The following is a 108986-nucleotide window of genomic DNA, read 5'->3' on the forward strand; positions in this document are numbered from 1 at the left end:
GTTGGTAGGTGTCGACCTTGGTCGACACATCTGTCAGATATCGAATGAGTCATCCACGCATGGCGTGGATCTACTGTGTCCACCAAGGTCGACACCTACCAAAGCGGTGCAAGACGCCGTTCCGACAGATCGCGGCAATCTGTCGAAGGCGGGGTGGGTCCGGTTGCGGGGGCGTGAGCCGCATGGATGCGGCGACCGAGCTTACATGGACGTACTTGCAGCGTCCCCCGCAACCGGACCCACCCCGCCATCCCTCAGCAGACCAGCTGTTGCTGTTGCTCTGGCTCGTAGCAGGTGCAGGGCGCAGCCCTGCCAAGCAAACCCCACCCTATACTTGCCGCCGTGACCGCCTTCCCTGCCCTCGTTCCGCTGGATGCGCCGCTGCTGGTGGGCTACAGCGGCGGTGCCGACTCCACCGTGCTGCTGCACTGGCTGTGGCGCTGCGCCCAGCCCACCGGCACGGCACTGCGTGCGGTGCACGTGCACCACGGCCTGCAACCCGATGCGGACGCCTGGGCGCTGCATTGCCGGCAGCAATGCGCCGCGCTGGGCATCCAACTGGCCGTGCATCGCGTGCAGGTCGACAACCGTGCGGGCCTCGGCCTTGAAGGCGCGGCGCGGCAGGCGCGACGCGCCGCGTTCGCGGCCGAGTTGCGCGAGGGCGAAACGCTGGCACTTGCGCAGCACCAGGACGACCAGGCCGAGACCTTCCTGCTGCGCGCGCTGCGCGGTTCAGGCGTCGACGGCCTTGCAGCGATGTCTGCACACAGCCATCTTGGCGAACATCCCCTGTGGCGACCACTGCTGTCGACGTCGCGCGACGCGCTGCTCCACTACGCCCGGCAGCACGCGCTTCAATGGATTGAAGACCCCAGCAACGCGGAAGACCACGCCGATCGCAACTTCCTGCGCCTGCAGGTGTTGCCGTTGCTGCGCCAGCGCTGGCCGCACGCGGCGTCGGCATTGGCCGGCAGCGCGACGCATTGCCGGCAGACCCGCGAACTGCTGGACGAGGAAGACGCCGAGCTGATCGCGCATCTGGAAGTGGCACCGCGCGTGCTGTCATTGGAACTTCTGCGCCAAGTGTCGCCGGGCCGCGCCGCACGCGTGCTGCGCGCCTGGGTGCTGGGCCATGCTGCAGCACCGTTGCCGGCCACGGTGCTGAAACAGGCGCTGGACGAACTGCTGCCGGCCGGCAACGATCGCCAGGCCCGTGTGCGCTGGCACGATCACGCGATCCAGCAATGGCGCGACCACGCCTACCTGCTGCCAGCCCGGCTACCTGCGCTCCCCCCCGCGTGGCAGGCCGAATGGGACGGACGCGCGCCATTGGCGCTGCCCAATGGCGGACAACTGCGCCTGCAGGGCGCCCCGGCCTTCGAACGCCCATTGCAGGTACGTGCGCGCGCGGGCGGTGAGCGCATCCTGCTACCCGGTCGCCAGCATTCGCACGCGCTGAAGGACTGCCTGCAACGTGAGCGTCTTGCCCCGTGGCGCCGCGCGCAGCTGCCGTTGATCTTCGATGGCCCGCAGTTGCTGGCCGCCGCCGACGTGGTCATCGCCGCGCCCCTGCAGGCCTGGTTGCAGGCGAACGGGGCACAGCTGCGTTGGCGTCCCGGCGGCTGGTGAATTGACCCCCGCGCGCAGCCCGTCCACACTTGCCGCATGGCCAAGAAGTCCCCCGAAAACGCCTCCCCGGTCGCCCAGTTCGAGCAGTCGCTTGAATCGCTGGAACAGCTGGTGGAGCAGATGGAAACCGGCGAGCTGAGCCTGGAAGCCTCGCTCAGTGCTTACGAACGTGGCGTCGGTCTGTATCGCCAGTGCCAGCAGGCGCTGGAACAGGCCGAACTGCGCGTGCGCCTGCTCAGCGATCCGGCGCAGCCGGAAGCATCCGAGCCGTTCGATCCGCCCAGCCATGACGGCTGAGGTTCTGTTCGCGCGCTGGCGCGACCGCATCGAGAGCCAGCTCGACGCCGCCCTGCCCTCGCCCGCCGAGGCCCCGCAACGGCTGCACCAGGCCATGCGCTACTCGGTGCTGGGTGGCGGCAAGCGCATGCGGCCGCTGCTGGTGTACGCCAGTGGCCACCTGTTCGGCGCGCAGCCGGAACAGCTGGACGCGGCGGCGATGGCCGTCGAGCTCATCCACGCCTATTCGCTGGTGCACGACGACCTGCCGGCCATGGACGATGACGCGCTGCGCCGCGGCAAGCCGACCACCCACATCGCCTTCGACGAAGCTACCGCCATCCTCGCCGGTGACGCCCTGCAGACCCGTGCCTTTGGCCTGCTGGCCGATGCGCCGCTGACGGCCACGCTGCGCGTGGCCTGCCTGCAGACCCTGGCCCACGCCTCCGGTGCCTCCGGCATGTGCGGCGGCCAGGCGCTGGACATCGATGCCACCGGCCAGCAACAGACCCTGGCGGCACTGACCCGCATGCATGCACTGAAGACCGGCGCACTGATCCGCGCGGCGGTGCGCATGGGTGCGCTGTGCGGCCAGGCCCACGAACCGCAGCTGGCCCAGCTCGACAGTTTCGCCGATGCACTCGGCCTGGCCTTCCAGGTCCGCGATGACATCCTGGATGTGGAAGCCAGTTCTGAACAACTGGGCAAGACCGCCGGCAAGGACGAGGCACAGGAAAAGAGCACCTTCCCGGCGCTGCTGGGCATGGACGGCGCCAAAGCACAGCTGCGCGAACTGGCAGCGCGCATGCAGGCAACCCTGGCCGGCCATGGCGAGGAAGCCGATCCGCTGCGCGCGCTGGCAACGCTGGCGGTGGAGCGCAATCACTGATTGCTGGCGGCGACGCTGCCGCACTGCGCTCACCGCGCTTGGCCCGGCACGAGCGCCAAACAACAACGCCCGGCAATGCCGGGCGTTGCATGTATCCGCGTGCGGACGAACTTACTTGATCAGGCGCAGCGCGAACGGGTAGCGATAGGCTTCGCCGTTGTTGGCCTTGACGGCGGCAATGATGCAGAACACCAGGCTGACCAGACCAACGATCGGCATCAGGATCGCGCCGATGACGACGATGGTCAGGATCATGCAGATGACCATGGCGATGGCCACGGTGATCTGGAAGTTCAGCGCTTCCTTGGCCTGGTCGGTCACAAAGGCCTTGCCCGCATCATCCTTGTTGATCAACCAGATGATCAGCGCGCCGATGAAGCCGGTGAAGATGCCCAGCAGGTGCGCAGCCAGCGCCATCGTGCGCTGGTCGGCCGGGGCCTCGGTGGTCGCCGGCGGCGGCGGGACGTTATCGAATTCGCTCACGACAAAACTCCTTTTCATTGGGTGGTCTTGACCCACCAGCACCAAGCTGGCTGCGTCAGGCGGGCATAGCTTACGCCATCGACGCCATCAATCATTACCGGCAATGGTCATCCGCCCCACCAGGATCGAGCCGGTGCGGATGTGCGAGCGCGGGTCAACATCACTGCCCACCGCTTCGATGCTGCTGAACATCTCGCGCAGGTTGCCGGCGATGGTGATGCCATCCACCGGATACTGGATCTCGCCATTCTCGACCCGGAAGCCACCGGCGCCCCGCGAATAGTCGCCGGTCACCCCGTTGACGCCCTGCCCCATCAGCTCGGTCACCAGCAGGCCATTGCCCATCTGCCGGGCGATGTCCTGCAGCGCGCCAGCATTGGCGGCCAACTGCAGGTTGTGCACGCCACCGGCATTGGCGGTGGTCTGCAGGCCCAGCTTGCGTGCCGAGTAGCTGCCCAGCACGTAGCGCTGCAGGACGCCGTCACGGACCAGCGCCGAAGCTCGGGTGGCCACGCCATCGCCATCGAAGGCGGCCGAACGCAGGCCACGGCGCAGGTGAGGCAGTTCCTCGATCTGCATCCAGCCGGGGAACAACTGCAGGCCGACGCTGTCCAGCAGGAAGCTGGCCTGGCGGTACAGGGCACCGCCGGACACCGCCGACAACAGGTGGCCGACCAGGCTGCGCGCCACTTCCGGGGCGAACAACACCGGCATGCTGCCGGTGGCCATCGAGCGAGGCTGCAGGCGGGCGACGGTGCGCTCGGCAGCACGACGACCGACCAGGCCCACCTCCTCCAGATCCTCGCGGGCCAGCGCACTGGTGTACCAGCCATCGCGCTGCATGCCATCGCCCTGGCCGGCAATCAGCGCACAGCCCACCGAATGATGGGTGCCGCGCTCACGGCCGATGAAACCATGCGAATTGGCATAGACCGACAGGCTCTGCATGCTTGACACCGAAGCGCCGTCGGAATTGCGGATCTGCGCATCGGCCTCGCGGCCTGCGTTCTCACAGGCCAGGGCCAGGTCCACCGCCTCGTCGGCCTGCAGCGCCCACGGGTGCCAGGCATCCAGATCCGGGAAGTCGGTGGCCATCAACGCGGCCTCGGCCAAGCCGGCAGCCGGGTCATCTTCGGTATGCCGGGCGATCGCACAGGCCTGTTCGACCGTGGCGGCAAGGCTGGCCTCGTTCAGGTCGCCAGTGCTGGCACTGCCCTTGCGTTGCCCGAAATAGACGGTGACGGCGATACCGCGGTCACGGGTGGACTGCACGGTCTCAACCTCGCCAAGGCGGACATTGACCTCCAGGCCACGATCCTCGCTGCAGCTGACCTCGGCCTGGCTGGCGCCCAGCGCGCGGGCACGGTCGAGCAGCTGCTGGGAGAGGTCGGCCAGCCGTTCCAGCCGGGCCGCGCTGTCGTCGCCGACGGCCACTTCAGGGGCGATCACGTTCAATGCTTTATCCTGTACGGGTTGGGCCCGGCATCACGCCGGGCGACTTTTTTGAAATCAGGTATGGACGATGCGCGGACGCGACGAAGAAACCGGTGAATTCCACGACAAGAGCCGCAGCCAGAACCGGCGCGACGCGCTCGACGTCCTGGCCCTGGGCGAGAAGCTGGTGTCGTTGACCCCGGCCCAGCTGGCGCGCCTGCCGATCCCGGAAGACCTGCTGCCGCATATCGCCGAGTGCAAGCGCATCACCGCCCACATCGCCCACAAGCGCCAGCTGGCGTTCCTGGCCAAGCACATGCGGCGCGAAGAAGAGGCCACGCTGGATGCGATCCGCGACGCGCTGGACGCCAACAGCGAGACCGGCCGCCGCGAAGTGGCAATGATGCATCGCGTTGAGGACTGGCGCGACCGCCTGCTGGCCGAGGGTGACAAGGCACTGGCGGCCCTTCTCGACGATTATCCGCAGGCCGATCGCCAGCAGCTGCGCACGCTGGTGCGCAACGCGCAGGCCGAAAAGGCTAGGAACAAGCCGCCGCGCGCCTACCGTGAGATTTTCCAGGTGCTGCGCGGCCTGATGCTGCCGGCCGCGCTTGGCCTGAAGACGGCGGGCGACGAAGACGCCGGCCACGTCGAGACCGACGAAGCCGACGAGGACTGAGTCCGCGCCGGTCGGGGCGGTGGCGCTGGCCATCGCCCGGCTCAGGCCTGGGTACCGCCGACGGTGATGCCCTCGATCAGCAGCGAGGGCTGGCCGACACCCACGGGCACGCTCTGCCCGTCCTTGCCGCAGACGCCCACGCCCTCGTCCAAGGCCAGGTCATTGCCGACCATGCGCACCTTCTGCATGGTTTCCGGACCGTTCCCGATCAGGGTCGCGCCCTTCACCGGCGTGGTGACGCGGCCATCCTCGATCAGGTAGGCCTCGGTCGCCGAGAACACGTACTTGCCGCTGGTGATGTCGACCTGGCCGCCGCCGAAGTTGACCGCGTACAGGCCCTTCTTCACCGAACGGATCATCTCCTGCGGGTCGTGCTGGCCGGCACGCATGTAGGTGTTGGTCATGCGCGGCATGGTCATGTGCGCGAATGATTCGCGGCGGCCATTGCCGGTAGGCGCCACGCCCATCAGGCGCGCATTGAGGCTGTCCTGCATGTAGCCGACCAGGATGCCGTCCTCGATCAGCGTGGTGCACTGGCTGGGATGGCCCTCGTCGTCGATGTTCAACGAACCGCGGCGTCCGTCCAGCGTGCCGTCATCGACGATGGTCACGCCCGGGGCGGCAACGCGCTCACCGATGCGGCCCGCGTAGACGCTGGTGCCCTTGCGGTTGAAGTCGCCTTCCAACCCGTGGCCAACCGCTTCATGCAGCAGCACGCCCGGCCAGCCCGGACCGAGCACCACCGGCATCACCCCGGCCGGAGCCGGAACGGCGTCCAGGTTCACCAGCGCCTGGCGCAGCGCCTCGCGGGCGAAGGCCTCGGGGCGCCCGTCCGCAAACAGTTCTTCATACCCGTAGCGGCCACCGCCGCCTGCATAGCCGGACTCGCGGCGACCGTGGTGCTCGACGATCACCTGTACGTTCAGGCGCACCAGCGGCCGCACATCAGCACCCAGCACACCGTCGCTGCGTGCGATCAGCACCGTGTCGACGCCGCCGGACAGGCTCACCATCACCTGCTTCACGCGCGGGTCGGCGGCACGCAGGTAGCCATCCAGGCGCTTGAGCACCTCGACCTTGGCCTCGTTGCCGATACCATCGATCGGGTCCAGCGCCGGGTACAGCGCGCGCGCGTTGCCACGCAGTAGCGATCGCCCGGATTGGGCACCGCCTTCGCGTGAGATCGCACGTGCCGACTGCGCCGCCGCCAGCAGCGCGTCGGCGTGGATGTCATCGGAATAGGCGAAGCCGGTCTTTTCGCCGGAAATTGCCCGCACGCCCACGCCCTGTTCGATGGAATGGGCGCCATCCTTGACGATGCCGTCTTCCACGCTCCAGCTCTCGCGGCGGGCATGCTGGAAGTAAAGATCACCGAAGTCCACACCGGGGCCAAGCAACTGGCCGAAGGTGCGCTCCAGGCCAGCGGTATCCAGGCCGCCGGGGCGCAGCAGGCGGTCTTGGGCAAGCGTCAGGGCGATGTCAGTCATGGTTCTCGATCTGGGGATGCGGGGGCGCTCAGGCAAGCCCCGTGAACAGGAAGGCCGCGCTCACCGCGGGCGCGGCAGGCCGGTGACGGTCGGTGGAATGGCCGGCGCCGGTGCCGGCGCGGGTGGTGGAGCCTTGTCGCGGCTGCGTTCGATCACTTCCACCTTGGGCTCCTTCCATGGACCGGTCACCTTGTAGGTACGGGCGCCAATCTCGCCCAACGGCTTGGACAATACCGCATTGGTGGCCGCGCCCAACGCCGCTCCCACCGGGCCACCGGCCACTGCCCCCACCACGGTCAGCAGGTTGCCGGCACGCGGGTTGACGTCGATGGTCTGGTCGAACTGCTGGTTGCGCAGGTCGGCCTGGCCGCGGATGGTGATGTTGGCTGCCGGGCCTTCGATCAGCACCTTGTCGGTGCGCGCCATGCCCTGGCCGAACTGCATGCTGCCGTCGATCTGGTTGAACGCGAAGCCCTTGGAGAAGAAGTCGCGGAAGTCGAACATCAGGCGCCGCGGCAGCTGGGTCACGCTGAGCAGGCCCAGCACGCGGCCAGCACCCGGCTCCAGCTCCAGCAGCTGGCCGTTGCGTGCGTGCAGGTCCAGGCGGCCCTGCAGGTTGCCCAGCTGGAAGTCCGACGGCCCCCCGCTCCAGGTGGCCTGCAGCTGGGCCTGGCCGGAGCCACCACGCAGCTGGCCGCCGTAGTCCAGGTTCTGCATCAGTCCGCCCAGATCCTCGCTGCGCACCTGGGCGGTCAGCTCGGTGCGGGCTCCGCCGGCACGGCCCAGCCAGCGACCGCTGATGTCGATCTCCTGGTCCGGCGCGCGGAAGCGCAGCTCGTCCACGTTCAGGCCATTGGCCAACGGTCGTGTGCGCAGCACCGCCTGGCCCAGCACCACCTTGCCGAACTTGAGGTCGGCGATGTCCAGCGCGAACGGCGGCAGCTTGGCCGGGTCCATATCGTTGGCGCCGGCCTGGACCCGGGCCGGTGCGGCCGGTGCATCCGGAGCTGCCGGCAGCGATTGCCAGTGCACACGGTCGAGCTGGCCGCTGATGGTGCCGCCGTCAGCATTGGGGACAGTCAGGCGCCCGGCCAGCGACGGGCCCGCCAGGCGCACGTCCAGCGCCTGCGCGCCCGGATGCAGCTGCAACCGGGTCTGCTCGAAAACGCCACCGATCAGCTTCAATTGACCGACCTGCACGTCCACCGCACGCAGCGGCATCGTGTTGTCATCGCTGCCGCCCCGCGCCAGGCCGATCCACTCCAATGCGTCCAAGGTCGGGCTGCGGCCGTTGACGGTCAATCCGCTGGGCGGCGGCTCGCGATCGACATGGTCGCTGCCCAGCGTCACCTGCACGCCGGTCTGGTTGTTGTGGCTGCGCGCGGCCAGCGCCAGGCGCTGGCCGAACGCCACATCGATGCGGCCGGCACCCATCGGCAGCTGTGCGGCCACGGTGGTCGCCAGCGGCTCGGCAGCCGGTTTGTCCAGCGGCGCCGGCAGATCCAGCCGGGTGCCGACCAGATCGGAGCTCAAGCGCAGCTCGCTGGGCGGCGCAGGAGCACCTGGCGCCACCTTGGGCAGGTTGACCGCGATGGTCCACGGCGAGGTCCCGGTGATGTAGGGCTTGAGCCAGGCCATCTCCGGTGCGCGGTCGATCAGCACGCCGGCGTCAAGCGTGGCCGACAGCTTCGATTCGAAGGCCAGTCTGCTGTCGTGCACGTAGCCACCAGCACGCAGGCTCAGGCGGCCGTCCTGGCCGAGGTGGCGCACCGACAGTTCCTCGGCATCGAAACCGCCATTGCTGTAGCGCGCCTGCCCGTGCATGTTGTCGAAGGCGAGCTGGAAACGCTTGTCGACCAGCTTCACGCCGGCCAGGTCAACCGTCCCCTGCAGATGGCCACCGCCTTTATCGTGGTGCAGCGGTTGCAGCAGATCGAAGGTCACATGCGCCGGGCCCGCTGCGGTGAGGTTGTCCAGGGTATCGCCATAGTCCTTGTGCAGCGGGCTCTGCCGCAGCATGGCCAGCAGTCTGCCGGCCTCGCTCTGTGCATCGGCGCGCACGTACAGCGGCTGCTGCCCGAAATCCTGGATGCCCGCCTCGAACTTCTGCACCGCCACGCCGGCCAGGTCGCCGCGCCCATGCATGTCGAAGCCGGGGCCGATGAAGGCGATATCGGCATCGACCTGGCTCATCAGCGGCCAATCGTGCTGGAAGCGGATGTCGCCATTGGTGATGTGGCCGGTGGCCTCGAAGCGGCCATCGTTGTTGTCGAACGGCCAGTCGTCCAGGTCACCGGTGACCAGGCCGACGCCGCCACGTACCTGGCCGCCGGCCAGTGCCATGTCCAGCCAGTCGGTGGCGCCCTTGCTCATCTTGGAGTGGATCCAGAAGCGCTTGGCCGCCGTCATCGGCACGTCGTCCAGCTTGGCGGCCAGCTGCAGCCACGGCCGCGTACCGTCGCCCTGGAACCACACACCGCCGCGCACGTCGGCCGCATAGTCGGTACCTTCCACACGCATCGCCGGCGTCCCGATCCGCCAACCACCGCCCTCGTCGCGCCAGCCCACGATCTGCCCGGCCAGCTGCAGGTCGTGGCGCACGCCGAAGCCGGTGGGCCAATCGAACTGCAGCTGCCGTTGCGGCTGCAGCTGCAGGCTGAAGCCATTGGCATCGCCTTCGAAACGCCCGCCAAGGCCGCGCAGCCCCGGTGAATTGCCGACGCTTGCAAAGCCCAGCGACTGCAGTTCACCCTGCGCCCACAATGGGCCATCGCGTTCGCCGGCCAGCTGCAACGCGCGCACGTCCAGCTGCGGCCTGGACAGGAACAGCCAGCGACGCAGGCCCGGCTCAAGGCGATCGCTCAGGGCCAGCGCACGCAGCGCGATGCCGGCCTGCACTTCACCGGAACGCACCCGCAGCTGTTTGCCGACCTGCAGCTGCAGGCCATCGAGGCGCTGCTCGCCGTCTTCATTCTTCAGCCGCAGGCGCGGTACCTGCAGCGCCCAGCCCTCGGCCTGGCGCTGCCAGCGCAGGCGGGCCTGCAGTCGCTGCAGCTGCAGCTGCGGCGCCGCCATGCCGGGTATCGGTGCGCCATCGATGCGCACGTCGCGCAGGTCCGAATCCGTGGTCACCGCCACCGGCACGAATTCGCGCAGGGTCAACCACAGGTTGAGTTCGCCCTTGCCCTCGCGCAGGCGCACACCGCCGGCCGCCAACAGCGGAGACCAGGCATGGAAATCGACCGGATCGGCGCCCAGCCAGGCCTCGCCGTTGCCACGCGTGCGGTCCACATCCAGCACCGCAGTCAATGGCAGCGCTTCGGCCTGGGCCCAGGCGCGCACGCCCACGCGCAGGCGATCGCCATTGACCCGCAGGCGCAGGTCGATGCGCGGCAGCGTGGTGTCGATGCCCAACGTCGGCGAGTGCACGCCCAGGCGCCCCCCGATCACCTGCAGCTCGCCCAGCCGGCGCAGCGCATCCAGCGGATCTCCACCGTCGGCGGACTGTGGCAGCCCACGCACCGACCAGCGACCGCTTGCATCCTGCTGCAGATCCAGCGCCAGCCCACGCAGGCGCAACTCGGTCAGCGAACGGCCAGGCAACAGGCCGCTGTACATCGATACCAGCACCTCGGCCTCGCCAATGGCCAGGCCGCGGCCCGCGCCGATATGCAGGCCTTTGAGCTGCAGCAACGGGCCACGACGGGTCCAGGCCGTCTGCAGCTGGTCGAAACGCACCGGCTGGCCGGCACGTTCGCTCAGCCAGGCCGCAATCCTGTCGGGGTGGCGCTCGGCCAGCGGCAGCAGCTGGCTGAGGGTGCCCACCAGCAGTGCCAGCCCGACCAGGCCCACCGCGCAGGCGGCAATGAGATGACGGCGGATCCTTCGCAGTCGCAGGCGCGGCGGCGCGCTCATCGGCCACCGCCGGCCTGCAGCCGGCGAGGATCAGAGCAGAACGACATCGAACTGCTCCTGCAGGTATTGCTCGTCCGCCTGGAAGCGGATGCTCTTGCCGAGGAATTCCTCCAGCTCGGCCACCGCCGCCGATTCCTCGTCGGTGATGCGCGCGACCACCTTGGTCGAGGCGATCACCAGCAGGCGCGCGGCGTCGAACTGGCGCACCGCGCGGGTGATCTCGCGGAAGATCTCGTAGGTCACCGTCTCGGTGGTCTTGATGCTGCCGCGGCCGCTGCACTGCGGGCAGGTTTCCGACAGCTGGCGCTCCAGGCTTTCCACCGTGCGCTTGCGGGTCATCTCCACCAGGCCCAGCGGCGAGAAGTCATAGACTGTTGTCTTGGCATGGTCGCGCGCAAGCGCCTTTTCCAGCGTGCGCAGCACCTGGCGGCGGTGCTCGGCATCATCCATGTCGATGAAGTCGATGATGATGATGCCGCCCAGGTTGCGCAGCCGCAGCTGCCGCGCCACCGCCTGCGCAGCCTCCAGGTTGGTGCGGAACACCGTTTCTTCCAGGTTGCGCTGGCCGAGGAACGAACCGGTATTGACGTCGATGGTGGTCATCGCCTCGGTCTGGTCGATCACCAGGTAGCCACCGGATTTCAACGGCACCTGCTTGTCCAGCGCGCGGCCGATCTCGTCCTCCACCCCGAACATGTCGAAGATCGGGCGATCGCCGGAATACAGCTCCAGCTTCTCGGCCAGCACCGGCATGTACTTGGCGACGAAGGCCTGCAGCTGGCCGAAGGTCTCCTTCGAGTCCACCTTCACCTTGTCCACATCCTTGCGGATCAGGTCGCGCACCGAACGCAGCGGCAGGCTCAGGTCTTCATAGATGATGCTGCACGAGGGCGCTTCGCGGCCACGGCGCTCGACCACGTTCCACACGCGCGACAGGTAGGCGATGTCCTCGGCGATGGCCTCGGCCGGCTGGCCTTCGGCGTTGGTGCGCACGATGTAGCCGTAGCCGCCGTGCTGCGCCGACAGCTCGGTCACCAGCGCCTTCAGGCGGGCGCGCTCGGCTTCGTCCTCGATGCGCGCCGACACGCCCACCACCTTGGACTGCGGCAGCAGCACCATGTAGCGCGAGGGAATGCTGATCTGCGTGGTCAGGCGTGCGCCCTTGGTGCCGATCGGGTCCTTCACCACCTGCACGACGATGTCCTGGCCGTCACGCAGCAGCTCGACAATCGGCACGCTGGCCGGCGGCGGCAGGGTGGTGTTCTCGGTATCGGCACTGGCCACCGGCGCCGGCCGCACCACGTCATTGGCGTGCAGGAACGCGGCGCGCTCCAGCCCGACTTCGACGAAGGCGGCCTGCATGCCGGGCATGACCCGCTGCACCTTGCCCTTGTAGATGTTGCCGACCACACCCCGGCGCCAGCCACGCTCGATGTGCAGTTCCTGCAGCATGCCATTTTCGATCACCGCGACCCGGGTCTCGCGCGGGGTCACGTTGACCAGGATTTCCTCAGACATCTGCAGCCTCCCTGGCGGCATCGGCGGTGGGGGCCGGCACGCCGCAGCGCGCCAGCAAACGATCGGTGTGCAGCAACGGCAGCCCCATGACGCCGGAGTAGCTGCCGGACAGGTGCTCGATCCAGCGCTCGGCCCCGCCCTGGATGGCGTAGGCACCGGCTTTGTCCAGCGGTTCGCCGGTGGCGACATAGGCGGCGATGTCGGCAGCGTCGATCGGGGCGAAGGTCACTTCGGAAATGACCAGTTCGCTGTCCAGCCCGTCCGCGCCGACCACCACTACGGCCGTCATCACCTGGTGGGTACGCCCGGCAAGACGCGCCAGCATCCCCCGGGCATCGGCAGCGTCGGCGGGCTTTCCAAACACCTCGCCATGCAGCACCACCTCGGTGTCCGAACCAAGCACCCTCGCCTGCGGGTCATTGGCCAGCACCCGGGCCAGGCCGGCGCGTGCCTTTTCGGCGGCGACCCGGCAGACGTACTGTTCGGCGCTTTCAGCGGGCGCACGCTGCTCGACGACCTCCAGATCCAATGCCTGGAAGGGGCGTCCGAGTCGGGCCAGCAGCTGGTTGCGTCGGGGGGAGCGGGAAGCTAGGTAGAGCATCGGCACAGCATAACCTGAGGCCGCCACCTGAATCGTCGGCAACCCGTCCCGGAACGCGTTCAACCCCGAACGGACTCACAACGCGTTCATCGCTACGACACCACCCTCAACGGCACAACAAGGAGATCCCATGCGCCTGACTGCCACCCCGCTGCTGCTCGCCCTGTCCCTCGCCCTTGGAACCTCGATGACCGCCCATGCCGCTCCGTCCTCGCCATCGATCGCCGCACCGGCCGAGGGCACGCTGCTGAACATCTCGGCCAATGCCGAGGCCACCCGCGTGCCTGACGTGGCCACGCTGTCGGCCGGCGTGGTGAGCCAGGCTGCCGATGGCAACAGCGCCATGCGCCAGAACGCCCAGCAGATGGACAAGGTGCTGGCCGCGATCAAGGCCGCCGGCATCGCCGAGCGCGACGTGCAGACCAGCGGCGTCAGCCTCAACCCGCAGTACCGCTACGCCGACAACGAAGCGCCGAAGATCACCGGTTACCAGGCCAGCAACACGGTCAGCCTCAAGGTGCGCGACATCGCCAAGCTCGGCAAGGTGCTGGACGCGCTGGCCGCGCAGGGCGCCAACCAGATCAACGGCCCGAGCTTCGAGATCGACCAGCCGGAACCAGTGTATGACGAAGCCCGCCTGGCTGCGCTGAGGAAGGCCCAGGCCCGCGCCCAGACCTATGCCAAGTCACTGGGCCTGCAGGTGCGCCGCATCGTCAGCATCTCCGAGAACAGCAATGGCGGTTTCCGCCCGATGCCGATGATGCGCACCATGGCGGCCGGTGCGGCGATGGACAAGGCCACCCCGGTCGCGCCGGGTGAATCCACCGTCTCGGTCAACCTGGACGTGGTGTTCGAACTGGGTCGCTGAGCCGTTGGTCATTGCCGACAGAGGCGGGTTCCCCAGGGGACCCGCCTTTTTTCGTGCATTCCGACGGCAGTGGCTGAAGGCCAGCCCAACACGGGTGCCCCTGCCTCTATGCAGTGGCCGCCCGGGCGCGCTACTGATGCACTGCCAGCCGCGTGCGGCAACCCCGCCACGGGCCCTGGTGCGTTGAGGACTTCGTCACTGGCATGGAGGTGGACCATGGTTCGTACGTATCCCGTTGCATCCCTGCACTTCGACCCCGCCCGCGTTGCCGCCTGGAGCGCGGCGATCGCCCTGCACCTGCTGGCCTTCCTGTTGTTGCTCATCCCTGCGACCTACCAGGCCGTGCAGGCCCCGCGTGAAAAGACCACGGTCAGGCTGATCGAGAAGATCCCGCCAACGCCGCCGCCCCCGGTGCTGGAACAGCCCAGGGAGGTCGCCCGGGTCGTACCGAAGCCACAGACGCAGCCGGCCGCGCCGCCGCTTCCAGCTCCTACCGCAACCGTGGAAGAAGCCCAGGGCATCGCGCTGCCGGCCGCCGAACCGGCCCCGCCCCAGCTTGCACCGAGCATCGATACCTCCGCACCACTGGCCGGTGCCCAGCTGCAGTACCGCAGCGCCCCGCCGCCGGCCTATCCGCTGGCGGCATTGCGCAACCGCGAACAGGGCACTGTGCTGTTGCGGGTAGAGGTGGACACCCGCGGGCAGCCGACGGGGGTCAGCATCGAGCGCAGCAGCGGTTCGCGCAGCCTGGACCAGGCCGCGCGCCTGCAGGTGCTCCGGCACTGGCGCTTCGAGCCGGCCCAGCGTGATGGCGTGGCGGTACCGGCCATCGGCATGGTGCCGGTGCAGTTCTCGCTGCCGGAGTGAAGTGATCGCCGGCCCGGCCACCTGCCGGGCCGGCGCTTCCCTGCACGTGCCAACGGACGGAACCGGATCAACCGTTACCGATTAAGCAAAAATTCACGACTTCGTCACCTACCGGAAACCTAGATTGATCCGTCCCGGAATCTTCCGGAGACAGCCCTCAACGCTACGGTTTTCCAGTTAGGAGAGAAGCTGTGAAACACCTGATCCAACGGCCCGCCAGCCGCCGCCGCAGCACTCTGGCATCGTCCATCACCCATATCCTTACCGGCAGCACCCTGTTGCTGGTTGGCGCCGCGGCTTCCACCTCCGCCTTCGCGCAGGACAAGGCCACCAACCTGGACCGCATCACGGTCACCGGTTCGAACATTCCGCGCACCAACACTGAAACGCCGTCGCCGGTGCAGGTAGTAACCCGCCAGGAAATCGACCGCACCGGCAAGACCACGGTTGCCGAATACCTGCAGACCCTGACCGCTGATGGCTCCGGCTCCATCCCCAAGACCTTCGGCAACGGCTTTGCCGGTGGTGGCGCCGGCATTTCGCTGCGCGGCCTGGGCGCGGGCTCGACCCTGGTCCTGTTGAACGGCCGCCGCATGGCCACCTACGGCCTGGCCGACGACGGCCAGAAGGTCTTCACCGACCTGAGCACCATTCCGCTCGATGCCGTCGAGCGCGTGGAAGTGCTCAAGGACGGCGCCTCGGCAATCTATGGCTCCGATGCCATCGCCGGCGTGGTCAACATCATCCTGCGCAGCGACTTCCAGGGCGCCATCCTGCGTGGCTCCTATGGCCTGTCCGGTGACAGCGATGGCGACGCGAAGAAGGCGACCCTGACCGCCGGCACCGGCGACCTGGCCACTGACGGCTGGAATGCCTTCTTCAGCCTGGACGTCGGCAAGACCGACGCGATCAAGATCAGCGATCGCAAGAACCGCAAGTGGATCGGCACCGGCGACATCCGTCCTTGGGGCTATGGCAACAATGCCCAGTTCCTCGGCGGCGCCTACCTCAATGGCCGCACCAGCGGAGGCGTCGGTCCGAATGGCTCGGTGTATGACGACCGCAATGTCACGGCGACCAATCCGGCAAGGCTCGTGCCACTGCCCGGCTGCCAAGGCCTGACCACCATCCCGGGCCAGACCGACGCGTCAGTGGCGGCCCAGGGCTGCCTGTGGGATCCGGCGCAGCAGTTCCGTGATCTCACGCCTGAAGAGAAGTACGTCAACGTGTTCGGCCGCGCCAGCTTCGCCTTCGGCGAAGGCGGCGAGGTCTACACCGAGATCGGCTACTCGAAGAAGGAAACGATCTTCAGCAACACACCGTCCGGCGTCTCCGGCAGCTGGGGCTATCCCCTTGGCCCGCGCAATGCCAGCAGCGGCCCGGGCGCCGTGGTGCTGTCGCCGACCCATCCCGACAATCCGATCCAGGGCCAGGCCTCGCGCCTGCGCTACTCGGCCTGGGATGTCGGCCCGCGCGTGACCAACAACACCAATGAGTTCAACCGCTTCCTGGTCGGCGTCAAGGGCAACTGGGGTGACTGGAGCTACGACACCGCCTACCTGCACTCCGGTACCGATCTGGTGAACAAGCGCACCGGGTTCCTGCGCTACAGCGCTGTACAGTGCGCGCTGGGCAACCCGAACTGTGCCGGCGGCGTGTGGCGTATTGGCGACAATGCCAACCTCAACTCGCAGGCGCTGTACGACTACATCTCGCCGACCATCAGCGCACGCGCCAAGTCCAGCCTGGACATGTTCGACTTCACCGTGTCGCGCAGCCTGATGGACCTGAAAGGTGGTCCGCTGGGCCTGGCAATCGGTACCGAGTGGCGCAAGACCAGCAACAGCCTGACCCCGCAGACTTACACCGACCAGGGTGACATCATTGGCCTGGGCTATTCGGCCTATGACGGTACGCAGAATGTCTACGCCGGCTACGTCGAACTGTCGGCACCGGTGCTGGAGCAACTGGAACTTTCCGGCGCGCTGCGTTACGACAAGTACGAAAGCGGCGAAGGCAAGGCCACGCCGAAGCTGGGCATCAAGTGGACCCCAGCCGACTGGATCGCTCTGCGTGCCAGCTACGCCGAAGGCTTCCGCGCCCCCAACCCGGCCGAGAACGGCGATGGTGGCTTGGCCGCCTTCTCCAACGCCCGCGATCCGGTGCGCTGCGCCGTCAGCCCGCCGGCCGATGTCGGCACCAACTGCAGCTCGCGCCCGGTCGCGATCATCACCCGCCCCAACAAGGACCTGAAGCCGGAAGAGTCCAAGAGCTACTCGGTGGGCATCGTGCTGCAGCCGACCTCCACCACTTCGATGACCGTGGATGCCTGGCAGATCAAGCGCACCAACGAAATCGCCCAAGGCTCCACGGCCGATGCCATCGCCGCCGGCAACGTGCTGCGTGATATCGACCTGATCAACGGCATCGCTGGCACCGGCAGCATCCTGGCGGTCAACACCGCGTACATCAATGCGGCATCCACGCGCGTGCGCGGTATCGATACCGATATCCGCCAGACCTTCGATATCGGCCCGGGCCAGCTGGAAATGGACCTGCAGTGGAGCCATGTGCTGAAGTACGAGCGCACCGACTCCGACGAGACCTTCGACTATGCAGGCACCCACGGCAACTGCGACGTGACCAACTGCATCGGTACGCCAAAGGATCGGATCAACTTCGGTACCACCTGGCGTCAGGGGCCGTGGAGCGTGAGCGGCGTCGCCAACTACATCTCCAAGATGGACAACAAGGATTTCCGTGGTCCGGAGGGTTCGTACCAGTTCTCCTACGCCGACGGTACCGACGTCACCAAGATCTCCTCGTTCACCACCTTCGATCTGTCCGGCCGCTGGAACATCACCGAAGCCTTCGAACTGAACGCCTCGGTGCAGAACGTGTTCGATCGCATTGCTCCGCTCGATCCGACCACCTACGGTGGCGTGAACTACAACCCGCTGCACTTCAGCGGCGCCATCGGTCGCTACTTCACCGTCGGCGCCAAGTACACCTTCAAGTAATACCGTTCAACGCATCAACTTCGGAGGCCCGGGCAGCAGCCCGGGCCTTCGTCGTTGCACGCCTTGCATGCATGTTCACAGGCACGTGGCTACCGTGTGCAAGCGGCACTACCGCCGCAGGGGATCACCATGGCCACGACATCGCAACGCCTGGGCCTGCCCGCGTTGACTGCACTGGTAGTTGGCTCGATGGTAGGCGCCGGCATCTTCTCATTGCCGCAGAACGTAGCGCGCAGCGCCGGTCCGGCGGCGGCGCTGCTCGGCTGGGCGGTCAGCGGCGCCGGCATGCTGATGCTGGCCTTCGTGTTCCAGGCCCTGGCCAACCGCCGGCCGGATCTTGATACCGGCATCTACGCATACGCGCGTGAGGGCTTCGGCAACTACATCGGGTTCTCTGCGGCCTGGGGCTACTGGGTCGCCTCGGTGCTTGGCAATGCCAGCTTCTTCGTGCTGATCTTCAGCGGCCTCGGCCATTTCCTGCCAGTGTTCGGCGAAGGCAACACGCCTGCCGCCGTGGCGGCGTCGTCAGTGCTGCTGTGGACCGTGCACCTGCTGGTGCTGCGTGGCCTGCGTACGGCGGCCATCGTCAATGGCCTGGTGACGGTGGCCAAGCTGCTGCCGATCACGCTGTTCCTGATCCTGGCAGCAGGTGCGTTCCGCATGGAGGTGTTCCGTGCCGATTTCCTTGGCACACCCGCGCTCGGCGATCTCGGCCAGCAGCTGCGCGGCATGATGCTGGTGACCGTGTGGGTATTCATCGGCATCGAGGGCGCCAGCATCTATTCACGGCGTGCGGCGCGCCGCGCCGACGTTGGCCGCGCCACGGTGATCGGTTTCCTGGGGGTCTGGCTGCTGCTGGTGCTGGTCAGCCTGCTGTCGATGGGCGTGCTGTCGCAGGCCGAACTGGCCGGGCTGCCCAATCCGTCGATGGCCTATGTGCTGCGCGCCATCGTCGGCGAATGGGGCGCGACGGTAATCATCATCGGTTCGATCATCTCCGTCCTCGGTGCATTGCTGGCCTGGGTGCTGCTGTGCGCCGAAGTGCTCTATGCCGCCGCAGGCGACGGCACCATGCCCGCCTTCCTCGGCCGCGAGAACGCGCGTGGTGTGCCGGCCAATGCACTGTGGTTGAGCAATGGCCTGATCCAGTTGTTCCTGCTGCTGGTGCTGGTCAGTTCGGGCAGCTACACCGGGCTGGTGCTGCTCGCTGCGTCGATGAGCCTGGTGCCCTACTTCCTGTCCACGGCATTCGGCGTGCAGCTGGCCTGGCGCGGGCAGGCCTATGCCGGTGAGCCGGGTGTGCGCTGGCGTGATTTCGGGGTGGCAGTGCTGGCCAGTGCGTATGCGCTGTGGCTGGTGTATGCCGGTGGCCTGGACAACCTGCTGCTGTCGGTATTGCTGTACGTGCCCGGCGTGGTGTTGTTCGCACTGACCCGGCGCCAACGCGGCGAGCGGGTATTCACGCGTTGGGAATGGGTGCTGTTCGGTGCGATCCTGATCGTGGCGATCGCCACGCTGGTGGCGTTCTGGCGAGGAGCGCTGGCACTGTAGAGCCGAGCCCACGCTCGGCTTCGCACAGGCAGCCGAGCACGGCTCGGCTCCGCAACAGCAGTCGAGCAAGCTCGACTCCACAAAGACGCAAAAAAAAAAAAACCTGCATCTTGCGATGCAGGTTTCTCAAGGTGGCGCCCGAAGTTGGACTCGAACCAACGACCCCCTGATTAACAGTCAAGTGCTCTAACCGGCTGAGCTATTCGGGCAGACGACTAGTATAACCATTCTTCACGCGCGATGGTAGGGGTGATTGGCGATCATTGCGGCAGCCCGATACAGCTGCTCGGCCACCACCAGCCGCACCAGCATGTGCGGCAGCGTCAATGGTCCAATCGACCACTTCTCATCGGCCAACGCGGATACTTCCGGCGAATGCCCTTCCGGGCCACCGATCAGGAACGCCAGGTCCCTGCCCTGCCCGCGCCAATGCTCCAGGCGTTGTGCCAGCTGTTCGGAGCTGAGCTGGCGGCCCGGCACATCCAGCGCCACCACATAAGCGTTCTTCGGCAGCGCAGCGATTACCCGCCTGCCTTCATCCTCCGTGGCGCGACGCGGATCGCGGCCCTTGCCGCGCAGGCCAGGCTCGATTTCGACCAGCTCGAACGGCAGCCAGTGCGACAGCCGCTTCTGGTACTCGGCGAAGCCCTGCGCGACCCAGCTGGGGGCGCGTTCACCGGTGGCGATCAGGCGGGCTTTCATCAGCGGTCCTCCAAAACGTCGACGGCGCCATCGGCGCCGTCGAAGGGATGCATCATCGTGTGGCTCAGGCCACTTCGTCGTCGCTGGACGGCGGCTGGTCGCCGACGGTCCACAGGCGCTCGAGGGCGTAGAACTCACGCACGCGCGGCAGCATCACGTGGACGATCACGTCGCCCAGGTCGACCAGCACCCACTCGGCCTCGCGCTCGCCTTCCACGCCCAGTGGCATCACGTCCAGGTTCTTGGCGAAGCGCACGACTTCATCGGCAATCGACTTGACGTGGCGGGTCGAGGTGCCCGAAACGACGATCATGTAATCGGCAACGCTGGACCGGCCGCGCACGTCGATCTCGACCAGGTCCTTGGCCTTCAGGTCTTCGGTGGCTTGGCGGACGCTGGCCAGCAGTTCCGGCACGGACGGCGGCGGGCTGGGAAGATCGACCTTGATGGTCTGGGGCTGGGTCTGGTTGCTCAAAGTGGATCGACTCGATAAACGTGGGGGCGATTATACGGGGATGGCGCGGCCGCGCCATTCACGCCGTGGCCGGGCGGTACAGCCCGTGTGCAGCGACATAGTCGGCCACGGCCGGTGGCAGCAGTGCGCGCCAGGGGCCGCCAGCGGCAATCTGCGAGCGCACGGCGCTGGCTGATTCCTCGCGCAGCGGGTGGTGCAGGCGCAGGACGCGCCCGGCCGGGCTGGCGAACAGGGCCTGCTCATTGTCGGCCCAGCGCCCTTGCAGGGCACGCCCCAGCTCGCCATCGATCGACGCCTGCAACGGACTGCCCGGCCGTTCGGCCACCACGAAGTGGGCCAGGTCGAACAGGGCCTCCCATTCGTGCCAGCCGGACAGGCCCAGCAGGCTGTCGGCGCCCACCAGCCAGGCCAGCGGCCGGCTCGGGCCCAGCTCGCCACGCAGCTCGCGCAGGGTGTCGACAGTGTACGACGGACGACCGGGGCAGCGGGCGGCACGATCCAGTTCGCGGCGGTCCAACAACAGCCCCGGCTCGTCGCCGATGGCCAGCGACAACATCGTGCAGCGCTGCTCAGCGGTGGCACCGGGCACCGCGCGGTGCGGCGGATCGGCGGCCGGCAGCAGGCGCACGGCGACCTGCAGTTCATCACGGGCCGCACGCGCGATCGCCAGGTGCCCCAGGTGCACCGGATCGAAGGTGCCCCCGTAATAGATCCGCAGGCTCATTGCTCAGGCCCGCGCCAACAGGCGCACGGCACGCGGTTCGGCCACCACCACCAGCAGGCGCTCCAGCGCCAGCCAGGCATCACCCTCGGCGCGGCCCTTGGCGATGCGGTCAACCAGCCCGGCTTCGGCCACGAAGCGTTCCCAACGCTTGCTTTCCGGATGCCGCTGCAGCGCGCGCTTGTACGGGGCCTGCCGCGATTCCCAGATACCGCGCGATTTCATTTCAGCCGCCAGGTTGCCGCCACGGGCCTGCACCCGGGCCAGGCCAGCGCCCGCCAGCAGCTCGCGGATCACCATCGGCATCAGCGCAGCCACCGCCTCGCCCTCGCCGCGCAGTCCGGCCAGCATGCGCAGCACCGCCGGCGGTTGGCCGGAAAAGGCCGCTTCCACCAGCCGGAACACGTCATAGCGGGCGGCATCGGCCACCAGCGACTCCATGCGCTCCACGTCCAGCGGCTGGCCATCGGCCAGCAACGCCAGCTTGTCGATTTCCTGGGCAGCAGCCAGCAGATTGCCTTCCACCCGCTCGGCCAGGCGCTGCACGGCGGCAGGATCGGCACGCAGTCCCTTGCCACGCAGGCGGCGCTCGATCCAGTCCGGCAATTCATGCGGCTTGACCGCCCAGGCCACCGACAGCACGCCGATGCGGTTGATCGCTTCGGCCCACTTGCCCTGGTGGGCCTTGCTCCATTCACTTGCGGTGATCATCAGCACCACGTCCGGCGCCGGGTTGGCACAGAACTGGCTGATCACTTCGGCCCCGTCCTTGCCAGGCTTGCCGCTGGGCAGGCGCACCTCAACCAGGCGGCGGGCACTGAACAGGCTGGGCGCGTTGAAGCTGGCGTCGAGCTGGTTCCAGTCGAAATCACGGCCATCGGCGTCGAACACTTCACGTTCGCCGATGCCGGCGGCGCGTGCGCGTGCGCGGATGGCGTCAGCTGCCTCCAGCACACGCAGGGTTTCCGGGCCGGCAATCAGGTAGACCGGCGCCAGCGCGGTATCAGCGCCCTGGCTGGCCAGCTGCTCCGGACGCAGTTCCATGGCCGCGGCTCAGTGCTTGGCTGCGGGGACCGGCTCGGCCGGTACCGCGCCTTCAATCGGCTTGGCTTTCGGCGCCGACAGGCTGCCGCCCTTCTCGAGCTCGGCACGCACCACGCTGTCGATGCGGCGGATGATCGAGGCGGACATTTCCCGGCGCAGCTCGTTGGCCAGGATCTCGCGTTCGGTGGTGGTACCGGTGGCGTCGGTCGGTGGCGACACGTAGTCACGCGAGAGCTCGATCACCTGCTGCGGCACCAGTTCGCTGCCATCCTCGCGACGGAAGATGAAGATCACCGCATAGCGCAGGCTGTACTCCTGGGCGCGGCCCTGCGAGTCGATGGCGATCGGCAGGTCGCCCCAGCGCTCGGACAGCACCTGCAACTGGGTACTGGGTTCGTTGCTGTCCTCATCAGCCAGCCTGGCACCGGAAGCCAGCAGGCTGCGGTTGAGCAGCTTGACCAGTTCACTGTACGGGGCGGTGGATACCACCTTCACCGGGGCGGTGTCGGTGGGCAGCATCAGCTTGTTGCGCAGATGGAAGCCGCAGCCGGCAAGGCCGAGGACAAGAACGAGGGCAAGCAGGATTCGGGTCATGGAGACAGTCTGGCGGAGCCGGGCGATCACGGCAACACACAGCCTGCCCGAAGCCGCGTGAATGCAGGGCCATCAGACGCCTGGCCCTGCACCGGAATGGCACCGGCCACCTCGCGGGCGCCGGTGCGGATACATCAGGCGGCGACGATGTTCACGATCTTGCCCGGCACGATGATGATCTTGCGCACCGTCAGGCCTTCCAGGAACTTGGCCGCGTTGGGCTCGGCCAGCGCCAGTGCCTCCACCTGCTCGCGCGCGGCGTCGGCCGCCACGTCGATGGTGCCACGCAGCTTGCCGTTGACCTGCACCGCCAGGGTCAGCGCGTCGCGCACCAGCGCACTGGCATCGGCCTGCGGGAACGGTTGGTCTTCCAGCAGCGTCTCCGCGTGACCCAGCACCTGCCACAGGGCGTGGCTGGCATGCGGGGTGATCGGGTTCAGCAGCAGCACGATGGCCTGCAGCGCTTCCTGGCGCACCGCACGGCCCTGCTCACTGCCGTCCTCGAACTTGGCCAGTGCGTTCATCAACTCCATCACCGCAGCGATCGCGGTGTTGAAGCTGTGGCGGCGGCCGTAGTCGTCACCGACCTTGCCGATGGTTTCGTGGGTCTTGCGGCGCAGCGCCTTCTGGTTGGCGTCCAGTGCTGCAACATCCAGCGCCGGGGCGGCGCCGTCGGCGGCATGCTTCTGCACCTGGGCCCAGAGGCGGCGCAGGAAGCGGGCCATCCCGTCCACGCCGGCCTCGTTCCACTCCAGCGACTGCTCCGGCGGCGCGGCGAACATCGAGAACAGGCGCACGGTGTCGGCGCCGTACTTGCCGACCATCGCCTGCGGGTCCACGCCGTTGTTCTTCGACTTGGACATCTTCTCGGTGCCACCGACCACCACCGGCTGGCCGTCGGCGATCAGGGTGGCGCCGGTGATGCGGCCGCGCTCGTCGCGCTGCACTTCCACATCGGCCGGATTGATCCAGTCCTTCGAGCCGTCCGGGTTCGGGCGGTAATAGGTTTCGGCGATCACCATGCCCTGGCACAGCAGGTTGCGCGCCGGTTCGTTGCTGTCCACCATCCGCGCGTCGCGCAGCAGCTTGTGGTAGAAGCGGAAATACATCAGGTGCAGGATCGCGTGCTCGATGCCACCGATGTACTGGTCCACCGGCAGCCAGTAGTTGCCGCGCTTGTCGACAGCGTCACGGGCACCCGGCGAGGTGTAGCGGGCGTAATACCAGCTCGACTCCATGAAGGTGTCGAAGGTATCGGTCTCGCGCTCGGCCGCACCGCCGCAGTCCGGGCAGGTGGTCTTGCGCCATTCCGGGTCGGTCTTGATCGGCGAACCGGTACCCGAGAACGCCACGTCCTCCGGCAGCACCACCGGCAGTTGTTCTTCCGGCACCGGCACCGCGCCGCACTTGGCGCAGTAGATCACCGGAATCGGGCAGCCCCAGTAGCGCTGGCGGCTCACGCCCCAGTCGCGCAGGCGGTAGTTGACGCGGCGCTGGCCCTGGGCCTTGCGCTCGAAGCGTTCGGCCAGCGCTTCGAACGCGCCCTGGAAGTCCAGGCCGTCGAATTCGGCCGAGTTGACCAGCTCGAAGGCACGGCTCTTGTCGCTGTACCAGTCCTGCCAGCGGCTGCCGTCCCAGGTGCGCTCTTCGTCGGTGCGCGGATCCTTCAGCGCGATGACCTGCTTGATCGGCAGCCCGTACTTGTTGGCCACTTCATTGTCGCGCTGGTCATGGCCCGGCACCGCCATCACCGCGCCGGTGCCGTAGCCCATCAGCACGAAGTTGGCGACCCACACCGGGACCGGCTCGCCGGTCACCGGGTGCAGCGCGCGCAGGCCGGTATCCATGCCGCGCTTTTCCTGGGTTTCCAGCTCGGCTTCGGACACCCCCCCCTGCTTCAGGTCGACCAGCAGCGCGGCCAGTTCCGGATTGTTCTTCGCCGCGTGCAGCGCCAGCGGGTGTTCGGCGGCAATCGACACGAAGGTCACGCCCATCACCGTGTCCGGGCGGGTGGTGAACACACGCAGCGGGTCCAGCGCGCTGCCGTCGACATCGCGCACGTCGAACTGGATTTCCAGGCCTTCGGAACGGCCGATCCAGTTACGCTGCATGGTCTTGACCGATTCCGGCCAGCCGTCCAGCTCGTCCAGGCCATCCAGCAGCTCCTGGGCATAGTCGGTGATGCGCAGGAACCACTGCGGGATCTCGCGCTTCTCGACCAGGGCACCCGAGCGCCAGCCGCGGCCGTCGATGACCTGCTCGTTGGCCAGCACGGTCTGGTCGACCGGGTCCCAGTTCACCACCGCATTGCGGCGATAGGCCAGGCCCTTGCGCATCAGGCGGGTGAACATGCGCTGCTCGTGGACGTAATAGTCCGGGCGGCAGGTGGCGAACTCGCGCGACCAGTCGATGGCGTAGCCCAGCGACTTCAGCTGGCTGCGCATGTGGTCGATGTTCTTGTAGGTCCACGCCGCCGGCGCGGTCTTGTTCTTGATCGCGGCGTTTTCCGCCGGCAGGCCGAACGCGTCCCAGCCCATCGGCTGCAGCACGTTGTGGCCGGTCATGCGCTTGTAGCGGCTGATCACGTCGCCAATCGTGTAATTGCGCACGTGGCCCATGTGCAGCGCACCGGACGGGTACGGAAGCATCGACAGGCAGTAGTACTTCGGCTTGTCCGAAGTCTCGTCGACCTCGAAGGCACGGGTAGCGTCCCAGTATTGCTGGGCGGCGGATTCAACCTGCTGCGGGTCGTAGGCGTTGGTTTCAGCGCTGGTCATGGAACACGCGGATGCGGCGGCAAAGCGGTACAGCGTACCGCAGTGCGGCAAACGTCTCCAATCCTGCCCGCCGGAGGCAGGCGCCGCGACGCCCTGGGAGGCGTCTCAGCGTGGGCGCGACAGCGGCAGGGCCGCCCCCAGCCAGACTGCCCAGCACGCAAACGCCAGCCGTTGTGCCAGCGGCGCCGGCAGTACGCCCTGCAGGGCAAACGCGGCCAGCGCGGCCAGCATGCCGCAGCCCAGCGCCAGTACGCCCAGCGCGCGGCCATGCACCTGGCGCAGACCGGATACGGCCAGCAGCAGGGTTCCGGCGACAAAACCCAGCACCCAGATCATCCAGGCGCTGGCATGCAGTTGGCTGGCCGGCCCGTGCAGGTCATCCACATCCAGCGGCAGCAACCCCATCGCGGCGAAGGCCAACCCGGCCAGCAGCAGCATCTGGCTGCCCACCCGTGGCGCCCAGCCGGCGGTTGCCGGCAGCCCGCGGCGCAGGCACTCGGCCACGATCGCCGCCAGCAGGCCCGGCAGCACGAAGCCCAGCAGATTGAAGGCCAGCGCATGCGGCACCCCCTGCGCGCCCAGCAGTGCCACCGGATGACGGGCTTGTGCGTAGCCGTCCAGGCCGGCGCCGAAACCGATCACCGCCAGTACAAACAGCAGCGCGGCGACCAGGCCAGGCAGGCGCAGCAACGGGGACAGGGACGACATGCAGACTCCGGAAAGTACGGCGAGAGGAAGACTGCATTGTCAGGCATTTACCACAACCCGGGTTGAGACCGGCATCGATCGTCACCATAGAATCGGACTCCAGACGCCAAACGATGCCTCCCCCCATGACCGAGACGACCTACGTATTCGACGCCACCACTGCGACCTTCGAGGCCGAAGTCCTGCAGAAGTCGCTGCAGACGCCGGTGCTGGTCGACTTCTGGGCCACCTGGTGCGGGCCGTGCAAGACCCTGGGGCCAATGCTGGAAAAACTGGCCGCCGAGTACAACGGCGCCTTCGAACTGGCCAAGGTCGATGTCGACAAGGAACAGCAGATCGCAGCGGCCTTCCAGATCCGCTCGGTGCCGACCGTGTTCCTGGTCAAGGGCGGCCAGCTGGTGGATGGCTTCCCGGGCGCGATTCCGGAAGGCCAGCTGCGTGAGTTCCTGGCCCAGCACGGCATCGTGCCGGCCGATGTCGGCGACGCCGCGCCCGAAGATGACGCCCCGCTGGACCCGCAGGCGCAGGTCGATGTGCTGCGTGCCCAGATCGCCGCCGAGCCGGACAAGGACGAACTGAAGCTCGACCTGGCCCTGGCCCTGCTGCAGATCGGTGGCGTGGACGAAGCCGGCACCCTGATCGACGGCCTGCCCGCCAATCTGGCCACCGACGACCGCGCCGTGCGTGCCCGCGCCCGCCTGGCCTTCGCCGCCGCGCTGAAGGATGCCCCGGCCGCTGAAGTGCTGGACGCCCGCATCGCCGCCGATGGCAAGGACCTCAAGGCCCGCCATCTGCGCGGCGTGCAACTGTTGCTCGGGGGCCATGACGAAGCTGCGTTGGCCCAGTTCCTGGAAATGCTGCGGATCGACCGCACGTTCGAGGAAGGGCTGCCGCGCAAGGCCCTGATCGACGCCTTCAATGTGATCTCCGACGAGGACCTGGTCGGCCAGTACCGTCGCCGGATGGCCTCGCTGCTGTTCTGAACGGGAGCCGTCCTCGTTCAGAATCCCTGCACTGAACGCGGGCAATAATGCACTGGATGGCGGCCGTGCGGCCGCCACGATCCGTTCGGGGGGATGAGGTCGGGGCCATGGGGTCTTGCAGCTGCGCCCCCGCATTGCCGGGATTGCAAACTGTGACCTTCGTCCGCTCGCTGTCGTTCGCCATGCGCTTCCAGGGCGCGCTGCTCTGCGCTCTTCTCTTCCTGCCGGCCATTGCCGCGGCCCAGGACTGGAACTACCGGGTCCGTCCCGGCGATACCCTGTGGGACCTGGGTGGCCTGTATCTCAAGCCCTCGGTACGCTGGCAGCAGCTGCAACAGCACAACCGCATCGACAACCCCTACCAGCTGCCGCCGGGGCAGCTGCTGCGCTTCCCGATCAGCTGGCTGCGCATCGAACCAGCCCCCGCCCGCGTGCTGTCGGTAAGGGGCAAGGTCGAACTGTCCGGCGCCGATGGCAGCGCCACGCGCGCGCTACTGGCCGGGGAACAGCTTCGCATCGGTGACACGGTGCAGACCGAGGGCGACTCCAGCGTCACGCTTGAATTCGCCGACGCTTCCCGCCTGCAGCTGCGCGAGCATTCCCGGCTGCGCCTGGACCAGCTCAGCCGTTACGGCCACACCGGCATGGTCGATACCCGCGTGCGCCTCCAGCAGGGCCGCGCCAGCAACCGGGTGACGCCTGCCCGTGGCCCCGCCTCGCGCTACATCATCGATGCACCTACGGCGACCAGCAGCGTACGCGGTACCGTATTCCGGGTCAGCGCCGGTGACGCCGGCCACGTGGCTGCCACCGAAGTGCTGCAGGGCAAGGTGCAGGTCGGCAACATCCACGGCAAGCGCCTGGTCCAGCCTGGACAGGCCAGCCTCAGCAGCAGCGCCGATACGGCGCCGGATGCTGTCTCCGCGCTTCTTCCAGCACCGCAGCTGCGCAGCGACGGCATGCGCCTGGCGCCCTTGCCGGCCCTCCTCGCCTGGGACCCCGTCGACGGCGCCGCCCGCTACCGCGTTGAAGTGGTGCTGTCGGCAACGCCGGAAATCCTGCTGTTTGCCGCCACCACCACCGATACCCGGCTGGCGATCGGCGACCTGCCCCCCGGCCAGTTGCGCATCCTGTTGCGCGCCGTGGATGCGCAGGGTGTGGAAGGCCTCGACGCCAGCGCCGATTTCGAACTCGGCGACCAGCCCCCGCCGCCACTGACGGTGGCCCCGCTGCACGGGCAGACCATCAACAGCGACCGACCGCGCTTCCGTTGGAGCCAGGCGCCCGGTGCGCGCAGCAGCGTGCTGCAGATTGCCGCCGAGCCGAACTTCGAGCAACCGCTGCAGGAACAAAGCACCCCGGTCACCGACCTGCGCCTGGCGCAGCCGCTGCCGCCCGGCCAGTACTTCTGGCGGGTGGCCTCGCGCGATGGCAACGGCCACCAGGGCCGCTATGGCCAGGCCCTGCCCTTGCAACTGAGCAATGAACCGGTCGACCCGGCCCTGCAGCCGCCTGAGGTCACGCGTGGCGAACTGACCCTCCGCTGGCAGGCCGGCAGCGAAGGCCAGCGGTACCGGGTGCAGGTGGACCGTCGAGGCGACTTCCGGGCCCCCCTGGTCGACCAGACCGTAAGCGAGCCGCAGGTCAGCTTCAAGCAGCCGTGGAGCGGCACCCTGCATGTGCGCGTGCAGTACATCGACGACGACGGGCATGCGGGCGAGTACTCGCCGGCCCAGCAGATCAAGCTGCCTTGCCGTCTGTGCTACGGCGCTGGTGGCGGCGCCCTGCTGCTGTTGCTGTTGTTATGAGGCGCTCGCCGCTGCCGTGGTCGAAGCGGATTCTGCTGGCACTGCTGGCCGGCGTGCTGACGGTGATCGCCAGCCACGGCCAGTGGCTGTGGCGCCAGGACGAAGCCGCCTATGACGCCATGGTTGGGAATTGGGAGTACCGCCCCGACCCCAGCGTGCTGATCGTGGCCATCGACGAGGGCAGCCTGCAGCGCATCGGCCAATGGCCCTGGCCCCGTTCGGTCCATGCGCGCCTGCTGGACCGGCTGACCGACGCCGGCGCCGAGCGCATCGCACTGGACCTGATGCTGTCTGAGCCGGATCGACGCGACAGCCAGCAGGACGATGAACTGGCCACAGCGATCCGCCGCAGTGGCCGGGTGGTGCTGCCAGTGCTGGCGGCGCCGGCCGCCGGCGACCGCATGGCCGAGGAAATGCTGCCGATTCCGCAGATCGCGAGCAGTGCTGCGGCAATCGGCCATACCGATGTGGAAGTGGACGGCGATGGCGTCGCGCGCGGTGTGTATCTGCATGCGGGCATCGGCAAGGCCCATTGGCCGGCATTGGGCCTGGCGCTGGCCGACCTGCCGCCGGGCACGGTGCACGGCCTGCCCGATCCCGATCCGCAGATCGGTTCGCCCTATCAGTGGCGACGCGACGACTACGTGCGCGTGCGCTATGCGGGGCCGCCCGAGCGCCTGCCGCAGGTGTCCTATGCCGACGTACTTGATGGTCACGTGGACACGGCGATGCTGCATGGCCGCCGCATCGTGGTGGGCATGACGGCCAGCGGCATCGCACCGCGGCTGTTGACCCCGACCACCCGCGAGTACTGGATGAGCGGCAGCGAATACCAGGCCAACATCGCGTCGATGCTGCTGCAGCACAAGCAGATCGATCTGCTGCCACGCCTCTGGCAGCACGCCATCAGCGGCGTGCTGGCCGCGTTGTGCGTGCTCCTGCTCGGCCTGCGCCTGCCATGGCTTGCCGCACTGTGCTCGCTGCCGCTTCCACCGCTGCTGAGCTGGTTGCTGTTGCGTGCCGGTGACCTGTGGTGGGCACCGGCAAGCGCAATGCTGGGCATCCTGCTGGTGTTGCTGTCCTGGGCGATCTGGCGGATCTCGGCCTGGCACCGCCAGGCCAACCGTGATGCGCTGACCGGCCTCGGCAATCGCCTGCGTTTCGAGCAGTCACTGCAGCAGGAATGCGATGCCGCGCGCCGCAGTGGCAGGTCCTTGAGCCTGGCACTGATCGACGTCGACCATTTCAAGCGCCACAACGACCGCCACGGGCATCAGGTCGGCGACCGCGTGCTGCGCGATGTTGCACGGCTGATCGGTGCGCATGCACGGCGCCCACGCGACATGGCCGCGCGCTACGGTGGCGATGAGTTCGCACTGGTGCTTCCGGATACCCCGGCCGAAGGCGCACGCCAGGTCGTCGAGGACCTGATCGCCTGCGTGCGTGTACTACCGGCCCCCGGTGATGGCAGCGACGGTGCCGTCACCCTCACCATCGGCGTGTTCACCCGCGTGCCTGACGGCACGCTGCAACCGCATCATTTCGTCGAAGGCGCCGACGCCGCGTTGTACCAGGCCAAGGCCAACGGCCGCGACGGGTATGTGATCGACGACAAGGCGTGACCCTCGCCGCCGCCGGGGTGCAACATACGCATGCGAATGGCTAGACTGGGCGCCTCGCCCTGCGTCCCCGCACCCGCATGAATGCCCACCTGTTCCGCTTCGGTATCAATCTCTGGCCACCGTTCCTGTTCACCGGCATCCATGTCACCCGCATCACGCCGGACTACCGGCAGATAGATGTCGAGCTGCGCCTGCGGCCATGGAACCGCAACTACGTCGGCACGCACTTTGGCGGCAGCCTGTTCGCGATGACCGATCCATTCTGGATGCTGGGCCTGCTGCACATCCTCGGGCGCGACTACTACGTGTGGGACCGAGCAGGCGCCATCGACTTCCTCAAGCCCGGCCGCGGCACCGTACGCACGTCATTCCGCATCGACGACGCGCTGCTGGATGAACTGCGCACGGAAGCAGCCAGTGGTGAGAAGGTGCTGCGCTGGTTCAGCAACGACGTGGTCGATGAGAGCGGCGAAGTGGTCGCCCAAGTGCGCAAGCAGGTCTACCTGCGGTTGAAGCCACACGCACGCTGAGCGCGCCTCAATCGCGCGCCAACGCAGCCGAAGCTGGCTCCGCCTGCAGCGGTACCGTCAGCCACGGGTTCTCATCAGCGCTGCGCGCTGGAGAACGACGCGGCACCAGCAGATGGCGGCCATCGACGGACAGCCGCGGCGACCGCACCGGCGACCGGAACTCCGCAGGCAACCGCTGCAGCGCCTCAGCCGGGTCTTGCGCCTGCTGCCGCAACCAGCGCTTGGCGCCAAGCAGGCGCAGCATCGCCGCCGCGTCCTGGGACCGTGACGAATACGCAGGATAGACGGGCGCGGCAATCTCGGTCAGCACGCACCCCATCACATTGGACAGGCAACCGAAATCCCGCTGCGGCGGCGCTTGTAACGGCAGCGGCCGATCGGCCTCCAGCGCGGCCGTGGCGGCTGCGCCACAGGCCCAGCCAAGATTGCCGGCCACGCGCGCCAACGTGCTGCGCCGGTCAAGCACCAGGACGCCACCAAATTCCCGGGCCGAGGACTCGATCGCCGCCCGGCTCATCGCGTACTCGCCCTGCATAGCACGGCACAGGCTCTGTTCCTCGGCCCGCAACGGCTGCATGGCCTGTTCGCACTCGGCCGGCAGGGGGTGGTCGGCAGGCAGTTCAACCAGCATGTCGGCCAGCAGCTGGGCATTGGCCTGCACCAGGCTGGCACCGATGATGCTCTCGACCAGATAACTGCTGCCGGGCACCAGCCGCCGGCCCAGCTGCAGGCCACGGCAGGCACCACGCAGGGCACCGTCAATGTCACCCTGCACATAGGCCAGCGCGCGTGCACTGGTGGCGTCCATCACTACGCCATAGGCCGGCAACGGGACCAGAATGCCCTCGCCCTTCGGCGGGAACGGCGACGCGAAGTAGTCGGCGTCGGCCAGCTGATCCAGCCGCGCATGCAACTGCTGGTGCCCGGCGTGGGCCTCCACGAAGCGTTGCGGGTCCGCGCGGACCTGGGCGAGACAGCCGCTGGCGGCCGGCCCGCAACTGGCCTCGGGCCGCGAGTGCAGCTCGGCATGGTTGGCTACCAGGTGTGTCCGGCCGCTGCTTCCGCCATGTGCATCGGCTTCCCAGCGCCGTACATCCTCGGCCAGCGCCTGCTCGCGCTGCTGGGCATCCAGATCGTCGAACGGCAGCGTCCACAACAGTGCATATCCATTGCGGCCGCTCACCTGCAGGCGTGCTTCCAGTCGCTGCTGCGCCTGCAGGCGCGATTCGGGCACCGGCCACATGCGCGAGGCGCACCACACCACGATGGCCAGCACCAGCAGGCCTGCCAGGGTCCAGCCCAGTCCGCGCAGAATCTTCAACACAGCTTCCCTTCCATGTGCCGTTGCCGCAGTCGATTCCCCAGCGTAATCGACCGGCTGTGACCGCTACAATGCGCGCATGTCGCTCGAAGCCCCCGCCCTGGTCCCCCGCCCCTCCCTGCAGCGCCTGTTCCTGACCGGCCTGCTGACCCTGCTGCCGATCTGGCTGACCTGGGTCGTGGTCAAGTTCGTGTTCGTGCTGCTGTCGGGTATTTCCAGCCCGCTGGTGGTGCCGCTGTCCGAACAGATCGCAACCAGCTTCCCGCACTATCTGGGCTGGGTCCGCGCCGAGTGGATCCAGGACACCATCGCCCTGCTGGCCACCCTGCTGGTGATCCTGGCGGTGGGCGTGGCCAGTCGCCGCGTGCTTGGCCAGCGCCTGCTGCGCTGGGTCGGCGCGGTCATCAAGCGCATCCCCCTGGCCAGCATCATCTACGACAGTGCCAAGAAGCTGCTGGACATGCTGCAGACCGAGCCGGGCAGCACCCAGCGCGTGGTGCTGATCGACTTCCCGCACCGCGACATGAAATCGGTCGGCCTGGTCACCCGCGTGATCAAGGAACACGGCACCGACCGTGAGCTGGCCGCGGTGTACGTGCCCACCACGCCGAACCCGACCTCGGGCTACCTGGAAATCGTGCCGGTGGAACTGCTGACCCCGACCGACTGGACCGTCGACCAGGCCATGAGCTTCATCATTTCCGGCGGAGCCGTGGCGCCGTCCAGCGTGCCGTTCACCCGCGCCGGCGAACGCACCGGCGAACGCACCGAATGACCCCGGCGCCGATCGAGCGCCCGCTGCAGGACCGCGCGGTCCTGTTGTTCATCGTGCTGGCCGCGTTCTTCTGCGGCAATGCGGTGCTGGCCGAGCTGATCGGGGTGAAGATCTTCGCGCTGGAAGACACCCTCGGCATCGCTCCGCTGAACTGGAACCTGTTCGGCCAGACCGGCTCGCTCAGCTTCACCGCCGGCACCCTGCTTTGGCCGGTGGTGTTCATCATGACCGACACCATCAACGAGTTTTTCGGCAAGCGCGGCGTGCGCTTCATCTCGTGGCTGGCGGTGGTGCTGATCGGCTACGGCTTCCTGTTCGCCTTCGCCGCCATTTCACTGGCGCCGGCCAGCTGGTGGGTCACGTCGATGGATGGCCACGGCGTGCCCGATTACCAGGCCGCGTTCGCAGCCGTGTTCGGCCAGGGCATGTGGACCATCGCCGGTTCGCTGGTGGCCTTCCTGCTCGGCCAGCTGATCGACGTGGCAGTGTTCCACCGCATCCGCCAGGCCACCGGCGAGCGCCACGTGTGGCTGCGTGCGACCGGATCCACCGCGATCTCGCAGGTGGTGGACAGCTTCGTGGTGATCTGGATCGCCTTCGTGCTCGGCCCGCAGCACTGGCCGACCTCGCTGTTCCTGGCCGTCAGCAGCGTCAACTACATCTACAAGATGGGTTTTGCGATTGCCTTGATTCCGCTGCTGTACCTGATGCGGCGTGCGATCACCCGCTATCTGGGCGCAGACAGGGCGGCCGCGCTGCGGGCCGCCGCCGCGGCTGACTGAAGCCCCAGCAGCGGAAAGCTGACTGCGCCTTCACGCTGGCCGTACGCGGCCGGATCGTGCAAGCTCCACGGTCTGTGTTCCACGGAAGCTTCTTGATGCCGTATTCCCCCCGCGTACTGGCCGCCGCCATTGCCGCGTTGTTCCTGTTCAGCGCCGTACCGTCGGCCGAAGCAGCGAAAAAGAAGGCCAGCCGCCCTGCCGCCGCGCAGACCCGCCAGGCCGCCAAGCCCAAGGCCCGGCCCGCCCGCGCCACCGCGCCGGCCCGTGGCAGTTCGGCGCGCCGCGCCGCGCCGCGTCCGGCCGCAGCGGCCCGGGCCGTGCCCAAGCAGGTGCAGCTGGAGCGCCTGTACGACGAATACTGGGATGCCTCGATGCGGTTGAATCCGCTGCAGGCAACCTTCCAGGGCGAGGCCCGCTACAACGACCAGCTGCCCAACATCCTGTCCGCCGCGTGGCGCCAGCAATCGCACGACTTCACCACCGAGTGGCTGGGCAAGGTCGAGAAACTCGGCAGCGACGGCCTGCAGGGCCAGGACCTGCTCAGCTACGAGATCTTCGTGCGCGATGCGCGCGCCTCGCTGGCCGCCGAACGCTATCCGAGCTGGATGATGCCGATCAGCCAGTACTACAACGTCGGCAGCATCATGGCGATCCTCGGCGCGGGCGCCGGCGCACAGCCGTTCAACACCGTGCAGGACTACGACACCTGGTCGCGCCGCTCGCTGGGCATTCCCGAACTGTTCGACCAGGCCATCGACAACATGCGCCAGGGCATGAAGGCCGGCGTGGTGCAGCCGCGCGACCTGATGGAGAAGGTGCTGCCGCAGCTGGATGCGGTGATCAAGCCGACTGCCGAAGAGAGCATCTTCTGGTCGCCGATCCGCACCATGCCCAACACCATCGGGGCGGAGGACAAGGCGCGCATCAGCGCCGAGTACAAGCGCATGATCGAGCTGCGCATCATGCCGGCCTACCGCGCCCTGCGCGGCTTCATTGCCACCGAATACCTGCCGGCCACGCGCACCAGCAGCGGCCTGGGCGCGCTGCCCGATGGCCAGGCCTGGTACGCCAGCCTGATCGTGCAGACCACCGCCAGCGACCAGAGCGCCGCGCAACTGCACGCGCTGGGCGAGCAACGCGTGCAGGAGCTGCAGGCGCAGATTGCCACCGTGATGAAGGATGCCAAGCTGCGCGGCACGCCGACCAAGCTGCTGCGCAGCATGCGCAACGACCGCCAGTTCCAGTACGGTGACGCCAACGCATTGATCAACCGCTACCGCCAGGTGCAGCAGCAGGTCAACGCACGCCTGCCGCAGGTGCTCGATACGCTGCCGAAGTCCGCACTGGACGTCCGTGCGGTGGAACCGGAGCGTGCGCTCACCGCCGCGGCAGCGGCCTATCAGCCGTCCGCGGCCGGACAACCGGCCGTGTTGTACGTGAACACCCGCGACCTGCCCACCCGCAAGCGCTGGAACGTGCCGGTGCAGTACCTGCATGAAGCGATTCCCGGCCACCACGTGCAGCTGGGCCTGCAGCAGGAACTGGCCAAGCTGCCACGCTTCCGCCGCCTCGGTGGCGATCTCGCCTTCGTCGAAGGCTGGGGCCTGTATGCCGAAACGCTGGGTGAGAACCTGGGCATCTACACCGATCCCTACGACCGCATCGGCTACCTGTATTCGCGCCTGCTGCGCGCCGCCCGCGTAGTGGCCGACACCGGCGTGAACGCACAGGGCTGGAGCAAGCAGCAGGCCGTCACCTACCTGCAGAAGACCGTGGACATGAGCAGCGACGACGCCAACGCCGAAGTCGAGCGGATCATGGCCCAGCCCGGCCAGGCGCTGTCCAACGTGGCCGGCCTGACCACCATTGTCGCCCTGCGCGACAAGGCCAAGGCACGCCAGGGCGCCGCCTTCGACCTGCGCCGCTTCCACGCCGAACTGCTGAAGGACGGATCGATGCCGCTGGACGTGCTGGACCGCAAGATGGAACGCTGGATGGCGCAGCCCGCCAGCGCCACACCAGCCCCTTCACCCTGACCCCTCCGGAGCCGCCATGCGCCCTGCCGTCGCCCTGTTCGCCGTCGTGCTGGGCCTGCTGCCAGTGGCGGGCTCCGCCGCGCCGGTGCTGACCCCACCGGATGCGGGCATCGACGGCCTGATGCAGGCCTACGATGGCCGGGTGCCCGGCGCCGCCGTGCTGGTGCTGCATGACGGGCAGCCGGTGTTCCGCCGTGGCTACGGCCTGGCAGTGGTGGAGGACGGTACTGCGGTCACTGCCGCCAGCAACTTCCGGCTGGCCTCGGTCAGCAAGCAGTTCACCGCTGCGGCGGTGCTGCTGCTGGTGGAGGATGGACGGCTGGGGTTGAATCAGCCTGCACGACAGTGGCTGCCCGAACTGCCGCCGGCTGCAGCGGCCATCACGATCCGCCAACTGCTCTCGCACACCAGCGGCCTGCTCGATTACGAAGACCTGATGGACCCGGCTGACACGCGGCAGGTGCATGACGCCGACGTGCTGACCCTGCTGTCGCGCGAGGACCGCCTGAATTTCGCACCCGGCACGCAGTACCGCTACAGCAACAGCGGCTACGCGCTGTTGGCACTGATCGTCGGCCGCGCGTCCGGGAAAGATTACGCGACCTTCCTGCAGGAGCGCATCTTCCGCCCGCTGGGCATGGCGCATACCGTGGCCCACCAGGACGGCGTGGACACGGTCGCCGCACGCGCCTATGGCTACAGCCGGATCGACGGCCGCTGGCAGCGCACCGACCAGAGCACCACCAGCGCCGTACTGGGAGACGGCGGGATCTATTCCTCGCTGGACGACCTCGCCCGCTGGGATGCGTCGCTGTACGACGACCGCCTGCTGTCGAAGGCCTCGCGCCAGGCGATGTTCAGCCCGGCCACATCGACGCCCGAAGCCGACGTGCCGCACTACGGCTTCGGTTGGCGCCTGAACGGCCCGGTGCAATGGCACAGCGGCGAGAGCATCGGCTTCCGCAACGTGATCGTGCGCCACCCGGAAAAGCACCTGACCGTGATCGTGTTGACCAACCGCAACGATCCCGAACCCTATCCGCTGGCGCAGAAGATCGCCCAGCGCTGGCTGGACACCCTGCAATGACCCCCGGTTCCGACGCCCTGCTGGGCATCCACCACGCTGCGCTGATCTGCAGCGACTACGCACGCTCGAAGGACTTCTACGTGCGCATCCTCGGCCTGCGCGTGCTGGCCGAGAACCATCGCGCCGCGCGCGACTCCTGGAAGCTGGACCTGGCCCTGCCCGACGGCGGCCAGCTGGAGCTGTTCTCCTTCCCCTCACCACCACCGCGCCCCAGCCGCCCCGAAGCCCAGGGCCTGCGCCACCTCGCGTTCCGGGTGGCTGCACTGGAACCCTTCATCCAGCGCCTGGCCGCGCATGGCGTCGCCTGCGAACCGATCCGCGTGGACGAATACACCGGCCGCCGCTTCACCTTCTTCGCCGATCCGGATGGCCTGCCGCTGGAGCTGTACGAAGCCGGTTGAGCGTATTTCAATCGTGATTCATCCATGCATGGCATGGATCTACGTGTCGACCAAGGTCGACACCCACCAAGAGCAGGCCGTTCCATTCCGGCAGATCGCAGGACTCTGTCGAAGGCGGGGTGGGTCCGGTTGCGGGGGCGTGAGCCGCATGGATGCGGCGACCGAGCTTACAGGGACGTACTTGCAGCGCCCCCCGCAACCGGACCCACCCCGCCATCCACGGAATGGCCGCTTTTGCCGTTGCCGTTGCTGTTGCCTCTGCGGGTGCAGGGCGCAGCCCTGCAAAGCCCCCCTTCCCCATACCCCGCCGAATGGGTATACAGTCGACCCATGCCGGCACCGTGCCGGAATGAACCCTGGGAGGGGACCATGCGCAACACCTTCAAGACCCTGCTGCTGGCACTGCCGCTGTGCCTGGCCGCGCTCTCGGCGCAGGCCGCCGATGGCGCCGCCGGCCGCTGGAAGACCATCGACGACAAGACCGGCAAGGTGAAGTCGATCGTCGAGATCACCCAGGCCGCCAACGGCACCCTGACCGGCAAGGTGGTCGACATCCTGCACTCGGACAAGGGCCCGAACCCGGTCTGTGACGGCTGTGAAGGCGCCAACAGGAACAAGCCGGTGAAGGGCATGACCATCCTCTGGAACCTGAAGGCCGACGGCGCCAACAAGTGGTCCGGCGGCACCATCCTCGATCCGGCCAATGGCAAGACCTACAAGTCGAAGATGGAACTGCAGCCCGGCGGAACCAGGCTTGACGTGTCCGGCTGCATCGCCTTCATCTGCCGCGCGCAGACCTGGCAGCGCGAATAAGCGCCCCCCCTGCTTCACCCCCGTGACCCGGCCCCGGCCGGGTCACCTCGTTGCGGGCATGCGATACTCTGCGGTTCCCCTCGGCTTCACCCCGCGACCATGACCCGTACCGCGCTCGTCACCACCGCCCTGCCCTACGCCAACGGCCCGCTGCACCTGGGCCACCTGGTCGGCTACATCCAGGCCGACATCTGGGTGCGTGCGCGGCGAATGAGCGGCGGCAAGGCCTGGTTCGTCTGCGCCGACGACACCCACGGCACGCCGATCATGCTGGCCGCGGAAAAGGCCGGGGTCACCCCGGAAACTTTCATCGCCAACATCCAGGCCAGCCACGAACGTGACTTCGCCGCCTTCGGCGTGGCCTTCGACCACTACGACTCGACCAATTCGGCGGCCAACAAGGCGCTGACCGAGCAGTTCTACCTGAAGCTGGAAGCGGCCGGTCACATCAGCCGCCGTTCGGTGGCGCAGTTCTACGACCCGGCCAAGGGCATGTTCCTGCCCGACCGCTACGTCAAGGGCATCTGCCCGAACTGCGGCAGCCCCGACCAGTACGGCGACAACTGCGAAGTCTGTGGCGCGACCTATGCGCCGACCGACCTGAAGGAACCGCGTTCGGTGATCTCCGGTGCCACGCCGGAAATGCGCGATTCGGAGCACTTCTTCTTCGAGGTGGGCCACTTCGACGCGTTCCTGCGCGAATGGTTGGCCGGCGACGTCGCCCTGCCGGGCGTGAAGGCCAAGCTCGGTGAGTGGCTCAATGCCGAAGGTGGCCTGCGCGCGTGGGACATCTCGCGCGATGCACCGTACTTCGGTTTCCAGATTCCCGGCCAGCCGGGCAAGTACTTCTACGTCTGGTTGGACGCGCCGATCGGCTACCTGTCCAGCTTCCAGACTCTGTGCGGCAGGATCGGCGAGGACTTCGACGCGCACCTGCGCGCCGGCACCGCCACCGAGCTGCACCATTTCATCGGTAAGGACATCGTCAATTTCCACGGCCTGTTCTGGCCGGCCGTGCTGCATGGCACCGGCCATCGTGCGCCGACGCGCCTGCACGTGAACGGCTACCTGACCGTGGACGGCGCCAAGATGAGCAAGTCGCGCGGCACCTTCGTGATGGCCCGTACCTTCCTCGACGCGGGCCTGGAACCGGAGGCACTGCGCTACTACTACGCCGCCAAGTCCAGCGGTGGCGTCGACGATCTCGACCTGAACCTGGGTGACTTCATCGCCCGCGTCAACGCCGACCTGGTGGGCAAGTTCGTCAACCTGGCCAGCCGCTGCGCCGGCTTCATCAGCAAGCGCTTCGAAGGCCAGCTGGCCGCGCAGCTGCCTGATGCCGCGCAGTACCAGCGCTTCGTCGACGGCCTGGCACCGATCCGTGAAGCCTACGAGCGCAACGACCCGGCTGCGGCGATCCGCCTGACCATGGCCCTGGCCGACGAAGCCAACCGCTACATCGACGACGTCAAGCCGTGGGTCATCGCCAAGCAGGAGGGCGCCGACGCGCAGCTGCAGGCCGTGTGCAGCCAGGGCCTGAACCTGTTCCGCGTGCTGGTCACCGCATTGAAGCCGGTGCTGCCGGCCACCGCCGCGCAGGCCGAGGCCTTCCTGGCCGCGCCGGTCAACGACTGGACCGAACTGGCGCAACCGCTGCTGGGCCACCGCATCACCGACTACACCCCGCTGTTCACCCGTATCGACCCGAAGAAGATTGACGCCATGATCGACGCCTCCAAGGACACCCTGCAGCCGGCCGCTGCTGCCGCCCCCGCCGCCAAGACCGAAGCGGTCAAGCCGGCCGCCTCGGCCCCGGCCAAGGACGACGCAAAGAGCGCCGACGCCCCGGCCTACATCGGCATCGACGATTTCGCCAAGCTCGACCTGCGCATCGGCAAGGTGCTGGTCTGCGAGTTCGTGGAAGGCTCGGACAAGCTGCTGCGCTTCGAACTGGACGCAGGTGAACTGGGCAAGCGCCAGATCTTCTCCGGCATTCGTGGCAGCTACGGCGAGCCGGAGCAGCTGGTGGGCCGCAACGTGGTGTTCATCGCCAACCTGGCCCCGCGCAAGATGCGCTTCGGCCTGAGCGAAGGCATGATCCTGTCGGCCGGTTTCGACGGTGGCGCGCTGGCGCTGCTGGACGCCGACAGCGGCGCGCAGCCGGGCATGCCGGTGCGCTGATGCCTGCAGCGGGCGCGGCCACCGCCGCGCCCGCCGGCAGCACCGGCCACCGGAGGCAACGCGATGGGAGGCAACGGAATGGAACTGGCGCTGTTCGACTTCGACCACACCGTGACCACCTGCGATACCTACGGCCGTTTCCTGCGCCGCGTGGCCACCGCCGAACAGCTGGCACAGGCGTGGTGGAAGGTCGGCCCGTGGCTGGCCGCGTACAGGCTGAAACTGATCTCGGCCGAACGCATCCGCGCACGCGTCACCCGTTTGACCTTCAGTGACCGCCACAGCGATGACATCGCCACGCTGGCGGCCGGCTTCTCGCGTGAGTTCCTGCCCGACGTGGTACGCCCGGAAATGCTGGAGCAGATCCGCTGGCACAAGGAACAGCAGCACACCGTGGTGATCGTGTCCGGTTCGCTGGACCTGTACCTGCGGCCATGGTGCGAGCAGCTGGGCCTGCAGCTGATCTGCAACCGGTTGGAGAGCCGGGACGGACGCCTGACCGGACGTTACGTCGGCGGCGACTGCGGCCCGCGCAAGGCCGAGCACATTCGACGCCGGTTCGATCTGTCGCGCTACGTGCGCATCCATGCCTACGGTGACAGTGCCGAAGACAGGCCGATGCTGGCGCTGGCCCACGAGCGCTGGTTCCGTGGGAAACCCTTGAAGTGAACTTGACGCGCAGCCTTCGCCACGCATGAGCCTGATTCCGCCCCTGACCGAACGCCTCGACCGCCTGCTGCCGCAGACCCAATGCGGGCAATGCGGCTACGACGGCTGCCGCCCGTATGCTCAGGCCATGGCGCGCGGCGACGCGGGCGTGGACCGCTGCCCGCCGGGCGGAGATGCCGGTGCGCGTGCGCTGGCGCAGGTGCTGGGCGTACCGGCGATTCCGTTCGATCGTTCGCGCGGCCAGCACAAGGCACCGCAGGTGGCAGTGATCGTGGAAGCCGACTGCATCGGCTGTACCAAATGCATCCAGGCCTGCCCGGTGGATGCCATCGTCGGTGGCGCCAAGTACATGCACACGGTCATCGCCGACCTGTGCACCGGCTGCGAGCTGTGCATCCCGCCATGCCCGGTGGACTGCATCGAGCTGGTGCCAGCGTAGCCACCGGACCAACCGGCAGTGGAGCGGCGGGGTAGAGTCGACTGTTAGTCGACTGCTCTTCGTTCCGGCGGCGCAAAACCGCGCGCTGCGCGCGATAGTCGGCCAACAGTCGACTCTACCCCCTCCCTGGTGGGAGGTGACCTTGCCTGCCGTTACGGTACTGCCGCCGTCACCACGATCTCGACCTTCCAGTCGGCGTGGGCCAGCTTGGCCTCGACCGTGGCACGTGCCGGGGTCGCGCCTTCAACCACCCATTCGTCCCATGCCTTGTTCATGCCGTCGAAGTCGGCCATGTCGGCCAGGAAGATCTCCGCACGCAGCACGTGCTGGCGGTCACTGGCGACCAGCGCCAGCAGCTTGTCGATCTCCGCCAGCACCTGCCGGGTCTGGCCGGTGATGTCCTGGCTGGTGTCCTCCGGAATCTGGCCGGAGAGGTAGGCGACCTTGTTGTATACGGTCATTTCGGACATGCGCGGTCCGACGTCGTAACGCTCCATCATGGGCGTGGCTCCTGCGGTTGATCAGGCCTGCATTGTCCTCCAAACCGGTCGACGGTGGGTGCACGGGTACCCTCCGCGACATGTCACTACCGGGCTCCGACGGTCCCACTGGTCAAATGACGATGACAGGCGCACGATGCGCCACGCCCGCGTTGACACCGCCCTCGCCCCTCCTGCCGCACCCTTGCGCCGATGACCACCCCCGTCGATTCCACCACTGCCCCTTCCACGCCAACCTGGAAGCGGGTTGCTACCATCGTCATCCCGCTGCTGATCCTCGCCCTGGCCCTGCACGGCCTGGCCAATGAGTTCGACGAGCACGGCTATCGTGCGATCCGCCAGGCGTTCCGGCAGCTCAGCGGCACGCAGATCACGCTCACCGTGGTACTCGGCCTGGCCAGTTACGCTTGCCTGATCGGCTTCGATGCCATCGGCCTGCGACGCAGCGGCATCCGCGTGCACCCCGCGCGCGTCGGCATCACTGCGTTCCTTGCGCACACGCTGGGCCAGACCGTGGGCTTTGCCGCGTTGACCGGTGGCGCGGTACGCCTGCGCGGCTACCGCAGCGCCGGCCTGGACCTGGCTCAGATTGGCCAGGTGGTGCTGATGAGCACGCTCGGTTTCGTATTCGGTGCATGGCTGTTGATCAGCGTGGCCCTGTGCATGGAACCGGCGGCGGCAGCGTTGGCATTGCCATTGAATCCCGATGCCGTGCGCATCGTCGGCATCGTCGCCCTGCTCGCCTATCTCGGCACCGTGCTGCTGGTCGGCCGCGATGGACGGCAGTTCAGCGTGTTCGGCCATGCCTTGTGGCTGCCCGACCGCCGCACCATGATCGGTGTCACCGTACTCAGCGTCATCGAGCTGGTGCTGGCCAGTGCCGCGTTCTACGTGCTGCTGCCGGACTCCACGCCGACCGGCCTGCCAGGCTTCGTCGGCCTCTACCTGGTGGCAGTACTGGCCGGTCTGGTCTCCACCGTGCCCGCAGGCCTGGGTGTGTTCGAGTGGAGCCTGCTGAAGCTGTTGCCGCAGGTGCCACCGGCAGCGGTGCTGGCGGCAGCGCTGATCTACCGCGTCACCTACTACGTGCTGCCGCTGGTGCTGGCCACCCTGCTCGCCCTTGCGCCGGCCCTGCGTCAGCCGCTGCAGGCCAGCGCCGGAGCAACCCGTGCCGGCTGGAACGCGCTGCGCCCGTGGCTGCCGCAGATCATCGCGCTGGCGGTGTTCAGCGTCGGCGCCGCGCTGGTCATCGACGGCACGCTGCCGACGCCACGCCGTCACCTGGTGAACGCCTCGCTGCCGATCCTGGAAACCTCACACCTGATCGGCAGCCTCAGTGGCGTCGCGCTGCTGCTGATCGGCCAGGGCCTGGCCCGGCGCAGCCACGCCGCGTGGATGCTGGCGATGGCGGTGTGCGTTGTCACCCCGTTGCCGCTGTGGCTGCGCGGCGGGCAACCATTGATCGCCGTCTCGGCGGTGCTGGTGGCGATGGCCTTGTGGGCTGCACGCCGCGAGTTCTACCGCCAGGGCGCGCTGCTGGATGAAGCCTGGTCGTGGCCGTGGCTGCGCAATCTGGGTCTGGTGCTGGTCGCGGTCACCTGGCTGCTGTTCTTCACCTACAGCCATGTCGAATACCAGAACGAGCTGTGGTGGCAGTTCGCGTTGTCCGGCAACGCACCGCGCGCGCTGCGTGCGTTGCTGGTGGTGGCGATCGCGCTGGTGATGTTCGGCCTGGCCCGCCTGCTGCACAGTACGCGCAGCCCGCTGCCGGCCGCTGACGAGGCCACGTTGCAGTCGCTGGCACCGGTGCTGGCCGGGGCCACTGATACCCAGGCCTGCCTGGTACTGACCGCCGACAAGGCGGTGCTGCGCGATGATGCGAAACAGGGCTTCGTGATGATGCAGCGCTATGGCGGTTCGCTGATCGCGATGGGTGATCCGGTCGGCCCGCCGGACGTGGCCCGTGCACTCATCTGGCGCTTCCGCGAAGAAGCCGACCGGCTCGGCCTGCGCCCGGTGTTCTACCAGGTGGGCGAGACCTACTGGCAGACCTATCTCGACCTCGGCCTGGGCCTGGTCAAGTTGGGCGAGGAAGCGATCGTGCCGCTGCACGATTTCGGGCTGGAAGGCCGCGAACGCGCCGATCTGCGCCAGGCCTGGAACCGCGGCAGGCGCGGCGGCCTGTCGTTCCGCGTGGCACCGGAGGAGGAGGTTCCCGGCCTGCTGCCACGTCTGCATGCGATCTCCAACGCATGGCTGGAGGACAAGGCCGGCGATGAGAAGGGCTTTTCGCTGGGCAGCTACGACCCGGATTACCTAATGCGCTTCCCGGTGGCACTGGTCGAAGCCGAGGGCCAGATCGTGGCATTCGCCAACCTGTGGCAGGCACCGGCCGGTGCCGAGCTGTCGGTGGACCTGATGCGCCACGTCAACGAAGCGCCGAAGGGGACGATGGACTTTCTCTTCATCGAATTGTTCCTGTGGGGCCGCGCGCAGGGCTATGCGCGGTTCTCGCTGGGCATGGCGCCGTTGTCCGGGCTGGCCCAGCATCGGCTGGCCGGTCGCTGGAACCGCCTGGCCGGCCTGCTGGCGCGGCATGGCGAACGCTTCTATGGCTTCAGTGGCCTGCGCCGCTTCAAGTCGAAGTTCGATCCGCAGTGGCGGCCACGCTATCTCGCGGCGCCCGGCGGCATGCATCTGCCGGCCGCGCTGCTGGATGCCACGCGCCTGATCTCGCTGGATCCGCGGCGGAACTGAAGCCGCGATGCGTCGGGCATGGCTTGACGCTACGCCCCGCCCTTGAGGATCACTTCGGCCAAGCGATCGTAGTCCCCCCCGAAATGGTGATCACCCGGCAGCTTCACCTTCCTCACCCCGTCATTGGCCGGCAGGTCCGGGCACAATGCGTCCTCATCCTTGTCGCCGAACACGCACAGCGTTTTTTCTGCCGGCAGCCTGGCCACTTCCGGGGCGATCGGCAAGCCATCGCCGCCACCGCCCAGCCAGTTGCTGACATGGAATTCGAAGTCGGCCTTCCTGCCCACCGATAGCAGCACGATGCGCTCCAGCCCCTCACGGGTACCGGCATCGAGCTGGTTGATGGTGGCAGGCAACACATCGGCACCCTGCGAGAAACCAATCAGCATCACCTTGTCTCGGTGCCACTGCTGGCGGTAGTGGTCGATGATCTTCTGCAGGTCGCCGGCAAAGCCCTTCGGTGTGCGCTGGCTCCAGAAGTAGCGCAGCGAGTCGATGCCCACCACCGCCACGCCATGCGCGTTGAGTGACGACGCCACGTTCTTGTCCAGGCCCGCCCAGCCACCGTCACCGGAGACGAACACCGCCAGCGTATCGCCGCTGGTGGCCGCCGGCATTTCCACCACCGGCAGGCCCTTCAGTGCAGCAGGCGGCGGTGCCAGGCTGACGCCGGCCTGCGCGCCAATCACCCGCGCCGCCGCCACCAGGCCCGGTGATGCATCACCGCGCGCAGTGCGCTTGAACTCACGCGCCATGGCCACCTGCTGTACGAACCGGCTGGCCTGGCCCGCCCTGCAGCCGTTGTCACCTGCCGCACTCAACCACGGAAAATTCAGTTCGGCCGGCTGCAGCCTGTCGCGCTTCACGCCATCGCCGCAGACCATGCGCTGGTGGCTGTGGTCCGGGCAGAAGCCGGTGGTCAGCACACCGGCGAAAACCTGGGTGTCGGCCTGCGCTGCCAGCGCGTAGGCCATTTCGGCACCTTCGCCATCACCGCCGACCAGCGGCAGGTGGTAGCCGGGCAGATGCAGCGAGGCCTGCAGCCAGCGCGAGAAATTCTCGACGTCACCGGAACCGAACGAACAGGTCGGGTCACCCTCGCGCTTGAGCACACCGCGCAGATGCGCAATGTCCACTGCCGCCACCAGCGCGCCGTCGGCACGCAGGGCCTCGATCGGCAGGCGGCTGGTGTCACCGCCGGCAGTGGGTTCGTGGAACCAGATCACCACCCGTTGCGGCGTGCCGGCCGGCATGTGCACCGGAATCTGCTCGAACCGCCCATGGCTGAACTGCTGCGGGGTCACCGCCGCCGTTGCCGGCAGCGTGGCCAGCGCCAATACCACACCCATTGCCCTGCCCAGCCCTGCACGCTTCATGTCGCATCCCCGATGGAATGCGCACACGATACGCCGCCGCCGCGTGCACGGCACGTACCGGCGCAGGCCGTTGGGGATTCAGTCGGCTGCGGCCTGGCGGCTGCGACGGTACAGGGCCGTCGCCAGGTACAAAAGCCAGCCGACGATCACTGCGATCACCACTTTCTGTCCGAGCCCGCGCGGTGGCCCAGCGCGCCACAGCACGTGCAGCCACAGCAGCACGAAGGCCAGCCATGCCCAGCCCCAGAGCAGGTCAGCGGCGGGCTGCCAACCCGGTTCCCGGCGCAGGTACCACGCCTGCAGCAGCATGCCGACGCTGGCACACAGGAACGCCGTGTTGGCTGCCAGCCCGTGGATGAACGGCGCCAGCAACGGGGTCGCTTCAGGTAGCCAACTGTCGCCGATCGCCACCGTCGCCAGGCCCAGGGCGGAAACCGTGAACAACAGCGGTGCGGCCGCACTGCGCCGTGGGCCGATGCTGCCGCGATACAGCGCAACGCCGAGTGCCGCAATGGCCAGCGCCAGCACGCAGTAGGCAGCGCGCAACGCCAGCCCCCACGGCCCGTGCAGATACAGGCTCAACGTCGCCCGCACCCAGTCCAGATCACTGCGCGCAACCTGGGTCCACAGCGCGGTTGCCACGAACAGCAGCAGCGCCACCAGTGCCAGCACCGCCATCGGACGCGCACGGCTCATGCTGCGTCCTCAGGATGCCGCGTCTTCCATTCGGCCAACGCCTTGCGGTAGCGCTGCAGCTCATCGGAATACAGGTCCAGCACGCATAGCGGGCAGCCACTGCCGCAGCACTCGTTGGGACCGGGCTCTTCCGGTGGCAGCGGGCGGGGATCGGGATCAGGAACGGACACGGTCGGAAACAACAATCATTGGAAACAGGACACCAGTGTACCGGGCCGGCTCAACCACCCAGTTGGCGACGCAGGTTGTCACGGGCGGCCGCGTCCAGGCGCTGGTGGAAGAACTCACTGAGGAAGATCCGCGGTGCGCGCAGCAGGCCCTGCAGGAATCGGCGACGGCCGGCACGGTACAGGAAGCCGGGCACCACGCCCTTGTATTCTTCGGCCACGCCACGGTCATAGGCGGCGAACACCGGCTCCGGTGCAGCCAGGATCGCCATGTCGCAGTCCAGGAACAGCGCCGCCTCGGCATCCACATCCTCCGGACCCAGCGCGCCATGGCGGGCGGTCAGCAGGATCAACTGCTCCACGCGAGCAGCGTCGACACCGGCAAGCGCCGGCGCCTGTGCGATCGCCTGCAGGGCCATCTGCGCCGAACGTGCTTCGTTGTCCTTTCGCCCCGCCACGTAGATCGCATCGTGGTAGAGCACGGCCAGGTAGACCTCGGCCGGCTGCTGCCAGCCGGGGCCGTCGGCCACCTCCTGGCAGTGCTGCAGCACCGCGCGCACATGGCCGAAGTGGTGGTAGGCGCGTGGCGGCGTGGCATAGCTGTCCTGCAGCGCCTGCCACTGCGCCGGGGCAAGCGTCAGCGGTGAGAAGTCCATGCCCGGATCATCCCGCCTGTGCCGGCGCCGGGCAAGCTGGCGGTTTTTTCACCACACACTCACAACGCTTGCCAGGCGAGGCCCGGAGCCAGTTGTCCACAGCTTTGTCGCGCGCTGGTCCACATCGGTTGTGGATGAACGCGGCGCCGACCAACGGTCGCTGCAGCTGGGCATCCATGGGAATACACTCGCCCCAGGCGGGAGCGCCCGCCGCTGCCGGGAACCGTCATGTACCGTTCTGCCGCCCATTGCCTCACCCTTTCGCTGCTGGCCTTCTGTGCTCCTGCCTTCGGCGCAGGCCAGGCACCGCCCGCCGATGTGGTGACGACCCCGACCATCACCGTGTCGGCCGCACGCGTGCCGACCCCGGAAGAAGTGTTCGCCATTCCCGCGGACCTGCGTGCGATGCTCCAGAAGCAGGTGATCCAGCGCAGCTACTCCCGCGACCAGCGCCTGCAGGCGCTCGTGGAGATGATCTTCGACCAGCACGGGCTGGACCTGCAGTACGACGCCAATGCGACCTACACCGTCAGCGATATCTGGCAGCACCGCCGCGCCAACTGCCTGGCCTTCACCCTTCTGTTCGTGACGCTTGCGCGGGAGGCGGGCATCCAGGCCCGCGTGCAGGAAGTCGGGCAGGTGGTGTCCTGGTACCAGGACCAGGACGCGGGCGTGGTCTACAGCGTCGGCCACGTCAATGCCGGCGTCGATGTCGGCGGGCGTTTCGGTACCGTTGATCTGGATCGCAATGTGCTCTATGACCGCCGCGGGCCGGTTCCCGTCAGCCGTGCGCGGGCATTGGCGCATTTCTACAACAACCGGGGTGCGGAGCGCCTCGCCGACGGTGACTTCGGCGGCGCCCGTGCATTCTTCGACGCATCCGTGGCTCAGGACAGCGGGTTCGCTCCAGTGTGGAACAACCTCGGCGTGCTCGACCACCGCGAAGGCAACAACGAGGCGGCGCGGCAGGCGCTGGACCGGTCGCTGCAGCTGGACGGCCGCCAGGATGCCGCACTGACCAATGCCTCCGCGCTGTTCCGCAGCCTGGGCTTGACCGCGCAGGCGCAGTCACTTGAGCGCCGGTTGAAATCGGTGCAGCGCGAAGACCCGTTCGCGCAGTACATGTTCGGCGCCAAGGCCGAACGGGCCGGCCAGCTGGACCAGGCGATCCGCTATTACCGGCAGGCCGTGCGCCTGTATGACACCGCGCATCAGTTCCACTTCGGGCTGGCGCGGGTCTATTTCCTGGCTGGCCAGCTCAAGCGCGCCGATCGCGAACTGCTGCGTGCACAGGAACTGGGGGGCGCGCCGGAGCAGGCGCGCTACCAGGCCAAGCTGGACAGCCTGGCCCGCTGGCGCGCGCAGCAGCAGGCCAGGCGCTGAAGGCGGTCAGGCCTTCTTGAGGAAGCAGGTCTTCAGGACCAGGCCCTTGATCTTGTCCGAGTTGCCTTCGATGTGCTCGGCATCATCCTCGACCAGGCGGATGTTGCGGATCACGGTGCCCTGCTTGAGCGGGATCGAGGAGCCCTTGACCTTCAGGTCCTTGATAACGGTGACGGTGTCGCCGGCCTGCAGGGTATTGCCGTTGCTGTCACGCACGACCAGGGCGGACCCGGCGCTTTCCTCGGCGGTCCATTCGAAACCGCAGTCGGCGCAGATCCACAGCGCACCATCGGCGTAGGTGTTTTCCAGGGTGCACTGCGGGCAGGCGGGGGCAGAAGACATCAGCAAATACCTCAAAGTGAATCAACAGCCGCCATTGTAACCGGCCGGCTTCCCCGGCCCTTTTCCGGGCGGGCTCCGGGCTGCCCACTGGACCCGGACCAGAACAGCACGCCCCTGGACCTTGCAGTCGGCGGCGAACTGCAGCAGAGTGCGCGGCCCCTGATCGCCCCCGGAACTCCCCATGCGCCTCGGCATCGACTTCGGTACCAGCAACTCCGCCGCCGCCATCGTGCATGAGGGAAAACTGCTGCCGATCCGCTTCGGCGATGCCGAGCAGTTCCGCACCAGCGTGTACTTCCCCGGCGTGGTGCCCGATCCGGACGACTTCCAGCTCGATGACGGCCAGGAACACCAGCTGCAGCAGATGATCGACAGTGCCGCGCGCGCAGCCCGTGCCGCCGGCCAGGAACGCACGCCACAGGCACTGCGCCGCGAAGCCCTGCGCGCACTGCGCCGGGAATGGATGGAAGCCCGCGCCGGCAAGGAACGCAGCGCCAGCGACCTGCTGCAGAACGCGGTCTACGGCGATGACGCGCTGGAAGCCTATTTCGAGGAACACGAAGGCAACCTGGTGCAGAGCCCGAAGTCGATGCTCGGCTACAACCTGCACCCGCGCGCGAAGCAGACCATCACCGGCATCGCCGCACACATCCTCGAGCACATCCGCCTGACCGCCAGTGCCCAGCTCGGCCAGCCGCTGCGCGCCGCCCTGCTCGGGCGCCCGGTGCAGTTCCGCAGTTCGATCGGCGCGGCCGGCAACGACCAGGCGCTGGACATCCTGCGCGAGGCCGCCACCCAGGCCGGCTTCGACCAGATCGATTTCCTCGAGGAACCGGCCGCGGCGGCCATGCATTACCACGCCGAAAGCCGCGAGCGGCACCAGGCGGTGATCGTCGACATCGGTGGCGGTACCACCGACATCGCGCATGCCGAAGTCGGCGGCGATGCTGCGCCACGCATCCACCGCGCGTGGGGTATTGCCCGCGGCGGTACCGACATCGACCTGGCGCTGAGCCTGTCCAGCTACATGCCGCTGTTCGGCCGCGGCATCACCCGCGTGCCCGCCCACCACTACGTGGAAGCGGCCACGGTGCAGGACATGACCCGCCAGCGTGACTTCCGCCAGCACAAATACGATCACGTCGACGATCCGTGGCGCGCGCGCCTGCAGGCCCTGCAGGACACCGGCAATACCGCCCGCCTGTACCGCGATGTGGAACGCGCGAAGATCGCCCTCAGTGCCGCCAGCGAGCACCGCAGCACGCTGGACTACATTGCCCGCGACCTGCATGCCGACAGCAGCGCCGCCGGCCTGGCCGCTGCCGCTCACGGCTACCTGGAACAGATCCGGGAACTGCTGGCCCAGGTCCGCAGCGACATTGGCGGCGACCCGGATGCGGTGTTCCTGACCGGCGGCATGTCCCGCGCCGGCTACCTGCGCCAGGCCGTGGCCGAGGCCTTCCCGGGCGCCCGCATGGTCCACGGCGAGCCCTCGCTGGGCGTGGTCCAGGGCCTGGCACTGGCGGCAGCCAGCCCGGATTAACAAAACGTTACGCGGTCTAAGTTACTCTTGGTCGGCTAGAACCCCGCTGCACCTTCCACTGGCCACGCCGGTGTGTGTCCACGGTGCAGCCTGGCCCGCCTGCGGGCCTAGCGGCCATGCCTTCCTGGCTCGTTCATGGTCCGCGCAGCACCTGAGCCGCCATCGAGACCCGCTTTGGGCACCCGCCAGGCCCCTGTGGCCTTACAACCTGACGCAGCACCTGCACCCATCGACTGCCGCCGTTGTGACGCGGTCTGTTGTCGGCTGCCCGTGCTGCTGCAGCCCGGCGACCACGTGCCTGGCCAGTTCCTGTCACGCGACTCCCACGGCCGTGCCGTGATGGCGCGCAACGAGGAAGGCTGGTGCGCGGCGATCGATCCCTATCACCTGCGCTGCACGATCTATTCGCAGCGCCCGGCGATCTGCCGCCAGTTTTCGATGGGCGGCGATGACTGCCGCCGCGAGCGGCAGGACTACCTGCGCCAGGCTGATGCCTGGTCGCTTTCCTCCCCTTCCACCTGACAGGAGCAACCATGCCCCGCAAGGCAAAGACCCCCGCGAAGGCCAGCAACAGCATCCGCAGCGAACGCAAGGGCGCGGCCGCCAGCACCGTGGTCAGCAGCGATTCGATCGCTTCGGACCTGGCAGCGTTCCGCAAGGCCGGTGGCAAGATCGAAGTCCTCGGCACCACCTGGGCGCTGAAGAAAGCCAGCTGACCCAGCACCGACCGCGGCGGCGCTGCCGCCGCGGCCTGCCGGACCGCGCTCAGCGATCCAGGCGTACCCTCACACTGCCCGAGTGCGACTGGATGCGGATGTCTCCATCACCGCCGCCCAGACGCGTGTCGAGATGGCTGCCCGGCCCATAGCGCGGCCGCTCCACCTGCCCGGCATCGCTGTTGATCGAGCCGCTGAAGCTGTTCACCGACAGCTGTGCCGACACCGTGCGCGGCAGGCTCAGCGTGACCGGGGCACTGACCGATTCGACATTGATGCGGCCACCGGGCGCCAACCCGGCTGCTGCCAGATCGATGCTGCCCGAGACGGTCTCCACCGCCAACCGCTGCACGCGTCCGGCCTCCACCGCAACCCGGCCGGATACCGTCTGCGCACCGATATCACCGGACACGCCGCCGCCGGCCTCGATCCGGCCACTGACCGTATTTACGTCCAGCTTCGGCGTCTGCAGGCGTGCGCTGACACTGCCACTGACCGTGTTGAGTTTGCTGTCGCCGCTGCGGCCAGCCGCGCTGAGGCTGCCGCTGACGGTGTCGGCCTGCAGCCGTCGCACATCGATGCCACTGATGTCCTGGCTGGCGCTGACCGTGCTCAACAGCAGTTCCACCGAGCGCGGCACGTTCAGCACCAGCGTCGCGCCACCATTGTTGCTGCGGCGCGGGTATTCAATCTCCCAGCGCACCCGGTTGGCGCTCTTTTCCTGGCGCAGCTGCAGGCCATCGCTGAGCGTGCCGGTGAGTTGCACATCATTGCGGTCCCAGCCACGCACGGTCACCTTGCCGGCCACGTTGCTCAGTTCGATGCGACCGCCCGCAGCCAAGGTGTGGCGCTCGTCGATGCGGGTGTCGGCCAGCGCCACGGCAGGGGACAGCAGCAGTGCGACACAGCAGGAAATCAGGGTTCGGGTCATGGGGGTCTCCTCAGGTCGTCAGGCCGGACTCGGCGGCATAGGCCGCCTGCCGGGTCAGTTCCAGCCGCAGCGCATAGGTGCGCTTGAGCTGGCCAAGCAGGTGCGGCGCGCGCGGGTCCTGCGCCAGTGCGGCACGGATCTGCGCCGCGCTTTCATCCAGTTCGTGCAGGGCCGGCTGCCATTCCGGCGCGCGCCCATCGGGCAGCGAGGCCACGGCCTGCTGGTACTGCTCGGTCATCGCAGCCGCCTGCAACTGCAGCGTGGACGGCACCGGTGTATCCGGCTGCGCATGCCACCAAGGGGCCACCGCGTAGATCGCCAGGCTGGCAGCCAGGGCAGCGCCGGCCGGCAACCACCAGCGGCGCCGCGAACGCGTTGCCAGGGCCACCACGTTGCCCGTTGGCGCAGGTGCTGCCTGTGGTTCACGCGGCGGCAGCCGGGCAGACAGGCGTGCCCAACCATCAGTGGGCACTTCGCGCTCATTCGGCAGCGCACGCAGCCGGGCCAGCAGGTCGTGATCGAAATCGTGTTCGTGCGTACTCATGTCATGTCTCCCAGCCGTGCGCGCAACAGGCCGCGCGCACGATGCAGCTGTGCCTTGGAACTGCCGACGGCCATCTGCAGCTGCTCGGCGATTTCCTGGTGTTTCCAGCCTTCGATGTCGTGCAGCACCAGTACCGCACGCGCCCGTGGTGGCAGTGTCGACAGCGCGCGCTCCAGGTCGCGCTCGGTGCCGGCGCAGCGGTCACGCACCGCCAGTTCCTGCAGGCCCCCGTCGACGTCGTCCAGACTGTCGTGATCCTGCCCGCCCGCCCGGCCACGCAGCTCCATGAGCGCGGCGTTGACGCCCAGTCGATGCAGCCAGGTCGACAGGCTGCTCTCGAAGCGGAACCCCGGCAGCGCTTTCCAGGCCTGCAGGAAGGCCTCCTGCAGCGCATCCTCGGCACGTGCCTGCTGGCCGCCACACAACCGCCACAGCACAGCGAATACACGCGGCGCGTGACGCCGGTACAGCAGTTCGTAGGCAGCAGTGTCTCCCGCAGCGGCCGCCCGCACCAGGGCGGGTTCGTCGACGGGGTCGTTGGCGGCAGGCAGCGCTGGCATGGTGGTGTCGAGCATATCGCTTGGATGCGGCGGCCCGGAAAAAGGTTTAGAGGTGATCGGCGATCAGGGACATGCAACCTTTTCGACGATGGCTGCATCCATGAAAGGTCTTCGAGAAAACACCTCCGGGAGTCCAGTCATGTCCAGCCCCGCCTGCGCCGCCGTGCTGGTGATCGCCGCCTGCGTCGTGCTGCAGGCATTGGGCCTGTCCCTGCAGCTGCGCACGGACAGTGGCCGCGCCTGCCTGCAGCAGCATCGCCAGGAACTGGTGTGCCTGGCCTGGGCACCGGCAGTCGAATCCACGGCAGGCGCCGGGTAACATCAAGGGCCGTTATTGCCACCTGTTGTCGCGCCATGATGTTGTCGCTGAAGGATCATCTCCCCGCCTGGACCCACCCCTGGCTGCATGACGTGGGTATCGCCGTGAAGATCCTGCTGACCCTGCTGGCCGCGTGGCTGCTGCGGGTGCTGGCACGGCGCCTCATCCGGCGTTTCGCCGAGCACTACACACTGCCACCGGAGATGGCGATGGGCGCCCGTCGGATCACCAGTTTCGTGGTCTATTTCAGCGCCCTGCTGTACATCCTCAGCCTGCTGGGCGCGTCGCCTTCGGTACTGTGGACGGCGTTCACCGGCTTTGCCGCCGTGGGTGCGGTGGCCTTTTTCGCGGCGTGGAGCGTGCTCTCCAACATCTTCTGCACGCTGCTGATCTTCACCACGCGCCCGTTCCGCCTGCATGACTACATCGAGGTGCTGGAGAACGGCGAGAAGCCGGGCCTGAAGGGCCGGGTGATCGATGTGAACCTGATCTACACCACGCTGCAGGAAACCGGCGACGGCCACGAGGGCACGGTGCTGCAGTTGCCGAACAACCTGTTCTTCCAGCGCACCGTGCGCCGCTGGCGCGACCCGGCACAGGCGCCTGGCGGCATCCAGGGCGACGGTTGAGGGTGGAGTTTTCGGCAGGGCTGCGCCCTGCACCTGCAGAGGCCGAAGCCGAAGCAAGATCAAGAGCGGCATTCCGTGGGATGGCGGGGCGGTGTCGGAGTGCGGGGTGTCAGCCGCATGGATGCGGCTGCCAAGCCTACAAGGACGTACTTGCGGCGTCCCCGCACGCCGACACCGCCCCGCCAGCCCACCGGAATGCCAGCTTTTGCTGTTGCTGCTGCCTTGGCTTGAAGGCTTCGGCGGGTGCAGGGGGCAGCCCTGCCGAACAACCTTTACCTCAACTGGCTGTCCTTGCTGCCACGCCGGTTGTACCCGGCATGCGCCTGCTCTTCGTCATCCCGCGCCTGCTGGCACGCAACGCACAGCCGCACACCAGGCACGGCCTGGCGCCGCGCCAACGGAATCGGCGCGTCGCATTCCTCACAGTGTTCCAGACCGGGTCCCTCGCGCAGCTGGCGCCGCGCGCGGGCGATCGCATCATCAACGGTGGCGTCGATCTGGTCCTGGACCGCGCCGTCTCCCGCCCAACCGGTGGCCATGGCCGTCCCCCGCAGGTGTGTCGCCTGATATGGGGACGATACACCCCGGTAAAAGGAATGCCTTCCTGTAGCGCCGAGCCATGCTCGGCGGGGCTTCAGCAAGTGGAACGCGCACGGGTTCGATCAATCCGATTGCGACTTAATCCCCTCCGTCCCCTTTTTGTTTACCAGATCAGGTCGTCCGGTACCTGGAACTGCGCATAGTAGGCGTCGTCCTCGGCGTTGCCGGTGGAGATCTCGGCGGTCGAGCCCGGCTGGCCGTGGTCGACGATGATCGCTTCGGGCGCGCGTTCACGCACCTTTTCGGCGGCAGCACGCGGCAACACGGCGTAACCGTCACCATGGGCAACGATGACCAGAACGCCCACCGACAGCGCCTTGCGCAGCTTGGGGTCGATCAGCAGGGTGCGGATCGCCGTGCCATCGCTGAAGCGGTACTCGTCATCGCCCTTGTGGGGCACGGCATGGGCCGCGATGATCTGCTTCGCCTGCGCCTTCTGTTCAGCTTGCCTGGCCTGGGCATTGCGCTCGGCGGCCAGCGCGCGGTCGCGCTCGACCTTCTCGGCGCGGGCACGCTCAGCCTCGCGCTGGACCTCGGCCGACATCGATTCGGCCTTGCCTTGCCGCGCCTTGGCCTGCTCGCGCGCGGCGGCGCTGGCCTGCGACTTCTTGGCCAGGCCGGCCTTGAGCAATTGTTCCTGCAGCGCGTTGGGCTTTGCCATGGTCGGTGTGTACCGCGTGTAATCTTGGATGTCCCCATTCTACCGACGCCCCGCCACCCCTGCATGGCAGTCCTGAAGTACCTCACCGGCTATCCCGAACCCCTGGTCGCCCAGGTCAGCGACCTGCTGGCACAGGGCAAGCTCGGCCAATGGCTGCAGCAGCGCTACCCCGACCCGCACACGGTGCGCAGCGACCGCCAGCTGTACGACTACACGCAGGAGCTGAAGGACCGCTACCTGCGCAAGTCGGTGCCGCTCAACAAGGTCTGCTACGACAACACGCTGGAAGTGATCAAGCACGCGCTCGGCACCCACACCGCCATCTCCCGCGTGCACGGTGGCCGCCTCAAGGCCAGCCGCGAGATCCGCATCGCCACCGTGTTCCGCCAGGCACCGGCAGCGTTCCTGCGCATGATCGTGGTGCATGAGCTGGCCCACCTGAAGGAAGCCGACCACAACAAGGCCTTCTATCAGCTGTGCCAGCACATGGAGCCGGATTACCTGCAGCTGGAATTCGATACCCGCCTGTACCTGACCGAGCTGGCCAACCGCGGCCAGCGCTGACCGGCCGCAGCAGCTACACTGCGCGCCCACTGCCCGACCTGCCTGCCATGGAACCGATCCGTCTCGACAAACGCCTGTCCGCCCTGCTCGGCATCCCGCGCGGCGAAGCGCGGCGCTACATCGAAGGCGGCTGGGTCACGGTCAATGGCGAGGTGGTGGAACAGCCGCAGCGTCCGGTCGATGACAGCGCGGTGATCGTGGTGGCCGAGCAGGCCAGCGATGAAAAGGCCGAGCGGGTCAGCATGCTGCTGCACAAACCGGCTGGCGTTGCCGCCGAAACCCTGTGCGCGCTGGTCAGCAGTGACAGCCGCAGCGAGCTGGACGCCAGCGACATCCGTCCGCTGCAGCGCCACTTCCACGGACTGCAGCTGGCGGCCGCCCTTCCGGCCAGCGACAGCGGCCTGGTGGTGGTCAGCCAGGACCCGGCCACGCTGGCCCATCTTCAGCGCAACCTGGGACGCACCGAGCAGGAATACCTGATCGAGGTCGCCGAAGGCGGCCCCGAGCGTGGCCCATGGCTGCTGGCGCGCCTGCAGCAGGAATCCGGCGGTGCCAAGGTCAGCTGGCAGAGCGAGCAGCGCCTGCGCTTCGCGGGCAAGGGCCTGACCGCCAAGGGCCTGCGCGTGGCGGTCACCGCGGCCGGCCTGCAGGTGACGGCCGTGCGTCGACTGCGTATTGGCCGCGTGGCACTGGGACCGCTGCCTGCGGGGCAGTGGCGTTACCTGGGCAGCGACGAGCGGTTCTGACAGGGAAGTCCCTGTCATCCACGCATGGCGTGGATCTTCTGCGATGCACGGTCTGCCTTTGATCCACGCGTGGCGTGGATCTACCATCGGCGCATGAGCCTGCCCAAGCCCCTGTGGCGACGTCTGCTTCGCGTTGCTGCAATCATCCTCGCCACACTGGTGCTGCTGGTCCTGTCCGGGCTGCTGCTGGCCGACCATCTCACCCCGCAGGCACGGGGCACGCCCTCGCACGTGCTGCCGCTGCAGCCGGCACAGACGCGGATCGACCGGCAGATCGTTCCGTTGCAGGAGGCCCATCCCGGCCAGTCCGGCGTGGCCTTCCTCAGCGATGGCATGGATGCCTTCGCCGCGCGCGCGATGATCACCACCCACGCCGGGCGCAGCCTGGACCTGCAGTACTACATCTGGCACGACGACCTGATCGGCCACCTGATGGCCAAGGCGTTGTACGACGCCGCCGAACGCGGCGTGCGCGTGCGCATCCTGCTCGACGACATGAACGCCAAGGACAAGGACGCCCTGATGATGGCGCTGGACCGGCACCCCAACATTGAAATCCGCCTCTACAACCCGTTCCGCAACCGGACCGGCCTGCTGCGCATGGTGGAGATGGTGCAACGGTTCTTCAGCGTGAACCACCGCATGCACAACAAGAGCTGGATTGCCGACGGCCGCGTCGCGATCGTCGGCGGCCGCAACATCGGCGAGGAATACTTCAGCGCGCGCACCGACGTGAACTTTCAAGACCTGGACCTGCTGGTCGCCGGCCCTGCCGTGGACCAGGCCAGCCGGATCTTCGACGACTACTGGAACAGCGAGGCCGCCATTCCGGTATCGGCGCTTGCCTTCCATACCGATGCCCAGCTGCGCCTGCTGATACGCGAATCGGACCATGAGGCCCAGCGTGACGTGGCCCAGCCCTACCTTGCGCGCGTGGCCGAATCGCGCAGGCGGCAGCGCCCAAGTCCCGAGCCATTGCGCTGGAGCCGTGCAGTGCGCATCGTCTCGGACCCGCCGATGAAGCACCGCGGCGATGATCGCGGCGCGTGGCTGGTTTCGACGCTGACCAGCGAGCTGCAGGCCGCCCGGCACAAGGCCCTGTTGATCTCGCCCTACTTCGTGCCCGGCAACGAGGGCCTGGATGGCTTTTCGGCCATGGCCCGGCGGGGCGTGCAGGTCGGCGTGGTCACCAACTCACTGGCTGCCAATGACGTCGCCGCGGTGCACGGCGGCTACATGGGCTACCGCGTGCCGTTGCTCGAAGCCGGCGTCCACCTCTATGAGCTGAAGGCACAAGGACAGTCCGGCGATGCGGGCGTGTTCGGCAGCAGCGGCGCCAGCCTGCACACCAAGGCGTTCCTGGTCGATGACCGCCGCGGCTTCGTCGGCTCATTCAACCTCGATCCGCGCTCGGCCTACCTGAACACTGAAATGGGTGTGCTGTTCGACGATCCGTTGCTGGGTGCACAGCTGCGCGGCGAGTACCTGCGCCTGGCGGATCCCAGGCAGAGCTGGTGGCTGGCGCTGGACGACCGTCGCCGGTTGCGCTGGCTGGAGCGCGAACCACCACCGCACTGGGCGGAGGAAGAGCCAGGGGCAACGGCGCGCAAACGCTGGTTGTCGCGGGTGATCAGCTGGCTACCGCTGGAATCGCAGCTGTAACGCTCAGCGCCCCGGATCGGTGGCTTCCTGCCCGGCATCATCCAGCGTTTCCACACTGCGCCCATGCAGTCGCCGCCAGATCCAGCGCAATGCATGCGGCGGTGCCGAAGGCAGCTGTTCCAGCAGGGCCAGCATGCGGCTCTGGCTGGCATGCCCATGGCGGCACAGCAGGCTGGCCGCCGCAGCGGCGCTGGCCAGGCGCAGGCTGTCGGCCAGCGGGCCCTCGGCCTCCGGCAACAGCGCCTGATGCACCGGCTCGGGCAGCTCCCAGGCAGCCGCCACCCGTTGTGCCAGCGGTAACGACCACTGCTGAAGCAGCTGCAGTGCCAGCGCCGGCTCCACGGTTTCACCACGTGCCTGGGCTTCCTGCAGCAGCTGGCGCATCACCAGCGCCGCGCCCAGGCCCTGCACCAGGCCCAGCCACTGCGCGGCGAAAGCATCACCGAAGGTAACCGTGCGTGCGTGGTCTGCAGCCGCGCGCGAGGCCAGCAGTGCGTGCTCCCAGATGATCGTGCTGAACTGCGGGAACGCATCGCACTGCATCTGCATCACCGGCTGTACCAGTACCGCGCTGATGATCTGCCGAACGCCTTCAGTACCGACCAGGGTCACTGCCCGCTGCAGGCTTTCCACGGGCCGCTCGTGCACCTTGTAGGCGGGGCTGTTGGCGATGCGCAGCAGGTTGCCGGTCAGCACCGGGTCCTGGCCGATGATCGCGGCCATCACCCGCGCGGAGGCGGCATCGTCGTTGACGGTCTGGATCAGCTGCGGCAGCAGCTGCGGACGGCGCGGCAACTGCCGGGTAGCCCAGTCGCGGTCCTGCAGCGCGCGTGCCACCGCTTCCCCCAACGCCGGATCCTGTACAGGCGCCGGCTCACCGGCCAGTCGTGGGTACAACGCCAGCGCGTGCAGGCCGCGCTGCAGATGTGCGGCGATCTCCGCAGACGGCAGGGCCTCACCCTGCAGGCTCGCAGCCGCTGCCGCCACTGCCTGTCGCGATACCGCCGCCAAGCGGGACGGCGCAGCCCCGGTCGAGCGCGCCAGCCAGCCGCGCAGTGATCGCCACCAGGCCGCTGTCATCGCCGCCTGCCCTGTCGTTGTGGTGCCCTTGCCGTCACTGACCGCCTGCCTCTTCACGCGAATCCGGCCACCCGCCGTCGTCGCAGCATCGGCCGCACTTTCATCTTCTTTAACCGGAAGGCATGCGATGTCGACGGCACCGGCCGGGGGAATGGACTAGAATGGCGCCGCGCGACCCGTCCCCCTGCACCGACGACGTCGCTTTTTTTGTTTTGGGACCCTACCGTTCACTGGCCGTTCGCTGCAGTTCGCCGCTGATCGCGCCATCGGAGACGCCATGCTATTCGAAACCCTCGCCACCACCGGCCACGAACAGGTGGTGTTCTGCCACAACCACGACGCCGGCCTGAAGGCGATCATCGCCATCCACAACACCACCCTTGGCCCGGCCCTGGGCGGCGTGCGCATGCGTCCTTACGCCAGCACCGACGAGGCGCTGGCCGATGCGCTGCGCCTGAGCCGGACGATGACCTACAAGAATGCACTGGCCGGCCTCAACGTCGGTGGCGGCAAGGCGGTGATCATCGGCGACCCCAAAGCGGACAAGACCGAGGTGCTGTTCCGTGCCTTCGGTCGCTATGTCGATTCGCTGGGCGGACGCTACATCACCGCCGAGGACGTCGGCACCGATGTCAACGACATGGAGAACATCTACCTGGAGAGCCAGTTCGTAACCGGCGTGCACCAGGTCCATGGCGGCTCCGGTGATCCGGCCCCGTTCACCGCCTACGGCGCGCTTCAGGCGTTGATGGCGTCGATGCGCTTCAAGTTCGGCCATGAGGAAGTGGGCAAGACCAGCATCGCGGTGCAGGGCCTGGGTCACATCGGGATGGAACTGGTGAAGCTGCTGCGTGACCGCGGTGCCAAGCTGTATGTCACCGACCTGGACAGCGCACTGGTTGACCGCGCGGTCAGCGACTTCGGCGCTGAAGCGGTCAAGCCGGACGAGATCCATGAAGTGAATGCCGATGTGTTCGCACCGTGTGCGCTGGAAGGCGCGATCAACGCCGACACCCTGCCGCGGATCAAGGCAAAGATCATCTGCGGCACCGCCAACAACCAGTTGTCGAGCCTGGAAATCGGCGACGAACTGCATGCGCGCGGCATCCTGTATGCGCCGGACTATGCGGTCAATGCTGGTGGCGTGATGAACGTGTCGCTGGAGATCGACGGCTACAACCGCGAACGCGCGATGCGCCTGATCCGCAGCATCTATCACAACCTCACCCGCATCTTCGAACTGTCGCAGCGCGAGAACATCGCGCCGCAGCGAGCGGCTGACCGCATCGCCGAAAGCCGCATCCTGTCGATCGGCAAATTGAAGATGCCGCTGGGCCGCAGCACCCCGCGCCTGGGCAACCTGCGCGGCGGCTGAGCGCGTCGATGTCGCGCCGGGGCTGGCGTCCCGGCGCGACTGTCACTCAGAACCCGGTGCTGTAGCGCAACGCCGCCTGGCGCGCGCCCTCGCCCCCGACGCGCTGGTCGAAGCCCAGGCTCAGGCGGCCACTGCGACCCCACCACGATTCCAGCGCCATGCCGATCAGCGCACTGCCGCGCGGCGCATTCCAGCCCGCCAGTGGTGCCCAGGCATCGACGCCGACGAAACTGGCCTGCCACGCCGCATCGGCACCCTCGAGCCGCTGCTGCCACTCGGCATGCCCGCGCAGGGTCCAGCGCCCCCAGCCACGCTCGCCGCGGATGCCGGCCAGCATCTGGCTGCGCTGCACGCGGTTGGCATCGCCACGCAGGCCGAAGCCGAACCCGCCCAGTTCGTTGAACGCATCGGTATCCACGCGCGTGGTGCTGGCGCCCAGATACGGTGTCAACGAGGCACCCGCGCGGCCGAAGCGATAGCCGCCTTCGACACTGGCACTGCTGAAGCGCCCGCCATAGCGGGCCGAAACACCGTAACTACCCGCGCCCAGCAGCAGTTGGCGATCCAGCGCCCGGGTGAACTGCCCGCTGCCGATCTGGGCCAGCGCATAGCCCCGGCCCAGATTCCAGCCCGCGTAAAGCTGTGCCTGCGCCTGGCGATCACGCCCGCGATCGCCGCCGAAGCTGCTGCCACCGTTGCTGCGGGTCTCGCCGAAGGCCACACCCATCAGCCCGGTGCTGCCCAGCGGCTGGTCCTGGCCGGCCATCCAACCGCGGCTGTCGGCGGCGCTGCCGGCAAAGCTGCCCTGCCCGGCCTGGCCGAGCGCACTCTGCCAGGCCCCGCGCAGGCGCGGCGCCGCCTGCACGCGATCAAAGCGCTCTGCGATGGCACGGCGTGACATGTCGATGCTGTCGAAGGTGACCGCTTCGGCCCGCGCGTGCGCCTGCCCGGACAGGCTCTGCAGACTAGCCTCGAGGCCGTTGCTGCCACCGCCGGTCCACTGCAGCGCCCCGGCGGCCGTACCGAAGGCCGATCCCTGCAGTCCTGCATTCTTGTCGAGCGCGGCAAATGCACCCTCCAGCCGCTGTGCTGCCGCCTGGGCGGAAGCCCCCAGGCCGCTGGCTGCCCCGGTGACACTGACCTGGGTCAGGTTCAACCAGGCGTTGTTGCTGTCGTAGCCATAGCTGCTCTGCAACAGCGACAGTCCCTGCAGGCCGCTGGAGGTGGCCGGCGTACTGAAGGCACCACTGAGTCCGCCGTCCGCATGGATCAGGTCCTGCCGGGTGCCGCTCTGTGGCACGTAGCCGGAGACGAAGCCATGCACGCGCACGCCACCGTCGAGGGTGGCCTTGCCGGTGACCTGCAGCGCATTGGCGCCGAGTGCGATCATCAACTGTGCGCCCGCCTGCTGGGCGTAGTCGCCCTCGATGGTGCCGGTGGTGTTGCCGGTGGTGAGGAATACGCTGCTGCCGTTGACCACGTTGCCGATCACGCGCGGCGCGCCGCCATTGAACTGCAGGCCGGTCGAATCCGGATCGGACTGGCCGAGGATGGTCACGTTGGAACGGATCACGCCACCGTCCTGCAGTGCCAGGATGCCGCGTTCGATGCGGGTGGAACCGGTATAGCTGTTGTTGCCGGCCAGCACCAGAGTGCCCCCGCCCTGCTTGACCAGGCCGCCGCTGCCGACGATGTTGTTGCGCCACGCCGAACCGCTGGAGGCCACATCCACGTTGGCAACCACATCCCCCCAGTCGAAGCGACCCGGACCGTTGATCGCACGACCGATGTCGAGCAGGCCGTAGCCGAACACCGGATCCACGCCCGGGGCGCCGATGTCCTTGGCAGTGCCCAGCAGGGTCTGCCGCACCAGGTCGTTGCTGAAATACGGATAGCGCTGCCAGACCAGCGCAGCGGCGCCGGACACCAGCGGCGCCGCGAATGACGTGCCGTAGTTCCAGTAGTAGCTGCCCCCGTTTGCATCGGGATAGACCGCGCTGCCCGGCGCTGCCAGGCAGTAGCGCGCGGCCTGGCCGCAGCCATTGGCGTAGCTGGCCAACGTGCCCGGTGCATAGGGATCCACCGCGGTCGCCACCAGCCAGCCGCGCTCCAGATCTGCCGCCGGCAGCGAGCCGGCAACGCCCAGCTGGCTGGGCAGCGCGGCCAGGCTGCTCGGTTCACTGCGGCCGTCATTGCCCGCTGCGAACACCACCAGCCCGCCGTGGTTGACCACGAAGGGGCGATACTCGGCGGCCACCTGCGCGGTGGTCGGCAGGTCGGTCCAGTACAGGCCGCCCCACGAGTTGTTCATCACCTTTACGTTGTAGCTGATCAGGTCCTGGTGCACCTGGGCCACGCCCAGCGGTCCGCTGAAGGAATTGCCCTTGCCGCTGCCATCGTCGGCGGGCGGCTTGTCGGCGATGATCCGCGCCGAAACGATCTGCGCACCAGGGGCGATGCCGCCTGGCCAGGACCCAACCGGCGCGCCGGCAGCCAGGCTGGCTACCGCCGTGCCGTGGCCCACCACGTCGTCCACCTGCAGGTTGTTGCGCGACGGATCGATGTAGTTGAGGTTGGCCACCACCCGCCCGTTCAGTGCCACCGCGTCGCGCTGCACGCCCGAATCGACGATACCGATGCGCACGTTCTGGCCGCTCAGGCCGGCGGCCTGTGCGGCACGCGCATTGGTGACCGACAGATGCGCGTCGAAGGCCGGCTCCTGCGGTTTTGCCGGCGGCGGCGGCGTCGGTGGCGGGGTCGTGGGTGGCGGCGGTGGTGGCGGTGTGTCAATGCGCACGTTGCCGCCCCCGCCACCTCCGCCACAGGCTGTCAGCGCCAGTGCCAGCGCGGTTGCCAGGGCAGATTTCACCGTCGTCGTGCGTTCCATCGATTCCTTCCCATGAACATTGGTCCGCCGTTGTCCCGGCAGGCATGCGGCGCCGTCCAGCGGCGGCCCTCCCCGACCCTCTATACTTGGGCCGACCCCCACGCAGTCTGCCGGGAAACCGGGGCGCTTCCAACGGCCCACGGTCTCCTTTCCGAACATTGCTTACGCATCAACGAGATTGCCATGTCCAACATCGTCATCGCCGCCGCCAAGCGCACCGCCATCGGCTCCTTCCTCGGCCAGTTCAACGGCGTGCCGACCCCGACCCTGGGCGCGGCCGCCATCGCCGCCGCACTGGAGCAGTCGGGCATCCCGGCCAGCGACGTTTCCGAAGTCCTCATGGGCTGCGTGCTGCCGGCCAACCTCGGCCAGGCGCCCGCCCGCCAGGCGGCGATCGCTGCCGGCATTCCGCTGTCGACCGGTGCCACCACGCTGAACAAGGTCTGCGGCTCCGGCATGAAGACCATCATGCTCGGTCATGACCTGATCAAGGCCGGTTCGGCCAGCATCGTTGTCGCCGGCGGCATGGAATCGATGTCCAACGCGCCGCACATGCTGCCCAACTCGCGCACCGGCAACCGCTTCGGCAACTTCCAGGCGGTCGATCACATGGCCCACGACGGCCTGGTCAACGCTTATGACGGCAAGGCGATGGGTGAATTCGCCGAATGCGCCGTGGACAAGTACCAGTTCAGCCGCGAAGAGCAGGACGCCTACGCCATCGAATCGGTCAAGCGCGCGCAGGCAGCCCAGGCCAACGGCGCGTTCGCCGATGAAATCGTCGCGGTGAAGGTCGCCACCCGCAAGGGCGAGGTCGAGATCACCACCGACGAGCAGCCCGGCCGTTCGGACATCGCCAAGATCCCGACCCTGCGCCCGGCCTTCAAGAAGGACGGCAGTGTGACCGCCGCCAGCTCTTCCAGCATTTCCGACGGCGCTGCCGCAGTGGTCCTGCTGACCGAGGAAGATGCGGCTGCGCGCGGCATCAAGCCGTTGGCCCGAATCGTCGGCCACGCCACCCATTCGCAGGAACCGGAGTGGTTCACCACTGCCCCGATCGGCGCGCTGCGCAAGCTGCTGGACAAGACCGGCTGGTCGCTGGACCAGGTCGATCTGTTCGAAATCAATGAAGCCTTCGCTGTGGTGGCGATGGCGCCGATGCGCGAACTGGGCATTCCGCACGACAAGCTCAACGTGAATGGCGGCGCCTGTGCACTGGGCCATCCGATCGGTGCCTCCGGCGCACGCCTGGTGGTGACCCTGGTCAATGCCCTGCGCACGCGCGGTGGCAAGCGCGGCATTGCCACCCTGTGCATCGGCGGTGGCGAAGCAACCGCGATCGCCATCGAATTGATTTAAATGGATTTAACGATGATTTCGCAAAAATGAATGCGGGATCGCTTGACACCCAATCTTGGCTTGTCATCATGTTGTCGGCGCGCAGCATGCGCGTTGCCTAATTCTAACGACGAGGATTTACACAATGAGCATCAACAAGCTGCTGGTCGCGATGTCCCTGGCTCTGGCCCTGGCCGCCTGCTCGAAGCAGGAAGCTGCCCAGGACGCCGCTGCTTCGGCCAACGAAGCCGCCACCGAAGCCCAGGCTGCTGCCGACCAGGCCGCCGCTGCTGGCGCCCAGACCGCCGACGCTGCCCAGCAGGCCGCTGACACCGCCGCCACCGCTGCCGACGCTGCGACCGACGCTGCTGCCAACACCGCCGCTGCTGCCACCGACGCCGCTGCTGGCGAAGCCAAGGACGCCGCCAAGGCTGCCGAAGCTACCGCTGAGCAGGCCAAGGACGCTGCTGAAGAAGCCAAGAAGTAATCACTTCTTTCTTCACGCTGTTCCGGAAAAGCCGCTGGTTCGCCAGCGGCTTTTTCTTTGCGCCCGTGGATCGCGACTGAGCGCGCTCCGCGACCCCGTCTTCACAACGGCATGAATAGGCTGGCGTCCCCATCCATTGCAGTACCGGAGACCGCCATGAAGATTCGTCCGATCACCACCACCCTGCTGGCCGGCTCCCTGCTGCTGGCCCTGGCCGCCTGCAAGGGCCCGGAGGCCGAACAGGCCAAGCAGGACGCGCAGCAGGCCGCCGACAGCGCTGGCGTCGCTGCCCGCGATGCCGTCGACCGGGCCGCTGCCGCAACCCGCGACGCCGCCGACAAGACCGCTGCTGCTTCCGAGCAGGCCGCCGCCGATACCCAGCAGGCGCTGGACAAGGCCGCCGACGCCACCGCCAATGCCGCTGACCAGGCCAAGGTCGCCGCCACCGACGCGGCCGCGCACGCCAGCGACGCCACTGCCGACGCCGCGCAGAAGGTCGCCGACAAGGCGCGCGATGTCGCCAATGACGCCAAGGCCAACGCCGCCAAGGAAGAAGCCAAGCACTGAGCCTTGCCGGCAGCCGAGCACCGGCTCGGCGCTACAGTAAAGCCGCGGCATGGCCGCGGCTTTACTGTTTTTCGCTCCCTGCCTTTGCTGTTGATTCCGTAGTGTGCGGCCACGGAAATTGTCCGCGGCCGCGCGGGTGGGTTGCGCAGGGGCGTGAGCCGCATGGGCCCGAGGCATGCCTCGGGCGGGTTGGGCAGGACGCCCAACCCCGGTCTTGCCGTGTGCGCAGGACTGCGCACACGAGAAGGCGGCGACCAAGCTTACATGGGTAAGGGCGCCTTGCTTGCGAAGCACTGCTTCGCAAGCGACCGAACGCCCAGCCGCCTGCGGCTGGGCCAGGCCCCGGAGGAGGACTTGCAGCGCCCCCTGCGCAACCCACCCGCGCGGCCCGCTCACGATGCAGGCTCCGCGCCGCCCACCACGAGGGGCACCGCCGTTGGCCATTGCCTACGGCAGCGCGCGCGCCAGCATCGCGGTCAGCTCCAGGCCCGCCGGCAGCGTCCCGAATGCCAGCCCGTGCTCTCCTTCCAGCCGGCTGCGCACGAACGCCTCGGCGATCGGGCTGCGCGCACGCAGCAGCAGCGCTGCCTGCAACAACAGCGCAGTGCGCTCGCAGAACAGTCGCGCCTGTGATTCCTCCGGTGCCGGTGCCGCTGCCCAGCGCTGCAATGCCGCTGCGTAGCGCGCATCACGGTCGGCCACCGCCGCCAGCTCGCCGCGCAATGCCGCCATCGCCTCCGGTTCACGGGCCAATGCACGCAGCACATCCAGACACTGGATGTTGCCGCTGCCTTCCCAGATCGAATTCAACGGTGCCTGCCGGTACAGGCGCGGCAGCATCGACTCCTCCACATAGCCCGCGCCGCCCAGGCATTCCTGCGCTTCATTGACGAAGGCCGGCGCACGCTTGCACAGCCAGTACTTGCCTAGTGCCGTCCCCAACCGTGCCATCGCGGCTTCATTGGCATCCACACCGGCACGATCCACCGCGCGTGCGATGCGGATCGCCAACACCGTGGCCGCTTCCGACTCCATCGCCAGATCAGCCAGCACGTTGGTCATCAACGGGTGCTCGACCAGCAGCTTGCCAAAGGTGCGGCGATGCCGTGCGTGATGCAGCGCCTGCGCCAGCGCCATGCGCATCTCCGCTGCGGCGCCCAGCATGCAGTCCAGGCGGGTCATCATCACCATGCCGATGATGGTGGCCACGCCGCGGCCCTCTTCACCCACCCGCCACGCCTGCGCGCCGCAGAACTCGACCTCGCTGGAGGCATTGGCCCAATCCCCAAGCTTGTCCTTCAACCGCATCAGGCGGAACGCGTTGCGGTCACCGTCTGCCAGGCGGCGCGGCAACAGCAGGCAGGTCAGTCCTCCCGGCGCCTGCGCCAGCACCAGGAAGCCGTCGCACATCGGCGCGGAAAAGAACCACTTGTGGCCGACCAGGCGATAGCGCTCGCCATCGATCGGTTCGGCGCGGGTACTGTTGGCACGTACATCCGAGCCGCCCTGCTTCTCGGTCATGCCCATGCCCAGGGTGATGCCGGCCTTGTCCGCCACCGGCACGTCGCGCGGGTCATAGACCGGCGCTGCGGCCTTGCGTGCCCACTCGGCCAGGTGCGGCTGCGTGCGCAGCACCGCTACTGCTGCATGGGTCATCGTCAATGGGCAACTGGTGCCCGCCTCGGCCTGGTGATGCAGGTAGCTCAACACCGCACGTGCCACGTGCGCGCCGGGCTGCGGCTCATGCCAGGACAAGCCTGCGACCCCGTGCGATTTGGCCGTGTCCATCAACTGGTGATAGGCCGGATGGAACTCCACCGTGTCGATGCGATGGCCCTGCGCATCATGCGTGCGCAGGCGTGGCCGATCGCGGTTGGCATCGAAGCCGACCCGGTACAGCTCATCACCCGCCAGCGCGCCATACACCGCCAATCGTGGCGCGAAGCTGCCAGCGCCTTCGCGCTGAACGGCTTCCATCAGCGCCGCGTCGTCGGTCCACAACTGCCGCCCCGCGAACGGCGGCGGCTGGTTCAGTACCACATGGGTTTCGTAGGGCGCGTTGCTGCTGAAGCTCGGTCCACTCATCCGGTCCATCCTGGCGGCAAGAAGTGTGCGGCCCGATTGTGCCGCATGACCTGCCAAGCCCGTGTTCAGGCCGGTTCTCACCCCGTGCACGAGCCGCAGGCCACAGTGATGGCATGGCAGGCAATGACGATCTGGTGGTGTTGCGCCCCGAGGGGCTGTACTGCGCTGCGGGCGACTTCCACATCGATCCCTGGCGGCCGGTGCCGCGCGCGGTCATCACCCATGGCCACGGTGACCATGCTCGCCCGGGCATGGGCGAATACCACTGCAGCGACGGCAGCCTGCCGATCCTGCGTTGGCGCCTGGGCGACGTGCCGGTGCAGGCGCATGCCGAGGGCACCCCGTTCCGCCTGGGCCGGGTGCAAGTATCACTGCATCCAGCCGGCCACGTGCTGGGGTCCTCGCAGGTGCGCATCGACGACGGGCGGCAGGTCTGGGTGGCCTCCGGCGACTACAAGCGCCAGCCAGACCCGACCTGCGCGCCGTTCGAAGTGGTGCCCTGCGATACGTTCATCACCGAGGCAACCTTCGCCCTGCCGATCTACCGCTGGCCGGACACGCCGGCAGTCGCTGCGGAGATCGTGGCGTGGCGCCGCGAATGCGAACAGCGCGGCGAGGCGGCGATCCTGCTGTGCTATGCACTGGGCAAGGCACAACGGGTGCTGGCCGAGCTGCGGCCGCTGGATGATCGCCCGGCCTGGCTGCATGGCGCCATCGCCAATGGCGTAGCGGTGTACCGGCAGGCCGGCGTACCGATGCTGGAGACGCTCACCGTGGCCGAACAGGGCCGTCAACCCGATGCCGCCGGCCAGTTGATCCTCGCCCCGCCCTCGGCTGCGGGCACGCCCTGGATGCGCCGCTTCGGGCGCCACCAGCTGGGCTTCGCCTCGGGCTGGATGCAATTGCGCGGCAACCGGCGCCGACGCAACGTCGATCGTGGCTTCGTCATTTCCGATCACGCCGATTGGCCAGCACTGCTGACGACGATCGAACAGACCGGCGCGCAGAGGGTGATCGCCACCCATGGCAATACCGATGCGCTGATTCCCTACCTGCGTGAGCGCGGCGTGGCTGCCGAAGCCTTCCGTACCGATTTCGGGAGCGAGGAATGAAAGCCTTCGCAGCGCTCTACCAACGCCTGGACCGCAGCACTGCCACGCTGGACAAGCGAGCGGCGCTGGTCGATTACTTCGGCCAGGCAGGCGCGCACGATGCGGCGTGGGCGCTGTACCTCCTCAGTGGTGGCAAGGTGGGCGGCGCACGCCGGAAGATCGCCGCCAGTGGCGAACTGCGCGCCTGGATCGCCGAGGAATCAGGGTTGCCACCGTGGCTGGTGGACGACAGCTATGCGCAGGTCGGTGACCTGGCCGAAACGCTGACCCTGCTGCTGGACGACCCACCAAACCCCTCGCCTGACCGCCCCCTGGCCGAATGGATCGAACAGCACCTGCTGGCGGTGGCCAACCAACCCGAGGCGGTGCGCCGTGCGGCGGTCGTCGCCGGCTGGCGGCAGCTGTGCAGCAGCGAACGCCTGGTGTTCAACAAGCTGCTGACCGGAGCCCTGCGCGTTGGCGTCTCGCAACGGCTGGTGCAGCAGGCGCTGGCCGAGTGGTCCGGCCTGGATATTGCCCGCATCGCCCAGCGCATGCTGGGCGAGTGGGTGCCCTCGCCCGGGCTGCTGGCCCAGCTGCTGTCGCCGGATGAGCTGCCGCTGGACCGGCAGCAGCCCTACCCCTTTTTCCTCGCCTCGCCACTGGAGGGCAGCCCTGCCGAACGACTCGGTGCGATCGACGACTGGCTGCTGGAATGGAAGTGGGATGGCATCCGCGTGCAGCTGCTGCGCCGGCGCGGCGAGGTCGCCTTGTGGTCACGTGGCGAAGAGCGGCTGGATGGTCGCTTCCCCGAAATCGAACAGGCGGCGATGGCGCTTCCCGATGGCTGCGTGCTGGATGGCGAGCTGCTGGCCTGGGACGAAGCCGCGGACCTGCCACGTGCCTTCACCGCGCTGCAGACCCGCATCCAGCGCCGCAAACCCGGCGCGGCCACCCTGCGCAACACGCCGGTGCGCGTGCTCGCCTACGACCTGCTGGAACTCGATGGCGCGGACCTGCGCGAACTTCCATTGCAGCAACGGCGCGCGCGGCTCACCGAGGTCGTCGGTGCACTGGGCGATGCGCGCATCCAGCTGTCGCCCGACGTTGCCGCCGGCGACTGGCCGCAGGCCGCGGCGATGCGCGATGTGGCGCGCGAACGCGGTGTGGAGGGGTTGATGCTGAAGCGGCGCACGTCCTCCTACCAGGCGGGGCGACGACGCGGCGACTGGTGGAAATGGAAGGTCGATCCACTCACGATAGACGCGGTGCTGCTGTACGCACAGGCCGGGCACGGCCGACGCAGCACGCTGTACACCGACTACACCTTTGGCGTGTGGGACGGCGACACGCTGGTGCCGGTGGCCAAGGCGTATTCCGGCCTGGACGACAAGGAGATCCTCGCGCTCGACCGCTGGATCCGCGCCAACACCCGCGAGCGCTTCGGGCCGGTGCGCAGCGTACGCGCCGAACAGGTGTTCGAGCTGGGCTTTGAAGCAGTCAACCGCAGCAGCCGGCACAAGTCCGGCATCGCCGTGCGCTTCCCGCGCATCCTGCGCTGGCGCCACGACAAGCCCGCCAGCGAGGCCGATCAGCTGGCCAGCCTGAAGGCGCTGGCGCGATGACCCGCAGCCAGGCGCTGCGCCGGCTGGAAGACTGGTTTGGGTCCAGAGGCTGGCGCTCACTGCCGTTCCAGCGCGCAATGTGGCGCCACTACCTGGCGGGCGAATCCGGGTTGCTGCATACGCCCACGGGCAGCGGCAAGACACTGGCGATGTTCGGCGGGCCCCTGCTGCAGGCCATGATCGATCCGCCACCCTTGCCCCGTCGGGCCAGCGCGGTGCGCCCACTGCAGGTGCTGTGGGTGACGCCCTTGCGCGCGTTGGCCAGTGATACCGCACGCGCACTGCAGGACGTGGTCGATGGGCTGGGGCTGGGATGGCGTGTCGGCCTGCGTAGTGGCGACGCCAGCAACCGCGAACGACGACAGGCGCGCGAGGGCCGCGTCGACGTACTGGTGACCACGCCCGAATCGCTGGCGCTGTTGTTGAGCTATCCCGACACGCTGCCGCGCATGCGCCAGCTGCGCTGCGTGGTGGTGGATGAATGGCACGAACTGCTGGGCAACAAGCGCGGCGTCCTGCTGCAGTTGAACCTGGCGGTGTTGCGCGATGCCAGGCCGGCATTGCAGCTGTGGGGTCTGTCGGCCACGCTGGGCAATCTGCGGGAGGCGCGCGACGTGCTGCTGCCCCGTCAACCGGAAGCACCAATCGTGCAGGGCGTACGGCCGCGCACACTCAGCGTGCGCAGCCTGCTGCCAGACCCCGGCGAACGCTTCCCATGGGCGGGGCATCTGGGCCTGGCACAGCTGCCACGCGTGCTGGAGGCGCTGATGCAGGCACGCAGTAGCCTGCTGTTCACCAACACCCGTGCACAGGCAGAACTGTGGCATCAGGCGCTGGCCGCGGTGTGGCCGGAGGAACTGGACACGCTTGCGCTGCACCATGGCTCGCTGGATCCGGCCCTGCGCCAGCAGGTGGAAGACGGACTGCGCGCGGGCGCGCTGCGCTGCGTGGTTGCCACTTCCAGCCTTGACCTCGGCGTGGACTTCCCCGAAGTAGAACAGGTCCTGCAGCTGGGCAGCCCGAAGGGCGTGGCGCGCCTGCGCCAGCGCGCCGGACGCGCACGCCACCGCCCGGGTGCCAGCGGCGCCATCCTGTGCGTGCCCAGCCATGCGCTGGAACTGGCCGAGTACGCTGCGGTGCGCCGTGCATTGGCTGAAGGCGTGGTCGAAGCGCGCAGGCCGCCGACGCTGTCGCTGGATGTGCTGGCCCAGCACGCGGTCAGCCGTGCGCTGGCGGGCGGCTTCGACAGCACTGCGCTGCTGGAACAGGTCCGGCGTACCCATGCCTTCGCGTCGCTCGGCAACGACCAATGGCAGGCCGTGCTCACGTTCATCGTGCAGGGCGGGCAGGCCTTGGCCCAGTACCCCGATTTCCACAAGGTCGTGCGTGATGCCGATGGGTGGTACCGCATGCATGACCGCCGCCAGGCGCTGCGTCATCGGCTTTCGATCGGCACCATCAGCAGCGATGGCAGCGTGCGCGTGCAGTTCCTGCGCGGCGGCAGCCTGGGCGCCGTGGAGGAGCAGTTCGCCAGCCGGCTGCGACGTGGCGATCGTTTCCAGTTCGCCGGGCGCCTGCTGGAGCTGGTGCAGCTGCGCGACATGACCGCCTTCGTGCGGTTGGCACGAGGGCGCGGAGACGGCGTCGTGCCACGCTGGCAGGGAGGCCAGTTGCCGCTGTCGATGCCACTCGGTCGCGAGCTGGAGTGGGTACTGTCCGGCGCCGACAACAGTGCCGAATCACGCTGGCTGTCGCCCTTGCTGGCACTGCAGCAACAGTTGTCGGCGCTTCCCGGCGCGGACCACCTGCTGGTGGAACAGGTGCGGCGTCGCGAAGGCCAGTTCCTGTTCGTCTATCCCTTTGCCGGCCGCCACGTGCATGAGGCGCTGGCCGCCCTGCTGGCCTTGCGCTGTACCCGCCTGCAGCGCAACAGCATCGGCTACGCGGTGAACGACCATGGCCTGGTGCTGGCACCGGCCCAGGCGATCGATCTGGACGCAGCGCAATGGCGAGCATTGTTCACCCCCGATCAGCTGCTGGATGATCTGCGTGCCGCAGTGAACCTGGGCGAGCTGGCGCGGCGCCAGTTCCGCGGCATCGCACGTGTGGCCGGCCTGCTGGTGCCCAGCCTGCCCGGTGGCATGCCGCGATCGCTGCGGCAGTTGCAGGCGTCGGCGGGCCTGCTCTTCGATGTACTGCGCGAGCACGATCCGGGCCATCTGCTGCTGGCGTTGGCCGAACGCGAAGTGCTGCACGACAGCCTTGACCTGCCGGGCTTGCGGCAGGTACTGGCAAGGATCGGCACGCAGGCGCTGTCGGTGCAATGCCCGGCGTCGCTGACGCCCCTGGGCTTCCCGCTGTGGGCCGAACGCCTGCGTGGGCAGTTCAGCAACGAGGACTGGCGTACCCGCGTGCAACGCGCGGCCAAGCAGCTGGAGCGCCGCCATGGCCGATGAACTGCTGCTGCTGCGCGCGGGCGAATCGCTTGTGCTGCTTGGCGAGCGCGCGCTGTACTGGCCCACACGGCAGGCGCTGTTGATCGCCGACCTGCACTTGGGCAAGGCCGACGTATTCCGCCGTGCCGGCATCGCGCTCCCCAGTGGTGGCACCGGGGAAGACCTCAATCGCCTGCAGGCGCTGCTGGACAGGTATGCATGCCGCGAGCTGTGGATCCTGGGCGACATCCTGCATGGACCGGCGCATCGCGCCGCGTGGTACCAGCAATGGTTGGCATGGCGCGAACGCAACGCGGCGCTGGACGTGCATGTCCTGCGCGGAAATCACGACCGCCACCTGCCGCACGCCCAGCTGCTGGTACAGATCCACGATGAAGCACACCTGCATCCGTTCATGCTTCGCCATGAGCCAGTGGCCGATGCAGGACGGCATGTGATCGCTGGGCATCTGCATCCGCAGGTCGCCCTGTCGCCGTTGCGTCGGCGCTTCCCCGTATTCTGGCTGCGTGACGGGATGACGGTCCTGCCGGCCTTCTCTGCGTTCACTGCGGGAATCGTGCCTGTTCCCGCTCCCGGCGAGCAGAGGGTCGCCTGCGTCGAGGGCAGCCTGGTCGAACTGCCCGTGACGTGAATCAGGCGGGGCGGATCTCCAGCTGCGGCATCAACTGGAACTCGGGCGTGTCCCCTTCACGCCGCCGCGGCAAGGCCTGGATCCTCGCCAGCATTTCCTGCGCGCAGGCGCGGATGCGTGCATGGTGTTCCGGCGACGCGTGGCTGATCAGGCTGCCCACATGGAATTCAAACACGTCCTCCAGTACGTCGGGCTGGTCCTCGTGCAGCATCTGCAGCAGACCACGCAGCTTGCAGATTTCCGATTCCAGCTCCTCGACCGCGAACAACATGGCGTCCTCCTCTTCAACAACAGGCGGCGCGTCCGGGCCGCAACAGGCCGCAACGGCAGCGCCGCCCGGGCCACGCGCGATGTCGATCACGGAAAGGAAAACGGGCGACGCGCAATCGCGTGCAACCCACTTCTCGCATATCTGTAGTGACGCAGCCGTTAATTCACGTGACGACGCGCCTCACGCACTGGCCGTGATCGCGTTGCTGGGAGGCATTGCCATCGACGTGCCCAGTTCGTTGACGAATGCCGGGTCCAGTTGGATCGAGCCAAGCCAGCCATGCTGCGTGCCACTGAGTATGCGCAGCATATGCCCACGGCCACCGGGCAGGCGCCCCATCGGGCCAAGCAGCACATCACGCGCTTTCGCCCAAGCGTCGCGGTCGGACTGGAACAGTGGCGTCAGCCAGCGGCTCCAGCGCTGGTACACGGCCACATGCGCGCGCCGCTGCGCTTGGTAGGCCTGCAATGCCGCCGCACTGCCGCCATGGCTGCGCACGGCATCGCGCAGTGCCAGTGCATCGAGCAACGCCATGTTCACACCCTGCCCCAGCTGGGGGCTCATCGCATGCGCCGCATCACCGGCCAGCACCATGCGGCCTTGGTGCCAACGTGTCATCACCGCATCACGGTAAACGGCGCGCGCCATCTGGCCGGCATCGCGCAGATGGGCGAAGCGCGCACTGGCCTGCGGCCACAGCGCATGCAGTTCATCCAGCCAGGGCGCCATACCTTCGGCCTGCCACCGATCGAAATCGGCGCGTGGCAGGCTCCAGAAGAAGCTCAGGCGCGGCGTGTCATCACCGGGGCGGGTACCGACCGGCAGCAGCCCGATCATCTTGCGCGCGGCCACGTAGCGCTGGCGCAGCTCGCTCATGTGCGGCCAGTCCTCGGCCGGCAGCAGGCACCACAGCGCGCCCCACGGATAAACCCTGTCCAGCGCGATGCCCCGCTCGACGCCGCCGCGCAGCGTTGAAGCTGCACCATCGGCAGCCACCACAAGGTCGAACGGTCCGTGCTGGCGCCCCTCGCTGTCGCGCAAACGCCCCTGTGCGGCGTCGACGGAAACGATGGTGGTGCCGACATGCAGCTGGCCGGCGCCATCGCGGGCCTGGTCCAGCAGCGAAAACAGCGCCCCGCGCTGCATGCCCAGCCCATGCAGGCGTGCATCCAGCCCGGCATAGGCCATGTCCATCACCGCGCGCTCGCACGGCGTGTCGCCATACAGGCGGTGCACCGGCGCGGCATGTGCACGCACGGAATCAAGCAGGCCCATCTGCCACAGTACCTGCAGGCCGCTGGGCTGCAGCAGGAAGCCGGCGCCAACCGGTCCCGGCGTGGGCACGCGTTCGAAGATCTCCACCTCGTGGCCGTCACGGGTGAGCAGGATGGACACTGCCTGTCCAGCGGTGCCGTAGCCGATCACGGCGATGCGCAGTCGTTCCTTCATGGGCGCATTGTGCCCGAGGTGGGTGGATCGCGAACGGGCCGCGAGCGTGCCGCGCAAAAAAAACCCCGCCGGAGCGGGGTTTTCAACGCACTGTCGAGTGGATCACTCGGCCGGCGTGATGTTCGAAGCCTGGGCACCCTTCGGGCCCTGGGTCACGTCATAGGTGACACGCTGGCCTTCCTGCAGGCTGCGGAAGCCCTTGGAGTTGATGGCGGAGAAGTGCGCGAACACGTCGGCGCTGCCATCCTCCGGCGAGATGAAGCCAAATCCCTTGGCGTCGTTGAACCACTTGACGGTACCGTTCGGCATGGTGATGCGAGACCTTATGCAATGAATGGGTGGTGTACGCTGAACCCGCGCACAAGCTGAGTATGCAAAGCTTGCTCGGCGAAGACAATCACCCCCGTGCCAATTCACCTACCAGTTCCGGAAGTCCGTTGCTGGCGGCCTGCACGTTGGCAAGTACTTCAGCCATCGTGATCTCTTCACCATCGCCACAGCCGGCAGCCCAGTTGGCGATGATCGCCAGGCAGGCGTAATCCAGCCCCAGCTCCCGTGCCAGTGCGGCTTCCGGCATCCCGGTCATGCCCACCAGATCGCAGCCGTCGCGGCGCATGCGGGCGATCTCGGCGATGGTTTCCAGGCGCGGGCCCTGCGTTGCGCCGTAGCAGCCGCCGTCCTGGACCGTGACACCGGTCACTTTCGCAGCGGCCAGGATCTTGCTGCGCAGCATCGGCGTATAGGGGTGGCCGAAATCGACGTGGACCACGTCGGTGCCTTCTTCTTCACAGATCGTGCTGATGCGGCCCCAGGTGTAGTCGATGATCTGATCCGGGCAGGCCAGCACGCGCGGACCAAAGTGTTCGGTGATGCCCCCCACCGTGTTCAACGCCAGCACGCGCTGCGCGCCCAGTTGCTGCAGTGCGGCCAGGTTGGCGCGGTAGTTGATCTTGTGCGGCGGCAGCGAATGGCCCTCGCCATGCCGCGCCAGGAACGCCACGCGGTGTCCAAGCAGCGTACCGACGCGTACCGGGCCGGACGGGCGGCCGAAGCGGGTGTCGACCTCGTGGGTCTGCACGTCGTCAAGCTTGGCCAGGTTGTAGACACCGGTACCGCCGATCACGGCCAGGGCGATCTGTTGCATTCAAAGCACTCCATGAAACGACCAACGCCGGCACCCGAGGATGCCGGCGGCAGAAGAAAACGCGCCGCGGGCGGCTGCGCCGTTATTCCTTCATCGCGTAGATGGCCGGCACGCAGCGCAGGGTTTCATTGACGTCCATGCCGAAGCCGAACACGTAGCGGTCCGGCAGTTCGATGCCGGCGTAGTCGGCGGTCACGTCCGGCAGCGCGCGGTCGTGCTTCTTCACCGTCATCGCGGCGATGCGCACGTCGGTCGCGCCCTGTTCCAGGCACCAGGTGCGCACGCCCTGCAGGGTGTAGCCCTCGTCCAGGATGTCGTCGACCAGCAGCACGCGGCGGCCGAACAGCGAAGTGGCCGGCTTGTGCTTCCAGACCAGGTCGCCGCCGGTGGTTTCACCGCGGTAACGGGTAGCGTGCAGGTAATCGAACTGCACGTCCTGGCCGCGCGCGCCCAGCTCCAGCGCCAGCTGGCCGGCGAACGGCAGCGCGCCGTGCATGATTGACAGGAACAGCGGCACCTCGCCCTTGTAATCGCGCGCGATGGCGTCGGCGATACCAGCGATGGCCTTGTCGATGGTGGGGCGGTCGACCAGCAGGTCAGCCTGGGCCAGGGCCTGGGAAATGGTGAGGTTGGGCATCAGACGGTTCTTCCAAGGGTTTCAATCAGACGGGATTGGGTGTGGCCATGGCGGGCATCGGCCAGCAGGCCATCCCAGCCAAGCGCGCCGCGGCCGAGCAGGCCCAGCAGCGCAGCAGTATTGAGGGAGCGCCCCTGCACCGCGTGCAGGGCTTCATCAACCAGCTCCGGGTGGCAGACCAGCACCACGTCGCAGCCGGCGTCCAGGTGTGCGTGCACGCGCGCGGGCACGCCACCGGCACTGTGCGAGGCGGCCATGCCGATGTCATCGGAGAACACCACGCCGCGGAAGCCGAGCTCGCCACGCAGGATGTCCTGGATCCAGCGCGGCGAATAGCCAGCCGGTTCAGGCGCAATCTGCGGGTAGATCACGTGCGCCATCATCACCGCGTCGGCACCGGCGGCGATGCCGGCCTGGAATGGCACCAGGTCCTGCGCGCGCAGCTCGTCCAGCGCGCGCGGATCGATCGCGGTATCCACGTGGGTGTCTTCCAGCACGGTGCCGTGGCCGGGGAAATGCTTGAGCGTGGCGGCCATGCCGACCGCATGCATGCCACGCACATAGGCTGCGGTGAACGCCGCAACCACCTGCGGGTCTTCGCTGAAGGCGCGGTTGCCGATGGCGCGGTTGCCGCGGCCAAGATCGACCACCGGCGCGAAGCTGAGGTCCAGCCCGCTGGCGCGGACTTCACTGGCCATCAGCCAGGCGTGCTGCTCGGCCAGCGACAGGGCCTGCTGCGGGTCGGTGGCGTACAGGGCACCGATGTCCTGCAGTGGCGGCAGATCACTGTAACCTTCGCGGAAGCGCTGTACGCGGCCGCCTTCCTGGTCCACGCAGATCAGCTGCGGGCGCGGCGCAGCGGCGCGGATCGCCGCGCTCAGATCGGTTACCTGCTGGCGCGAGGCGAAGTTGCGCTTGAACAGTACCACCCCGGCCACGGCATCGTGCTGCAGCCAGTCACGTTCCTGGGTGGTCAGTTCGGTGCCGGCAACGCCGATCAGCAGCATGGTTGATCTCCACAGCGCGCGCCTCATGGCGCAGTGCCGCATTGTCGCAGAACCGGCCGACAGGCGCAGTGGTCAGACGAAGGGGAGTGTGGGGTCGGATCCCCGCAGGGGCTCCGACCCGATCTGCTCAGACCTTGCAGCCGTCCGGGCCGCAGGCCTCGTCGCCAGCCGGAGTGGCCGGGGCCCCCTGTTCGGCCGCGATCTGGCGCAGCGCGTTGGCAAAGGCTTCGGGCGGCTGCGCCCCGGAAATGGCCCACTTCCCATCGATCACGAAGGTCGGCACCGAGGAAATGCCCAATGCATGGGCCTGCGCCAGCTTGGCCTCCACCTCGGCCAGGCCGCGATCGGAGGCCAGCATCTGCGTGATTTCACCATCGTCCAGGCCGCCAGCCACGCCGGCGTTCACCAGCACGGCGGTATCGGCCAGATTCTGGCCTTGCTCGAAGTGGGCGCGGAACAGCGCTTCACCCACCGCGTCCTGCACGCCGTGCTCGCCGGCCAGCCACAGCAGCCGGTGCGCCGGCAGCGTGGTCACCCGCACCTGGCGCTGGTTGAAATCCATCGGCAGCCCCTCCGCGCGTGCGGTGGTCTGGGTCTGGCCGAGGATCTGCTCGGTGCGCTCGACGCCCCCGAACTTGCGCGCATAGGCCTCGCGCAGCGGCACCGGGGTGTCGTCCGCATCCGGGTCCAGCTGGAACGGCTGCCAGTGGATATCGAGGTCAGGCGCATTGGCGCCCAGCAACTGCACGCCCTGCTGGAAACGATGCTTGCCAATCCAGCACCAGGGGCAGACCACGTCGGAGTAGATGTCGATTCTCATCCCCACGACATGGGGACCGCCTTCCTCGATAAAAGGGGACGGAGGGGATCAAGTCGCTTTCCGCACAGGCGGGGTAAAGACGACTTAATCCCCTCCGTCCCCTTTTTGGGGGTTCACCACTGTGAATACGGGCGGCTGGCCAGGGCAACGTTGTAGTAACGGGCGTCATCGGTCACTTCGGCACCGACCCAGTCCGGCAGGTCGATGGCTTGGTCGGCGCTTTCCAGCTCGACCTCGGCCACCACCAGGCCGGCGTTGTCACCGAGGAACTCGTCCACTTCCCAGGTCAGCCCGGCGTGTTCGACCAGATGGCGGCGCTTGTCGATCAGCCCGCCTACGCACAGTGCAAGCAACGCGCGCGCGTCTTCCACCGGGATCGGGTAGTCGAACTCCTGCCGGGTATGCCCGAGGGTGCGCGACTTCAGGTTCAGCGCGGCATGCTCGCCTTCGATGCGCACGCGCACCGAGGCATTCTGGGTCCCGCGGTCGAGCGCGCCCATATCGTTGATGTAGCCCTGCGCCATCGGGATCACCCGATGCGCGGCGGAGCGCCAGCCATCACTGCTGACTAGGAATTTGCGTTCGATTTCGATGCCCATGGCGCAATTATGCGCCACGGGTGATGACAACCGCTCAGCGCTTCTCGAAGACCGCGATGCTTTCCACATGCGCGGTGTGCGGGAACATGTCCATGGCACCGGCGCTGACCAGGGTGAAGCCCTGTTCGTTGACCAGATAGCCGGCATCGCGTGCCAGTGAGCCCGGGTGGCAGCTCACGTAGACAATGCGCTTGAACTGCTTCAGCGGCAGCTGCTGCAGCACCTCGATCGCGCCCGAGCGCGGCGGATCCAGCAGCAGCTTGTCGAAGCCCTGGCGCATCCACGGGGTGCTGCGCTGGTCCTGGGTCAGGTCGGCGCTGAAGAACTGGGCGTTGGCCAGGCCATTGCGCTCAGCATTCTCACGGGCGCGCGCGACGAGGCCGGCATCGCCTTCCACGCCAACGACCTCGCGCACGCGGCGGGCCAGCGGCAGAGTGAAATTGCCCAGGCCGCAGAACAGGTCCAGCACGCGCTCGTCCTCACCCGGCTCCAGCAGATCCAGGGCATGGGCGATCATCTTCTCGTTCAGCTTGGCGTTGACCTGGATGAAGTCCAGCGGGCGGAACGCCAGTTCGACATCCCACGGCGCCAGCCGGAACGACAGCGGCACGCCCTGCCCGTCCAGCGGATGTACGGTGTCCACCCCGCCCGGCTGCAGGTAGATGGCAAAGCCATGCTGCTGGCCGAAGGCAGCCCAGGCCGCACGGTCCGCATCGCTGAGTGGCTGCAGGTGGCGCACGGTCAGGACCACGGCCTGGTCGCCGGCGATGAACTCAATCTGCGGGATATCGCGCTTGCCATCGAGCGATTCGATGAAGGTGGACAGCGCCTCGACCTTGGTGCCGATCTCCGGGATCACGGTCAGGCACTGGCTGAGGTCGGCGACGAAACGCGGATCCTGTTCACGGAAGCCGACCAGGGTCTTGTCCTTCTTCTCGACCCGGCGCACGGAGAAGCGGCCCTTGCGACGGTAACCCCAGCTATCGCCGACCAGCGGCGCAAGCACGGTGCCCGGCTTCACATGGCCGATCCGCTCCAGGTTGTCCATCAGCACGCGCTGCTTGGCGACGATCTGCTGGTCTTCGTCCAGGTGCTGCAGCACGCAGCCGGCGCAGGTGCCGAAATGCGGGCACTTCGGGGTCACGCGCTGCGGCGAGGCCTGCAGAACTTCCAGAGTGCGCGCTTCGTCGAAATGGCGGCTGCGGGCCGTCTGTTCGGCCGTCACCACCTCACCCGGCAGGGCACCGCTGACGAAGGTGACCTTGCCGCCCTCGCCTTCACGGCGGGCGACGCCGCGACCATCATGGCTGAGGTCGAGGATTTCGGTCTGGAACGGGGTACGGTCGATGCGGGAGCGGGATCGGGCCACGTGGCAACAGGCTGCGGGCAAAAATGGGGGCGTATTGTCGCAGATCCTGACCGGCAGGGTCCGGACCCGCTTGCGCCCGCCGCCGCCGTGCTTGATGATTGCAGCAGCTGACATGGAGGCAGCCCTGATGCAGATGACCCCGCGGGCCGGCCGGCCCCGCTTCCTGCTTGTCGAGGACGACATCATCAGCCGCGGTTTTTTCAAGGCGGCGTTGGAAACGTTACCGGCGGATGTGGACACCGCAGATTCGCTGGCCAGCGCTTTGGCCAGCGCCGAACCCGGCGCGCACGACCTGTGGCTGATCGACGTCAACCTGCCTGACGGCAATGGCGCGCAGCTGCTGCGCGAACTGCGCCGTTCACATCCCGACACCCCGGCGTTGGCACATACCGCTGACGGTGACACGTCCATCCATGCCCGCCTGCGCGAAGCTGGCTTCAGCGACACCCTGGTCAAGCCGCTGGGCCGCGACCAGTTGCTGAAGGCGGTGCGCCGCGCACTGGTGAACAGCCCGGCGGGGATCTCCGTTGCCCCGGCCCCGGCAGCGGTCGAGCTGCAGGTGCAGGACTGGGACGAGACAGCGGCACTGGCCGCGCTCAATGGCCAGCGCAACCACTTGATCGCCCTGCGCGAACTGTTCCTGGCCGAGCTGCCGGGGGTGCGTGACGCGGTCGAGCAGGCGGTGGACCAGCATGATGAGCGTCAGCTGCGCAGCCAGTTGCACCGGTTGCAGGCGAGCTGTGGGTTCGTGGGCGCGGCACGCTTGGCCCGGGCGGTGCGCCAACTGCATCATGCGCCGGAGTCCGGGCAGGCCCAGGATGGGTTCCGCGCGGCGGTGGCGGCCCTGCTGCATTGAGGGTTGGTCGGCAGGGCTGCGCCCTGCACATGCAGAGGCTTCAAGCCAAGGCAACAGCAACAGCAACAGCTGGCATTCCGTGGGGTGGCGGGGCGGTGTCGGAGTGCGGGGACGCCGTAAACCCGTCCATGGGGGCTTGGCAGCCGCATCCATGCGGCTGACACCCCGCACTCCGACACCCCCCACCTCTGACAGTTTGCCGCGATCGGGTAGATCCACGCCATGCGTGGATGAATTTCTGTCAGATATCGAAATTCAAACTGGGGGTCAGATCCGTTTTCCGAAGGAAAACGGATCTGACCCCATTGCCATTCCGACAGCTCGCGGAAAACTGTCGAAGGCGGGGTGGGTCCGGTTGCGGGAGTGTCCGCGGCATGGATGCCGCGGCCAAGCCCCCATGGATGGGTTTACGGCGTCTCCCGCAACCGGACCCACCCCGCCTACCCACGAGTAGCCAGCTTTTGCCGTTGCCGTTGATTCGGCAGGTGCAGGGCTGCAAGCCCTGCCGAACACCCCCTATCTGCGGGGTGCGAGCTGCTCGAGCATTTCCCAGGACTTCAGGCCGCGCGGCCCGAGGTGATGGGCCAGCACCCGCCGCATCGGCAGGCGCAGGCTGGCCAGGTCGGCGGCAGCGGGCTCTTCGTCGGCCGCCAACGCCAGCAGCGCCGAGCCAGTGGCCGCCGCCCGGCGCTCCCCGCCGCGCTCGCTCAGCAGTCGCTGCGCGCCTTCCTGAGGATCCAGTTCGTAGCGCGCCGCCGGGTCGATCGGCTGGCCATCGCTGGCGCTGTCCAGATCGAAACCCAGGCCCAGCGCGGACAGCAGCTCGCGTTCGAAGCGACGCAGGGTCCAGGCCAGGCCGGCGCCCACAGCCAGCCGCGCACGTGCCTCGCCGTAGGCCAGGTACAACCCGGGCAGCGGGTCCTGGCGCGGGGCCAGGCGCAGGGTCAGTTCACTCAGGTAGAAGCCGGCCAACATCGCCTGGCCGACCAGGCGTGGCGCGGCATCCAGCGCCTCGGCACCGCGCAGCTGGGCCAGTTCACCGCGCTGCTGGGCACTGAAGCGTATCCATTGCAATGGCTGCAGGGCAGCGCGCAGCACCTGGCCCTTGGCGGTTGACACACCACGCGCGAGCAGGCCGATACGGCCATGCTGCGCGCTCAGCACTTCGACCAGCAGGCTGGTCTCGCGGTAGGCCCGTGCATGCAGCACGAAGCCGGTGTCGTCCTCGATCAGCATCGAAGCGACCGCAACGACTTACTCGTAACCGAAGGCCTTCAGTGCGGCCTCGTCGTCGGACCAGCCTTCACGCACGCGCACCCAGGTCTCCAGGAACACCTTGGCCCCGAACAAACGTTCCATCTGCAGGCGGGACTTGGCGCCGATCTCCTTCAGCCGGGTGCCACCCTTGCCGATCACGATCGCCTTCTGGCCTTCACGTTCGACCCAGATAACCGCACCGATGCGCAGCAGGTTGCCATCTTCGGTGAAACGCTCGATTTCCACCGTGGTGGCATACGGCAGCTCCTCACCGAGCTGGCGCATCAGCTGCTCGCGCACCAGTTCACCGGCCAGGAAACGCTGGCTGCGGTCGGTGATCTCGTCCTCGCCGAACATTGGCGGGGCTTCCGGCAGCAGCTTCAGCACATCGCGCACCAGCGCTTCCAGGCCGTTGCGCTTCTGCGCGGAGATCGGATGCACGGCGGCGAAGTCGCGACCTTCGGTCACCTGCTGCAGGAACGGCAGCAGCGCGCCCTTCTCCTTCAGGCGATCGATCTTGTTGACCACCAGCACCACCGGAATGCCAGCGTCGCGCAGCACATTGAAAGCCAGGCTGTCCTCTTCATCCCAGCGGCCGGCTTCGATCACCAGCAGGCCGGCGTCGACGCCTTCCAGCGAGCCGCGCGCAGCGCGGTTCATCACCCGGTTCATCGCCCGCTTCTGCACCTTGTGCAGGCCGGGGGTGTCGACCAGCACCAGCTGTCCTTCCGGATAGGTGGCGATGCCCAGCAGGCGATGGCGCGTGGTCTGCGGGCGGTTGGAAACGATGCTGACCTTGGCGCCGACCAGGGCATTGGTCAGGGTCGATTTGCCCACGTTCGGGCGGCCGATGACGGCCACGCTGCCGCAATGATGGGAAGTTTGTTCGCTCACTTGGAATCCAGTTGTTCTAGGACGGCCGCAGCCGCCTGTTGTTCGGCAAGCCGCCGCGAGGCGCCTTCGCCCTCGGTGCTGGCGGCCGGGTCGGCTACGTTGCAGCGTACCCGGAAGTGCTTGGCGTGGTCGTCACCGGATTCTGACACCAGCTCGTACTGCGGCAACGCCTTCTGTCGGGCCTGCAGCCATTCCTGCAGGCGGGTCTTGGGATCCTTCTCAGGCCGGCCCGAGGCCGGCAGCGCCTCGATCGAAGCACTGAACCAGGGCAGCACCACTGCCCGGCAGGCCTCGAAGCCGGCATCCAGGTAGATCGCAGCCACCACGGCTTCCACCGCATCGGCCAGGATCGAGTCGCGGCGATGACCACCGGACTTCATTTCGCCCGGGCCCAAGGTCAGCCGCTCGCCCAGTTCCAGGCTGCGCCCGATCACCGCAAGCGCGCCTTCACGCACCAGCTCTGCGCGGGCACGGGTCATCGCCCCTTCGTCGGCCTTGGGCCAGCGCCGGTACAACGCCTCGGCCGCCATCATGTTGACGATGCTGTCGCCAAGGAACTCCAGCCGCTCATTGTGCGGCGCACCGGCACTGCGATGCGTCAGCGCCTGCTTGAGCAGCGCCGGGTCGCTGAAGGCATGACCGATCAGGTCGCCACGTTGGATGAATTTACTGGGCACCGCTTCGTGTCAGGTCCTGGGAAGAATCGAATTTGCCAACCACATCGAGGTTGCCGATCAGCTGACGGCGCACTTCGTAGTTGACCTTGAGGGTCCAGCCATTGTCGCGACGGTCGAACTTCACGTTGGCCGGCTTCACGTTGTCCGAGTAGTTGATGTACAGGCGCTTGAAGAACAGGTCCTGGATGCGCGCCGGCTCCATGCTGCCCACGCCCGGCTCGTTGGCCAGGCTCTTCATCGCCGAGCGCACAGCGTAGTACTCCTGATACATCGGGAACAGCTTCATGCCGATGTAGAGGAAGAAGCCCACCACGATCAGGACCGTCAGGAACGAGGTCAAGGTCATGCCACGCTGCGTGTTCATCGTCTTCATTGCGTTCTCCCCAGATACGCGTTGGATGTGAAGGTACTCAGTTGATGCTCGAGCCGATCCGCGACGGCTCGAAGCCATCCTTGCACAACCAGCCTTGGCAGTTCAGCCAGATCAGGAACGCCTTGCCGCGCAGGTTTTCTTCCGGCAGCAGGCCCCAGAACCGGCCATCATCGCTGTTGTCGCGGTTGTCGCCCATCACCAGGTACTTGCCCGCCGGCACGGTCCACTGGCCCTGGCCGCGCGGATAGTCGGTCTCCAGCACCGTGTGGGTGCGGCCCGGCAGGTGCTCGAGCAGCAGGTTGGCGCCCTCGCCCTGGCCCTTGTGGCCGGCGTAGATACCCTTGTTGTCATACTTCAGCGGCTCGCCGTTGAGGATCACGCCGTCGCCTTCAAAGACCACGGTGTCACCCGGCACGCCGATCACGCGCTTGATGAAGTTCTCGCCCTTGGCCGGATCGTTCTCGCCATGGCCGGGGAAGTGGAACACCACCACGTCACCACGCGACGGCTCGCCAAACGGCACTATCTTGGTGTTGCTGATCGGCAGGCGCAGGCCATAGGAGAACTTGTTGACCAGGATGAAATCGCCGATCAGCAGGTTCGGCATCATCGAACTGGATGGAATCTTGTACGGCTCCGCAATGAAGCTGCGCACGACCAGCACGATCGCCAGCACCGGGAAGAACGCACGCGAGTAATCCACCAGCACCGGCTCGGAATCGAGCAGGCCCGCGCGCTGGGCGCGACGCTTGGCGAGGTACAGCTTGTCCGCAAGCAGGATCAGGCCCGAGGCCAGGGTCAGCACGACCAGGAGGATCTCAAACAGTTTCATTCAGGGTCCTTTGCAACGTCACCAGACGACCGGCCCCGCAGGGCCGGTGCGGGCTTACTTGTTGTCCATCTGCAGCACGGCCAGGAACGCTTCCTGCGGGATCTCCACGCGGCCGACCTGCTTCATGCGCTTCTTGCCTTCCTTCTGCTTTTCCAGAAGCTTCTTCTTGCGCGAAACGTCGCCACCATAGCACTTGGCCAGCACGTTCTTGCGCATGGCCTTGACCGTGGTGCGGGCGATGATCTGCGAGCCAACGGCGGCCTGGATGGCCACGTCGAACATCTGGCGCGGGATCAGGTCCTTCATCTTTTCGCACAGCTCGCGGCCGCGGCGGTCGGCATGGCTGCGGTGCACGATCAGCGACAGGGCATCGACCTTGTCACCGTTGATCAGCACGTCCACGCGCACGAACGGGCCCGCGTCGAAGCGCACGAAGTGGTAGTCCAGCGAGGCATAGCCACGGCTGACCGACTTCAGCTTGTCGAAGAAGTCCAGCACCACCTCGGCCATCGGCAATTCATAGCTGATCTGCACCTGGCTGCCCAGGTAATTGATGCCGATCTGGCTGCCGCGCTTTTCTTCGCACAGCTTGATGATGTTGCCGATGTACTCCTCGGGAGTGAGCACGTTGGCACGGATGATCGGCTCGCGGATCTCCTCGACCTGGTTCACCGGCGGCAGCTTGGCCGGATTGTCCATGTTGATGATCGAGCCATCGGTCTTCAGGACCTCGTACACCACCGTCGGCGCGGTGCTGATCAGGTCCAGGTTGTATTCGCGCTCCAGGCGCTCCTGCACGATCTCCATGTGCAGCATGCCCAGGAAGCCGCAGCGGAAGCCGAAGCCCATCGCCTCGGAGCTTTCCGGCTCAAAACGCAGCGCGGCGTCGTTCAGGCGCAGCTTGTCCAGCGCTTCGCGCAGGTCCGGGTAGTCCTCGGCGTCGACCGGGAACAGGCCGGCGAACACGCGCGGCTGCATTTCCTGGAAGCCCGGCAGCGGCTTCGGGGCCGGGTCGCCGGCCAGGGTCAGCGTGTCGCCGACCGGCGCACCGTGCACGTCCTTGATGCTGGCGGTGACCCAACCCACTTCACCGGCCTTCAGCGCCGGCAGCACCTTGCGCTTCGGGGTGAACACGCCAACGTTGTCGACCTGGTGGTTGCGGCCGGTGGACATCACCTGCAGCTTGTCACCGGCCTTGATCTCGCCCTGCATCACGCGCACCAGCGACACCACGCCCAGGTAATTGTCGAACCACGAATCGATGATCAGCGCCTGCAGCTTGTCGGTGTCGCGCGGCGCCGGCGGCGGGATGCGGTGCACGATCGCTTCCAGCACATCCTGCACGTTCAAGCCGGTCTTGGCGCTGACCGGCACGGCGTCGGAGGCATCGATGCCGATCACGGCCTCGATCTCGGCCTTGGCGCGCTCGATGTCGGCGGTGGGCAGGTCGATCTTGTTGATCACCGGCACCACTTCCAGGCCCTGCTCCACGGCGGTGTAGCAGTTGGCCACCGACTGGGCTTCCACGCCCTGCGCCGCATCGACCACCAGCAGCGCGCCTTCGCAGGCGGCCAGCGAGCGGCTGACTTCATAGGAGAAGTCGACGTGGCCGGGGGTGTCGATGAAGTTCAGGTGGTAGGTCTGCCCGTCCTTGGCCAGGTAGGGCAGCGACACCGACTGCGCCTTGATCGTGATGCCTCGCTCGCGCTCGATCGGGTTGGAGTCGAGCACCTGCGCTTCCATCTCGCGGGCCTGCAGGCCACCACAGAGCTGGATGATGCGGTCGGCCAGCGTGGACTTGCCGTGGTCGACATGGGCGATGATGGAGAAGTTGCGGATGTTCCGCATCGAATCAGAAGACATAGGTGGCGGCGGCGCGCGGCGTCGTCAGGGTAACGGTCGATTATCGCATGCCCGGCGCCCGCCCGCGAAAACGGCCTCATCGAGCCGGGCCCGGAATGGCCGAAGCCCCGCCGGGGCGGGGCTTCGGGGGAACCACGTGGCCGCCGGGGCGGCCTTGCACCGGCCTTATTGGCCAGCCTTGACCGCTACGAACGCGCTGTTGCCGCTGCCGGTGCGCACCAGCAGCATCACCACGTCGCCCTTCTTGTAGCTGGACAGCGCACGGTTCAGCGCGTCCACGCTGCCGACCTGGGTGCTGGCTACCTGCAGGATCACCATGCCCGGAGACAGGCCCGCATCGCGCGCGCCCTGGCCCTTGACCCCGGTGATGCGCACGCCCTCGCCCGATTCCAGGCCCAGCTGCTTGCGCTGCGGCGCGGTCAGGTCACTGACGTCCAGCCCCAGCAGGGCGTTGGCGCCGGCCTGTGGAGCCGCATCGCTGTTGCCGGCAGCCGGGCCACGCGAACTGGCCTGCGCATCTTCGGTCAGTGCGGTCAGGGTGGCGCTGAGGTCGCGCGGCTTGCCATCGCGGATCACGCCCAGGGTGACCCGGCTGCCCGGTGCCATCGCGCCGATCAGCGGGGGCAGGTCGGACCAGCTGTTGACCGGCGCGCCGTTCACCGAACGGATCACATCGCCGATCTTCACCCCGGCCCGGGCTGCAGCCGAGTCCGGCACGATCTGGTTGACCAGGGCGCCGCGGCTGTCCGGCAGGCCCATCGCCTGCGCTTTCAGGCCGTCGATTTCCTGCACCACCGCGCCGAGCTGGCCACGGGTGACTTTGCCGGTCTTCTTGATCTGCTCGACCGCGCTCATCGCCAGGTCGATCGGGATCGCGAAGCTGATGCCCATGTAGCCGCCCGAAGCAGAGAAGATCTGCGAGTTGATGCCGACCACTTCGCCACGCGTGTTCAGCAGCGGGCCACCGGAGTTGCCCTGGTTGATCGCCACGTCGGTCTGGATGAAGGGCACGTAGCGCTGGTCCGGCCCGCCGGTGCTGCGGCCAAGGGCACTGACCACGCCGGCAGTGACCGAGTGATCGAGGCCGAACGGCGAGCCGATCGCGACCACCCATTGGCCCGGCTTGAGGGAGTTGGAGTCGCCAACGCGCACGGTCGGCAGGTTCTTGCCGTCGATCTTCAACAACGCGACGTCGTACTGCTGGTCGCTGCCCACCACTTTCGCGGTGAACTCACGGCGGTCGCCCAGCTTGACCTTCACCTCGCTGGCATCGGCCACCACGTGGTAGTTGGTCAGTACATAGCCATCGGGCGAGATGATGAAGCCCGAGCCCATGCCACGGCCCTTGATGCTGGGGCCGCCATCCGGCCCACCCGGCCCCTGCCCGGGCATCGGGAAGTCCGGGCCGAAGAAGCGGCGGAAGAACTCCGGCATGTCATCGTCGCCCATCGGGCCGCGGGCGACCTGGCGGTTGTTGCGGACGATGGTGGTGTCGACGTTGACCACGCCCGGGCCGACCTGTTCGACCAGATTGGTGAAGTCGGGCAGGCCGCTGACCAGCGGCTGCGCCGGTGCCCGCGCTGCTGCAGCTGGCGCAGGCTGGGTCTGCGCGGCAGGCGCGGGGGCCTGTGCGCAGGCCACCAGGGGAAGGGTCAGGGCCAGCAGACCCATGGCCTGCGTGCGGAGTCGGGGAGTCATCGGACGGCAACCTCCGGATCGGATGGAAAGAGGAATACGGACCCCGCCGGCGGCGGGGCGTGAAGGCGCCCGGCTCAGTCGCGCGGGCGCGGCGGCACCGGCAGGTCGTCCTGCAGGCGCGGCTCGAACGGATAGAACGCCGCGCCGCCGGCATGGGCCGGGAAGCTGGCATTGAGTGCGCCACCGGCAGCGGGCGCCAGGCTGGAGCGCGGCCACGGCCGGGCCTGCAGTCCGCCCACCTCGCCGAACGGCAGGTTGCGGCTGGCGTTGGCCGGCACGGTCGGGGTCAACGGCGCCGGCGCTGCGGCGACGGCCCGTTGCGGGGCCTCGTCGCGCTGGGCGGCACGCGCAGCCTGCTGGGTACGCGTGGCGCTGGCACGGCGGGCGTCCTGACGACGGCTGGAAGCGGCCATCGCCACAGCCGGCGCAGCAGCCACGGCCATCGCGGCCGTCTCCACCGAAGCCTCGGTCACCGGGGCCGGCGTGGTGGTCGCCGGCGCCAGCTCCGCCTGGCTGGCGATCACCTGCGGCGCCAGCGGTTCACCCGGCGTGGCCTCCTTCAGCTTCTCGCCGCCGATGAACAGCGCGACGGCGGCCACCGACGCGGCCAGGGCGGCGCCGCCGCCCCAGGCCCGCCAGCCACTGCGGCGTACCTGGCGCCGCGGCTCGACCTGCGGCGCCGGTTCGGCCGCGATGGCGGCGGCCACGGCCGCGCTGAAGCCGGCCGGCGCCAGCGCCGACGCCTGCCCGCGCATCACGTCGCCCAGCAGCTGCCAGCGTTCCTGGCATCCGGCCAGCTCGGGGTCGTGCTCCATCCGGCGCAGCAGGAAGCGCGCTTCGTCGGCGCCCAGCTCACCATCGACCAGGGCCGACAGCTGCTCGCGATGGCGCTGGTCCACGCGCTGTCCGGCGGGCGATTGGTGGTTCTGCGATTCGTTGAACGGTTTACTGGTCATACGCGGCTCTTCTCACGGGTGGCGCTGCCGATGTCCAGCAGCGGCCGGAGTTCGGTGTCGATCGCCTCGCGCGCCCGGAATATCCGTGAACGCACCGTGCCGATCGGGCACCCCATCTTCTGCGCGATATCCTCGTAGCTCAGGCCTTCCACCTCGCGCAGGGTGATTGCCGACCGGAGTTCTTCCGGCAGCGCGTTGACGGCCTTCATTACCGTCTGTTCCAGCTCCTGGCGCATCAACTCGCGTTCGGGCGTGTCGGTGTCGCGCAGGCGGGTACCGGTGTCGAACTGTTCGGCGTCGCCGATGTCGATGTCATCGGTCGGCGGCCGTCGATTGTGTGAAGCCAGGTAGTTTTTGGCGGTATTCACGGCGATTCGATGCAACCAGGTTGAGAACTGGGCGTCGCCACGGAAACTCCCGATCGCGCGGTAGGCGCGGATGAAAGTGTCCTGGGCGACGTCCTGACATTCGCTCCAGTCGGCGATGTAGCGACCGACCAGGGCCACCACCCGATGCTGGTACTTGCGCACCAGGACATCGAAGGCGGCACTCTCGCCGTGCTGCACGCGCCGGACCAGTTCCAGATCCAGCTCCTGTGGTGTATCAACCTCGGCCATGAGGGGCCGCACTCCTGTCAGCCCAACCGACGTCGGGCAATGAGACTGCCAATCCCGGGAAAAGTTCAGTCGCCGATCACCTGGCGCCGCACCAGCTTTTAACCACCGTTCCGTTAGCGTCCCGGTCCACGGCCATGGATCCGGGGGCGCCACTCCCCTGCTATTGGGATTTGACGCGGGGGAAACAACCTCTGGATCATAGCCGCTTCTCCATACACAACCGGATGGAACGTCCATGCTCTCAGGCTTCGATGGTCTCCGCTTCAGCCACTGGCACCCCGAGATCCGCGACGACGGCGTGGTGGTTCTCTCCCTGGATCGTCAGGACAGCAGCGTCAACGCCATGTCGCAGGACGTGCTGCTGGAGCTGGGCGACCTGCTTGAGCGCATCGCGCTGGATCCGCCCAAGGGCGTGGTGATCCAGTCGCTGAAGAAGGCCGGCTTCATTGCCGGTGCCGACCTGAAGGAGTTCCAGGAGTTCGACCGTCGCGGCACTGTCAACGACGCGATCCGGCGTGGCCAGGCCACCTACCAGAAGCTGGCCGAACTGCCCTGCCCGACCGTGGCGGCGATCCATGGCCACTGCCTGGGAGGCGGCACCGAACTGGCGCTGGCCTGCCGCTACCGCGTGGCCTCCAACGACAGCAGCACCCGCATCGGCCTGCCGGAAACCCAGCTGGGCATCTTCCCGGGCTGGGGCGGCAGCGCCCGCCTGCCGCAACTGGTGGGTGCACCGGCGGCGATGGACATGATGCTGACCGGCCGCACCCTGTCGGCGTCGGCCGCGCGGGGGATCGGCCTGGTCGACAAGGTGGTGGCGCCGGCGGTGGTGCTCGACACCGCCGTCGCGCTGGCGCTGTCCGGCACCAGCCGCCCGTTCAAGCAGCGCGCGATGGCATGGGCCACCAACACCTGGCTGGCACGCCGGCTGCTGGCGCCGCAGATGGTCAAGCAGGTCGCACGCAAGGCGAAGAAGGACCAGTACCCGGCGCCGTACGCGCTGATCAGCACCTGGCAACGCAGTGGCGGCAAGCCGATCCAGGCGCGTTTGGATGCCGAGCGGCGCGCCGTGGTGAAGCTGGCCAGTACACCGACCGCGCGCAACCTGATCCGTATCTTCTTCCTGACCGAGCGACTGAAGGGCCTGGGCGGTGGTGATTCCGGCATCCGTCACGTGCACGTGGTCGGCGCCGGCGTGATGGGCGGCGACATCGCCGCGTGGGCCGCCTACAAGGGCTTCGACGTGACCCTGCAGGACCGTGAGCAGCGCTTCATCGACCCGGCCATGGAACGCGCGCAGTCGCTGTTCGCCAAGAAGGTGCGCGACGAGAGCAAGCGCCCTGCCGTGGCCGCGCGCCTGCGTGCCGATCTGGAAGGCAACGGCGTGGCCGAAGCCGATCTGGTGATCGAGGCCATCATCGAGAACCCCGAGGCCAAGCGTGCGCTGTACCAGACGCTGGAACCGAAGATGAAGCAGGACGCGCTGCTGACCACCAACACTTCGTCGATCCCGCTGGTGGAACTGCGCGATCACATCCAGCGCCCGGCGCAGTTCGCCGGCCTGCACTATTTCAACCCGGTCGCGCAGATGCCGTTGGTGGAGATCATCCATCACGACGGCATGGCGCCGGAAACCGAACGCCGCCTGGCCGCGTTCTGCAAGGCACTGGGCAAGTTCCCGGTGCCGGTGGCCGGCAGCCCGGGCTTCCTGGTCAACCGCGTGCTGTTCCCTTACATGCTGGAAGCGGCCACCGCGTATGCCGAAGGCATTCCGGGCCCGGTGATCGACAAGGCCGCCGTGAAGTTCGGCATGCCGATGGGACCGATCGAACTGATCGACACCGTGGGGCTGGACGTGGCTGCGGGCGTGGGCCGCGAACTGGCGCCGTTCCTCGGCCTGCAGATTCCGGCGGCCCTGCAGACGGTGGAACAGGACAAGCGCGGCAAGAAGGATGGCCAAGGCATCTACACCTGGGAGAACGGCAAGCCGAAGAAGCCGGACGTGGCCAGCGATTACCAGGCCCCGGCCGATCTGGAGGACCGCCTGATCCTGCCGCTGTTGAACGAGGCGGTGGCGTGCCTGCACGAAGGTGTAGTGGCCGATGCGGACCTGTTGGATGCGGGCGTGATCTTCGGTACCGGTTTCGCGCCGTTCCGTGGCGGCCCGATCCAGCACATCCGTGCGGTGGGTGCCGATGCGATCGTCGAGCGGTTGAAGGCGCTGCAGCAGCGGCATGGCGACCGCTTCGCCCCGCGCCCTGGCTGGGACAATCCGGCCCTGCGCGAACCAGTGGTTTGAGTTGATCGGCCGGGCCTGCGGCCCGGCACCTGCAGAGGCAACCGCCGAAGCCAGAGCCGGAGCAACAGCCGGCTCTGGCTTTTCTGTTTGTTGGGTGGGGCGGTGTGGGCAGGCAGGACACGCCGTAAACCCCGCTCCGCGGTCCGGCCCAGCCGCTGGCGGCTGTGCGTTCGGGCGCTTGCAAAGCAGTGCTTCGCAAGCAAAGCGCCCTCACCCATGGGGGCTCGATGGCGCCATCCATGGCGCCAACGGTCCTGCCTGCCCACACCGCCCCACCCCTGACAGTTTCCCGGTGACGGTCGGTGAATCTCGATTCCGGTGTGGATCACTACGAACTGGTGGGTGGCTACCTGGGTCGCCACCAGGAGCGAAGCGACCGGCGTTTGATTTTGACTTTGATTTTCTTTTTTTTCTCCGTGGCTGGACAGCACACGGAAACTGTCAGAGGTCGGGCGGGTGGGTGGCGCAGGGGCGTGAGCCGCATGGATGCGGCGATCGAGCTTACATGGACGTACTTGCAGCGTCCCCTGCGCCACCCACCCGCCCGGCCACGCGCGGCTTCTGCTTTTGCTTCTGCCTTCAGCGACCAACCCCACAGCCACGAGGGGCTGCGCCGTTGGCTGGAACAACCTGTTACCCATACGGGGCATGTGCCCGTCACAGCTGCATGCGATGCTGACCACCTGATCCCTGCCAGCGAGAACGCCCGCATGACCACCATCATCGCCCCGCGCGTGCACGACATCGGCGGCCTCGAAGTCCGTCGCGCCGTCCCCACCCTGCAGGCGCGCAGCATCGGCTCGTTCGTGTTCGTCGACCAGATGGGCCCGGCACTCATGCACCCCGGCACCGCCATCGACGTGCGCCCGCATCCACATATCGGCCTGGCCACCGTGACCTACCTGTGGTCGGGCGCGATCGGCCACCGCGACACGCTGGGGTCGGACCAGGTGATCCGTCCCGGCGACGTCAACTGGATGACCGCTGGTCGCGGCATTGCCCATTCCGAGCGGACACCGCAACCGGACCGCGCCCACGACAACCCGATCCACGGCATGCAGACCTGGGTGGCGCTGCCGAAATCGCACGAGGAAATCGAACCGGCCTTCTACCACCATGCCGCGGCTACGCTGCCCGAGCAGCGCCGCAACGGTGCCTGGCTGCGGGTGATCGCCGGCCGCGCCTATGGCGAGGAATCGCCGGTGAAGGTGTTCGCCGATACCCTCAACGTGGCGATCGATCTCGACCCGGATGCGGAGATCGATATCGATGACGGCCACCGCGAGCGCGCGCTGTACATCCTCGAAGGCGACGCACAGCTGGATGGCGTGGACATCCCTGCACAGCATCTGGTGATTCCCGAGGCCGGCGCACGCGGCCGCCTGCGCGCGAAGACGCCGGTGAAGGCGATGCTGTTCGGTGGCGAGCCGCTGGATGGCCCGCGCCACCTGTGGTGGAACTTCGTATCCAGCTCGAAGGAGCGCATCGAGCAGGCCAAGCACGATTGGGAGGCCGGCCGATTCGGCACCATTCCGGGCGACGACAAGGAGTTCATTCCGCTGCCGCAGTATTGAACATCGCGTGTTGCACACATCCGAGGGTGTATCCCTGCACCCGGCGTTGACGCTACAGTCACCTGCTGATCACTGAAATGTGACATAAATCACACTTTCGCCCTCAAAGGAGTGCAACACATGAGCATGGGTAAACGCTTGTCCGCCGAATTCCTCGGCACGTTCTGGCTGGTGTTGGGCGGCTGTGGCAGCGCGGTGCTGGCCGCCAAGTTCGGTGGCGACGGCAATCCGCTGGGTATCGGGTTCCTCGGCGTCGCCCTGGCCTTTGGCCTGACCGTGGTGACCGGCGCCTATGCGTTCGGCCATATCTCCGGCGCGCACTTCAATCCGGCAGTCAGCGTCGGCCTGTGGGCCGGCGGCCGCTTCCCGACCAAGGACCTCGTGCCGTACATCATCGCCCAGGTGGCTGGCGGCCTGCTGGCCGGCTTCATCCTGCTGCAGATCGCGTCGGGGGCCAGCGGCTTCGCCATCGATGGCAGCCAGGCCGGTGCGTTCGCCAGCAATGGGTATGGCGCGCTGTCGCCTGGCGGTTACAGCGTGGCAGCGGCCTTCCTGTGCGAAGTGGTGCTGACCGCCGTGTTCCTGATCGTGATCATGGGCGCCACCCATGGCAAGGCGCCGACTGGCTTTGCGCCACTGGCGATCGGCCTGTCGCTGACCCTGATCCACCTGATCAGCATCCCGGTCACCAACACCTCGGTGAACCCGGCCCGTTCCACCGCCGTGGCCTTCTTCGCCGGCAGCGGCGCAGTAAGCCAGTTGTGGCTGTTCTGGGTCGCCCCGCTGCTGGGCGGCGCGATCGGCGGCATCATCTACAAGTGGATCGGCAACGACCGCTGAGGCCTGTGCGCACCATTGCGGCCGACCATCGGCCGCAATGGTTACGTCTGCAACTTCGATTTGTGCGATCGCTCACGTTCCGTTAAGGTTGAGTTGACCGTCCGTGCACACGCCGGGCGGGGCGGCATCCGGGGATGGGATGCCACAGCCGCCAGTCCATCTGGTGGAGCCACACGACCGACCACCTTGGGGGATGCATGAAGTTCGCGCCTGTAGTGTTGTCGAGCCTGCTGTTCGCCGCGGCCCAGGCTGCCGCGCAGGCTCCCGCGGAATGTCCTTCGTTGCCGGCCAGCAGTGGCCTGCAGTGGCAGCAGCAGGTGTTGGCCGACCTTCTGGTCTGCCGCGCCAGCACCGGGGATGGACGCGAGGTACTGAGCCTGATGCTCAGCGCGCGTGACCCTGATATTCCGTTGAACCGGGCACTGCGCCAGGAAAAAGGCAGCTTCGGCGGTGAACCGCTTTACTGGTACCAGCCCGATCTCGGTGGCCAGCAGCCGCCCGGCTATGCCGAGCGCCGCATCAGCGTGGTCAAGCTGGACAAGAAGCGCTACGCGCAGATTTCGCTGTACCCGGACAGCGCCCAGGAGCTGGGCTCGCTGCAGCAGTTGGCGCAGGGCATGAGCCTGACCCCGTCAGCCGTGGCCGCGGGGCGCTGAAGGTGACGGGGATGACTGCCTGGCAGCATCCCCGCAGGATCCGACTCGCGGGACGTCCGCCGGGCGTGGCCCGGCGGCGTTGCCGGCCCCTTTCGACGGGCCATGCCCGGCGCAATCCATCAGAACTTGCCTTCCTGGAAATCGACGAAGGCCTGCATCAGTTCCTGCCGCGTGTTCATCACGAAGGGGCCATGGCGCATCACCGGTTCGCGCAGCGGACGGCCGGCAACCAGGATCAACCGTGCGCCTTCACTGCCCGCCGAGAGGTGCAGTTGCTCGCCTCCGCCCAACACCGCCAGTTCCTGGCGTGCAACGTCGCGCGCAGCGTCCTGCTCGCCCACCGTCAGCCCGCCCTCGAACACGTAGGCAAAGGCGTTGTGCCCTTCCGGCAGCGTGTAGGTCCAGGCCCGATCAGGCGCCAAGGTGATGTCGAGGTAGAGCGGATCGGTGGCCGGTTGCACGATCGGACCCCGGGTGCCGTCCACGCTGCCGGCAATCACCTTCACTGTCACACCCGGCTCCGGCTGCACCACCGGAATCCGCTCGGGCGCGAATTCCTGGTACTTCGGGTCAGTCATCTTCTCCTTTGCCGGCAGGTTCACCCACAGCTGGAAGCCGCGCATCTGCCCGCTTTCCTGCTCGGGCATCTCCGAATGCACCAGGCCACGCCCAGCGGTCATCCACTGCACGCTGCCCGGGGTCAGCAGGCCTTCGTTGCCGTGGTTGTCGCGATGCCGCATGCGCCCGTCGAGCATGTAGGTGACGGTCTCGAAACCGCGGTGCGGATGTTCCGGGAAGCCGGCGATGTAATCCTCGGCGCGGTCGGTTCCGAATTCATCGAGCAGCAGGAACGGATCCAGATCGGGCAGCGTGGGGCCGCCGATGACGCGGGTCAGGCGCACGCCAGCACCGTCGGAGGTGGGCAGGCCACGGATGGTGCGCAGCACGCGGGCCGGTTCGGGAAGGCTCATGGCGACTCCTGTTGGATGGATGCCAGTGAAGATGGACGCCATACGGCCGTACGCCAATGGATGGCGCCGCAACCGATTGTTCCATCCCTGATGTTCGCTGCACGTCAGCACAACGAACGTACGACCAAAGTACTACCGCCGATTCGTCCTGCGCCAATTGACCCTGTCGAAGGCAAGCGGGACTCTTTGACTGTCTTTCCGGGAGAGAGCACCTCATGAAAGGGTTTTCAAAACTGGGCTGGGCGGTACTCGCCCTGCTCGGCGCATTCTGTCTGGGCACCGTGGCACTGCGCCGCGGCGAGCACATCAATGCGCTGTGGATCGTCGTCGCCGCGGTTTCGCTGTACCTGGTCGCCTACCGCTTCTACAGCCTGTTCATCGCCAACAAGGTGATGCAGCTGGATCCGACCCGGGCCACCCCGGCGGTGATCAACAACGATGGCCTGGACTACGTGCCGACCAACAAGCACGTGCTGTTCGGCCATCATTTCGCCGCCATCGCCGGCGCCGGTCCGCTGGTCGGCCCCGTCCTGGCCGCACAGATGGGCTACCTGCCCGGCCTGCTGTGGCTGGTGGTGGGCGTGGTGCTGGCCGGCGCGGTGCAGGACTTCATGGTCCTGTTCCTGTCCAGCCGTCGCAACGGCCGCTCGCTGGGTGACCTGGTGCGCGAGGAGATGGGCCAGGTACCCGGCACCATCGCCCTGTTCGGTGCGTTCCTGATCATGATCATCATCCTGGCGGTGCTGGCGATGGTGGTGGTCAAGGCGCTGGCCGAAAGCCCGTGGGGCATGTTCACGGTGATCGCGACGATGCCCATCGCGATCCTGATGGGCGTCTACATGCGCTATATCCGCCCTGGCAGGATCGGCGAGATCTCGGTGGTCGGCCTGATCCTGCTGCTGGCTGCGATCTGGTACGGCGGCAAGGTCGCCGCCGACCCGGTGTGGGGCCCGGCGTTCACCTTCACCGGCACCCAGATCACCTGGATGCTGATCGGCTACGGCTTCGTCGCCTCGGTGCTGCCGGTGTGGCTGCTGCTGGCCCCGCGCGACTACCTGTCGACCTTCCTCAAGATCGGTACCATCATCGCGCTGGCCGTCGGCATCCTCATCGTGATGCCGGAACTGAAGATGCCGGCGCTGACCCAGTTCGCCGCCAGCGGTGATGGCCCAGTGTGGAAGGGCGGCATGTTCCCGTTCCTGTTCATCACCATCGCCTGCGGCGCGGTCTCCGGTTTCCATGCGCTGATTTCGTCCGGCACCACGCCGAAGCTGCTGGCCAATGAAGCGCACATGCGCTACATCGGCTACGGCGGCATGCTGATGGAATCGTTCGTGGCGGTGATGGCGCTGGTGGCGGCCTCGATCATCGACCCGGGCATCTACTTCGCGATGAACAGCCCGGCCGCCGTGATCGGTGCCGATGCGGCCTCGGCGGCGCACTACATCACCAACACCTGGGGCTTCACCATCACGCCCGAACAACTGACCGCGACCGCGGCGGCGATCGGTGAACCGACCATCCTGCATCGCGCCGGTGGTGCGCCAACGCTGGCGGTGGGCATCGCGCAGATCCTGCACGAAGCGATTCCCAGTGGCAGCGACGCGATGATGGCGTTCTGGTACCACTTCGCGATCCTGTTCGAAGCCTTGTTCATCCTGACCGCGGTGGACGCCGGTACCCGCGCCGGGCGCTTCATGCTGCAGGACCTGCTGGGCAACTTCGTGCCGGCCCTGAAGAAGACCGAGTCGTGGACCGCCAACATCATCGGTACCGCCGGCTGCGTGGCGCTGTGGGGCTACCTGCTCTACACCGGCGTGGTCGATCCGTTCGGCGGCATCCAGACGCTGTGGCCGCTGTTCGGCATCTCCAACCAGATGCTGGCTGGCATCGCGCTGATGCTGGGCACGGTGGTGCTGTTCAAGATGAAGCGTGACCGCTATGCATGGGTCACTGCGGTACCGGCGGTGTGGCTGCTGATTTGCACCACCTATGCCGGCTTCATCAAGATCTTCGACAGCAACCCGGCACAGGGGTTCCTGGCCCAGGCACACAAGTTCCAGGCTGCCATTGCCAGCGACACCATCACCGCACCGGCCAAATCGGTGGCGCAGATGAAGCAGATCGTGGTCAACGCCTACGTCAACACCGGCCTGACCGCGCTGTTCCTGCTGGTGGTGGGCGCTGTGCTGGTGTATTCGATCAAGACCATCCTGGCGGCACGCCGCAATCCGCAGCGCAGCGACCGCGAGACCCCTTACGTGGCACTGAAGCCGCACGAAATGGTGGATCTGTGATGAGCACGCAACTGGTTCCCGCCGGCCAGTACCAGGCGCACCGCCGCATCTGGCGGCGCCTGGTGCAGACCGCACGTCTGTGCTGTGGCATTCCCGATTACGACAACTATGTCCGGCACATGCTGGAAAAGCACCCGGACCAGGAGCCAATGGACTACAAGACGTTCTTCCGCGAACGCCAGGAAGCGCGCTACGGTGGGCGCAATGGTGGCCGCTGCTGTTGAGGGTTGGGTGCCGGGCTTGCAGCCCGGCGCCCGCAGAGGCAACTGCAACGGCAACGGCGAAAGCGTCGGCTCTGGTTTTCCGTGAATTTGGCGGGGTGGTGTCGGATGGCGGGGACGCCGTAAACCCGTCCTTGGGGGCTTGGCCGCAGCATCCATGCCGCGGACACCCCGCCATCCGACACCACCCCACCTTCGACAGATTTCCGTTGACGGCAAGAAGCATCAGGGGGCAGATCCGTTTCCGCGGGGAAACGGATCTGTCCTTTCTTTGTTCATGGATACCCATGAAGTGCATCCACGCATGACGTGGATCTATCCGGTGGCAGGCAAAAAGAAAGCCGAGCGTGGGCTCGGCTCTGCACGGGGAAAGCGTGTCCACGGCAATTGCCGTGAACACGCAACATGATCGTCAGCTCAGGACTCAGGCGCCGGCCATCCACTTCAGGATCAGGCCGGTGACATACGCCAGCCCGGTGCCGGTGGCATAGCCGACCGTACCCAGCAGCACGCCCACCGGCGCCAGCGTCGGGTGGAACGCTGCTGCCACCACGGGAGCCGAAGCGGCTGCGCCGATGTTGCCCTGCGAACCAATGGCGAAGAAGAACAGCGGCGCGCGCAGCAGCTTGGCCACCACCCACAGCACCAGCACGTGGGTGGCCATCCAGATCGCACCGAGCAGGAACAGCCACGGCCTGTCCAGCAGCGACAGCAGGTTCATCTGCATGCCGATGCAGGCAATCAGGAAGTAAAGGAACACCGTGCCCAGCCGCGAAGCGCCTGCCGCTTCCAGCCGGCGCGCACGGGTGAAGCTCAGGCCCAGGCCCATCGCCGTGGACAGCAGGATCACCCACACGAACTGGCTGTCCAGGCTGAACTGGCTGGCCCAGCTGATATTGGCCTTGAACCAGCCCGACAGCGGCGCGGCGATGGCGTGGGCCAGGCCGACGCCACCCAGTGCCACGCCGACGATCACCATCAGGTCGGTCATGCTGGGGATGCGCGCGTTCTGTGCCTCGTAGGCGCTGATTCGTGCCTTCATCTCGTCGATGGCGCGGGTGTCGGCCCCGTTGCGGGTATCGATCTGCTGCGCGCGGTTGGCCAGGAACAGCAGGATCGCCATCCACAGGCTGGCACAGGCCACGTCGACCACGGCGAACTGGCCGAAGGTGGTGGCGTCGGTGCCGAACACCTCGCGCATGGCCACCATGTTGGCGCCGCCACCGATCCAGCTGCCGGCCAGCGCGGCCATGCCGGCCCAGGTATCACCGGCCACGGTTTCCGGGTGGATCAGCTTCATCAGCTGGAACGAGACGATTGCGCCGAGCATGATGCCAGCGGTACCGGCACAGAACACGAGCAACAGCTTCGGGCCGAGCTTGATGACGCCCTTCAGATCGATCGACAGGGTCAGCAGGACCAGTGCAGCCGGCAGCAGCACGTCACGCGCGACCGGGTTGTACAGCGAGGTGTTGTGGCCATCGATGACACCGGCGGTGTTGTAGATGGCGGGAATGAAGTAGCACAGCAGCAGCGCCGGCACCCAGGCGAAGATCTTCTTCAACAAGGGGGTCGGACCACTGGCAGCCCAGAAGATCAGGGCGAGGGTGGCGGCGATCAGGCCCAGTCCAACGATATCGTTGCTGATCAGGGCGGTAGCGGGTTCGGTCGGCATGGGATCCTCTGTCGATCGAAAGAGCGGAAAAAAAAGCGCCGCATAAAGCGGCGCAGTTCCAGATTAACACTGTCTTCACGCCGGGTCATGCCGCAGCGCGGAGCAGGTCGGCCGTTTGATCAGGCGGGGCGCGAAGCGCCAAAGTCCAAGGTGACGCGTGTCCCGCGCGGCTCGCAGGGCTGCAACTGCAGTGTCCAGCCCAGGTGTTCACACAGCCGCGCGATCAGGTCCAGGCCGATGCCGCTGCCACGGTCGGCACGCCCGCCGCGGGCCATGCGTGCATGGATCGCCGCGATCTCCTCCGGGCTCATGCCGTGCCCGGGGTCCTGCAGGGTCAGCACCGCCGACGGACTCAGCTGCAGTTCGATATGGCCGCGACCGCTGTTCTCGATGGCATTGCGCAGCAGGTTGCCGATCGCCGCCTGCACCACCGCCATCGGCGCGACGATATCCACCGGCGCGGCCTGGATACCGATGCTCAGGTCCTTGTCGCCGAGGAGGTGGCGATGGTCGTCGACGATCTCCGGCAGCAGCTGGTCCAGCGCGATGCGCTCGGCACGCGCCGCCAGGCGCGCCGGATCGCGCGCCAGCACCAGCAGCAGCTCGATCAACTGCTCCACGCTCTGCGCCGTGCGCAACACCCGCTGCATCTGCTGGCGGGCGCGCTCGGGCAGGCCCGGTTGCTCCAGTGCCAGTTCGGCGGCACCGGTCATCACGGCGATCGGCGTGCGCAGTTCGTGGCTGGCGGTGCTGATGAAGACCCGCTCACGCTCGACGAACTGCTCATTGCGGTCAAGGTAATCGTTCAGTGCATCGGCGATGGTATGCAGTTCGGAACTGCCGCGTGGATCGACCTCGATTCGCTGGCCCTGCACGCCCGGCCGCAACGCGGCGATGTGCTGTGCCAGCAGGCTCAGCGGGCGCACCATGCGTTCCATGCCGAACGACGCCATCAGTACGGTGACGAAGATCATGATCACCCCGGCCAGCATCACCCAGCGCGTGGCGAACTGTTCCAGGTCATGAAAATCGGAAATGTCCAGAACCAGCGCGACCCGGCCCATCGACTCGGTTTCGCGCACCATCACCGCCGTCTCACGGCCCTTGATCATTACGCCGTCATGCAGCCCCGGATGCAACGTACGCAGAGCGTCGGGCAGGTTGACCGCATCGAAGCGATACAGGCTGAGCGTGTCCGAATCCTGCCAGCGGTAATGCGGCTCATGCTCGACGTGCTCGACGATGCTGTCCAGTTCGGAGTTGAGCAGTGCGCGCCAGGCGGCGTGCTCGGCATGCTCGTGCACATAGTTGCCAACGCTGAACACCGCAAGTGAAAGCAGCGCCAGATAGCCCAGCAACCACCACACGACCCGACGGTACAACGGGCCCGGCTTACGCGCCTTCATCGTCATCCTTGCCGGCATCGCTGGTGGAACTCACCGCCAACCGGTAGCCCACCCGCGGCAGCGTGTGGATCAGTTTCTTGGCGAACGGGCCGTCGACGCTGCGACGCAACTCGTAGACGTGCGAGCGCAGCAGGTCACCATCCGGCGGCTCATCGCCCCACAGGGCGAACTCCAGCTGCTGTCGTGTCACCGCCCCCGGGCTGGCCCGCATCAGCACTTCCAGCAATTTGCGGCAGGCCGGGTACAGGTGCAGCAGCTGGCCCCCACGCTGGGCCTCCAGCGTTGCCAGATCCAGTACCAGGTCGCCCACCTGCAGGCGCTTGCGCGGGTTGCGGCCCTGCGCACGCAGCAACAGCGCCTCCAGCCGCACCTCCAGTTCTGGCAGCGCGAACGGCTTGGTCAGGTAGTCGTCGGCACCGGCGCGGAAGCCGGCAATCTTGTCCGGCAGCTCGTCACGCGCGGTCAGCATGATCACCGGCACTTCCGATGCTTGCTCGGCGCGCAGCCGGCGCAGCACCTCCGGGCCCTCCATGCGCGGCAGCATCCAGTCCAGGATCACGGCGTCGTAAGGGTGGCTGCCGGCCAGGTGCAGGCCGGTGATGCCATCCGGGGCCACGTCAAGCACATGCCCGCGCGACTCGAAATAGTCGAACAGGTTGGCTACCAGCTGGCGGTTGTCCTCGATCACCAACAGACGCATGCACGAAACACCCACGGAAGTTCGTACCATGGTAGCGCCGCGCATGTCGGAATGCGGTCGCCCCGGCCCCGCTCTGACGCTTTTCCCACCCCTGCCACCTCAGAATGGCCGTTTTGCTCCCGGAGCCTGCCGTGCCCGTAGCCCTGCCCCGCCGTTGGCGCCTGCCCCTGTTGTGGCTGTTGATCGTTGCTGCGCTGGCAGCGGGGATCGGCCTTCGGCAGCCGCAGCCGCCGGACGAGCCGCGCTTCGTGCTGGCGGCCCGGACCATGGTCGAAAGCGGGCAATGGCTGCTGCCGCACCGGGGCGTGGAGCTGTATGCGGAGAAGCCGCCGGTCTTCATGTGGCTGCAGGCGGCGGCCTACGAGATCGTCGGCAGCTGGCAGTGGTCGTTCCTGCTGCCGTCGCTGCTGGGCGCCCTGCTCAGCCTGTGGCTGGTGTCGGATCTGGCACGCCGGCTGTGGTCACCGCGGCATTCCCTGTATGCCTTGGCGGCGCTGTTCTGCACCCTGCAGTTCGGGCTGATGGCCAAGCGCGCGCAGATCGACATGGTGCTGGTGGGCATGACCACGGTGGCCCTGTGGGGCCTGATGCGCCATCTCTGCGAGCGCCGCAACCTGCCCGCACTGTGGCTGGCGGGTTTCGCGGCCGGCCTGGGGACAGTGACCAAGGGTGTGGGTTTCCTGCCGCTGTTGATGGTGCTGCCATGGTTCGGCTGGTGGCTGTACCAGCGTTGCCGCGGCCTCAGGGGGGATGGTCCGCACCCGGCAACGCTGCTGTGGCTGATCCCGGCCTTCCTGCTGGGCGTGTCGGTGTGGCTTGCGCCGCTGGGCTGGGCCCTGCTGCACACGCCCAGCGCCGAACTGCAGGCCTACGCGCATGAGCTGTTGTTCAAGCAGACCGGTACCCGCTATGCCAACGCCTGGCACCACCGCCAACCGGTCTGGTACTACCTGCAGGTGATCCTGACCCTGTGGCTGCCCGGCAGCCTGTTGCTGCCGATGCTGTTCAGACCCTGGTGGCGCCGCCTCCGCCGAGGCGACCGCCGGCAGTGGCTGCTGCTCGGCTGGGCCATTCTGGTGCTGGTGTTCTTCAGCGCCAGCCCGGGCAAGCGTGAGGTGTATGTGCTGCCGATGCTGCCGGCAATGGCACTGGCGGCGGCGCCACTGCTGCCGGGCCTGCTGCGCCGGCTGTGCGTGCGCCGCTACCTGTTCGGCTACAGCGTGGTGCTGATGCTGGCCACCGGCGTGCTCGGCGTCATGCTGTTGACCGAGCACCCTTGGGCCCTTGCGCAGCTTGAGCGCCGGGCAATGCCCGATACGCTGCTGCCGGTGCTGGGCGATGGCCTGCTGACCTTCGCCATCGCCCTGGCCACGCTGATCGTGTGGCTGCGGGTGCGCCGCGCCGCAACGCTGGTGCTGCTGACCCACGGCATGCTGTGGATGCTCTACGGCCTGGTGTTGATTCCGGCGCTGGATCCCTACGCTTCGGCGTCGGCGCTGATGCGCCGGGTCGGCGCACGGATCGGGCCGGACGCCGAACTGGCGCTGGTCGCCTGGCGCGAGCAGAACCTGCTGCAGGCCGACCGCGCGGTGCGTGAGTTCGGCTTCAAGCGGCCCTGGGCCGAGCAATGGCACGATGCCGGCCCCTGGCTCGCCGAAGCGCCGGACAAGCGCTGGCTGCTGGTGCTGGACGATGCAATGAGTCCCTGCGTGGACCCGGCCAAAGTGATCGACATCGGCATGGCCAACAGGAATCGTTGGCAACTGCTTCCCGGTACGGCCTGGGACCCGCAATGCCACGCCGAACGGGCCGGCTCGACCGCCGAAGAAGACTGAACGTTGACTCGTGCCGGGGAATCATTAACCCGGTGCGAACGGGCGTCCGACCCTTCTCCGACATGCAGGTGACGAGCATGACTGCGGATTCCCAAACCGCCCTCCCCCAGCATGCCCGTCCGTCCCCTTGATTCGGTAGCGCCGCTTGCGACACCACTGGCGTCTCGATTTGCCGTAACTCACCTCTGGCTGCCTGTCGCAATCGGTCTGCCATTGTTTACGCTGCTGATGGACTTCGGCGGTGATCAATGGGTGGCCGATCACCTGTTCCGTCTTGAAGGCAGCCACTGGGCGCTGCAGGACGCCTGGATCACCCGCAGCGTCGTGCACAAGGCCGGCAAATGGTTGAGCACGGCGGCGGCGCTGGTCGTGATCCTGCTGTGCTTCCACCACTGGCGTAAGGGTCGCGATCGCACCCTGCAATGGGCGCTGCTTTATGTCGTGATTGCCATGGCACTGGGCACCGGCGCGATCTCCCTGCTGAAGTCGCTGGTGCCGATGGAATGCCCGTGGGACCTGCTGCGCTACGGTGGCCACCAGCCTTTCATCGGGCTTTTCACGGCGCGCCCCGCTGGCATGGCCGCGCAGGCCTGCTTCCCGGCCGGTCACGCCAGTGCTGGCTACGCCTGGCTGTGTCTGTACTATTTCGCCCTGCTATGGCGCCCGTCGTGGCGCTGGACCGGGTTGTGGATCGGCCTCGGCGCCGGCCTGGTGTTCGGCATCAGCCAGCAGCTGCGCGGTGCACATTTCCTTTCGCATGACGTTGCCACTGCATTGATCTGCTGGTTGCTTTCGCTGGGCCTGTATCTCATCGTCAAGCGCGTCCTGACACACCGTCAACCGAACCATGCCAACCGCCAGGAGGCAAACGCATGAGCGCATCGGTCCAACGGCCCGCCCGCCTCCCCGCCCTTGCGGGTCTACGCCACTGGCGGCCGCAGCTGTCCACCGAAGCGCTGATCGCGCTGACCAGCCTGTTCTTCGCGGTGGCCGGCAATGGCCTGTTCTGGCACAGCGCGATGGCCAGCCATCCGGGCAGCCTGCGCTACGCGCTGTCGCTGCTGCTGTTGCTGCTGGGTGCGCACGGCGTGCTGCTCGGCATCCTGGTCTGGCGCTGGAATGCCAAGGTGGTGATCAGCCTGCTGCTGCTGGTGACCGCGTTCGCCGCGCACTACATGGGCCGCTACCACATCTACCTGGATGCGGACATGCTGCGCAACGTGCTGGCGACCGACCCCAAGGAAAGCCGCGAGCTGATGACCGTGTCGCTGCTGTGGCCGGTACTGCTGCTGGCGGTGCTGCCGATGCTGGTGCTGTGGCGCGTGCAGCTGCGCCGCCGCAGCTGGGGCCGCAGCCTGATGTCGCGGCTGGGCTTCCTGGCGGTGGCCGCAGTGACCGCCATCGGCGGTGCCCTGATCTCGTTCCAGGATGTCTCGGCACTGATGCGCAACCAGCGTGAAGTGCGCTATCTCGCGACACCGGCCAATGTCCTGTTGGGCATGCCGCGTGCATTGCGTGGCGACAATCCGGTGCAGCGCGCGCCGAAGCTGCCGATCGGTACCGATGCCAAGGCCACCCCGCGCGCGCCGGCCAGCAAGCCGCGCCTGCTGGTGATCGTCATGGGCGAGACCGTGCGTGCGCAGAACTGGGGGCTCAACGGTGGCCGCAACACCACCCCGGAACTGGCGCAGGCCAGCGTGATCAATTTCCCGGACATGCACTCGTGCGGCACCAGCACCGAGGTTTCGCTACCGTGCCTGTTCTCGCCATGGGGTCGTCACGACTACGACGAAAAGAAGATCCGTGCGCACCAGTCGCTGCTGCACGTCCTGGACCGCGCCGGCATCGTGCCGTTGTGGCGTGACAACCAGTCCGGCTGCAAGGGCGTGTGCGAAGGCCTGGACTTCCAGTCGCTGTCCGATGCCACCACGCCGGGCCTGTGCGCCGATGGCCGCTGCATGGATGAGATCCTGCTGCAGGACCTGGCCACCCAGGTGCGGGCCAGGCCCGGCGACCGGGTGGTGGTGCTGCACCAGCTGGGCAACCATGGCCCTGCGTACTTCGAGCGTTATCCGGCCGCCTTTGCTCGCTTCAAGCCAACCTGCGACACCCGTGACATCGGCCGCTGCTCGCGCGAAGAGATCACCAACAGCTACGACAATGCCGTGCTGTACACCGATCACTTCCTGAGCAAGACCATCGGCACGCTGCAGGGCATGCAGGACTACGACACGGCGATGATCTACCTGTCCGACCATGGCGAGTCGCTGGGCGAAAAAGGCCTGTTCCTGCACGGCGTGCCCTACGCCATCGCCCCGGCCGAGCAGACCCGGGTACCGATGACGATGTGGTTCTCGCCGGGCTTCGCGAGCAGCCGCGGGTTGGACCTGCAATGCGTGCGCAAGCGCTCGACGGCATATACCGACCATGACAACCTGTTCCCGTCGGTGCTGGGCCTGATGCAGGTGAAGACGGCGCTGTACGAGCGCGATCGCGACGTGTTCGCCAACTGCGAGAGTTGAGGGTTTGTCGGC

General features: G+C 67.5%; 99 protein-coding genes and 1 tRNA gene. 49 read left to right on the forward strand and 51 right to left on the reverse strand.

The features are described from left to right. The first annotated feature begins 342 nt into the window (after positions 1-342). The 3 genes from tilS to G370_RS0119575 are packed head-to-tail and all read left to right on the forward strand — an operon-like array spanning position 343 to position 2794. Positions 343-1629 (forward strand): tRNA lysidine(34) synthetase TilS, encoded by a 1287-nt coding sequence (tilS, locus tag G370_RS0119560; RefSeq protein WP_026347278.1) that lies wholly within the window; start codon positions 343-345, stop codon positions 1627-1629. Between the two features lie 36 nt (positions 1630-1665). Further along, positions 1666-1926: an exodeoxyribonuclease VII small subunit gene (locus G370_RS0119570; RefSeq protein WP_005410522.1), complete on the forward strand. Its 261-nt coding sequence runs from the start codon at positions 1666-1668 to the stop codon at positions 1924-1926. Beyond that, positions 1916-2794: a polyprenyl synthetase family protein gene (locus G370_RS0119575; RefSeq protein ID WP_019662099.1), complete on the forward strand. Its 879-nt coding sequence runs from the start codon at positions 1916-1918 to the stop codon at positions 2792-2794. The genes G370_RS0119570 and G370_RS0119575 overlap by 11 nt, the downstream gene beginning before the upstream one ends. Positions 2795-2905: 111 nt before the next feature. Here the strand turns inward: G370_RS0119575 and G370_RS0119580 are convergent, their stop codons facing one another. Together G370_RS0119580 and pmbA are read right to left on the reverse strand one after the other, a co-directional pair. Then, the gene (locus tag G370_RS0119580; protein ID WP_019662100.1) at positions 2906-3277 is read right to left on the reverse strand and encodes a DUF4870 domain-containing protein; all 372 of its coding nucleotides are present in this window, start codon (positions 3275-3277) and stop codon (positions 2906-2908) included. An 87-nt stretch (positions 3278-3364) separates the two neighbouring features. Continuing rightward, complete coding sequence (pmbA, locus tag G370_RS0119585; protein ID WP_019662101.1) at positions 3365-4732, reverse strand: metalloprotease PmbA; 1368 nt, start codon at positions 4730-4732, stop codon at positions 3365-3367. A 67-nt stretch (positions 4733-4799) separates the two neighbouring features. Between pmbA and yjgA the strand changes: the two genes are divergently transcribed. Further along, complete coding sequence (gene yjgA, locus G370_RS0119590) at positions 4800-5390, forward strand: ribosome biogenesis factor YjgA (protein WP_019662102.1); 591 nt, start codon at positions 4800-4802, stop codon at positions 5388-5390. Between the two features lie 41 nt (positions 5391-5431). Here the strand turns inward: yjgA and tldD are convergent, their stop codons facing one another. Genes tldD through G370_RS0119610 form a run of 4 tightly spaced genes read right to left on the reverse strand, consistent with a single transcriptional unit; the run spans position 5432 to position 12911 of the window. After that, positions 5432-6877 carry a metalloprotease TldD gene (tldD, locus tag G370_RS0119595; RefSeq protein WP_019662103.1) on the reverse strand — a complete coding sequence of 482 codons (1446 nt, stop codon included), beginning with the start codon at positions 6875-6877 and terminating at the stop codon, positions 5432-5434. A 60-nt stretch (positions 6878-6937) separates the two neighbouring features. Continuing rightward, complete coding sequence (locus G370_RS0119600; RefSeq protein WP_019662104.1) at positions 6938-10792, reverse strand: YhdP family protein; 3855 nt, start codon at positions 10790-10792, stop codon at positions 6938-6940. A gap of 30 nt (positions 10793-10822) precedes the next feature. After that, positions 10823-12310: a ribonuclease G gene (gene rng / locus G370_RS0119605; RefSeq protein WP_019662105.1), complete on the reverse strand. Its 1488-nt coding sequence runs from the start codon at positions 12308-12310 to the stop codon at positions 10823-10825. Further along, positions 12303-12911 (reverse strand): Maf family nucleotide pyrophosphatase, encoded by a 609-nt coding sequence (locus G370_RS0119610; protein WP_019662106.1) that lies wholly within the window; start codon positions 12909-12911, stop codon positions 12303-12305. Before G370_RS0119610 ends, rng begins: the two co-directional genes overlap by 8 nt. Before the next feature lie 130 nt (positions 12912-13041). Between G370_RS0119610 and G370_RS0119615 the strand changes: the two genes are divergently transcribed. The 4 genes from G370_RS0119615 to G370_RS0119630 all read left to right on the forward strand — a co-directional run bounded on the left by G370_RS0119615 (position 13042) and on the right by G370_RS0119630 (position 19217). Next, positions 13042-13779, forward strand: coding sequence for an SIMPL domain-containing protein (locus G370_RS0119615; protein WP_019662107.1), 738 nt, complete (start codon positions 13042-13044; stop codon positions 13777-13779). 216 nt (positions 13780-13995) lie between these two features. Then, positions 13996-14646 carry an energy transducer TonB gene (locus G370_RS0119620; protein WP_019662108.1) on the forward strand — a complete coding sequence of 217 codons (651 nt, stop codon included), beginning with the start codon at positions 13996-13998 and terminating at the stop codon, positions 14644-14646. A gap of 191 nt (positions 14647-14837) precedes the next feature. Then, a complete protein-coding gene (locus tag G370_RS0119625; RefSeq protein WP_019662109.1) occupies positions 14838-17666 on the forward strand; it encodes a TonB-dependent receptor in 2829 nt (942 codons plus the stop codon). A gap of 129 nt (positions 17667-17795) precedes the next feature. Then, positions 17796-19217 (forward strand): basic amino acid/polyamine antiporter, encoded by a 1422-nt coding sequence (locus G370_RS0119630; protein ID WP_026347279.1) that lies wholly within the window; start codon positions 17796-17798, stop codon positions 19215-19217. A 132-nt stretch (positions 19218-19349) separates the two neighbouring features. On the opposite strand, the gene G370_RS0119635 is transcribed toward G370_RS0119630, so the two are convergent. From G370_RS0119635 to G370_RS0119670, 8 genes are all read right to left on the reverse strand, one after another. Beyond that, a tRNA-Asn gene (locus G370_RS0119635) sits at positions 19350-19426 on the reverse strand. Between the two features lie 22 nt (positions 19427-19448). Beyond that, positions 19449-19919, reverse strand: a complete 471-nt coding sequence (gene rlmH, locus G370_RS0119640; RefSeq protein WP_019662111.1) for a 23S rRNA (pseudouridine(1915)-N(3))-methyltransferase RlmH — start codon at positions 19917-19919, stop codon at positions 19449-19451. Between the two features lie 64 nt (positions 19920-19983). Continuing rightward, on the reverse strand, positions 19984-20394 hold the full coding sequence (gene rsfS, locus G370_RS0119645) for a ribosome silencing factor (protein ID WP_005410536.1): 411 nt from the start codon (positions 20392-20394) through the stop codon (positions 19984-19986). A 58-nt stretch (positions 20395-20452) separates the two neighbouring features. Then, the gene (gene nadD, locus G370_RS0119650; RefSeq protein ID WP_019662112.1) at positions 20453-21118 is read right to left on the reverse strand and encodes a nicotinate-nucleotide adenylyltransferase; all 666 of its coding nucleotides are present in this window, start codon (positions 21116-21118) and stop codon (positions 20453-20455) included. 3 nt (positions 21119-21121) lie between these two features. Continuing rightward, positions 21122-22159, reverse strand: a complete 1038-nt coding sequence (holA, locus tag G370_RS0119655) for a DNA polymerase III subunit delta (RefSeq protein ID WP_019662113.1) — start codon at positions 22157-22159, stop codon at positions 21122-21124. Between the two features lie 9 nt (positions 22160-22168). Then, a complete protein-coding gene (locus G370_RS0119660) occupies positions 22169-22753 on the reverse strand; it encodes an LPS-assembly lipoprotein LptE (protein WP_019662114.1) in 585 nt (194 codons plus the stop codon). Positions 22754-22887: 134 nt separating this feature from the next. Beyond that, the gene (gene leuS / locus G370_RS0119665) at positions 22888-25530 is read right to left on the reverse strand and encodes a leucine--tRNA ligase (protein ID WP_026347280.1); all 2643 of its coding nucleotides are present in this window, start codon (positions 25528-25530) and stop codon (positions 22888-22890) included. Positions 25531-25635: 105 nt separating this feature from the next. Continuing rightward, positions 25636-26238, reverse strand: a complete 603-nt coding sequence (locus G370_RS0119670) for a DUF998 domain-containing protein (protein ID WP_019662116.1) — start codon at positions 26236-26238, stop codon at positions 25636-25638. Positions 26239-26363: 125 nt separating this feature from the next. Between G370_RS0119670 and trxA the strand changes: the two genes are divergently transcribed. The 4 genes from trxA (at position 26364) to G370_RS0119690 (ending at position 31181) form a co-directional block, all read left to right on the forward strand. Beyond that, positions 26364-27221: a thioredoxin gene (trxA, locus tag G370_RS0119675; protein ID WP_019662117.1), complete on the forward strand. Its 858-nt coding sequence runs from the start codon at positions 26364-26366 to the stop codon at positions 27219-27221. A 107-nt stretch (positions 27222-27328) separates the two neighbouring features. Then, positions 27329-29029, forward strand: coding sequence for a FecR family protein (locus tag G370_RS0119680; RefSeq protein ID WP_019662118.1), 1701 nt, complete (start codon positions 27329-27331; stop codon positions 29027-29029). Beyond that, positions 29026-30651 (forward strand): CHASE2 domain-containing protein, encoded by a 1626-nt coding sequence (locus tag G370_RS0119685; RefSeq protein WP_019662119.1) that lies wholly within the window; start codon positions 29026-29028, stop codon positions 30649-30651. Before G370_RS0119680 ends, G370_RS0119685 begins: the two co-directional genes overlap by 4 nt. Before the next feature lie 77 nt (positions 30652-30728). After that, entirely contained in the window at positions 30729-31181 is a 453-nt protein-coding gene (locus G370_RS0119690) for a DUF4442 domain-containing protein (RefSeq protein WP_019662120.1), read from the forward strand. 7 nt (positions 31182-31188) lie between these two features. Here the strand turns inward: G370_RS0119690 and G370_RS0119695 are convergent, their stop codons facing one another. Beyond that, the gene (locus G370_RS0119695; RefSeq protein ID WP_019662121.1) at positions 31189-32505 is read right to left on the reverse strand and encodes a hypothetical protein; all 1317 of its coding nucleotides are present in this window, start codon (positions 32503-32505) and stop codon (positions 31189-31191) included. A gap of 76 nt (positions 32506-32581) precedes the next feature. Here G370_RS0119695 and G370_RS0119700 point away from each other — a divergent pair, with 76 nt between their 5' ends. From G370_RS0119700 to rnfB, 9 genes are all read left to right on the forward strand, one after another. Next, a complete protein-coding gene (locus G370_RS0119700; RefSeq protein ID WP_005414135.1) occupies positions 32582-33277 on the forward strand; it encodes a DUF502 domain-containing protein in 696 nt (231 codons plus the stop codon). Beyond that, entirely contained in the window at positions 33274-34059 is a 786-nt protein-coding gene (locus G370_RS0119705; RefSeq protein WP_010482923.1) for a queuosine precursor transporter, read from the forward strand. Before G370_RS0119700 ends, G370_RS0119705 begins: the two co-directional genes overlap by 4 nt. Before the next feature lie 95 nt (positions 34060-34154). Beyond that, positions 34155-36095 carry a DUF885 domain-containing protein gene (locus tag G370_RS0119710; RefSeq protein WP_019662122.1) on the forward strand — a complete coding sequence of 647 codons (1941 nt, stop codon included), beginning with the start codon at positions 34155-34157 and terminating at the stop codon, positions 36093-36095. Positions 36096-36111: 16 nt separating this feature from the next. Further along, the gene (locus G370_RS0119715; protein WP_019662123.1) at positions 36112-37182 is read left to right on the forward strand and encodes a serine hydrolase domain-containing protein; all 1071 of its coding nucleotides are present in this window, start codon (positions 36112-36114) and stop codon (positions 37180-37182) included. Continuing rightward, the gene (gene gloA2 / locus G370_RS0119720) at positions 37179-37583 is read left to right on the forward strand and encodes an SMU1112c/YaeR family gloxylase I-like metalloprotein (RefSeq protein ID WP_019662124.1); all 405 of its coding nucleotides are present in this window, start codon (positions 37179-37181) and stop codon (positions 37581-37583) included. Before G370_RS0119715 ends, gloA2 begins: the two co-directional genes overlap by 4 nt. 369 nt (positions 37584-37952) lie before the next feature. Continuing rightward, positions 37953-38396, forward strand: coding sequence for a DUF2147 domain-containing protein (locus G370_RS0119725; RefSeq protein ID WP_012480941.1), 444 nt, complete (start codon positions 37953-37955; stop codon positions 38394-38396). Positions 38397-38495: 99 nt separating this feature from the next. Further along, positions 38496-40577 (forward strand): methionine--tRNA ligase, encoded by a 2082-nt coding sequence (gene metG / locus G370_RS0119730; protein ID WP_019662125.1) that lies wholly within the window; start codon positions 38496-38498, stop codon positions 40575-40577. Between the two features lie 78 nt (positions 40578-40655). Continuing rightward, a complete protein-coding gene (locus tag G370_RS0119735; protein WP_026347281.1) occupies positions 40656-41246 on the forward strand; it encodes an HAD family hydrolase in 591 nt (196 codons plus the stop codon). A gap of 25 nt (positions 41247-41271) precedes the next feature. Then, the gene (gene rnfB, locus G370_RS01000000120970; protein WP_019662127.1) at positions 41272-41685 is read left to right on the forward strand and encodes an Rnf electron transport complex subunit RnfB; all 414 of its coding nucleotides are present in this window, start codon (positions 41272-41274) and stop codon (positions 41683-41685) included. A 152-nt stretch (positions 41686-41837) separates the two neighbouring features. On the opposite strand, the gene G370_RS0119745 is transcribed toward rnfB, so the two are convergent. Continuing rightward, on the reverse strand, positions 41838-42185 hold the full coding sequence (locus tag G370_RS0119745; protein ID WP_019662128.1) for a RidA family protein: 348 nt from the start codon (positions 42183-42185) through the stop codon (positions 41838-41840). 192 nt (positions 42186-42377) lie between these two features. On the opposite strand from G370_RS0119745, the gene mprF reads away from it, so the two are divergent. After that, positions 42378-44942 carry a bifunctional lysylphosphatidylglycerol flippase/synthetase MprF gene (mprF, locus tag G370_RS0119750; protein WP_019662129.1) on the forward strand — a complete coding sequence of 855 codons (2565 nt, stop codon included), beginning with the start codon at positions 42378-42380 and terminating at the stop codon, positions 44940-44942. 29 nt (positions 44943-44971) lie between these two features. On the opposite strand, the gene G370_RS0119755 is transcribed toward mprF, so the two are convergent. The 4 genes from G370_RS0119755 to G370_RS0119770 form a co-directional block, all read right to left on the reverse strand. Continuing rightward, positions 44972-46318 (reverse strand): virulence factor family protein, encoded by a 1347-nt coding sequence (locus tag G370_RS0119755; RefSeq protein ID WP_026347282.1) that lies wholly within the window; start codon positions 46316-46318, stop codon positions 44972-44974. A 78-nt stretch (positions 46319-46396) separates the two neighbouring features. After that, a complete protein-coding gene (locus G370_RS0119760) occupies positions 46397-47014 on the reverse strand; it encodes a DUF998 domain-containing protein (protein ID WP_019662131.1) in 618 nt (205 codons plus the stop codon). After that, complete coding sequence (locus G370_RS01000000120975; RefSeq protein ID WP_080112560.1) at positions 47011-47184, reverse strand: oxidoreductase-like domain-containing protein; 174 nt, start codon at positions 47182-47184, stop codon at positions 47011-47013. The genes G370_RS0119760 and G370_RS01000000120975 overlap by 4 nt, the downstream gene beginning before the upstream one ends. Before the next feature lie 50 nt (positions 47185-47234). Next, complete coding sequence (locus G370_RS0119770) at positions 47235-47837, reverse strand: HD domain-containing protein (protein ID WP_019662132.1); 603 nt, start codon at positions 47835-47837, stop codon at positions 47235-47237. Positions 47838-48065: 228 nt separating this feature from the next. Here G370_RS0119770 and G370_RS0119775 point away from each other — a divergent pair, with 228 nt between their 5' ends. Further along, complete coding sequence (locus G370_RS0119775; RefSeq protein ID WP_019662133.1) at positions 48066-49220, forward strand: transglutaminase domain-containing protein; 1155 nt, start codon at positions 48066-48068, stop codon at positions 49218-49220. Between the two features lie 6 nt (positions 49221-49226). On the opposite strand, the gene G370_RS0119780 is transcribed toward G370_RS0119775, so the two are convergent. Next, positions 49227-49562 (reverse strand): zinc ribbon domain-containing protein YjdM, encoded by a 336-nt coding sequence (locus G370_RS0119780; protein WP_019337002.1) that lies wholly within the window; start codon positions 49560-49562, stop codon positions 49227-49229. A 181-nt stretch (positions 49563-49743) separates the two neighbouring features. Between G370_RS0119780 and G370_RS0119785 the strand changes: the two genes are divergently transcribed. From G370_RS0119785 to G370_RS0119795, 3 genes are all read left to right on the forward strand, one after another. Further along, positions 49744-51105 carry an Hsp70 family protein gene (locus G370_RS0119785; RefSeq protein ID WP_019662134.1) on the forward strand — a complete coding sequence of 454 codons (1362 nt, stop codon included), beginning with the start codon at positions 49744-49746 and terminating at the stop codon, positions 51103-51105. Between the two features lie 228 nt (positions 51106-51333). Then, positions 51334-51627 carry a YkgJ family cysteine cluster protein gene (locus tag G370_RS0119790; RefSeq protein ID WP_080112561.1) on the forward strand — a complete coding sequence of 98 codons (294 nt, stop codon included), beginning with the start codon at positions 51334-51336 and terminating at the stop codon, positions 51625-51627. An 11-nt stretch (positions 51628-51638) separates the two neighbouring features. After that, positions 51639-51821: a hypothetical protein gene (locus tag G370_RS0119795; RefSeq protein WP_005410566.1), complete on the forward strand. Its 183-nt coding sequence runs from the start codon at positions 51639-51641 to the stop codon at positions 51819-51821. 49 nt (positions 51822-51870) lie between these two features. Here G370_RS0119795 and G370_RS0119800 read toward each other — a convergent pair whose 3' ends face one another. Genes G370_RS0119800 through G370_RS0119810 form a run of 3 tightly spaced genes read right to left on the reverse strand, consistent with a single transcriptional unit; the run spans position 51871 to position 53871 of the window. Next, positions 51871-52752 (reverse strand): DUF4097 family beta strand repeat-containing protein, encoded by an 882-nt coding sequence (locus G370_RS0119800; RefSeq protein WP_019662136.1) that lies wholly within the window; start codon positions 52750-52752, stop codon positions 51871-51873. A 10-nt stretch (positions 52753-52762) separates the two neighbouring features. Next, positions 52763-53296 (reverse strand): hypothetical protein, encoded by a 534-nt coding sequence (locus G370_RS0119805; protein ID WP_019662137.1) that lies wholly within the window; start codon positions 53294-53296, stop codon positions 52763-52765. Continuing rightward, positions 53293-53871: an RNA polymerase sigma factor gene (locus G370_RS0119810; protein WP_019662138.1), complete on the reverse strand. Its 579-nt coding sequence runs from the start codon at positions 53869-53871 to the stop codon at positions 53293-53295. The genes G370_RS0119805 and G370_RS0119810 overlap by 4 nt, the downstream gene beginning before the upstream one ends. Positions 53872-53995: 124 nt before the next feature. Here G370_RS0119810 and G370_RS0119815 point away from each other — a divergent pair, with 124 nt between their 5' ends. After that, positions 53996-54175 carry a hypothetical protein gene (locus G370_RS0119815; protein WP_019662139.1) on the forward strand — a complete coding sequence of 60 codons (180 nt, stop codon included), beginning with the start codon at positions 53996-53998 and terminating at the stop codon, positions 54173-54175. Between the two features lie 35 nt (positions 54176-54210). Continuing rightward, positions 54211-54804 (forward strand): mechanosensitive ion channel domain-containing protein, encoded by a 594-nt coding sequence (locus tag G370_RS0119820; RefSeq protein WP_019662140.1) that lies wholly within the window; start codon positions 54211-54213, stop codon positions 54802-54804. 272 nt (positions 54805-55076) lie between these two features. Here G370_RS0119820 and G370_RS0119825 read toward each other — a convergent pair whose 3' ends face one another. Both G370_RS0119825 and G370_RS0119830 read right to left on the reverse strand, forming a co-directional pair. Then, entirely contained in the window at positions 55077-55343 is a 267-nt protein-coding gene (locus G370_RS0119825; RefSeq protein ID WP_019662141.1) for a DksA/TraR family C4-type zinc finger protein, read from the reverse strand. Between the two features lie 164 nt (positions 55344-55507). Continuing rightward, on the reverse strand, positions 55508-56065 hold the full coding sequence (locus G370_RS0119830; RefSeq protein WP_019662142.1) for a DUF2058 domain-containing protein: 558 nt from the start codon (positions 56063-56065) through the stop codon (positions 55508-55510). Positions 56066-56128: 63 nt separating this feature from the next. On the opposite strand from G370_RS0119830, the gene G370_RS0119835 reads away from it, so the two are divergent. From G370_RS0119835 to G370_RS0119845, 3 genes are all read left to right on the forward strand, one after another. After that, the gene (locus tag G370_RS0119835) at positions 56129-56629 is read left to right on the forward strand and encodes a M48 metallopeptidase family protein (protein WP_019662143.1); all 501 of its coding nucleotides are present in this window, start codon (positions 56129-56131) and stop codon (positions 56627-56629) included. A 47-nt stretch (positions 56630-56676) separates the two neighbouring features. Further along, on the forward strand, positions 56677-57375 hold the full coding sequence (locus G370_RS0119840) for an RNA pseudouridine synthase (RefSeq protein ID WP_019662144.1): 699 nt from the start codon (positions 56677-56679) through the stop codon (positions 57373-57375). 69 nt (positions 57376-57444) lie between these two features. Further along, the gene (locus G370_RS0119845; protein WP_026347283.1) at positions 57445-59037 is read left to right on the forward strand and encodes a phospholipase D family protein; all 1593 of its coding nucleotides are present in this window, start codon (positions 57445-57447) and stop codon (positions 59035-59037) included. Positions 59038-59040: 3 nt separating this feature from the next. Here the strand turns inward: G370_RS0119845 and G370_RS0119850 are convergent, their stop codons facing one another. Further along, complete coding sequence (locus tag G370_RS0119850) at positions 59041-60117, reverse strand: HDOD domain-containing protein (RefSeq protein WP_019662146.1); 1077 nt, start codon at positions 60115-60117, stop codon at positions 59041-59043. 277 nt (positions 60118-60394) lie between these two features. Between G370_RS0119850 and G370_RS0119855 the strand changes: the two genes are divergently transcribed. After that, positions 60395-61492 carry a Glu/Leu/Phe/Val dehydrogenase dimerization domain-containing protein gene (locus tag G370_RS0119855; protein ID WP_019662147.1) on the forward strand — a complete coding sequence of 366 codons (1098 nt, stop codon included), beginning with the start codon at positions 60395-60397 and terminating at the stop codon, positions 61490-61492. A 46-nt stretch (positions 61493-61538) separates the two neighbouring features. Here the strand turns inward: G370_RS0119855 and G370_RS0119860 are convergent, their stop codons facing one another. Further along, the gene (locus G370_RS0119860; protein WP_019662148.1) at positions 61539-64379 is read right to left on the reverse strand and encodes an autotransporter serine protease; all 2841 of its coding nucleotides are present in this window, start codon (positions 64377-64379) and stop codon (positions 61539-61541) included. Positions 64380-64562: 183 nt separating this feature from the next. Between G370_RS0119860 and G370_RS0119865 the strand changes: the two genes are divergently transcribed. The 3 genes from G370_RS0119865 (at position 64563) to G370_RS0119875 (ending at position 66771) form a co-directional block, all read left to right on the forward strand. Further along, entirely contained in the window at positions 64563-65738 is a 1176-nt protein-coding gene (locus G370_RS0119865; RefSeq protein ID WP_019662149.1) for a thiolase family protein, read from the forward strand. Between the two features lie 124 nt (positions 65739-65862). Next, complete coding sequence (locus tag G370_RS0119870) at positions 65863-66204, forward strand: hypothetical protein (protein WP_019662150.1); 342 nt, start codon at positions 65863-65865, stop codon at positions 66202-66204. A 156-nt stretch (positions 66205-66360) separates the two neighbouring features. Then, complete coding sequence (locus tag G370_RS0119875; RefSeq protein WP_019662151.1) at positions 66361-66771, forward strand: hypothetical protein; 411 nt, start codon at positions 66361-66363, stop codon at positions 66769-66771. Between the two features lie 447 nt (positions 66772-67218). Here G370_RS0119875 and G370_RS0119880 read toward each other — a convergent pair whose 3' ends face one another. Continuing rightward, complete coding sequence (locus tag G370_RS0119880; RefSeq protein WP_019662152.1) at positions 67219-68856, reverse strand: acyl-CoA dehydrogenase family protein; 1638 nt, start codon at positions 68854-68856, stop codon at positions 67219-67221. A 113-nt stretch (positions 68857-68969) separates the two neighbouring features. Between G370_RS0119880 and G370_RS0119885 the strand changes: the two genes are divergently transcribed. The 4 genes from G370_RS0119885 (at position 68970) to pdeM (ending at position 74659) form a co-directional block, all read left to right on the forward strand. Next, entirely contained in the window at positions 68970-69968 is a 999-nt protein-coding gene (locus G370_RS0119885; protein WP_019662153.1) for a ligase-associated DNA damage response exonuclease, read from the forward strand. Then, a complete protein-coding gene (locus tag G370_RS0119890) occupies positions 69965-71572 on the forward strand; it encodes an ATP-dependent DNA ligase (protein WP_019662154.1) in 1608 nt (535 codons plus the stop codon). The genes G370_RS0119885 and G370_RS0119890 overlap by 4 nt, the downstream gene beginning before the upstream one ends. A gap of 77 nt (positions 71573-71649) precedes the next feature. Continuing rightward, positions 71650-74028: a ligase-associated DNA damage response DEXH box helicase gene (locus tag G370_RS0119895; RefSeq protein ID WP_425423353.1), complete on the forward strand. Its 2379-nt coding sequence runs from the start codon at positions 71650-71652 to the stop codon at positions 74026-74028. Beyond that, complete coding sequence (gene pdeM / locus G370_RS0119900; protein ID WP_019662156.1) at positions 74018-74659, forward strand: ligase-associated DNA damage response endonuclease PdeM; 642 nt, start codon at positions 74018-74020, stop codon at positions 74657-74659. The genes G370_RS0119895 and pdeM overlap by 11 nt, the downstream gene beginning before the upstream one ends. Before the next feature lies 1 nt (position 74660). Here the strand turns inward: pdeM and G370_RS0119905 are convergent, their stop codons facing one another. The 9 genes from G370_RS0119905 to rlmD all read right to left on the reverse strand — a co-directional run bounded on the left by G370_RS0119905 (position 74661) and on the right by rlmD (position 81955). Next, the gene (locus tag G370_RS0119905; protein WP_019662157.1) at positions 74661-74930 is read right to left on the reverse strand and encodes a hypothetical protein; all 270 of its coding nucleotides are present in this window, start codon (positions 74928-74930) and stop codon (positions 74661-74663) included. Between the two features lie 180 nt (positions 74931-75110). Next, positions 75111-76379, reverse strand: a complete 1269-nt coding sequence (locus G370_RS0119910) for an FAD-dependent oxidoreductase (protein WP_019662158.1) — start codon at positions 76377-76379, stop codon at positions 75111-75113. A 102-nt stretch (positions 76380-76481) separates the two neighbouring features. After that, positions 76482-76688 (reverse strand): cold-shock protein, encoded by a 207-nt coding sequence (locus G370_RS0119915; RefSeq protein WP_005410590.1) that lies wholly within the window; start codon positions 76686-76688, stop codon positions 76482-76484. An 88-nt stretch (positions 76689-76776) separates the two neighbouring features. Then, the gene (locus G370_RS0119920) at positions 76777-77523 is read right to left on the reverse strand and encodes an S-methyl-5'-thioinosine phosphorylase (RefSeq protein WP_019662159.1); all 747 of its coding nucleotides are present in this window, start codon (positions 77521-77523) and stop codon (positions 76777-76779) included. Positions 77524-77605: 82 nt separating this feature from the next. Then, positions 77606-78160 (reverse strand): hypoxanthine-guanine phosphoribosyltransferase, encoded by a 555-nt coding sequence (locus G370_RS0119925; protein WP_005410592.1) that lies wholly within the window; start codon positions 78158-78160, stop codon positions 77606-77608. Then, positions 78160-79167 carry a beta-N-acetylhexosaminidase gene (nagZ, locus tag G370_RS0119930; protein ID WP_019662160.1) on the reverse strand — a complete coding sequence of 336 codons (1008 nt, stop codon included), beginning with the start codon at positions 79165-79167 and terminating at the stop codon, positions 78160-78162. The genes G370_RS0119925 and nagZ overlap by 1 nt, the downstream gene beginning before the upstream one ends. A 127-nt stretch (positions 79168-79294) precedes the next feature. Then, positions 79295-79987, reverse strand: a complete 693-nt coding sequence (locus G370_RS0119935) for a DsbA family oxidoreductase (RefSeq protein ID WP_019662161.1) — start codon at positions 79985-79987, stop codon at positions 79295-79297. A gap of 113 nt (positions 79988-80100) precedes the next feature. Continuing rightward, positions 80101-80586 (reverse strand): CYTH domain-containing protein, encoded by a 486-nt coding sequence (locus tag G370_RS0119940; protein ID WP_026347284.1) that lies wholly within the window; start codon positions 80584-80586, stop codon positions 80101-80103. Positions 80587-80620: 34 nt separating this feature from the next. Then, positions 80621-81955: a 23S rRNA (uracil(1939)-C(5))-methyltransferase RlmD gene (rlmD, locus tag G370_RS0119945; protein ID WP_026347285.1), complete on the reverse strand. Its 1335-nt coding sequence runs from the start codon at positions 81953-81955 to the stop codon at positions 80621-80623. Positions 81956-82082: 127 nt separating this feature from the next. Between rlmD and G370_RS0119950 the strand changes: the two genes are divergently transcribed. Beyond that, a complete protein-coding gene (locus G370_RS0119950; protein ID WP_026347286.1) occupies positions 82083-82811 on the forward strand; it encodes a response regulator in 729 nt (242 codons plus the stop codon). A gap of 516 nt (positions 82812-83327) precedes the next feature. Here G370_RS0119950 and recO read toward each other — a convergent pair. The 9 genes from recO to rpoE form a co-directional block, all read right to left on the reverse strand. Beyond that, a complete protein-coding gene (recO, locus tag G370_RS0119955) occupies positions 83328-84047 on the reverse strand; it encodes a DNA repair protein RecO (protein WP_019662165.1) in 720 nt (239 codons plus the stop codon). Between the two features lie 18 nt (positions 84048-84065). Continuing rightward, positions 84066-84962 (reverse strand): GTPase Era, encoded by an 897-nt coding sequence (gene era, locus G370_RS0119960; RefSeq protein WP_019662166.1) that lies wholly within the window; start codon positions 84960-84962, stop codon positions 84066-84068. Next, the gene (rnc, locus tag G370_RS0119965; protein ID WP_019662167.1) at positions 84959-85639 is read right to left on the reverse strand and encodes a ribonuclease III; all 681 of its coding nucleotides are present in this window, start codon (positions 85637-85639) and stop codon (positions 84959-84961) included. Before rnc ends, era begins: the two co-directional genes overlap by 4 nt. After that, the gene (locus G370_RS0119970) at positions 85629-86012 is read right to left on the reverse strand and encodes a DUF4845 domain-containing protein (protein ID WP_010482821.1); all 384 of its coding nucleotides are present in this window, start codon (positions 86010-86012) and stop codon (positions 85629-85631) included. Before G370_RS0119970 ends, rnc begins: the two co-directional genes overlap by 11 nt. A gap of 37 nt (positions 86013-86049) precedes the next feature. Beyond that, the gene (gene lepB / locus G370_RS0119975; protein WP_019662168.1) at positions 86050-86844 is read right to left on the reverse strand and encodes a signal peptidase I; all 795 of its coding nucleotides are present in this window, start codon (positions 86842-86844) and stop codon (positions 86050-86052) included. A gap of 54 nt (positions 86845-86898) precedes the next feature. Next, positions 86899-88692, reverse strand: a complete 1794-nt coding sequence (gene lepA, locus G370_RS0119980) for a translation elongation factor 4 (protein ID WP_019662169.1) — start codon at positions 88690-88692, stop codon at positions 86899-86901. Positions 88693-88872: 180 nt separating this feature from the next. Beyond that, complete coding sequence (locus tag G370_RS0119985) at positions 88873-90405, reverse strand: DegQ family serine endoprotease (RefSeq protein WP_019662170.1); 1533 nt, start codon at positions 90403-90405, stop codon at positions 88873-88875. Positions 90406-90479: 74 nt separating this feature from the next. After that, positions 90480-91361 carry a sigma-E factor negative regulatory protein gene (locus G370_RS0119990; protein ID WP_019662171.1) on the reverse strand — a complete coding sequence of 294 codons (882 nt, stop codon included), beginning with the start codon at positions 91359-91361 and terminating at the stop codon, positions 90480-90482. Beyond that, positions 91358-91978, reverse strand: a complete 621-nt coding sequence (rpoE, locus tag G370_RS0119995; protein WP_019662172.1) for an RNA polymerase sigma factor RpoE — start codon at positions 91976-91978, stop codon at positions 91358-91360. The genes G370_RS0119990 and rpoE overlap by 4 nt, the downstream gene beginning before the upstream one ends. Before the next feature lie 235 nt (positions 91979-92213). Between rpoE and G370_RS0120000 the strand changes: the two genes are divergently transcribed. The 4 genes from G370_RS0120000 (at position 92214) to G370_RS0120015 (ending at position 97347) form a co-directional block, all read left to right on the forward strand. Further along, positions 92214-94277 (forward strand): 3-hydroxyacyl-CoA dehydrogenase NAD-binding domain-containing protein, encoded by a 2064-nt coding sequence (locus G370_RS0120000; protein ID WP_019662173.1) that lies wholly within the window; start codon positions 92214-92216, stop codon positions 94275-94277. Positions 94278-94987: 710 nt separating this feature from the next. Further along, entirely contained in the window at positions 94988-95851 is an 864-nt protein-coding gene (locus tag G370_RS0120005; RefSeq protein WP_021203180.1) for a pirin family protein, read from the forward strand. 120 nt (positions 95852-95971) lie between these two features. Further along, positions 95972-96691 carry an aquaporin Z gene (gene aqpZ / locus G370_RS0120010; protein ID WP_019662175.1) on the forward strand — a complete coding sequence of 240 codons (720 nt, stop codon included), beginning with the start codon at positions 95972-95974 and terminating at the stop codon, positions 96689-96691. A 197-nt stretch (positions 96692-96888) separates the two neighbouring features. Further along, the gene (locus G370_RS0120015) at positions 96889-97347 is read left to right on the forward strand and encodes a hypothetical protein (RefSeq protein WP_019662176.1); all 459 of its coding nucleotides are present in this window, start codon (positions 96889-96891) and stop codon (positions 97345-97347) included. 119 nt (positions 97348-97466) lie between these two features. On the opposite strand, the gene G370_RS0120020 is transcribed toward G370_RS0120015, so the two are convergent. Beyond that, the gene (locus tag G370_RS0120020; protein ID WP_019662177.1) at positions 97467-98318 is read right to left on the reverse strand and encodes a pirin family protein; all 852 of its coding nucleotides are present in this window, start codon (positions 98316-98318) and stop codon (positions 97467-97469) included. 215 nt (positions 98319-98533) lie between these two features. Here G370_RS0120020 and G370_RS0120025 point away from each other — a divergent pair, with 215 nt between their 5' ends. Together G370_RS0120025 and G370_RS0120030 are read left to right on the forward strand one after the other, a co-directional pair. Further along, positions 98534-100615, forward strand: coding sequence for a carbon starvation CstA family protein (locus G370_RS0120025; protein ID WP_019662178.1), 2082 nt, complete (start codon positions 98534-98536; stop codon positions 100613-100615). Continuing rightward, positions 100615-100839 (forward strand): YbdD/YjiX family protein, encoded by a 225-nt coding sequence (locus G370_RS0120030; protein ID WP_005410613.1) that lies wholly within the window; start codon positions 100615-100617, stop codon positions 100837-100839. Before G370_RS0120025 ends, G370_RS0120030 begins: the two co-directional genes overlap by 1 nt. Positions 100840-101260: 421 nt before the next feature. Here G370_RS0120030 and G370_RS0120035 read toward each other — a convergent pair whose 3' ends face one another. From G370_RS0120035 to G370_RS0120045, 3 genes are all read right to left on the reverse strand, one after another. Beyond that, a complete protein-coding gene (locus G370_RS0120035; protein ID WP_019662179.1) occupies positions 101261-102511 on the reverse strand; it encodes a DUF819 family protein in 1251 nt (416 codons plus the stop codon). Positions 102512-102630: 119 nt separating this feature from the next. After that, a complete protein-coding gene (locus tag G370_RS0120040; protein ID WP_019662180.1) occupies positions 102631-103917 on the reverse strand; it encodes a sensor histidine kinase in 1287 nt (428 codons plus the stop codon). Beyond that, complete coding sequence (locus tag G370_RS0120045; protein ID WP_019662181.1) at positions 103904-104617, reverse strand: response regulator transcription factor; 714 nt, start codon at positions 104615-104617, stop codon at positions 103904-103906. Before G370_RS0120045 ends, G370_RS0120040 begins: the two co-directional genes overlap by 14 nt. Before the next feature lie 104 nt (positions 104618-104721). Here G370_RS0120045 and G370_RS0120050 point away from each other — a divergent pair, with 104 nt between their 5' ends. The 3 genes from G370_RS0120050 to G370_RS0120060 all read left to right on the forward strand — a co-directional run bounded on the left by G370_RS0120050 (position 104722) and on the right by G370_RS0120060 (position 108974). Beyond that, a complete protein-coding gene (locus tag G370_RS0120050) occupies positions 104722-106452 on the forward strand; it encodes an ArnT family glycosyltransferase (RefSeq protein WP_032955550.1) in 1731 nt (576 codons plus the stop codon). Positions 106453-106563: 111 nt separating this feature from the next. Next, positions 106564-107328, forward strand: coding sequence for a phosphatase PAP2 family protein (locus G370_RS0120055; protein WP_019662183.1), 765 nt, complete (start codon positions 106564-106566; stop codon positions 107326-107328). Continuing rightward, on the forward strand, positions 107325-108974 hold the full coding sequence (locus tag G370_RS0120060) for a phosphoethanolamine transferase (RefSeq protein ID WP_019662184.1): 1650 nt from the start codon (positions 107325-107327) through the stop codon (positions 108972-108974). The genes G370_RS0120055 and G370_RS0120060 overlap by 4 nt, the downstream gene beginning before the upstream one ends. The last annotated feature ends 12 nt before the right edge of the window (positions 108975-108986 follow it).

This window comes from Stenotrophomonas hibiscicola ATCC 19867 (assembly GCF_000382065.1).
Lineage (GTDB): Bacteria > Pseudomonadota > Gammaproteobacteria > Xanthomonadales > Xanthomonadaceae > Stenotrophomonas > Stenotrophomonas hibiscicola.

Coding starts and splice junctions, on each gene's coding strand:
- G370_RS0119725 (WP_012480941.1), top strand. CDS start 37,953: ATGCGCAACACCTTCAAGACCCTGCTGCTGGCACTGCCGCTGTGCCTG.
- G370_RS0119570 (WP_005410522.1), top strand. CDS start 1,666: ATGGCCAAGAAGTCCCCCGAAAACGCCTCCCCGGTCGCCCAGTTCGAG.
- G370_RS0119810 (WP_019662138.1), bottom strand. CDS start 53,871: ATGCTCGACACCACCATGCCAGCGCTGCCTGCCGCCAACGACCCCGTC.
- G370_RS0119630 (WP_026347279.1), top strand. CDS start 17,796: ATGGCCACGACATCGCAACGCCTGGGCCTGCCCGCGTTGACTGCACTG.
- G370_RS0119805 (WP_019662137.1), bottom strand. CDS start 53,296: ATGAGTACGCACGAACACGATTTCGATCACGACCTGCTGGCCCGGCTG.
- trxA (WP_019662117.1), top strand. CDS start 26,364: ATGACCGAGACGACCTACGTATTCGACGCCACCACTGCGACCTTCGAG.
- G370_RS0119600 (WP_019662104.1), bottom strand. CDS start 10,792: ATGAGCGCGCCGCCGCGCCTGCGACTGCGAAGGATCCGCCGTCATCTC.
- G370_RS0119920 (WP_019662159.1), bottom strand. CDS start 77,523: ATGCAACAGATCGCCCTGGCCGTGATCGGCGGTACCGGTGTCTACAAC.
- G370_RS0119710 (WP_019662122.1), top strand. CDS start 34,155: ATGCCGTATTCCCCCCGCGTACTGGCCGCCGCCATTGCCGCGTTGTTC.
- G370_RS0119620 (WP_019662108.1), top strand. CDS start 13,996: ATGGTTCGTACGTATCCCGTTGCATCCCTGCACTTCGACCCCGCCCGC.
- nadD (WP_019662112.1), bottom strand. CDS start 21,118: ATGAGCCTGCGGATCTATTACGGGGGCACCTTCGATCCGGTGCACCTG.
- G370_RS0119895 (WP_425423353.1), top strand. CDS start 71,650: ATGTGGCGCCACTACCTGGCGGGCGAATCCGGGTTGCTGCATACGCCC.
- aqpZ (WP_019662175.1), top strand. CDS start 95,972: ATGAGCATGGGTAAACGCTTGTCCGCCGAATTCCTCGGCACGTTCTGG.
- rpoE (WP_019662172.1), bottom strand. CDS start 91,978: ATGGCCGAGGTTGATACACCACAGGAGCTGGATCTGGAACTGGTCCGG.
- G370_RS0120060 (WP_019662184.1), top strand. CDS start 107,325: ATGAGCGCATCGGTCCAACGGCCCGCCCGCCTCCCCGCCCTTGCGGGT.
- G370_RS0119925 (WP_005410592.1), bottom strand. CDS start 78,160: ATGCCCAACCTCACCATTTCCCAGGCCCTGGCCCAGGCTGACCTGCTG.
- rng (WP_019662105.1), bottom strand. CDS start 12,310: ATGTCTGAGGAAATCCTGGTCAACGTGACCCCGCGCGAGACCCGGGTC.
- G370_RS0119905 (WP_019662157.1), bottom strand. CDS start 74,930: ATGTTGTTCGCGGTCGAGGAGCTGGAATCGGAAATCTGCAAGCTGCGT.
- G370_RS0119860 (WP_019662148.1), bottom strand. CDS start 64,379: ATGGAACGCACGACGACGGTGAAATCTGCCCTGGCAACCGCGCTGGCA.
- G370_RS0119785 (WP_019662134.1), top strand. CDS start 49,744: ATGCGCCTCGGCATCGACTTCGGTACCAGCAACTCCGCCGCCGCCATC.
- G370_RS0119990 (WP_019662171.1), bottom strand. CDS start 91,361: ATGACCAGTAAACCGTTCAACGAATCGCAGAACCACCAATCGCCCGCC.
- pdeM (WP_019662156.1), top strand. CDS start 74,018: ATGGCCGATGAACTGCTGCTGCTGCGCGCGGGCGAATCGCTTGTGCTG.
- lepA (WP_019662169.1), bottom strand. CDS start 88,692: ATGCGGAACATCCGCAACTTCTCCATCATCGCCCATGTCGACCACGGC.
- yjgA (WP_019662102.1), top strand. CDS start 4,800: ATGCGCGGACGCGACGAAGAAACCGGTGAATTCCACGACAAGAGCCGC.
- G370_RS0120000 (WP_019662173.1), top strand. CDS start 92,214: ATGCTCTCAGGCTTCGATGGTCTCCGCTTCAGCCACTGGCACCCCGAG.
- G370_RS0119820 (WP_019662140.1), top strand. CDS start 54,211: ATGATGTTGTCGCTGAAGGATCATCTCCCCGCCTGGACCCACCCCTGG.
- G370_RS0119735 (WP_026347281.1), top strand. CDS start 40,656: ATGGAACTGGCGCTGTTCGACTTCGACCACACCGTGACCACCTGCGAT.
- G370_RS0119815 (WP_019662139.1), top strand. CDS start 53,996: ATGTCCAGCCCCGCCTGCGCCGCCGTGCTGGTGATCGCCGCCTGCGTC.
- G370_RS0119575 (WP_019662099.1), top strand. CDS start 1,916: ATGACGGCTGAGGTTCTGTTCGCGCGCTGGCGCGACCGCATCGAGAGC.
- G370_RS0119780 (WP_019337002.1), bottom strand. CDS start 49,562: ATGTCTTCTGCCCCCGCCTGCCCGCAGTGCACCCTGGAAAACACCTAC.
- G370_RS0119855 (WP_019662147.1), top strand. CDS start 60,395: ATGCTATTCGAAACCCTCGCCACCACCGGCCACGAACAGGTGGTGTTC.
- G370_RS0119890 (WP_019662154.1), top strand. CDS start 69,965: ATGAAAGCCTTCGCAGCGCTCTACCAACGCCTGGACCGCAGCACTGCC.
- lepB (WP_019662168.1), bottom strand. CDS start 86,844: ATGAAACTGTTTGAGATCCTCCTGGTCGTGCTGACCCTGGCCTCGGGC.
- G370_RS0120045 (WP_019662181.1), bottom strand. CDS start 104,617: ATGCGTCTGTTGGTGATCGAGGACAACCGCCAGCTGGTAGCCAACCTG.
- rlmH (WP_019662111.1), bottom strand. CDS start 19,919: ATGAAAGCCCGCCTGATCGCCACCGGTGAACGCGCCCCCAGCTGGGTC.
- recO (WP_019662165.1), bottom strand. CDS start 84,047: ATGCTGATCGAGGACGACACCGGCTTCGTGCTGCATGCACGGGCCTAC.
- G370_RS0120025 (WP_019662178.1), top strand. CDS start 98,534: ATGAAAGGGTTTTCAAAACTGGGCTGGGCGGTACTCGCCCTGCTCGGC.
- G370_RS0119875 (WP_019662151.1), top strand. CDS start 66,361: ATGAAGATTCGTCCGATCACCACCACCCTGCTGGCCGGCTCCCTGCTG.
- G370_RS0119755 (WP_026347282.1), bottom strand. CDS start 46,318: ATGAAGCGTGCAGGGCTGGGCAGGGCAATGGGTGTGGTATTGGCGCTG.
- G370_RS0119835 (WP_019662143.1), top strand. CDS start 56,129: ATGGCAGTCCTGAAGTACCTCACCGGCTATCCCGAACCCCTGGTCGCC.
- G370_RS0119915 (WP_005410590.1), bottom strand. CDS start 76,688: ATGCCGAACGGTACCGTCAAGTGGTTCAACGACGCCAAGGGATTTGGC.
- G370_RS0119715 (WP_019662123.1), top strand. CDS start 36,112: ATGCGCCCTGCCGTCGCCCTGTTCGCCGTCGTGCTGGGCCTGCTGCCA.
- G370_RS0119705 (WP_010482923.1), top strand. CDS start 33,274: ATGACCCCGGCGCCGATCGAGCGCCCGCTGCAGGACCGCGCGGTCCTG.
- nagZ (WP_019662160.1), bottom strand. CDS start 79,167: ATGCTGCTGATCGGCGTTGCCGGCACCGAACTGACCACCCAGGAACGT.
- G370_RS0119910 (WP_019662158.1), bottom strand. CDS start 76,379: ATGAAGGAACGACTGCGCATCGCCGTGATCGGCTACGGCACCGCTGGA.
- G370_RS0119940 (WP_026347284.1), bottom strand. CDS start 80,586: ATGGGCATCGAAATCGAACGCAAATTCCTAGTCAGCAGTGATGGCTGG.
- G370_RS0119760 (WP_019662131.1), bottom strand. CDS start 47,014: ATGAGCCGTGCGCGTCCGATGGCGGTGCTGGCACTGGTGGCGCTGCTG.
- G370_RS0119610 (WP_019662106.1), bottom strand. CDS start 12,911: ATGCTCTACCTAGCTTCCCGCTCCCCCCGACGCAACCAGCTGCTGGCC.
- G370_RS0119685 (WP_019662119.1), top strand. CDS start 29,026: ATGAGGCGCTCGCCGCTGCCGTGGTCGAAGCGGATTCTGCTGGCACTG.
- G370_RS0119830 (WP_019662142.1), bottom strand. CDS start 56,065: ATGGCAAAGCCCAACGCGCTGCAGGAACAATTGCTCAAGGCCGGCCTG.
- metG (WP_019662125.1), top strand. CDS start 38,496: ATGACCCGTACCGCGCTCGTCACCACCGCCCTGCCCTACGCCAACGGC.
- rnfB (WP_019662127.1), top strand. CDS start 41,272: ATGAGCCTGATTCCGCCCCTGACCGAACGCCTCGACCGCCTGCTGCCG.
- G370_RS0119870 (WP_019662150.1), top strand. CDS start 65,863: ATGAGCATCAACAAGCTGCTGGTCGCGATGTCCCTGGCTCTGGCCCTG.
- G370_RS0119770 (WP_019662132.1), bottom strand. CDS start 47,837: ATGGACTTCTCACCGCTGACGCTTGCCCCGGCGCAGTGGCAGGCGCTG.
- G370_RS0119670 (WP_019662116.1), bottom strand. CDS start 26,238: ATGTCGTCCCTGTCCCCGTTGCTGCGCCTGCCTGGCCTGGTCGCCGCG.
- G370_RS0120050 (WP_032955550.1), top strand. CDS start 104,722: ATGGCCGTTTTGCTCCCGGAGCCTGCCGTGCCCGTAGCCCTGCCCCGC.
- G370_RS0120005 (WP_021203180.1), top strand. CDS start 94,988: ATGACCACCATCATCGCCCCGCGCGTGCACGACATCGGCGGCCTCGAA.
- G370_RS0119970 (WP_010482821.1), bottom strand. CDS start 86,012: ATGAAGACGATGAACACGCAGCGTGGCATGACCTTGACCTCGTTCCTG.
- G370_RS0119660 (WP_019662114.1), bottom strand. CDS start 22,753: ATGACCCGAATCCTGCTTGCCCTCGTTCTTGTCCTCGGCCTTGCCGGC.
- G370_RS0120055 (WP_019662183.1), top strand. CDS start 106,564: ATGCCCGTCCGTCCCCTTGATTCGGTAGCGCCGCTTGCGACACCACTG.
- G370_RS0119690 (WP_019662120.1), top strand. CDS start 30,729: ATGAATGCCCACCTGTTCCGCTTCGGTATCAATCTCTGGCCACCGTTC.
- G370_RS0119615 (WP_019662107.1), top strand. CDS start 13,042: ATGCGCCTGACTGCCACCCCGCTGCTGCTCGCCCTGTCCCTCGCCCTT.
- G370_RS0119850 (WP_019662146.1), bottom strand. CDS start 60,117: ATGACAGCGGCCTGGTGGCGATCACTGCGCGGCTGGCTGGCGCGCTCG.
- gloA2 (WP_019662124.1), top strand. CDS start 37,179: ATGACCCCCGGTTCCGACGCCCTGCTGGGCATCCACCACGCTGCGCTG.
- G370_RS0119800 (WP_019662136.1), bottom strand. CDS start 52,752: ATGACCCGAACCCTGATTTCCTGCTGTGTCGCACTGCTGCTGTCCCCT.
- G370_RS0119680 (WP_019662118.1), top strand. CDS start 27,329: ATGGGGTCTTGCAGCTGCGCCCCCGCATTGCCGGGATTGCAAACTGTG.
- G370_RS0119825 (WP_019662141.1), bottom strand. CDS start 55,343: ATGGCCACCGGTTGGGCGGGAGACGGCGCGGTCCAGGACCAGATCGAC.
- G370_RS0119885 (WP_019662153.1), top strand. CDS start 68,970: ATGGCAGGCAATGACGATCTGGTGGTGTTGCGCCCCGAGGGGCTGTAC.
- G370_RS0120030 (WP_005410613.1), top strand. CDS start 100,615: ATGAGCACGCAACTGGTTCCCGCCGGCCAGTACCAGGCGCACCGCCGC.
- G370_RS0119985 (WP_019662170.1), bottom strand. CDS start 90,405: ATGACTCCCCGACTCCGCACGCAGGCCATGGGTCTGCTGGCCCTGACC.
- G370_RS0119880 (WP_019662152.1), bottom strand. CDS start 68,856: ATGAGTGGACCGAGCTTCAGCAGCAACGCGCCCTACGAAACCCATGTG.
- mprF (WP_019662129.1), top strand. CDS start 42,378: ATGACCACCCCCGTCGATTCCACCACTGCCCCTTCCACGCCAACCTGG.
- G370_RS0119950 (WP_026347286.1), top strand. CDS start 82,083: ATGCAGATGACCCCGCGGGCCGGCCGGCCCCGCTTCCTGCTTGTCGAG.
- G370_RS0120035 (WP_019662179.1), bottom strand. CDS start 102,511: ATGCCGACCGAACCCGCTACCGCCCTGATCAGCAACGATATCGTTGGA.
- G370_RS0119700 (WP_005414135.1), top strand. CDS start 32,582: ATGTCGCTCGAAGCCCCCGCCCTGGTCCCCCGCCCCTCCCTGCAGCGC.
- leuS (WP_026347280.1), bottom strand. CDS start 25,530: ATGACCAGCGCTGAAACCAACGCCTACGACCCGCAGCAGGTTGAATCC.
- G370_RS0120040 (WP_019662180.1), bottom strand. CDS start 103,917: ATGAAGGCGCGTAAGCCGGGCCCGTTGTACCGTCGGGTCGTGTGGTGG.
- G370_RS0119935 (WP_019662161.1), bottom strand. CDS start 79,987: ATGAGAATCGACATCTACTCCGACGTGGTCTGCCCCTGGTGCTGGATT.
- holA (WP_019662113.1), bottom strand. CDS start 22,159: ATGGAACTGCGTCCGGAGCAGCTGGCCAGCCAGGGCGCTGATACCGCG.
- G370_RS0120015 (WP_019662176.1), top strand. CDS start 96,889: ATGAAGTTCGCGCCTGTAGTGTTGTCGAGCCTGCTGTTCGCCGCGGCC.
- tldD (WP_019662103.1), bottom strand. CDS start 6,877: ATGACTGACATCGCCCTGACGCTTGCCCAAGACCGCCTGCTGCGCCCC.
- G370_RS0119745 (WP_019662128.1), bottom strand. CDS start 42,185: ATGATGGAGCGTTACGACGTCGGACCGCGCATGTCCGAAATGACCGTA.
- G370_RS0120020 (WP_019662177.1), bottom strand. CDS start 98,318: ATGAGCCTTCCCGAACCGGCCCGCGTGCTGCGCACCATCCGTGGCCTG.
- G370_RS0119840 (WP_019662144.1), top strand. CDS start 56,677: ATGGAACCGATCCGTCTCGACAAACGCCTGTCCGCCCTGCTCGGCATC.
- G370_RS0119865 (WP_019662149.1), top strand. CDS start 64,563: ATGTCCAACATCGTCATCGCCGCCGCCAAGCGCACCGCCATCGGCTCC.
- G370_RS0119795 (WP_005410566.1), top strand. CDS start 51,639: ATGCCCCGCAAGGCAAAGACCCCCGCGAAGGCCAGCAACAGCATCCGC.
- G370_RS0119775 (WP_019662133.1), top strand. CDS start 48,066: ATGTACCGTTCTGCCGCCCATTGCCTCACCCTTTCGCTGCTGGCCTTC.